Raw genomic sequence first — 115,343 nt, forward strand, 5'->3', positions numbered from 1 at the left:
TCGTCTGGCTCAAGCGGTTGCGACACTCAAGGTGGGCGATGCAAGCGATCCCGCCGTCAGGATCGGCCCCATGGTCAGCCGGAAACAATGGGATCGCGTGCAATCCTATATCCGTCTCGGCCAGGAAGAAGGCGCATGGCTGCTCGCGGGTGGTGAAGGGCGGCCGGAAGGGGTCGATCGCGGCTGGTTCGTTCGTCCAACCATCTTCTCCCGCGTCAATAGCGACATGAGGATCGCTCGCGAAGAGATTTTCGGACCGGTACTCTGCGTCATCCCTTATCGCGATGAGACGCATGCACTCGAGATCGCCAATGACACCGTCTATGGCTTGCAGGCCTACATCTTCTCCGCCGATGTCGACAGGGCAAAGCGGATGGCGGATCGCATCGAAGCGGGCCGCGTCGTCATCAATGGCGCGCCGCATGAACCGACTGCACCCTTCGGCGGCTTCAAGCACTCGGGCATAGGCCGAGAATTCGGCGCCTTCGGCCTGGAATCATTTCTCGAACCGCGCGCGGTGCTCAGCTGATGTGAGGAAGCCCGGAGCCCCGGAAGAGCTTAACAGCCTTCCGGGCACCTCCCTAGCCGGACGCGAAGGCTGGCGCCCTCAGGATACCGCCAGGTATGCGCCAGGATATGAGGATGCCGAACGAAGTACGCTGGAAGGCTCGCATTCAGGTTCTCGTTAGAATCATGTTCTACCTTTAGAACAATTCCAATTTAAGGAGACCCGATGCCTGCCAGATCGACCTACTCTGCTCCGCAACGCATTCTTCATTGGCTCATGGCCATTCTCATCTTTTTCAATCTCCTGTTTCCCGATGGCATGAACGCGTGGCGGCGTCTTGTGCGGCATGGCCAGGTGCCAACACCGGCCGATGTCGCCAGTGCCAACATCCATGCCTATGCCGGTATCGCGATCCTGCTGCTGGCTATCGTGCGCCTTTGCCTGAGATTGGTGTCCGATGTCCCAGCATTGCCCGACAATCAGCCCGCATTTCTACATTACATCGCAAACATCACGCATTTCCTGCTCTACGCACTGATCTTCGCAATGCCCCTATCGGGAATGGCAGCCTACTATTTCGGTATCGATACAGCCGCCTTCGTCCATGGCGGCCCGATCAAGACGCTGCTTTGGATCGCCGTCGTACTGCACATATTCGGAGCGTTTGTTCAGCACTTCTATTTCAAATCGGATGTCTTGCGACGTATGACGATCGGCTAGGTCATCTGCGAAATTGGCGGCTAAGCGGGTTGGCCGCCAAAGTGCTTTTCGAAGGAGAACAGAGCAGTCGGCAGCGCGCTGCCGCCTTGGAGCGCCAGATCGGCGAGAATCTCGCCGACCACGCTCGTAAACTTGAAGCCGTGGCCGGAACAGGCTGACGAGACCACCACATTCGGCTGTCCAGGCACTTTATCGATGAGAAAATCTTCGCTCGGCAGCATTGTATAGCGGCAGGTCGTCGCCCGCACGCGATATGACGCGGCATTCGGCAAGCGCTTGCGGGCGAAGCTGTCGAGCAGATCGGTGTCGGCGTCATTGACCGGCGGATTGGGCATGGCGGGATCGATCGGCTCCCTGAAGTGAGCATGGCGGCCGATTTTCACACCATCGATGCCAATGGCCGGAAAGCCGAAATAGGAGCCTTCGGCGCCTTCATCCCGCAGGAAGCAGGGCATGCGCTGCGGCTCAGCAACAAAACCGTCCCTCGGCTGATACCAGGCAACCACCTGGCGGATCGGCTGTGCGTGCGCCTTCAGCTGTGGCACGAGTTCGGCAATCCATGCACCTGTTGCAACGATCACCTTGCGGGCGCGATATCGTCCCGTCGAGGAAACGACCGTCACGCCCGTATCGTCGGGCTCGATCACGACAACGCGCTCGCCGAAATGCAAAACGGCACCATCTTCCGCCGCAAGCTTCAAATAGCCCATGATCGCTGCTTCAGGCCTGACATAGCCGCCCTGCGGATCGAGCACGCCGACCTCCCCTTCTTCCAGCGCAAAAGGCGGAAAGCGCCGCTTCATGGCATCGCGATCGAGTATCTCGTGCGGCAATCCATGCATGTCACAGGAGGCGCGCGTGCCGCTGACGATCTTGCTGTCGGGCGTGCCAATCTGCAGAACACCCGTGACGGTCAGGATTTCGGCCCGCAGCCGCGCCTCCAGCGAGCGCCAGTTTTGATAGGCACGCTTCAGCAGCGGAACATGGGACGGATCTTCGAACTAGCCGAGGCGGATCAGGCGGCTGTCGCCATGCGAGGAGCTGAGCGCATGGGCGGGGAAATGTGCCTCGATCCCGATCGCCTTTGCACCGCGCGCTGCGGCGAAAGACAAGGCTGCACTTCCCATTGCGCCGAGGCCAATGACGGCAATGTCGAATTCCGCAGTCATTTCATGCTCCAGTTTCATCTTCCGCAGGTGGCGCGATCTTGGCGATCATGGCCCGCAAGGCTTCCATATCCGCATTCAACGGACGGTCATCGCCATAGATGGGCACGCAGGAACGGGCGGCCGCGTAGATACGCTCAGTTCCTGGCGCCCGCGTCCCGTGCGAGGTAAGAAAATCATGCGCCTGGGCCGCCGCCATCAGTTCGATCGCCAGGATGTATTCCGCGTTATCGAGGATCGCGAGCAGCTTGTTGGCCGCCGCTGTCGGATGGGCCAGAAAATCCTCCTGCAGGCCGGAGGTCAGTCCGCCGTCAAGCGATGCGGGCGCGGCGAGACGCCGGTTGTCGTTGCTCAGCGCGGCAGCCGTGTATTGCGCGATCATGAAGCCGGAATGGCTGCCGGCGTCGCTCGCAAGGAACGGCGGCAGGCCGCTGACCAGGGGATTGACGAGACGATCCGTCCGCCGCTCGCTCATCGCGGCAATTTGGGCGATCGCGATCGCCAGACTATCAGCCGCCTGGCCGAGGGCGGGGGCAACGGCATGGGCTTCGGACGAGACGATCGGCTCCTCCGGCGTACCCGAAACGGCCGGATTATCGGTGACCGAAGCCAGTTCCTGATCGACAATGCGCGCCGTCTGCTCGAAGACATCCCAGGCTGCGCCATGGGCATGAGGTACCGATCTCAGACTCAGAGCATCCTGCGTCCGCCGCCCAAGGGCAGCAGCGACAAGGCCGCTGCCATTCAAGCGGCTGCGAAGCCTGCGCCCGACCTTGGCGATCCCGGCCGATGGACGCAGCGCAAGCACATTTCCCTCGAAAGCTGCCATCTGGCAGCCTACGGCTTCCAAGGTCAGCGCGGCGATGGCATCGGCCCAATCGAGCAGGCGTTCGGCACGCGAGACTGCAAGCGCCGACAATCCCGTGGCGCATGCCGTGCCGTTGACGAGGCTCAAACCCTCCTTGGCACCCAGTACCAGGGGAGGCAGACCGATCGCTGCGAGCGCCTCTGCACCACTCATCAGCTTGCCCTTCACGACAGCTCTGCCCTCGCCGATCAGAACGAGAGCGATGTGGGCATTGTGTGTGAGATAGCCGGCAGAGCCTTTGGACGGGACTTCCGGAATGCAGTCATATCCGAGAAACGCAGCCAGATGCGTGACGATCTCGGGCCGCACACCGGAATAGCCATGGGCGAAATTGGCGATCTGCGCCGCAATGATCGAGCGCACCTCGCGCGCCGGCAGAAGCGGACCGACACCGCAGGCATGGCTCAAGATGATGTTGCGCGAGAGCCGGCTCTGGGAATCGCGATCGACCACCGTATCGGAGAGCGCGCCGACGCCGGTGTTGACGCCATAGGCGCGCACGCCCGTTTCGACGATACGCTCGACGATGCGGTTTGCCTGCTCAACGCGCTTCCAGGCTTTGTCGGAGAGGGTCAGCGGCTCACCGCCGCCAACACGAACGACGTCGCGCCAGGATAGCGACTTATCGATGGTGACGGTCATTGCCCATTTCCGAAATGGCCGATGAATTGACGGAAGGCCGGTGAGGCGCCGCCGCCGAACATCTCGTCCGGCGTGCCGGTGCTTTCGACGAGGCCTTCCTTCATGAAGACGACGCGGTTGGAGACGTTGCGGGCAAAGCTCATCTCGTGGGTGACGACCAGCATCGTCGTGCCTTCTTCGGCAAGCGAACGCATGACGCGCAGCACTTCGCCGACAAGCTCGGGATCGAGCGCCGAAGTCGGCTCGTCGAACAGCATGAGCTTCGGCTTCATGGCAAGCGCGCGGGCAATCGCCGCACGCTGCTGCTGCCCGCCGGAGAGATGCGCGGGATAGGCGTGGCGCTTGTCGGCAATACCGACCTTTTCCAGCAGCACTTCGGCCTCGGCGATGCATTCTGCGCGGGGACGCTTCAGGACATGAACCGGCCCCTCGATCACATTCTGCAGGATCGTCATATGGGACCAGAGATTGAAACTCTGGAAGACCATGCCGAGTTCGGAGCGGATATGATCCACCTGCTTATGGCTCGCCGGATAGCTTTTGCCATTCTTGTGGACCATGCGGATCTGTTCGCCATCCACCCAGATCTCGCCATCCGTGGCAATTTCGAGGAGGTTGATGCAGCGGAGGAAGGTCGATTTGCCCGAGCCGGAAGCGCCCAGCAGCGAAATCACATCGCCATCCTGCGCATCGAGGGAAATGCCGCGCAAGACCTCGTGAGTACCGAAGCTCTTGCGGATGTTGCGGACGGAAAGTCGGGTGACACCTGGCATGATTTGCCTGCTCCAGTAAGCTTTAAGCCTTCAGCGCCGGCGGGATCGCACGGCGATGGCGGGACAGAGAATATTCCAGCAGGGCCATGGCCTGCAGAATGATGAAATTCAGCACGAGGTAGATGATCGCCGCGCAGATGAAGACCTCCATCGTGCGGTAGGTTTGCGAGATCAGCCGCTGCGCAACGCCCGTGACCTCCCAGACCGTGACGAGGCTCGCGAGCGCGGTCGACTTCATCATCAGCACGATCTCGGTCGAATAGGCTGGGAGCGCATGCCGGAAGGCGATCGGCGCGATGATGCGACGCACCAGCAGGAAGCCGGACATGCCGATCGAACGGGCGGCTTCGATCTCCTTCGGCGAAACGGCACGGATGCCGCCGCGAAAGATCTCGGCCGAATAGCCGGCGGTGCAAAGCGCCAGCGACAGGATCGCGCAGACGACCGGCTCACGCAGGAATGGCCAGAGGAACGAATAGCGGATGATGGAGAACTGCGCCAAACCGTAGAAGACCAGGAACATCTGGATCAGCAGCGGCGAGCCGCGGAAGACGAAAATATAGCCCTTGGCAAAACCCGACAGGATCGGATTGCCGCTGACGCGCATGGCGACGATGACAAGCGCCAGAATGCCGCCAAAGAAGATCGACAGGAAGAACAGCAGCAGCGTCATCGGCACTGCCTTCAGCAGTGTGACCATCGTGCTCGAAAGGAAATCGAAATCCATACCGTCCTCCTCAAGCCTGGCCGATCGTCGCAGCCGGCATGCTGCGATTGGCGCGACGTTCAGCCTTGTTGAAGATGCGATCCGATAGGCTGGTCAGGACCAAATAGAGAATGCCGCCGGCTATGAAGAAGAGGAAATACTGGCGGGTGGAACCGGCAGCCACCTGACTGGTGCGCATCAATTCCGCAAGGCCGGTGACCGAGATCAAAGCGGAATCCTTGAGGCTGAGCTGCCAGACATTGCCGAGCCCGGGAATGGCGAAGCGGAAGACCTGCGGAATGATGATGCGACGCAAGCGCAAACCGCGATGCATGCCGATTGCGGACGCCGCCTCAAGCTCTCCCTTGGAAATGGCGAGATAGGCTCCACGGAAAACCTCTGCCTGATAAGCGCCGGAAATGATGCCGACAGCGAGAGCACCGGCGGCAAAGGATGGCAGGCCGAGAAAGCCTTCATAACCAAGCCATTTGCCGATGGAGGTTACCGCCGACGACCCGCCGAAATAGATCAAATAGATAATCAGAAGTTCGGGCACACCGCGGAAAACGGTAGTGTAGATATTGCCGAGCGTCTTCAACACCATGCTTCCCGAGAGCTTCGCGAAGGCAATGGCCGCGCCGAGGACGGCCCCGATGGCCAAGGCGGTCGCCGTCACGGCCAGCGTCATCAAGGCGGCAACAAGCAGCAGCGCGCCCCACCCGTTCGAGCCGAAGCCCAGCAATTGCAAGCTTGCCATAGATCCAATCCCTGTCCGTGGCAGTTTCAGGCGTCAGGATACCATAGGGTCTCCGGCCGCAAAGCCGGAGACCGATGATAACGGCCCAAAGACGTACTCATCAATTCGGGCTGACGTCGACCTTGAACCACTTCATCGACAAGGTCTTGATGGTACCGTCGGCAAGCGCGGACTTGATCGCCTCATTGAACTTGTCGCGCAGGTCGGTATCCGCCTTGCGGATGCCAAGGCCTTCGCCTTCGCCCCAGATGGAACCGGCGATTTCCGGGCCGGTGAAGGCGAGCGAATCATTCGCGCTGGCAAAAGCGTTCGCGAAGTAGACGGCATCGTCGAAGCCGAGATCGATGCGGCCGTTCTGCAGGTCGAGATCGCGGTCGGCGCCGGTCTTGTACTCGCGGATCGTGGCGATCGAGCCGAAATTGTCATAGACGAACTTGGCATAGACGGTTGCGGCCTGGATGCCGATGGTCTTGCCCTTGAAGGCTTCCTTCAACACGTCGATTTCCTTAACGCCGGTCTGGCCGGGGGTCATCTTGATCGTGGTGCCGGTGCCGGCAGCATTGGCAAGCGGGCTGTCCTTGGCGGTCGCAAAAGCGGCAGGCGTTGCAGCATAAGGAATGGTGAAGCCGATGACCTGCTTGCGCTCGTCGGTGATCGACAGAGCATCCATGATGACGTCGAACTTGCCGGCGTTCAGCGCCGGGATCATGCCATCCCAGTCGGAAGCGACGAGCTTGCAATCGATCTTGGCGCGTTCGCACAGAACCTTGGCAAGCTCCGGCTCGAAGCCGCCGAGCGTACCATCGGCGTTCGTCATGTTCCACGGCGCGTAAGCACCTTCCAGGGTGATCGTTGCCGTCTTCCAGTCCTTGGCGAAGGCCGGCGCGGCAAAAGCGGCGGCAGCCACGACGCCTGACAAGAGAATTGCACTGAATTTCATCGTGTAGAGCTCCTCTGAGGTTGAAATAAGCCTTGCAGCATTTCCTACCGATCTTCGCCGGCTTGCCCGCTTTCCCAATTAATTTTTAGGATTGATTGCGAGGTTGTATAGGGTACCATATGTGATAATTTATGATATGCAAGTGGGAAAGTTGTTTTCGAGGCAGATTCACTCTGTGCAAAGGGAATAGGCAATGAAACGTTCCGGCGAGATGAAACGCGAACTGGCGGAAAATGACGCCGCGCCCCTCTATGCCGGCGTCAAGCAGATGATACTCGACCGCATTCATAGTGGCGAGTGGCCGCCCAAATATCGCGTTCCCTCCGAAAACGAATTGGTGGTCGAACTTGGCGTCAGCAAAATGACGGCCAATCGTGCGCTGCGGGAACTGGCCAATGAAGGCGAGCTCGTTCGCATCCAGGGCGTCGGCTCCTTCGTCGCCGAGCGCAAGGGCGCCTCCGCCCTGTTCGAGGTCCGCAACATCGCCGAGGAGATCGCCGAACGCGGCCATTCCCATCAGGCAAGCGTAGTCGTTCTCGCCCGGGAAGCCGCATCGCCCGACATTGCCGACGCATTGGAACTCGACATCGGATCGCCGGTTTTCCATTCGCTGATCGTGCATAGCGAGAACGGCGTGCCCGTGCAGATCGAGGACCGGCATGTCCATCCGGACGCCGCACCCGACTATCTGCAGCAGGATTTTACCGACATGACGCCGAACGCCTATCTCTCGGCCGTTGCTCCGCTCAGCGGCTCGGAACATGTCGTCGAAGCCGTCATGCCGCAAGCCTGGGAATGCAAGCTGCTGACGATCCTGAAGACCGAACCCTGCCTGACGATCTGGAGGCGCACCTGGTCGGCGCGCGGCGTCGTCTCCACAGCGCGGCTGGTTTATCCGGGACATCGCTATCGGCTGGAGAGCCAAAGCGGCAAACCGTCTGATCGTTAGTTGTATATGGAAGATATGAGCATTCATTCGCTTTGAGAAAGCGCAAAGGATGCAGGAGGGGTAGAATGGGCTGGGTGCTGTCGGCAAATTACGATGCCTGCAGCATGCACTCCATAAATAATGCGCCCAAAAGCAGGCCCGAAACCGTGGCAAGCACTTTCAAGATCGCGCGCTCGATCCTGAGGCACTTCTGCGGCAGGATGAGCGCGAGCGACTCGCTTGCAGCTGCAACCAATATGCACACAAGAGCAATGATGCGGCGGTCTTCCGGGTAAGCCATGACAAACAGAAACCCCAGAAGGCCGAACGGGATAACGCTATCGATACTCGCCATCGCCATGAACGGATACTTCGTCCCGACCGGAACGACCGTCGTCACGGCGATCAGACCGAGCACGATCCAGGCAAGGGCGTGGGCAAGCAGAGCAAGTTCCATACGAAAATCATAACAACAAGCCGCGAGTTTTCAAGCTACGGGGCACGGCCTGTCTGCGCTTCCGTTCGGCAGCACGAGAATCCACGATGGCTGGCTGTATACGGCTTCGCATCGGCCACATCCGCCAACGATGCCTCTCACAGGCTGCTCAGCAAAAGGCTTGTCTCGCTGTTCGCAACGCCATCGATCATCCGCACTTCGCGCAAGACCCGATCAAAGTCCGACAGGCTGGTCGCTCGGATATTGGCGACCAGATCCCAATTGCCATTCGTCGTATGCAGCGAATATATTTCGGGAAGGCCGCGCAGTTTACGGATGACCTGCGTCGTCGATTTCCCGACGACTTCGATCATCATGACGGCATGCACGGTCTGCTCCTCATAATCTTCCCGAACCCTTACGGTGAAGCCAAGCAGCGTGCCGGTCTCTATCAGTCGATCCAGCCGGTTCTGCACCGTACCACGCGCGACGCCCAAGACATCGGACAGTTTGGAGAGCGAAGCCCGCCCGTCAGCGCGCAGATGAGCGATGATACGCCGGTCGAGATCATCGGGAATATATTTGGCGAGCGTCATCGCACGATCCTGATCTTGTTCAATCCGTCAAAAATTATGGGTAATTTGTGCAAACCCATACCAAAACTGGCACAGTTTTGCGATTTCAGTCAATCGATCCGCTTGATACCCTATGGGAAATGATTTCCATCGAGGATACGAGAATGTCCGCACCGCTCCCATCGGAAAGAGCTTTCATTCCCTTCGTCAGCGTCGAGAACATGATGCGGCTCGTCCATCACATCGGCATCGAAAACGTGCTCATCGAACTCACCGACGCCATCGAAGCGGATTTCCGCCGCTGGGACCTCTTCGACAAGACGCCCCGCGTCGCTTCCCATTCGCATGACGGCGTCATCGAGCTGATGCCGACCTCGGATGGTGCCGTCTACAGCTTCAAATATGTAAACGGCCATCCAAAGAACATGGCGCAGGGCCTGCAGACGGTGACCGCCTTCGGCTTGCTTGCGGAAGTTTCGACCGGTTATCCCGTGCTGCTAACGGAAATGACGCTGCTGACGGCGCTGCGCACTGCGGCAACCTCGGCGATGGCGGCTAAACATCTGGCGCCGGCCAATTCACGGCGCCTCACCTTGATCGGCAATGGCGCACAGGCCGAATTCCAGGCGCTGGCGATGAAGGCGGTGCTCGGCATAGAAGAGGTCCGCCTTTACGACATTGATCCCAGAGCAACGGAAAAGACCGTCCGCAATCTCGCAAAGACCGACTTGAAGCTCGTGCCCTGCACCTCGGCACAGGCGGCGATCGAAGGTGCCGACATCATCACGACCTGTACGGCCGACAAGCAATTCGCGACCATTCTGACTGACAATATGGTCGGTGCCGGCGTGCACATCAACGCCATCGGCGGTGATTGCCCCGGCAAGACTGAGCTTCACCGCGATATCCTGCTGCGCTCCGACACTTTCGTCGAATATCCGCCGCAGACGCGCATCGAGGGCGAAATCCAGCAGATGGACCCGGATTATCCGGTCACCGAACTCTGGCAGGTCGTGAGCGGCCGGGCACCCGGCCGCAGCAGCGACCGGCAGATCACGCTGTTCGACAGCGTCGGCTTCGCGATCGAAGATTTCTCCGCCCTGCGCTACGTTCGCGAGAAGCTGGCGGGCACGAACTATTTCCAGAAGCTCGACATCATCGCCGACCCGGACGATCCGCGCGATCTCTTCGGCATGCTGCTCAGGGCAGCCTGACGAAAGGTAATGACGGCCATTTCCACGGCCGCCATCAAACCCACCCGTCCTTCACGCCAGGCGAATTCAGCCTTTGCTGCCGTAAGCAACCAGTTCCGGCTCGCGGACCCGCCCATTCAAAGAGAAGGCCAGCAGGGCCGACAACAGCATCAGTGCGCCTACGATGAACATCGGCAGCTCATAGAGGCCGGTCGCATCCTTGACGAGACCGGTCACATAGGGTGCGGCAAAGCCTGCGATATTGCCGATCGTGTTGATCAGGGCAATGCCCGCGGCAGCCGCCGGCCCGGTCAGGAAGCGCGACGGAATGGCCCAGAAATTCGGCAGGGCGGAAAAGATCGCGCAAGCCGTCAGTGTGATCATCACGATCGTCGCTTCAGGCGAGCCCATATAAAGCGCGGCCGGAATGCTGAAGGCGCCCACCAAGGCCGGAATGCCGATGTGCCACGGCCGCACACCACGTCTGGACGCATCGCGGCTCCAGAAGAAGAGGGCAAAAGCCGCAGGCAGGTAGGGGATAGCGGTAATCAGCCCCTTGTCGAAGACATCGAACTTGGTGCCAAATTTCGTTTCGAAGCCGGCAATGATCGTCGGCAGGAAGAAGGCCAGCGCATAGAGGCCGTAGATCAGGCCGAAATAGATGACCGACAGCAACCAGACGCGGCCGTCCGTCAAGGCAAGGCCGGTCATCTTGCCATGCGCCGCCGCCTTTGCCTTTTCCTCGCCGGCAAGCGCCCGGTTCAGCCAATCCTTCTCGGCCTGGGTCAGCCATTTCGCATCATCGGGGCGATCAGCGAGGTAGAACCAGGTGATGATGCCGACGATGACAGCCGGAATGGCAACGCCGAAGAACATGACACGCCAGCCTTCGAGGCCGAAGAGGCCATGCATCTGGATCAGCGTGGCCGCAAAGGGCGCTCCGACGACTGTTGTCAGCGGCTGGGCAAGGTAGAACAGTGCCAGGATCTTACTGCGATGCTTGGCCGGCACCCACATGCTCAAGAACAGGATCGCCCCCGGGAAGAAGCCGGCTTCGGCAACGCCAAGCAGGAAGCGCAGCACATAGAGCTCCGTCGCGCTCGATACCCAGGTGAACAAGAGCGCCACAATGCCCCAGCTTACCATGATGCGGGCAAGCCAGCGCCGCGCACCGTATTTGTGAAGCGCGAGGTTGCTCGGGATTTCGAGAACGATGTAACCGAAAAAGAAGATGCCGGCGGCAAAGCCGAACTGCGCCGCCGTCAGCGCCAGATCCGTCGTCATGCCGTTCGGCCCGGCGAAGGAAATCGCCGTGCGGTCAAGGAAGTTAATGAAGAACATCAAGGCGATGAACGGCACCAGCCGCTTCGAAACCTTTGATATGGCCGAACGCTCGACCTGTGACATTTCCTGATTTGCGGGCTGCAATGAAAATCCCTCCCCCGTGCTGAAATCTTGACAACGCAGCGATCCGCTTGCGTCGCTGACGTGACGGAAACTCCGACTTCCCCTCCAGTCCCTGCCTTCGGCCGCATGCGCCTTCGAATGACCTTGACCTCTAGCGGGATGGACAAGCCGCAAGCAAACGATTTAATCTCCCCATCATGTGAGGAAAAATCACATCACGAGATAGCGGAATCTAAAAAATGAGCGGCCCTCTTCCATCCTTGAATGCGCTGAAGGCATTCGAAGCAACCGCGCGGCACAGGTCGATGACGCTTGCCGCCGACGAGCTCTGCGTTACGCATGGCGCGATCAGCCGGCACATTCGCGGGCTGGAGGAGACGCTCGGCGTCATCCTCGTGACCCGCCGCGCGCATTCGACGGAGCCGACGCCAGAGGGATTACGGCTTGCGGAAGGGCTGGCGAGCGCTTTCGGCCTGATGCATGCAAGCGTCGAGCGCGTCCGCCCAAGCCCGCTGACGCTCTCCTGCTCTTCCTCGATCATGATGGGCTGGATCATTCCGCGCATCGGCCAGTTTCACGAGCGCCACCCGCATATCGCTCTTCAGTTCAACATGAATTACGATCAGATCGACTTCGTCCGAGATAAGATCAGCCTCGCCATCCGTTCCAGTGTCATCGATCCGCCGAAGGATGCGATCATCCGGGAGCTCGGAGGCGAGGCCATAGGTCCTGTCTGTTCACCGGAATATCTGAACCGCTCCGGCATTTCGCGTCCCGACGATATGGAACATGCAGCGATCCTCTCCACGCAGACACGACCGCAAGCCTGGAGCGACTGGCAGGCCATAGCCGGACAGGCGGATCTGCGTCTGACACCACAGGCGGCTTTCGATCATTTCTATCTGCTGATCCAGGCCGCCGCATGCGGCCTCGGCATGGCGGTCGTGCCGCAAATGCTCGTGCTCGATCAGCTTGCTTCCGGACGGCTGGTGGCACCTTTCGGTTTTCTGCCCGGCCCGCGCCGCATGGTGCTCTGGATCGCGCCGCACATTGCCGGAAGGCCAGATGCCCTGGCGCTCGAAAGATGGCTGACGGCCGAAATGCATGCAAGGCCGGACACCTGATAGCTCACTCGGAGCCAGGGGCGGATTGCGCTCGCCTCGGGTGAGAGGCTTTGCAATACCACCTCGAACAATCGGAAATAGTCACGACGGAAACTGCTTATGTCAGCTAAAATACATTGAAATCAGCAGTTTTTCTCTCTGCACTTCGTGAGGGATAATATGCTATGAATTCTCGCAAGCATAAGACGAGCCGGGCAATCCGTGCGGATTACGGTCGCCAAAGAGAGGATGCATCCTGAATATCGTGCCGGAACTGTCGAGACAAACGAACGAGATGGCTGCACTTATCTCTAGCTACGATTGGGCAGCCACCAGTCTTGGCCCCAGATCGGCGTGGCCCATGTGCCTTACCGCTGCAGTCGACCTCATGCTCCCTGCCCAAGCACAGATCGTCATGTTCTGGGGCGAGGACTTTATCGCACTCTACAACGATGCATACGCGCGAACCATAGGCGACAAGCATCCGCGAGCGCTCGGACGGCCTGCGCGGGAAAATTGGGCCGAACTCTGGAGCGATCTCGAACCGCTTCTTCGCTCCGTCCTTCATGATGGCATGGCGGTCGTTGCCAAGGACCGGCCCTTCTATATCGAGCGCTACGACTATCCAGAAACGGTTTACTTCGACATTTCCTATTCGCCCGTCCGCGGTACGGACGGCAAGGCGTTGGGTGTATTCTGCATCGTCAACGAGACGACGGAACGGGTCCGAACGGAACAGGCGCTGCGTGAAAGTGAAGAGCTGTTTCGCGCCGTCATCTCGCAATCGACGACAGGGTTTGCCCAGTGCGAACTCGACGGCCGTTTCGTTCGGGTGAATGAGCGTTTCTGCGAAATTGTAGGCTATTCCGAGAGCGAGCTCCTCGGCATGAAGACATACGACATCACCTATCCGGACGATTTGCATGAGAATACTCGTCTGTTCGAAGCGATGATGGCGACGGGAGAAAGCTTCGAGATCGAAAAGCGCTATGTTCGCAAGGATGGCAGCCTCGTCTGGGTCGCGAACTGCGTTTCCGCCTTGAAAGACGGTTCGGGACGCATCCAGCAGGCTGCCGCGATCGTCACCGATATAAGCGAGCGCAAGCGTGCACAGGAAGTAGAGCGGCAACTGGCGGCGATTGTCGCCTCATCGGACGACGCTATCCTCAGCATCGATCTCAACATGATCATTACAAGCTGGAATAGCGGTGCTGAGAGGCTTTACGGACAATCGGCCGAAGAGGCCATCGGCCAATCCGTGATGATGCTCGTTCCGGAAGACCGCAGCGACGAAGAGCCGGCGATCCTGGCGCGGATTCGTGCGGGCCAAAAGGTAGAGCCTTACGAAACCAAGCGACGCAACAAGAACGGCGCGCTTGTCGATGTTCTGCTTAGCGTTTCCCCGATCTATGACGTCTATGGCAGAATCGTGGGGGCGTCCAAAACTGCTCATGACATCAGCGCCAAGAAGGAGGCCGAGCGCCTGCAGACCGTGCTGGTGGGCGAGCTCAATCATCGCGTCAAGAATGTGCTCGCAACCGTGATGGCCATCGCGCGCCAAACGCTCGGGCGGGACGATGTGGACAAGGCATCCGTCGAGACATTCGAGGCGCGGCTCTCCTCGATGGCACGCGCCCACGATCTGCTGATCCACGGCCAATGGGAGCAGGCGGAATTGACCGCCGTCATTGCCCAGGCGCTATCCCCCTATCCGAAGGACAGGTTCGAAATTTTCGGACCGGCAATCAAACTTGCGCCGAGAGCTGTCGTTTCCATATCGCTTGCACTGCATGAGCTTGCGACGAATGCCGCCAAATACGGTGCGCTTTCGGTGGCGGATGGCCGTGTTGCGATCACGTGGTCACTGGAAACGGGCAAGACGGATCACCTCAAACTGCGCTGGCAGGAATCGGGAGGGCCAATCGTAAAGCCTCCGACCCGCAAGGGCTTCGGCTCCCGCTTGATCGAAAGCCTGCTGGCGGCGGAATTGAGCGGCAAGGTCCAAGTCCGTTACGAGCCGAGCGGCTTGATCTGCGAGGTGGATGCCGCCGCAGGGATCGGCTGGGATCAAGCTCACGACAAGGCAGAGTAACGCCGCACCCGGTGCTCAATCCCGGTCGATTCAACGCAGTCCTTTCGGCCGCGTCGCAAGCACATTGCGGATCGAGAAGCTCGAATGGATTCGCAGCACTCCCGGCATGGTCGACAGAATATCCTTATGGATGCGTTCGAAGTCGCCCGGATTGGCGACCTCGACGCGCAGCAGATAGTCGGAGCCGCCCGTCATCAGAAAGCACTCCTTGATCTCGGGATGTTTGCGTACCGCCGCCTCGAAACGATCGAGATGCTCCTCCGTTTGCCGCTCGAGCGTGATGTTGATAATGACGGCGATCGATGCCTCTGCCTGGGACGTGTCCACCAGGGCCGTATAGCCCCTGATCACGCCCGCCTGTTCCATCAATTTGATACGCCGCAGGCAGGCCGATGGCGATAGCCCCACCTCGCTTGCCAGCTTGGCGTTGCTGACTCGGGCATCGAGACGAAGCAAGCGGAGAATATTGCGGTCGATGGCGTCGAGAGCGGGCATGTGGATTCTTTCAAAAATTCGCAGATCCTTTCAATATCAATGCATTTAAACAATAATCAATCACTGTTTAGCGAGTAATTTCGCGATCCTTTCAATAGTCTTATTTTGAAAGAAGAGGGCGGACATGGACGGCGGTATTGTGGATTCTCTGGCGCCAAAATTGGCGATCGATAATGGAGCGTGTGGCTATCTGACGATCGATCTGGCCGCTCTGTGCCGGAACTATGAGAAGCTATCTACCATCGTCGCGCCGGCACAGACCGCCGCCGTGGTCAAGGCGGATTCCTACGGACTTGGCGCCAATCAGGTATCGAAAGCACTCTACGAGCGCGGTTGCCGACACTTTTTCGTCGCCCACTTCATCGAGGCGCTGCGGCTGCGTCCGCAACTCCGTGGCGATGCAACGATTTTTGTACTGAACGGCCTGTTACCCGGCAATGAGGCTGCCTGCGCCGATGGCGGCATCGTACCTGTCATCAATTCGCTCGATCAGTTGCGGCAATGGTCGGAGACGGCACGCTCTCTTCAGCGCAGGCTCCCCGCGGTTCTCCAATTCGATACCGGCATGTCGCGGCTCGGCATATCGCCGGAAGAAAGAAGCGCCGTCGCAGCTCGTCTGCAGACATCCGACGACATCGATATCCTGTTCATCATGAGCCACCTCGCCTCCGCAGATGAGGCCGACAGCAGGCAAAACGGCGATCAGCTTGCCGAAATGCGTTGCGTCGCAGCCGAGTTTCCCCAATACGATGTTTCGTTCGCGAATTCCGGCGGCATCTTTCTTGGTGGAGATTTCCATGGCGTACTGGCGCGGCCGGGCATCGCTCTTTATGGCGGCGCTCCGACCGGTGGCGTTGCCAATCCCATGGAGGCGGTTGTCCGGCTCGAAGTTGCCGTGGTGCAGACACGGACCGTTTTGGAAGGCGCCCGGGTCGGCTATGGCGGCGTGCATGTGACGAAAGGCAAGACCCGGCTCGCGACGATCGCCGCCGGCTACGCCGACGGCTTGCCGCGCAGCCTCAGCGATCGCGGCGCGGCCTATTACAACGGCGTGCGCCTGCCCATCGTCGGCCGCGTTTCGATGGACAGCACCACAATCGATATCAGCGCCTTGCCCGAAGGCGCGCTCTCTTTCGGCAGCATGGTGGAAGTTCTGGGAGATCATCAGACGGTGGATGATCTTGCACGCGACGCCGGTTTGATTTCCTATGAAATCCTGACCAGTCTCGGCCATCGCTTCCACCGTCAATATCGCTGACCTTCCCATCTCTCAAGTCTCTGAGGACATCATGAAAGTCGTCGTTCTGGGTGCCGGCATCATCGGCGTGACGTCAGCCTATCAGCTTGCGAAGGCAGGCCACGAGGTTACGGTCATCGACCGGCAGCAGGGGCCGGCGCTGGAAACGAGCTTCGCCAATGCCGGCGAGGTTTCCTTCGGCTATTGCTCGCCCTGGGCCGCACCCGGCATTCCCATGAAGGCGATCAAGTGGCTGTTCATGCACCACGCGCCGCTCATCCTGCGCCCGAAGGTCGATGGCGCCATGCTCTCATGGCTCATCAAGATGCTGTCGAACTGCACGTCGGAGCGTTACGCGATCAACAAGAGCCGCATGCTGCGCCTTGCCGATTACAGCCGCATTTCGCTCGCTGAGCTTCGCGAAGAGACAGGTATTGCCTATGACGAGCGTATGCAGGGCACGCTCCAGCTCTTCCGTACGCAAGCGCAGCTCGATGCATCCGCCAAGGACGTCAAGGCTCTTGCGGCCGACGGCATTCCGTATGAGGTGCTCGATCCCGACGGCTGTATTCGCGTCGAACCGGCCCTTCGGCATGTCCGCGGCAAGATCGTCGGTGGTCTGCTGACACCGAAGGACGAGACCGGCGACTGCTTCAAATTCACCAATGCGCTTGCTGCAAAAGCGATTGAGCTTGGCGTCCGGTTCCAGTACGGCACGACGATCAAGGGGCTCGACATCGAGGGCAGCCAAGTACGTGGCGTGGTGACCGATCGTGGGCGCCTGGATGCGGATGCGGTCGTCGTCGCGCTCGGCAGCTATTCACCGCTGCTGCTGAAACCGCTCGGCATCAACCTGTCCGTCTATCCGGTCAAAGGCTATTCGCTGACGATCCCGATCACCGATGCCTCGCGCGCGCCGGAATCGACCGTCATGGACGAAACCTACAAGATCGCCATCACTCGCCTCGGCGACCGCATCCGCGTCGGCGGCATGGCGGAAATCTCCGGCTATACCAATGATCTCGGCCTTGCGAGACGCCGGACACTTGAGCATTCCGTGACCGATCTCTTCCCCGGCGGCGATGTCGCCAAAGCCTCGTTCTGGTCGGGCCTGCGGCCGATGACGCCGGATGGCACGCCGGTCATCGGACCGACGAGGATCAAGGGGCTTTATCTCAATACAGGTCATGGCACGCTTGGATGGACCATGAGTTCCGGTTCGGCACGCGTCATCAGCGATCTCGTCAGTGGCCGCAAGCCTGATATCGACGCGACCGACCTCGCCATTAGCCGCTACGCCTGACAAAGGGGTCTCAACGCGGGCGCTCAAGAACAGCGGCGGGCTGATCGCCCGCCGGTTTCGATCAATGCCGCGGAATTCGTGGCAGGAAGATCGTGAATAATCCCAACAACGGCAGATACGAGCAGAGCGTATAGACGAAGGGGATGCCACGCGCATCGGCGAAATCGCCGAGCCAGGCCGCACCCAGTCCACCCGCGCCGAAGGCAAAGCCGAAGAAGATGCCGCCGATCAGTCCCACGCGGCCGGGGATCAGCTCCTGCGCAAAGACCACGATCGCCGGGAAGGCCGAGGCAAGCACGAGGCCGATGACGACGGTCAGGACGCAGGTCCAGAACAGGTTCGCATAGGGCATCAGCAGCGCAAACGGGATGACGCCGAGGATCGAGAACCAGATCACGAAACGCGCACCCAGACGGTCGCCCACCGGCCCACCCATGATCGTGCCGACCGCGACCGAGCCGAGGAACAGAAACAGCATCAGCTGTGCATCCCGGACATCGAGATGGAACTTGTCGATGACGTAGAAGGTGAAATAGCTCGAAATGCTCGCCATGTAGACGTTCTTCGTCGCCGTCAGCAGGATGAGGATGGCAAGCGCCCACATCGCCTTGTTGCGCGCGATCGGCAAGGCGCGGCTCGGGGCGGAACGCGCCGACTGCTGGCGACGATGGTTGATGAACCAGTTGCCAACCCAGCTCAGAACGATGAAGCCGATGACGGCCAGCACCGAAAGCCAAGCGACGCTCTTCTGGCCATGCTGGAGGACGAAGAACGCGGCAATCAGCGGCCCGATCGCCGAGCCAGCGTTGCCACCGAGCTGGAACAGCGACTGCGCGAGCCCGTGACGTCCGCCCGAAGCGAGACGTGCAACGCGCGAAGCCTCCGGATGGAAGACGGCCGAACCGAAGCCGATCATGCTTGCAGCGATCAGGAGCACGCCGAAACTGCCGGCATAGCCAAGCAGCACCAGGCCTGCAAAGGTGCTGACCATGCCCACGGGCAGCGAATAGGGCATCGGCCATTTGTCGGTCACGATACCGACCACTGGCTGCAGTAGCGAGGCGGTAATCTGGAACATCATCGTCAACAAGCCGATCTGCACGAAATCGAGCGCATAATTCTCTCTGAACATCGGATAGAGCGACGTCAGCAGTGATTGCATCGTATCGTTCAGCAGATGACAGGTACTGACCGCCATAACGATCGACATCGTCGTCTTTTGATATCGGGCCTGCGTACCCGCCACTTCCGCAACCATGTGGGGAATCCTCCTGCGCCGGCGAGACTTGCCGACGATATGACTTGATCCGCCTTTACCACGGCTTGCGAATGTCCTTCTTTCGTGTTTTGGTCCAATAGTTTCTCGATTGGGCCAAAATGGAAAAGCTATCGAAACAGTTGCTGGCGACCCTCGACGACGACCATGTGCGAAACATGCGCTGGATGGAGGAATCGCCAGCCGACGTGCTCGTCCATAGCGCCGAGCCGCCTCAGGGCTACACGGTTCCCTGGCATCACCACCGCCGCACGCAGCTGCTTTGCATCTTCGCTGGCGTCGCCCTGATTATGACGGCGCGCGGCCGCTGGATGGTGCCGCCCGGCCATGCCCTATTCATCCCCGTCGGGCTGGAGCATTCGATTGAGATCTTGAGCGACGTCAGCATGAAATCCGTCTACGTGACGCCGCGCGGCCAGCCGCCGAAGGATGAAGCGCCGCGTGTCGTCGAAGTGACCGATCTTGCCCGTAGCCTGCTGCTCGAAGCCATTCGGCTGCGGGAGGCGCCGGTCAGCCATCGCAAGGCCAAGCTCGTTCTGTCGCTACTGGTCGAGGAAATCGCAACGTTGCCCGAACGTCCGCTCGGCCTGCCCTTCCCGTCCGACCGCCGATTGACTGCGCTCTGCCGCGACTATCTCTCCAACCCATCGCCCAATGCCAGACTGGATGATTGGGCGGAAAAGCTCTCGGTGAGCAGACGAACTTTTACCAGGCAGTTCCGCAAGGAAACCGGCATCAGCTTCACCACCTGGCGGCAGCAGGCCAGCGTCTTTGCCTGCCTCCCACAGCTCGCAGAAGGCCAGCCCGTCACCAATGTCGCACTCGAGGCGGGCTACGAGAGCGTGGCGGCCTTTACCACCATGTTCCGGCGCATGCTCGGCACGTCGCCGCGCAGCTATATGGCCAGCCGCTGGCCCCTTGAGCGGCAATCAGCTTGAGGCCTCCTCTTGAAATGATCAGACGCTTCCGGCAAACAGCGCTGAAGAGCGAGGCAAAGCATATGCGGCATATTCACATCGTCGGTATCGGCACGGGAAACCCCGAACATCTGACCGTGCAGGCGATCAATGCGCTGAACTCCGCCGATATCATCCTCATTCCCAGCAAGGGCGCGGCCAAGAGCGAGCTTGCCGACGTCAGGCGCGAGATTTGCCAGCGTTATGTCACCAATCCAGCCACCCGCTACGTGGATTACGACGTGCCGTCACGCCAGACGGCGGACCGCAGCTATGTGCGGAGCGTCGATGAATGGCATGACGCGATTTCCGCGACCTACGAGCGGCTGTTTCTGGAACATCTGACGGAAAGCCAAAGTGCTGCCTTCCTCGTCTGGGGCGATCCCGGCCTTTATGACAGCACGCTCCGCATTCTCGAGCGTGTCGTCGCCCGCGGCAATGTTGCGCTCGACTATAGCGTTATTCCCGGCATCACCAGCATCCAAGCGCTGACGGCAAGTCATCGCATCCCCCTCAATCTGGTCGGCAAGCCGGTTCAGATCACCACCGGTCGGCGATTGGCCGAAAGCTTTCCCGGAATTGCCGAAACGGCCGTCGTCATGCTCGATGGCGAGCAGGCCTTCAGCAAGATCGACGACCCCGATGCCTATATCTATTGGGGCGCCTATCTCGGCACCAAGGATGAAATCATCATCGCGGGCAGGCTGGCTGAGGTTTCCGAGCGGATTCTTGCGACCCGCGCCGAAGCCCGCGCCCGGCATGGATGGATCATGGATATCTATCTTATGCGTAAGGGTCGGGACTTCGACGATCTCGAATAAGCGCCAAGTACCAAATCGTTTGCCCGCCGATCCGGTTTGTGCAAGGAAATGTCCCTTATGAAGGGCAGTCTTATGGTTGCGGTCGACGCGCAGACAGTGGAGGAACAAGCGTGCTTCTCTAAAGGGGGAGCTGCCGAGGACGGCGTTGCATCGCCCCTGCCCTCTATGGTTCGCGGTGCCTGCCCCTCGCTGAATGCACCGATGCAGACCGGCGACGGCCTTCTTGTTCGCTTGCGGCCATCGACTCCGGGGCTGACTATCGCGCAATTACGTCTCTTGGCGGAAGCAGCCGAGAGACACGGCAATGGCCTGATCGAGATCACTGCGCGCGGCAATTTTCAGCTGCGTGGCATGACGCCGCAAAGCATGCCTGGACTGGCCGCCGATATCGATCGGGCCGGCATCGTGCCAGAGAGCGGCGTCACGATCGAAGTCCCGCCGCTCAGCGGTGTCGATCCGTCCGAGATTGCTGATGCACGTGGGCTTTCTGAGCGTCTGCGAAGCGCCATCGATGCACTTCGTCCCAAGCCATTGCTCGCTGCAAAGCTCGCCATTATCGTTGACGGCGGCGGCCGGCTCGTCCTTGACGAACTCTCGGCGGATATCAGGCTGAAGGCTGTCACTGCCGCCGATGGCCGAAAGCTTTGGACTCTTGCCATTGCGGGAACCGAGACGACGGCCACACGGCTTGTCGCCTTGTCTGGCGAAGAAGCGATAGCCTGTGTCATGGCATTGCTCAAAGCGTTGGCGGCAATCGGCCCTCGCGCCCGCGGCCGTGACCTGGACATCGCCGCTTTAGGACTACAGTTTCCTGCCCCTTCCAGCTTCCCACGACGAGAAACTAACTCATCCGCCCTTCCTGTCGGTGTCATTCCGCTCGATAACGAACAGACCGCACTCGGATTGCGGCCCGCCTTCGGTCAAATCCACGCTCAAGACCTCATCCGATTTCTTGACCATGCAGAGATGACTGGGGCGCATGAATTACGGACCGGCCCCGAACACAGCCTGTTGCTGCTCGGCCTCCCGCGCGAGCGGATCAAAGGCATTCTCGCCGCGGCAGCTGATTGCGGCATTCAGACACGCGCCGATGATCCCGCAAATTATGCCGTTCCCTGTTCCGGTGCCGGCGCATGCGCCTCTGCCCACTACGCCACGAAACAGGCGGCCGCCGATCTGGTCGAAATCGGGCCTGAGCTGCTGGATGGTTCGTTCAAGGTGCATCTATCCGGCTGCGCAAAAGGCTGCGCCCATCCTTCCCCGGCGATGCTGACCATCGTCGGTGCTGCAACGGGCTATGCTATTGTCGTAAATGGGTCAGCATCATCAGAGCCCGTGGCTTACATCCATAAGGAAGATCTGAAATCGGCGCTGGCTGCGCTCGGGGAACTGGTGCGAAACAACAAAGCTGCTGGCGAATCGGCACAGCAGTGTCTTAAACGGCTCGGCCGGGACGCAATCGCGACGGCCTTACGACAGGGATAGAAATGCCTGACTATGACTATATCCGCGAAGGGGACGCGATCTACGAGCGCTCCTTTGCGATCATCCGCAGCGAAGCCGATCTCCAGCGTTTCCCTGAAGCCGAGGCCGATGTCGCCGTCCGCATGATTCATGCCTGCGGATTGGTGGAAGCGGCAGAACATTTTCTCTTCTCTCCCGATTTCGTCGCATCCGCCCGCAAGGCGCTGACTGACGGTGCACCGATTTTCTGCGACGCGGAGATGGTCGCCCGCGGCGTCACCCGCGCCCGTCTGCCTGCCGCCAACGAAGTGATCTGCACCTTGCAGGACCCGCGGACGGCGGAGATCGCGAAGACCATTGGCAACACGCGCTCGGCCGCAGCCATGCATCTTTGGACGGATCGGCTGGCGGGCTCTGTTGTCGCTATCGGCAACGCGCCGACGGCCCTCTTCCACCTTCTCGAAATGCTGCGCGATGGCGCGCCGAAGCCGGCTGCCATCATCGGCATGCCCGTCGGTTTCGTCGGCGCGGCGGAATCGAAGGATGCGCTTGCCGAAAACTCCTACGGCGTTCCCTTTGCCATCGTGCGCGGCCGGCTGGGCGGCAGTGCCATGACGGCAGCCGCCCTCAATGCGCTTGCGAGGCCTGGTCTATGAGTGCGCCGTTCAATGGAAACCTGATCGGCGTCGGCACCGGTCCTGGCGATCCGGAACTGCTGACGGTCAAGGCCGTCAAGGCTCTCGACCGTGCCGATGTTGTCGCTTACTTCGCCAAGCAGGGTAGAGGTGGCAATGGGAAAGCCATCGTCGGCGATCTGCTGAAGGCGCACGTAACGCTGCTGCCGCTCTACTATCCCGTCACGACCGAGATCGACAAGGACGCGCCGGAATATCTCCGTCAAATCACCGCCTTCTATGACGCCTCGGCCGAGATGGTGGCGGCGCATCTTCGCGAAGGAAAGACGGTTGCCGTACTCAGCGAGGGCGATCCGCTCTTCTATGGCTCCTACATGCATCTGCATGTGCGCCTTGCCGATCGCTTCCCCACTGAAGTCATCCCGGGCGTGACCGCCATGTCCGGTTGCTGGTCTCTTGCAGGATTGCCGATGGTGCAGGGAGACGACATTCTCTCCGTGCTGCCAGGAACGATGGCGGAGGCCGAGCTAACCCGCAGATTGGGTGATACACAGGCTGCCGTCATTATGAAGGTTGGCCGCAATCTGCCAAAAATCCGCCGCGCGCTCGATGCCGCCGGCCGACTGGAGGAAGCGATCTATGTCGAGCGCGGCACGATGGCGAACGGCGCCATGACGCCCCTTGCCAGCCGCAACGATGCCGAAGCGCCCTATTTCTCCCTTGTGCTGGTTCCCGGCTGGGAAAGCCGGCCATGAGCGGACGTCTTTATGTGATCGGCACCGGCCCCGGCAATCCCCAGCAGACGACGCCGGAGGCGCTTGCTGCCGTCACGGATGCTCATGAATTTTACGGTTACGGCCCCTATCTCGACCGCCTGACGTTGCGCAGCGACCAGATCCGTCAGGCATCCGACAATCGCGAGGAGCTGGACCGCGCCAAGGTGGCGCTGCAGCGGGCGGCAGCCGGCGTCAATGTCTGCGTTGTTTCCGGCGGCGATCCCGGTGTTTTTGCCATGGCGGCCGCCGTTTGCGAGGCGATCGATCATGGTCCGGTTGAATGGCGGACGGTAGACCTTATCGTCGTGCCGGGTATCACGGCCATGCTTGCCGTTGCGGCCCGCATCGGCGCTCCCCTTGGGCACGATTTCTGCGCGATCTCGCTTTCGGACAATCTGAAACCCTGGCCGCTGATCGAGAGTCGCCTCCGCGCCGTTGCCGAAGCGGGCTTTGTGATCGCGCTCTACAATCCGATCAGCAAGGCGCGGCCCTGGCAGCTTGGCAAAGCCTTCGAGATCCTGCGCGCCGTGCTGCCCGGCGAAACACCTGCCATCTTCGGTCGGGCCGCCGGTCGTCCCGACGAGCGCATGACAGTGGCTCGGCTCGCCGATGCCGAGGCCTCGCAGGCGGATATGGCGACCTGCGTCATCATCGGCTCTGCCGAAACGCGCGTCATTGCCCGCGAAGGACGCCCCGATCTGGTCTATACGCCGCGCTTCATCAGGGAAGAGACGAAATGATCGATCCGATCGAGCGCAGCGTCTACCGTTTCGACCACCGGCAACCCGGCGGTCTCCGCGCGCTCGACCATGATCACCTTGATTCCGAGCTGCCTTGCCGCCTCTATCTTCCCGTAGGTCGCGTCACCGCCGCTGTTCTTGGCGACGACCGCCTCGATTCCATGCCGTTGCAGCATCTCCAGCTCGTCCTCCAGGCGGAACGGGCCGCGGCTGTGGATGTAGCTGACGTCAGGCACGGTCAGCGGCGGCTCGACGGGATCGACGCTGCGGACCCAGTAATGATGCTGCCGCGCCGCGTTCGCCTGATGCGCCTCCTGCCGGCCAGTCGCAAGGAAGACACGCAAAGGCTTGGCGCCAAGTGCAGCGATGGCTTGCGAAACGCTATGTACGGAAAGCCAGTCATCGCCTTCGACCGGCATCCACGCCGGACGGCGCAATGCAAAGGCCGCCACAGCGCATTGAACAGCCGCTTGCGCGGCATTGGCGGAAATGCGGGCCGCGAAGGGATGGGTGGCATCGATCACCAGATCGATCTTTTCATCGATGACATAGCGGACAAGCCCCTCTGCGCCACCGAAACCGCCGCTGCGCACCGGAACGGGCTGCGGCGCCGGATCGGCGGTTCGTCCGGCAAGCGACAGAACAATGTCGAGATCAGTGCGCGGGGCAAGCGCCGCCGCCAGCGCTCGGGCCTCGGTCGTGCCGCCGAGGATCAGAATGCGGACCTTGCCCATGGCTGAAACACCTTCAGTTCAACGCTGGCTTACTCTTATCGGCATCGGCGAAGACGGTCCAGCCGGTGTCGGCGACGAGGCCAAGCGGCAGATCGCTGACGCGCCGTTGGTCTTCGGCGGCGTACGCCACATTGAGTTGATGAGGTCACTAATAACAGGCGAAACCCATCAATGGCTTTCGCCATTCGAAAAATCCGTTGAAGCGGTTCTTGCCCAGCGCGGCAAGCCGACGGTGGTTCTCGCCTCTGGCGATCCCTTTTTCTACGGCGTCGGCGCGACACTTTCGCGGCACATTCCGGCCGCTGAAATGACCGTTATCCCATCACCCTCCTCCTTTAGCCTTGCCGCGTCGCGCCTCGGCTGGCCCCTGCAGGAGACGACGGTTCTCTCACTCCATGGCCGGTCCATCGATCTGATCCGGCCGCACCTGCATTCGGGCCGCAAGATCCTGGCGCTGACATCCGATGGCAAAGGCCCCGCCGAATTGGCCGCCCTGCTGCACAGCTCTGGTTTCGGTCCGTCAGAACTGACGGTTCTGGAAGCGCTTGGCGGTCCATACGAAAAAGTCTCCCGGGAAACTGCGGCTAGCTTTAGCCTCTCCGGCATCAACGATCTGAACATCTGCGGCGTCGAGGTCAAGGCGGAAGCCGGCGCGCGGATTTTGCCGCTAAGCGCAGGCCTCGCCGACGAGCTTTTTGAACATGACGGCCAGATCACCAAGCGGGAGATCCGCGCGATGACGCTATCCGCGCTGGCGCCACGTTATGGTGAGCTGCTCTGGGATATTGGTGCCGGCTCCGGCTCGATCGGCATCGAATGGATGCTGGCCGATCCGTCACTGCGCGTCATTGCCATTGAGGCTTCCGTTGAACGCGCCGCTCGAATCCGCCGAAACGCAGCGAATTTCGGTGTACCGGGCCTGACCGTTGTCGAAGGCGAGGCGCCGGCTGCTCTTACCGGCCTGCCGGCACCGGATGCGATCTTTATCGGCGGTGGCGGCAGCGATGCCGGCGTGCTGGAGACCGCCATCGGCCAATTGAAAAGCGGCGGCAGGCTAGTCGCCAACGCCGTTACGACCGAAATGGAAGCCCTTCTGCTAACCGAACAGGCACGCCGGGGCGGCTCCCTGATCCGCATCGACATTGCGCGCGCCGCACCTGTCGGCCGCATGACCGGCTGGCGGCCAGCCATGCCGGTGACGCAATGGTCTTGGATCAAGCCATAATTGAGAATGAGGTAGAGTGATGACAGTGCATTTCATTGGCGCAGGCCCAGGAGCCGCCGACCTGATCACGGTGCGCGGCCGCGACCTGATCGGCAAATGCCCGGTCTGCCTTTATGCCGGCTCGATCGTCTCGCCGGAACTGCTGCAATATTGCCCACCCGGCGCCCGCATCATCGATACCGCGCCGATGTCACTTGACGAGATAGACGCCGAATATTTGAAAGCCAATGCAGCGGGCGAGGATGTCGCGCGCCTACATTCGGGCGATCTCTCGGTCTGGAGCGCGGTTGCCGAACAGATCCGCCGGCTGGAGCAGCATGGCATCGACTATACGCTGACCCCGGGCGTTCCCGCTTTCGCGGCTGCCGCCTCGGCGCTCGGCCGCGAGCTGACAATTCCGGCTGTTGCTCAAAGTCTTGTTCTGACCCGCGTTTCAGGCCGTGCCTCGCCGATGCCGAACAGCGAAACACTGGAAAAATTCGGTGCGACCGGCGCGACGCTCGCCATTCATCTGGCAATCCACGCACTCGAAAAGGTCGTCGAGGATCTGACGCCGCTTTATGGCGCGGATTGCCCGGTTGCGATCGTCGTCAAGGCATCCTGGCCCGATGAGCGGATTATCCGGGGCACGCTTGCCACGATTGAGGCAAAGGTAGCGGCGGAGCCGATCGAGCGCACCGCATTGATCTTCGTCGGCCCGTCGCTCGCCGCCAGCGATTTCCGCGAAAGCTCGCTCTACGATCCCACCTATCAGCGTCGTTTCCGTGGCCGCCAATAACGCCGTACACCGTTGCAAATCCCCTCGAAATTTCCTCTAGTCGATCGCGGCAAACCGTTGGGGGAAAGAGGATCAGGAAATGCAGCGCATTACCATCACCATTGATGACGATCTTCTGAAGACGATCGATAAGATCAGCGCGCAACGCGGCTATGCCAGCCGCTCGGAAACCTTGCGCGATCTCGTGCGCGATGCCGTGACCCGCGCGCAGCCGACCATAGATGGCGAAGCGCGATGCTACGCGGCCCTTGCCTATGTCTATGAACACGAGACCCGCGACCTGTCGCGCCGGCTGACGACGGCGCAACACGATCACCACAATCTTTCGGTCTCGACGCTTCATGTTCATATCGATGGGCAAGATTGCCTCGAAGTCTCCGTGCTGAAGGGTAAGGTGGACGAGATAAAGACCTTTGCCGACAGCGTCGTGACGCAGCGCGGCGTACGCTTCGGGAACTTGCACATCATTCCATCCGACGACGGCGCAGACCACCCGGTACCCCATTCGCATGACTGAGCGGACGGCAAGTTGCCCGCGGACTACCCAATCAGAGCTGATGACATAGGCGGTACTCCTTGAGAGCGGCAACCAAAACCAGGCAGCTTCAACAGGGCCAGTGATGCCGGCGGCGGCCAGCATCGGCTTCAGCGCCGATCCGGGTCATGCCTCCCGGTGGTAAGCAGAGTCAAACCGAAGTTGTTGCTCACCACATAAGCTTCCGTCAGGCCTTGACGAAGGACGGCGAAGCATAAATGTCTTCCCATCACGGCAAATGGGGGAAGCGATGAAGATACTCGGCATATCGGGCAGCCTGCGTAAAGGCTCCTTCAACACGGCCCTGCTGCACGCGGCCGTCGAATTGGCACCAAACGGCGTCGAGCTGATCGCCCGCACCATCCATGGCGTGCCGCTTTACGATGCCGATCTCGAGGCTGCGGATGGCATTCCGGAAAAAGTACAGGCACTCAAGGACCTCGCCATTTCAGCCGATGGGCTGATCCTGTTTACGCCGGAATACAACAATTCGCTTCCGGGCGTTTTCAAGAACGCAATCGACTGGATGAGCCGGCCCTCTACAGACATAGCTCAGGTTTTCGGCGGAAAGCCGATCGCCGTCCTCGGAGCTTCGCCGGGCAATTTCGGTACCATCCTCAGCCAAAACGCCTGGTTGACAGTGTTACGCACGCTCGGCGCCGAAGCCTGGTTCGGCGGTCGGCTCATGGTGTCACGTGCCGGCAGTGTCTTTGATGCCGATGGTGCAATCGTCGACGAGAAAGTGAAGCACAATCTTGCGGCTTTCATCGATGGCTTCACAGCCTTCGTCGCAGATCGCAAAAAGGACTGATGCGTGGCTCTGCGGATGGACCGGACCGCAAACATGGAGCCTATGATTGAACCGATGAATGACCTAATGTGAACGTGGTGCCGAGTCCCGGCGCCTCCGGGGCCCCGCACATCTTCTTCCTTCGAAAGCCATGAAATCCAATAGTACCGGTTACGTCTTCACGCTGTTGGCAATCAGCATATTCGCCATACAGGACGGCATCTCCAAGCACCTTGTCAGCGCCTACCCGCCGCTTCTGGTGGCGATGATCCGCTATTGGGCTTTCATGCTTTTCGCCATCGCAATGGCTTCGCGCGCGCCTGGCGGATTGCGGCGCAACGTCAGGACCAAACGCCCTGTCCTACAGATTGCCCGGGGCTTGCTGCTCGCCGCGCAGATCGTCGTCGCCATCTCGTCCTTCGTCGTCGTCGGCCTTGCCCATTCTCAGGCGATCTTTTCATCCGGTCCGCTGATGGTGGCCTTGCTGTCGATCCCCATCCTCGGCGAGAAGGTCGGCTGGCGGCGATGGCTGGCGATCTGTTTCGGTTTCTTCGGCGTGCTGTTGATCCTGAAGCCGGAAAGCGGCGTCTTCGATGCGCGCTTCCTGGTGCCGCTCTTCGGCGCATTGCTATTTTCGCTCTACGTCGTCCTGACACGCTATGTCAGCCGCGAAGACGGCGCCATGACCAGCTTTTTCTATACGGGTGTGGTGGGCGCGATAGCCATGAGCTGCATCGGGCCGTTCTTCTGGACACCGCTTGCGCCCCATGACTGGATCTTCATGGGCATTCTTTGCCTGACCGGTGTTTCAAGCCATTATTTCCTCATCCGAGCCTACGACATGCTGGACGCGGTGGTGATCCAGCCGCTGACCTATCTGCAGCTCGTCTTTTCCGCCATTATCGGTGTCATGATATTCGGCGAAAAGTTGAGCGCGCCCATGATCTTAGGCGCGCTCATCGTTGTTGCGGCGGGCATATTCACGATCTGGCGCGAACATGCGCTGGCGAGAACCCGGCTCAAGACCGGCAAGAGACCGGCGGGCTAAGCATCCACCTGGGCGCGCGGCTGCACCTCGGTATAGTAGCTCACATATTTCTGCCGGTAGCGCTCCGTTCCGCCGAAATCGCTGTAGCGCGGCAGTTCCGACATGTCGGTCTTGTTGAGGATCACACCGAGGATGCGCGAGTTGATCTGCGGCTCCTGCTCGAGAACATCACGCACCAGATTGGTCGGCGTTGCGCCCCATTCGGTCACCAGCAGGAAGGCATCGACCTGCGGCGCGAAGGCCTTTGCATCGATGACAGGACCAAGCGGCGCAAGATCGACGATGATGTAGTCGAACATCTTGCGGGCATTTTCCATCAGATGCTGCATGCCCTGCGAGGACAGAAGCTCGCTGGTGTGCAGCAGATGATCACGCACGGCGACCGGAAGAATGGCAAGCTTGGTGCGCGGGTCGACCTTCACGGCATTCGTCCAGGGCACCTCGCCAAGCACAGCCTCGATCAGGCCTGCCTGCGGCGGCGTCTTCAGCGTCCGGCTGAGGCCCGGATTGCGCAAGTCGGCGTCGATGAGAAGCGTGCGCTTACCGCTGCTCGCAAGCAGGGCGGCAAAATTGGCAGCCGTCGTTGACTTACCTTCGCCCGGCAGTGCCGAGACGACGCCGATGACACGGTCGGCACGGCCTTGCAGCATCACATCGCTGGCAAGCTTTGCGTTCCTCAAGGTCTCGGCGAAGATGGAGCGCGGCGCTTCGACGGAGATGCGCATTATGCGCTCGAAGGCGACGCCGTTTTCTCCCTCTTCCGCCGTTATCGGCTCCGCTCCGGCATCGGCCCTGCGCGACTTCTTCTTGCTCTTGCTCTTGCTCTGCTGACCGAGCAGCGGCAGATAGCCCAGGAATTTCAAACCGAGAGCAGCCCGCACGTCGGCCTCGACGCGGAAGTAACGGTCGCGGAACTCCTGGAATGCAGCTACACCGCAGCCGACCATCAGACCGAGGATGACCGAGAGCGCCATGACGAGCGTCTTCTTCGGGCTGGACGGCGCAGTGGGCACGCCGGCCACCGAAATGACGCGGGCCTTGGCGATGGGGAACGAGCGCTGCTGGGTCGCCTGTTCGAAGCGGCCGAGATAGGACTCGTAAAGCGTCTTCAGCGCCGATGCCTTCTGGTTCAGCTCATTCAGGTGAACCAACGACTTGTTGGCCTCGGAATTCTTGCCGACGACCTTGTCGATGCTTTCGCGCAGCGATTCCGCCCGCGACTGAGCGACATCATACTCGTTCTTGTAGCTGGCGGTGAGCTGCTGAAGGACCTGATAGATCTGCCGGGTGATATCCTGCCGCTCGGCCTTGAGCGCGACTGCCTGCGGATGATCGGCGCCGAAATTCTGCGTGACATCCTGTTCGCGCTTTTCGACGGCGAGATAGCGCGTCTTTAGATCCTGCAGCACCGAATTATCGGTCGAGCTCGACGAGATGGTCGCGTTCTTGACGGCGTTATCAGGGCCCTGGTCGATGATCGACTTATACTGATTGTAGCGGGCGGCGGCGCTGGCAGTGTCGGCCTGGGCGATGATCAGCTGCTTGTTGAGGTCGGAAATCTGCTGTTCCGACATCAGTTCGCCGCCGGTTGACGTCAGGCCATTGTCCGCCTTGTATTTCTCGACTTCCAGCGAAGCCTCCTGAGCGCGCTGGCGCAAGTCGTTCAAGCGTTCCTGTAACCAGACGGAAGCGCGTTCGGTTGCGTCGAAATTGGCGTTCAGCTGGTCGGTCAGATAAGCGTCGGCATAAGCGCTCGTAACCTTGGCGGCGAGACGCTTGTCCGTCGAACTGAAGGAGACAGCTACGACCGAGCTTCGCGTGACGCGCTCGACCTTCAGATTATCCTGCAGAACGGCAGCAACCTTCTGGCGCTGGGCTTCCCGCTGTTCCTCGGGCGTCATAGGTGGGCGGCCAGGCGTGAAGACGCTGACGATCAGGCTAACGCCGGATTTGAGCAAGGCCGCCGGAGATGCGGGCGGATTGAGCAAGGTATTGTTGTCCGCGAGGCCCGCCGTGTCGACGACACGCAACGCCATCTCGTTCGATTTGAGGATTTCGACCGCACTGGCGATCTCCATGTCCGCCTGCTGGCTGCTTGCCGCCGGCGGCTGATCCTCGGCATATTTCGTCATGGTTTCGTCGAGCAATATCTGCGTCATCGACGTATAGCTCGAGGTGGCCGTCAACAGATAGACGACGGCCAGGATGACAAAGGCGGCCACGGCGAAAATGATGGTGCGGATGCGCCGGACCACGACGGCCATCAGCCGGTCGAGATCGATAAAGCTATCCTGCGACTCCGCTTGCGGAAGAGCGCTGTGGAAAGTGAAGTTCTTCTGATGCATGGCGACCACCTTATCGGAGAAGCCCGAATGAACAATAGCCATGGCCCGCGGCCTTACCGGCCGCAGGCCACAATGTGAACAGGCTTAAGCGGCGGTCATCTGCGCTTCGTGCGAGACGACCATGTTGCGGATCGAGTCATAGACCAAGCTGCCGATATCGGAGCGAGCGAGCGCGAAGGCGACGTTCGCTTCGATGAAGCCGTGCTTGGACCCGCAGTCGAACGTGCGTCCGTTATAGACCTGGGCATGGAAGGTCTGCGTCTCGGAAAGGCGCAGCATGCCGTCGGTCAGCTGGATCTCATTGCCGGCGCCGCGCTCCTGACGGGCCAGAATGTCGAAAATCTCGGGCTGCAGAATATAACGGCCATTGAGGTAAAAGTTTGAAGGCGCCTCGGACGGATGCGGCTTCTCGACCATTTTGGTCACGGCGAAGCCATGGCGCACGGACTCGCCCTTGCCGATAATGCCGTATTTCGAGGTTTCTTCCGGAGCGCATTCCTCGACGGCGACGATGTTGCCGCCGGTCTCATTATAGAGGTCCATCAAGCCGGCCATGCAGCCGCGAATGCCGTAGCAGAGCATGTCAGGCAGAAGCAGCGCGAATGGCTCGTTGCCGATCAGATCGCGGGCACACCAGACAGCGTGGCCGAGGCCGAGCGGAGCCTGCTGGCGGGTGAAGCTGACAGCGCCCGGCCGCGGCAGGAGGCGTTCCAGCTCGCTGACCTGGTGGCTCTTGCCTGCCCTTTGCAGCGAAGAAATCAGCTCCGGCGTGTCGTCGAAATGGTCTTCGATCGCCGACTTATTGCGGCTGGTGACGAAGACGATGTGCTCGATGCCGGCTTCGATGGCTTCATCGACGGCATATTGCACGACCGGACGATCGACGATCGTCAGCATCTCCTTTGGCATCGCCTTGGTGGCGGGCAGGAAGCGCGTTCCATTGCCGGCAACCGGGATGACTGCTTTTCTCACACGACGTTTGGGGTCCATGGCTCTATCCTTTGTTAGAGTGAGGGCCTGCGCCCATGTTGGGCAGGGGGGAGGAAAGTTGGGAGGTAGGCGACGGCTGGCGACCGCTCCGCAGAGATGCGGCCAACCGACGAAAACGCGCAAAGATCGGCATGCTGAGATGGCGCACCGCCCGCGGGTTGAGGCATGCGATCTTGAGCATCGCCTGCAATTCACGTTCCTTGATGCTGTCGACCAGCTTCAGGAACGCGATGACGTCCTTCAGATTGCGCGTGCGTCGCCGCTGTGCGGCAAGGGCAGCAGCTCCGAAGGGATGTTCGGCGAAGAATCTGGTGTCTGCGGCAAGCATGGCTTCGACATGGTCTTGCCTGAGAACACGCGAGATCGATCCATCGCGAATGTAATACAAGTAGCCTACGGTCGGCTCGACGACGCAGAGGCCGCCACGAGCGAGCGCGGAAGCCAGGAAAATGTAATCCTCGCCAATCCGCAGGGTTTCATCGAAGCGCAGGCGATGCTTCTCGACGAAGGCTCGCTCGAAGACCGGCTTCATATAGCCGAAATTGTGCTCGGACTGGAAAATCATGTTGGAGGCGATGAACTTTGCCAGCGTCAGCGTCGGCATGCGTGCCAGCATCGCCTCGGGGAACATCGGCAGCATCGTGCCCACGTCCTCGCGGATGACGTCGAGATTGTCGACCGCGATCTGCGCCTCGGCCTTTTCCGCCCTGGCGATCAGGCGGGCCATGCGGTCCGGACGCAGGGCATCATCAGAATCGAGCACGGCCACCCAGCGGCCCCGGGCCGCATCGAGCCCGGCATTGCGGGCAGCGCCCGGGCCACCATTGCGGGCCATGGCGACGAGTCGTACGCGCGGATCGGGATGGTTGGCGGCGATCTCGCGCGTGCCGTCCGTCGAGCAATCGTCGACGACGATGACTTCCATGCTGACGGCACCTTGCGCCAGCGCGCTGTCTATGGCGCGCTCGAGCGTTTCCTCGGCATTATAGGCAGCAATGACGAAGCTGACATCGGGGATGAAATCCGTCATTGCGGTGCCTTCTCCAGATTTCCGTATTGTTCTATTTCGCGAACTCCGAAGAGGCCGCTGACGACGCCGGCATGCATGATGCCGCGCAGGCCATAGCGATGGCGCTTGATGGGCGATGCCGAGAGCAACGCCGCGGCAACGAAGCAATAGGCAGATTTCGTGCCTGCAAGCGCGATCGCGCGCCAGCGCCCGAAGCCACCCCTGGCTTCCAGCAGCATGCGACCATGCGTCTGCCCCATGCGATACCGGCGCTTCGAGAGCCAGGAGACAGTTGCCCGACCGTTGGGAACGGGTTCGTAGACCAGCGCATCCGCGGCATAGGCGATCCTGCCGCCCGCCTTGTGCATATGGGTGAAGAACTCGGTATCTTCGCCGCCGCTGCGCCCGAGCGCGATATTGAAACGCCGCCCGGCAAGCGAAGGCGCGCCGCGGCGCAGCAATACATTGCAGGTGTAGCCGGTCAGGATTTCTCCCGCGACCCAGACCGGCAGAGTCGAATGGAAATCGCCCTGCTGCATCCATGCCGGAGCGACATTCGCGTAAACCGCCTGCACGGGGCCGAGAACGGCATCGGCGCCGGTCGTGTCGGCCATGATGAGCATTTCCGTCAACCAGTCTTCCGAAGCAGTCTCGTCATCATCGATGAAGGCAAGGAAATCGCCGCTTGCATGATCGAGGCAGGCATTGCGGGCAATCGAGATGTTCGATGCCGGGCAATGGACATAGACGATCTCGAAGGGTACGGCCGAACGCATGGCGTCGACACGGCCCCGCGCGCTCGGCGTCACATCATTGTCGGCGACGATGATCCGGATGACCGCACCTGTGGGAACGTTGAGCACGGCAAGCGACAGCAGCGTCTGATCGAGCTCTGCCCGCCGATAGGTGCAGACCGCTATGTCGATCTTAATGGGGCGTCGATGGACTTGTGTCATGACGCGACCCTGCGATTGCGGAAGCTGAAAACTTCCATCCAGAAGCCCATGGACCATGCGAAATGCATGACCATGGCGGAAATTGCGGCCAGGGGGCCGTAGGGGTTCTTCTGGCCGAGAGCGATCCAGAAACCGTAGGCGATGCAGGCCACAGCCCACAGACCAACCGGAATAACCGCAATCCAGTTAAGGACCGCCAGGAAGGCACCGATGAAAATCGGCACGACCGCAAGCGGCAGCATCTGGCGCAGGCTCGGCATGCTGCGATGCTTGAGAATATTGCGCGCGCGGCCGCGGCCATAACCGAGATATTGCTTGAAGAGCGTCGGGACGCTGGAGCGCGGATAGTAGGTCATGGCAGTCTTGTCTGTCAGCCAGATCCGATACCCCGCCTTGTTCAGCCGATAATCCAGCTCGGCATCCTCGTTATGGCTGAAGGTTTCGTCGTAGCCGCCGACGGCACGGAAGGCGGCAACGCGCATTAGCGCATGATGCCCATGCTCCGCCCAATGGCCCTTGGCTCCTTCGCGATGTTTGGAGCCGCCATTGCCGAGCTTGGAGTTCTGCGCGACGGCCGTTGCCTTCTGGAAGGCGCTGAAGCCCATGGTGCGCATAGCAACGACGACGGAATCCGCGCCCGTCGCACCGGCCTCTTGCACCAACGTCTGGCAGTAATCGTCGGGATAATCGCCATGGGCGTCGATGCGGATGAAATACTCATGATCGTCGCCGAACGTCTCGATGGCGAGATTGATCGCTGCGCTCTGCAGCCGCTTCGGATTGTCGAGCAACAGAACGCGGGGATCTCTTACAGCTATATCCCGGACGATCTCGCGCGTGCGATCGGTGCTGCCGCCATCAGCCACTACGATCCTGGCGTCGAGTTCGTCCAGAGCCTGCCCGAGTTTGGCGATCAGCGACTCGATATGCTTTTCCTCGTTGAGGCAAGGAATAACGATTATGCAGCGCATGTCCCCAGAGCTTTCAGTCGTCATTGCAATCCACCTCTATTGCGATGCAGTTGTGGGAGGGCCTGTACTTCGGCAATCTGCTCATTGGCGTGCGTCAGCGACGCCAACCGCTGCACCAGCCCCTGACAGTCGGCGCGATCCATCATCCATTGCTTGCGATCCTGGGAAGCCACCGCCTCGAAGGCGTCGAGATAACGCCTCGTGTCCATCTCACCCAAAAGCGCCGTCAGATGTTCGGCATCGGCCTGATCGAGCGTAAGCCCGATCTTTCGGCTGGCAAGAAATCTTGCCGTCTCCGTACCCTTGATCGCAATCGGCACAGCGCCATAAAGACCGCCTTCATAGAGGCGGTTCGGCAGCAGCCAGTTGGAGTTCAAGCCTTCTTCGAAAAAATCGATCGCCCAGGAGAACTGGACTTCGCCATAGATCGCCGAAAGATCCTCGGGATTCTTGTAGGCGCCGGCAAAATGCATGAAGGGTGCATCGCGGACGGTGCGATCGAAGTCCTCGAACTCGGAGTAGGCCGGGCGGCCCCGCAGGACGATCTCGAAACGGCCCTCCATCCGCCGCGAGAATTGATCGAGCAAGGCCAAGGACTTGCGGCAGCGAAGAGCGCCGAACCAGCCTATCTTCCAGGGCTTGCCCGCAGCCGGCGGTCTTGCTGCCGATGCGATGGCGCGCGCCGCAGGTTCAAGCGTCAGCACCTTGTTTTCGAGCAGCATGACCGGCACATGCAGCCCGGAGCGCGGGCGGAAATAACGTTCGATGAAGGCTGGCGAACTGGTCACCAGCAATGCCGCCTGCGAACCGAAATGGCGTTCCGCACTGCGAAGCGCGCTGCCCACGACATCGTCGCGCAGCAATAGCCGGTGGATATCGAGGCATTCATAGACAACAGGCATATCGCCGCCAAAAATGGACTTGGCGCGATGGGCCAGCGCCAGCATTTCGAGATTGCGGCCGATGACAAGGTCCGGCCTTGCGACCGAGCGCAGCGCACCACGCAGTTTCGTCGCCGATTTAGCCACCGCCGCAATGCGCTGCGCAAACTGGGCATCCCGTGTCTTGCCGAGCTCGATCGGCTCGACACCCTGGATGGCAGCCAGCGCATTGTCATCGCGCCGGAACCCCGCGAGCGTCACGAGTGCCCCGCCGGCCTGCAGCATCAGCACCCGCCTGCGCACAGCCGGGTCGGCAAGATCATGGACGAAATACAGTATATGCAGCATCAAAATTTCCGCTTTTGCGCCCGGCCACGACCGGGCGCCTTGTGTGGTTGGTGTTGCATGGTGGCATTGCAACCGACCGCGCGAGATGCCACGCGGCCGGCCATGTTCAATCGAGCTTGCAGGTGATCGATTCCGGGAACAGGCACTTCTCTCCCGGCGCAGTGAAGGCGACGCGCTTGATCTCCATGGTTGCCGGCTCGCCGCTATAGGCGAACTTGCCCATCCAGCCGCTGAGCGTATCGGTGCCCCAGAGACTGAAGAAGATCTTCTGCGCGTTCGTCGGTATCTTCGAAGGATCGGTGACTTCCTGAACGAGCTTGCCGTTCACGTAGTAGCGCAGACGATCCTTTTCCCAGACGAAGGCATAATCGTTGAAGTCCTGGTCGGCGCCACCTGCAACCGGCACCAGCTTTTCGTTGCCGCCCTTGGCGGAAATATATTGGTTGACCTGAACTTGGCCGGGATTCTTCCCGAGCACTTCGAAATCGATCTCGTCATGCGGCTTCTTGTCGGTGGGACCGATATAGGTGAAGAAGGCTGAGTTGAGGCCAGGCCCCTTGGCTGTGCGATAACGCGCCTCGTAGGTGCCGTAGCCATAGCGTTTCATCGTCTGGATTTCGCCGCAAGCATAATTGCGATCGCCAGTCTTGGACTGGGTGAACTGCAGTTGCAGCGTCCCATCCTTGACATTCACCTGTTTCCGCGACCAGGTGCAATTCTGATACGCCCCATTGTTCCAGCCATCGGAAATATACCAGCGGCTGGTATCCAAACGTTCGAAATTGTCGACGAATGACTGGCCGGTCGCCTGATCATCCTGGGCGGACACGGCCTGTGGCAGGAGCCACGCGCTCATGAGAGCGATTGAGACAAGACCAAGTCTTTGCATGTAACTTCTTTTCGATGTCGTCATGGCATCACCTTTGCTTCGAACGCACTTGCCGACCTTCGGCGGCGCGGTTCTGGACAGCACGGATTTCGGTTTGCGGGCGTACCCGGCTGCCAGTCAGCAGGTTGTGGAAGCTTGGCAGGGCGTAGCGCGCCATGCCGTTGGTCAAGGGCAGCAGCAGTAAGGCAAGCGCTGCCGCCAAAAGATAGAAAATCGGATAGAGTTCGCTGCCGCCACGGTTCCAAAGAACCCAGAGACAGAAGAGCAACGGATAATGGGCGCAAAAAATCCAGAAGCTGAGGCTGCCCGTTCCCGCCAGACCCCTCCCGATCCGGCTGCGGATGAAGATTGCCGATACTGCCCAGAACCCGGGAATGCCCACTAACACCATCAGATTGCGACAAACCTCGAGCCACAACGGCAATCCAGGCCCTGTCATGTAGGCAGCCGTGGCCAGAAGCGCGGCAAGCGCAATGAAGGCGGGCGCGATCAGGGCGGCATAGCGATCTATGAGCGTCACGTCGATACGATGGAGGCTCAGGTAGATTCCAAAGCTGAAACTGAAGAGGATCGAGTTCCGCAACACTATCCCGATAGATATTGGCCATGCCGCCAGCAAGAGCAGAAAGATCAATGTCGGTAACGGAGCACGACGAATAAGAAAAGCCAGCACCGGCGACAGCAAAATGCAAACAAAAAGATCGCGCAGGAAATAGAGCGGCAGATTTATCGGTTCGCCATCGATAGCGAGCAGGAGATTCGATATCGTGTGCGGATTAGCCTCCGACAGATCCGGCAGATACCCATCACCGATACCGTAATACTGAAGAAGAAGTACAAAGAGGAAGAACGCGCTATTCCACAACAGGAACGGCAGAATAACTGTCTTTGTCTTCCGGCTAATGGTCTCTGTATAGCTCTGTGGTGCCTTTCCATTTCGAAACAGCAAGTATCCGGAGATTACGCTCAGGCAGGGAACACCTACACGGAACAAGCTGTCACGCAGGAACACTCGCAGCCAATCGAAAAAGCCATAGGCGCCGTTGAATGGGCTGCTATGCGGATCGAACGGTATATGAACAAAGATTATGCCCGAGATGAGCACGATACGCATGAGGTTTATCCGCGAAGACACGTTGGCAGTCACATTCACGATGTCTGTCACCCTTTCTTCGTGCTGCATCCCCCCTTGCAGCCATTTCAAACAGAGCACAGCAGAGCTCGCAGACTTAACCTAGGGCGCTCTTTGGAAAGGGAATATGGCACCGCAGCAAAAATGAGTAAAAAATCATATGCGGACCAGTGCTAAAAACACCGGTTTGCATGCCTTTGAGCATGGAATAATCGATTTGAATTGGAGAAAAGCTCTGCTGCGAAAGGCACTTAGACGCCCGCGCGAACTTTCGATACCGGCTTCCGAGGAAGAGTTCGCCCCGTCTTGTTTTTTTACTGGAAGGTGAAGATTTTTTGCAGCGCAGCAGAGTTTGGTAGGCGAACCATGACCAAAATGCGACAGCATTTCAATCCATGTGAGAAAAGCGGCCTACGTCGCTCCCCTCATGGGTGCATAAATGTAAGATCATGGCGCGCAATGTGTCACAATGATCCCTCGCGGGATGGTCCGGGATCCCTCGGCGGGATGGTCTGGATGCCGTCGCGCTGGGATAAAGTTTCAGAAAATCTCATTTCTCAACATTGCTCGACACCGATTGGACGCTACCTGTTGGCGTCACAACGACCTCCGTTATGGGTCAATCGGCCGGAAAATTGCCGCGGATGCCGTTGGAAAGCCAATGATCATGCCCTCGGGGATGAGACCGCAAGCCCCTGAATCAAAACCGTAAAGGCGGGAAAATGGCGTCTATCACAATTGTTATTCCGTTCTATCAGAAGCAAACCGGCGTTCTGCTGCGCGCGTTGAAATCAATATCCCGGCAGACATTTCAGGATTTCGATATCCTCATCGTCGACGATGCATCGCCGCTTCCGGCGGAAGACGAGCTGCAGTCGCTGAGCAATGAAGAAAGAAAACGCATTCGTGTGATCCGTCAGACCAACGCGGGTCCCGGCGGGGCCCGCAATACCGGCCTTAACAGCGTGCCAGCCGAGAGCCGGTTCGTGGCCTTCCTGGATTCCGATGACGAATGGGCACCGGAACATCTCAGCAACGCCTTCGGAACGCTGACCCATTACAATGCAGATTGCTACTGGGACTCCATCGATGGCGGCAAGGAGTTCTATTATCATTTCAGCATCGCCGAACTCGGAAAGTCGGCCGATACGATACGATTGTCGGACAGGCCCGCCGTCGTCGAAATTCCGAACATTGCCAGCGTCATGCTGCAGGATTGGAGCTTTTTGCATATGTCCTGCATGGTGATCGGGCGGCCGCTCTTCGAAAAGATCCGTTTCGAGCCGTCATTGCGGCTGGCGGCAGAGGACGTCTTGTTCTTCTGCGACTGCGTTCTCGCAGCCAAGCGGGTATTGCTATGTGAAAATGCCGGTGCACTGCGTGGCGAAGGCGTGAATATCTTCCACAGCATCGATAACGATTCCCCCGAATTCCTGCGTCAGCAATTCAACACGTGGACGGCGCTCAACACGCTGGAACAGAGATTTTCGCGGCGGCCTCAGGATGTCGAGTCCATCCGCCTCTATAAAAATCGCGCCCGGCGGCAGGCGCTCTGGAGCCAGGCGCGGCAGGTGCGGCAGCGGCGTCTGCCGCAATTTGGACTGCTGGCAAAATGGGCCTTGCGCGACCCGGCGATTTTACAAAGCGTCATGCAGCTTGCCGTCGGCAAACTCGCGCCCTAGATTTTGCAGCGCAGCATGAGCTGCGCATGCCGCATCGAAGAGCCACGGCGTGCCCCGCTATCGTTTGGATCAGCAAGGAGTCCTGTATGAAGCCGTTCCACTGGGAATCCACCCATGGCAATTTCGGTGATGATCTCAATCTCTGGCTCTGGGATTTCCTACTTCCCGGCCTTCGCGATGTTCACAAGGAAACACTGCTCGTCGGCGTCGGAACCGTCCTCAACACGGAAATCCTGCCCGACGAGGGACGCAAGCTCGTCATCGGCAGCGGCTTCGGCTATGGCTCCCTTCCCGACATGCGCGACACATCGCAATGGGACGTTCGCAGCGTACGCGGCCCGCTGACAGCGGAAAAGGCTGGCCTGCCTGCCACAATGGGCATTGTCGATCCCGCCGTCCTGGTGACGGAAATGCCCGAATTCCAGAACATTTCGAAAAACGGCAAGCGCACCTTCATTCCGCATTGGGAATCGGCTGCCGCTGGTCTCTGGCCTGAAATCTGCAAAACCGTGGGCCTTTCCTATCTCGACCCCCGCGGCGAGGCAAAGGCCGTGATCCGCGAAATTGCTGCCTCAGAAATGATCGTTGCGGAGTCCATGCACGGCGCCATCCTTGCCGATGCTTTCCGCGTTCCATGGATTGCAGTCAGCTCCTCGCGCTCCATCAACAGCTTCAAATGGAACGACTGGGCGCGCTCGCTCGGCGTCACCTATCAGCCGAAGCACATCCCTGTTTCGACCCGCGCCGAGGCGATCGCCAAGGGCGCGAAGTTCTGGGGAGTCGGTTTCGAACGCAGCAAGCTGGCAGCAGACGAGCTCGGAAAACAGCGCTACGGGGAAAACGTGATGCTTGCCGATCCCGAGCAGACCACGCTGCGCATCATGGCAAAGCAGGCACTTGCCATGCCTTCCGCCCTGGCTCTGTGGCAGGCAAGCAAGGCGAAGCCGCAGCTGAGCAAGGATAGCGCGCTTGCCGCCTGCAAGGAGCGCATCCTCAATGTGGTCGAAGGCGTTCGCCGCGATTATCTGTAAGCCGCGATACCGCTATTTCGGAGCGGCCTGCAGAAGATAGCGCAGGCCGTTCGCACCGGCATGGGCAATGGGCGCGCCGCTCCGCTTGCGGAAGCGCTCGGTCTTATCGGCCAGAATGCCGCCGGCAATCGCCGGGACGGCGAAGGGATGCGAAAGCGCATAGATCGCGGCAGACAAGAGCCCCGATTGCGACTTGATGTCGAGGAAATGCCTGAGCTCGTAGCGATCGCGGATATGCTGCTCATGACGGCGGATTACCGCAGCATCTTCCAAAGAAAGCCCGCCCTTGGCAAGAATGGTCCGGTCAGCCTCATAGAGACGGCGCAAATCCTCCGTCCTGTGCCGGCCGCTCAGGGAATCGCTGCGCACCACGGCGCCGTAACCGCAGCTATGGATGACCTTGTAACGTGCACGCTTCGCCAGCGCGCGGACGTAAAGGTCATAGTCCTCGCCGAGGCGCAGCGCCTCATTGTAGCGCAGGCCATGCGCATCCAGAAAGGAACGCCGCATCAAGGGCTTCAGGAAGCCGATCTCGCCGCGGCGCACGCCTCGCTTGGAAATATTGCCCTCGACGAAAGCAGCAAGATCAAGAAACCGCGGCTTCGCATCGAAATGATCGAGCCGTGCATGCGCGTCAGGAACGGTGTCGGCACTGACGAAGGCGATGTTGTCGGCGACGAAATCCCAATCGTCAGCGGCAAGCAGCGCAGCAAAACGCCCCGGAAAGAAGAAATCGTCGGCATCGAGAATGCCGATCAGCGGAGCCTTGGATATGTCGATCGCGTGATTTCGTGCTGCGGCGGGACCACGGTTCTTCTCGAATTCCTGGATCGTCAGTCTGCCGCTGCCGTCATCGGCCTTGGCCGCCGCGGCGGCGGTCCCATCCGTCGAACCGTCGTCGATGACGACGACTTCCGCCACTTCGGGCTCGCGAAGGGCCGAGGCAACGGCCAGCCCGATGGTGTCGCTGGCATTCTTTGCGGCAATGATTACGCAGACACTTTTTTCTGCACTGTCGATCACGTCAGCCTCCAATGGTTCAGGCGGAGACTTAGGACATGGCGCCGATCCGGCAACTACCGGATCATCAAAAGATCTAATCGTCTAGCCGGTTCAGGGGTTGAACGGTTCCGAACGCTTTAAACTGGAGGCGGACAGACCGGCGACCTTGCTGTCCTCCTGGGCCGATGACGGCACCTTATCTTCGCTCGACAGGGCTTCATGCGCCTTGCGCTCTTTCCAGACAAGGTAGAGCACACCCAGGAAATAACCGACCTGCAGAAGGACGGCACAGATGACCGTTTCGATCAGGGTGGTCGAAAGCGAGTTCGTCAGGAAATATGTTGCGATGGCAAATACGATCAGCGTGCCCAGCATGCTGATGAAAACGCGGGGCGCATACATAATCTTACCCCGCCCGCTCGACCATCAAATGAAAAACGATCAAGGTCTTTCCTCCCTTATCAGACCTAAGTCTTAAATATATTTTATGATTCATTGAGATTCAACCAAGTTACCCAGATCCGTTGCGATTTGAGACGACCCTAACGCCGGGCCTGTTAAAACTACACCTCGATTATAATTACAATTGAATTTGTTCATCTTTCTCTTTGCAATTATACGGAGATGTAATGAAATAATGCAATTTTTGCGAAGCATGAGGTCAGCCGCGCCTCCATCGTTTCATCGTCAATCCAATCAACTTTTATTACAAAGTCCTGAAAAATCCGATCTCAGTATGTGCGCTGCAAAATATTGCTGCAGCGCAATATATCTCATGAAGAAATCGGGATGGCATATAGCTGAAGGGAAACCAAACACAGGCTATCGAAGCCAATGATAATGAACAACTTACCGTTCGATGCCTATAACATCCTTAGAAATCGTCGACTATGACGCGGCAGAGCTGTCAACCGTGACATTATACGCAACACGATACAGTACAACCCATCTATAGTTGATCACTGAATTAAACCAATTCACCATCGGTGCGGTAATTCTATACCGCCATGCCATATCGCTACAAAAGTTTGGCTTAAAAAGTCCAAATCGGAACCTACACTCCGATCATCCCGGCTCTAATTACGCGTCCGAGAATTTCCGACCAATCGTCAACATGAATGGAGTTTTCTCTATGAAGTCTGCGACGAGATCGGCCACATCGGCTTTTTTCAGCGCCGCGGAAAGCGACGTCTTTCCGCCCACTGGTGGAGTACTGAAGCGCGTTTTCGACGTCTCTACCGCTATGCTCGCTTTGGTTCTCATCAGCCCGCTCTTTCTGATGCTGATGCTGCTGGTAAAACTTACAGACCGCGGCCCCGCTTTCTACGGTCATCGCCGTATCGGCCATAACGGCAAGACCTTCCGTTGCCTGAAGTTCCGCACCATGGTCGTCGATGGCGACAAGGTGCTGCATGCCTACCTGCAGGCCAATCCGAAGGCAATGGAAGAGTGGCGCGCAACGCGCAAACTGCAGAACGACCCCCGTGTCACCACCGTCGGGGCCGTCCTGCGCAAGCTCAGCCTCGACGAGCTGCCGCAGCTCATCAACATCATCCGCGGCGAAATGAGCGTCGTCGGACCACGCCCGGTCGTGGAAGACGAGCTCGAACGCTACGAGACCGCGGCAATCTACTATTTGCAGTCCCGTCCGGGCCTGACCGGTCTGTGGCAGGTCAGCGGCCGCAACGACGTCTCCTATGAAAGCCGTGTCGCCTTCGACACGCATTATGTGAAGAACTGGTCGCTCAGCAGCGACATGGTGATCATCGCCAAAACCATTCCTGCAGTCTGCCTCTCGCGCGGCAGCTATTGATGATGACTGACAGATACCGCGGGAGGTTTCCTGCGGTTCTCCCGCGTCTTGCGGTTGCCTACCAATAACAGGGAAGATCCTGCATGATTGAATTTCGGCCTTCCAAGAGGCTTGTACGCGTCAATACATCGCTACGCTGCGCAACTATCGTTGCTCTCAGCCTTTGCGTAGCTTCCGTCTCGGCCTCGGCCGAAAACCTTCCCGGATATCATCTGGGCGTCATGGACAAGCTGCATGTGCGCGTCGCCGAATGGCAGACCGCCGAAGGCACGGTTCGTGACTGGTCCACCATTTCGGGCGATTATACGGTCGGCCCTTCCGGCTCGATATCCATTCCCTTCATCGGGGACATGCCCGCGGTCGGCAAGACCACGGATCAGATCGCCGAAGCCATCGGCCTCGGGCTGCAGAAGCAGTTCGGCCTGCGTGATCGCCCATCGGCTTCAGTTGAAATGTCGCAGTTTCGACCGATCTACCTTTCAGGGGAAGTGCAGAATCCGGGTGAATATCCGTTCGTACCCAACCTGACCGTGCTGAAAGCCGTAAGCCTCGGCGGCGGCATGCGCCGTGCCGATGCCGGACAGCGCTTTGCGCGCGATTTCATCAATGCCAAGGGCGACGCCGTCGTCTACATGGCGGAGCGCAGCCGCCTGCTGATGCGCAAGGCGCGGCTGCTGGCCGAATTGGCTGGCAAGGATGACATCGACGTGCCGCCAGAGCTCAAGCAATTGCCCCAAACGGCAAGTCTGCTCGCAAGCGAGAAAGCGCTGATGGACACGCGCGCCAAGCGCATGACGACGCAGCTAAAATCACTGGAAGATCTGAAGGCGCTCCTGCAGAACGAAGTCGAGGCGCTTTCGAAAAAGAACGACACGCAGAGCCGCCAGCTCGATCTGGCGAAGGCCGATCGCGACAAAGTCGAAAGCCTGACGGAACGCGGCCTGGAGCTTGCCTCCCGCAGGATCTCCGCTGAACAGCGCGCTTCCGACCTGGAAGCGACGCTTCTCGATACGGAAACCGCTTCCCTGAAAGCCAAACAGGATATCAACAAGGCCAACCAGGACGAGATCACTCTGCACAACGACTGGCAGAGCTCGTTGGCCCAGGACATGCAGGATACCGACACGCAGCTGGAAACGCTGCAGCTGAAACTGTCGACCAGCCAATCGCTCATGCAGGAAGCCGTGGCCCAATCCGCCGACGCCAGCAACCTCGATCCAAGCGGACCGGGTGTTAGCATCTCCTACACCATCATTCGTGACGAAAACGGCCAGTCGAAGGAAATTCAGGCTCAGGAGAACACGCAGGTACTGCCGGGCGACCTAATCAAGGTCACTACCGGCCTTGCCATCCGATAGGAAAGTCGATGCGGATAGCCAAATCGATCTTTGTGCGTCCAGGCAGCAACGCCACCTACGGAGCGGTGGCGATTGCTCTCTCCTTCTTCGTATTTGCCTATTCCTCCCGCTTCGGCCAGCCCTCGATTCTGCTGTACTATGCCCTCTGGTTTCCGCTCGTCATGATCGATTACCGGAACGTGCTCGGCAGCTATAATAGACAGCTCTGGCTCTTCGCATTCGGCGTTTTCACCTGCCTTTCGATTTTCTGGTCGGTCGTGCCCTCCGTGACGGCGCGCGCGGCGATCCAGTACATGACGCATATCTTCTGCGCCTTGGTCGCCATGCGCACGCTCGATATCCGCACGCTGACGCGCGGCGCGATCGCAGGCACCGCCATCGTGCTCATCTATTCGATATTGTTCGGCTATTACGCCTATGATCCGATCGACGGGAGTTACAGCTTCGTCGGCGCCTTCGATTCCAAGAACCAGCTCGGCTTTTATGCCTCGCTCGGCATCTATTTCGCCTTCGCAGCCGTCTTCGTCCTTGGCGAACGTCGGATCTGGATGCTGGGTGCAGGATTTGCAGGCCTGCTGTCCGCCTATTGCCTCCATGCTTCGGCATCGGCAACATCGGTTCTGACGACGGGACTGGTCGTAATGTTATGCATAAGCCTGCGCGTCATCCTGTATCTGTCTCCCAAGCAGCGTAAAAGGCTGTTTGTGACAGCGGCCGTCTCCGGCGTCATCCTCGCGGTTGCCGGCGTCTATCTCGGTGCGGTCGATCTTGTTCTCGGTGCCTTTGGCAAGGATTCCACGCTTACCGGCCGTACCTATCTTTGGCAGCAGGGCATCGCGGCCGCACAGCAGAATCCTTTCTTCGGCGTCGGCTATCAAGCTTATTGGGTCCAGGGTTTCTCCGAGCCAGAGCGACTGTGGGATGAGTTCTTTATCGCCTCCCGCGCTGGCTTCCATTTCCATAATACCTATATCGAAACTACGGTCGAAACCGGACTCATTGGCGTCTTCCTGCTCGCCTCGATCCTGCTGACGGCTTTCATCGGACATATCAGCCGCTTCCTGAGCGACATCAGAAACGATGAATCCTACATCCTTCTGGGTGTCGCGACCCTGTTGCTGATCCGCTCTTTCGTCGAGATCGATATTCTCAATCCGTACCATGTCGGGTCCTTCCTGTTTTACTTCACCGCAGGAAAGCTCTCCATGCGAGCGCGTATGTCGGCGAACATGCCATTGCGAACGGATGAGCAGATACCATTCGCGCCACCTGTCAACTGGGAGCCGCGAACGGGCCAATGAAGACACTCTACGGCATTCAATATCTCCGTGCCTTTGCCGCGCTCGCCGTCGTGTTCTTTCACGCAGCCGAGCGCAGCGGCGGCCATTTCCGCATCGGCGCCGCTGGCGTCGACGTCTTCTTCGTCATCAGCGGATTCATCATGTGGACCATGAGCGAGCGTCGGCCGGTGACGCCGCTGCGCTTTGCGCTCGACCGGCTGCAGCGCATCGCGCCATCCTACTGGATCGTGACCGCCATCATGATCGCCGGCGCCGCCATCGGCCTGTTTCCGAACATGAAGCTGACGGCAGGTCATATCCTCGGTTCGCTGCTGTTCATTCCTGTCCGCTCGCCAAGCACGAGCGGTGATGAGATCTGGCCGGTTCTGGTGCAGGGATGGACGCTGAATTTCGAAATGTTCTTCTACGTCATCTTCGCGGCCTGCCTGTTCCTGCCGCAACGGCTGCGGCTTGCCAGCATGACGGCGATCTTCCTCGCCTTTGTCCTTGCCGGCGGCATCATCGCCTCACAGTCCCCGCTGCTTTTGACCTATACGCGGCCGATCATCCTGGAATTCGTCGCCGGCGCAATCCTCGGACGCCTCTGGCTATCCGGACACGTGCCGGGGATGGGCCTCGGTCTTGCCCTGATCGCCGTCGCATTGTCGGGCTTTGCTGCGATCCAGATTCTCGGCCTGGACTTCAACGAGGTGACCTGCGGACCCCTCGCTGTTGCCCTCGTACTCGGCATGGTGTCGGTGGAACGCAGCGGCAAGTTGCCCTCCATCCCGCTCCTTACCTATCTCGGCAACAGCTCCTATTCGATCTACCTCTGGCACACATTGGCCATTTCGGTGGTCGTCAAGCTGATGGCGCGGATGCAAATACCCTCCGACGCCATTACCTTCGTCGCCGTCATCAGCGGCACCATTCTCGGCATCTGCGCCTACGAAGCTGTCGAAAAGCCGCTGCGCAATCTGCTGAGAAATCTGAGCTGGCAAAGGTCGCGCCCTTCGCCGGCCTGAGGCCCGCGCTGTGCACACCCGTTGCCCAATATCGCGCATACGCTTGAGGACTCCTCGGTAAACCTCTCCCAAAGGACATGTCGTCGGTTCCGGCGCAGCTTGTGCGGCAGACTGATGCCTGCTTCTACCTGCAAGCGTCTAAACCGGCGCCTGCCCGGATAGGTCTAGGCCCACAGCGCTCCAAAGCGACCTTCCTTGACGACAAGCATGGGCAACAATCGAACGGGGATAGCGTCCCGCTCGATTGTCGCCCCATGCCTCGCACTGTCCCTTTCCTAGGCCCGGCGGCGCCGCAGCTGGTCGAAATAAACGATGACGATGATCAGGACACCGGTGATAATGCGCTGCCAGAAGGAATTCAGGTTCAGCAGGTTAGCGCCGTTGTTGATGGTTGCCAGAATGAAGGCGCCGATCAGCGGGCCGTAGACCGTTCCGACGGCGCCGAACAGGCTGGTTCCACCGATCACCGAAGAGGCGATCGCCTGCAACTCCCAGCCGTCGGCCTGCGTGGCATTGCCGATGGCGATACGGGAGGCAAGAAGAATGCCGACGAACGCCGCACACGTCCCTGAAAGGATATAGGCGAGATAAATCATCCAGTTGACGTTGACGCCGGACAGGCGTGCAGCCTCGCGGTTTGAGCCGACGGCGAAGAGATAGCGCCCCCACCGGCTCAGATGCAGGAAGATCACGGCCGGGATCGCCACCAGGATCACCATCCAGAACAGGCTCGGTATCCCCAAGAAATCCGAGACGGCGAAATTGGTGAAATCATCATTGACGATATTGATCGTCGAACCGTTGGTGATCAGCAGGCCGATACCGCGAAGCGATGTCAATGTCGCGAGCGTGATGATGAAGGGTGGCAGGCCCATGCGCACGATGCCGAAACCATGGAACGCCCCGATCAGAACCCCGAACAGCAATGTGATCAGGATGGCCGCCCAGACCGGAAACCCGGCCTGCAGCAGCCAGGCGATGATGACGGTGCAGAAGCCGACGATCGCGCCGACGGAAAGATCGATGCCCGCGGTGATGATGACGAAGGTTTGCCCAAGCGCAAGAATGGCCGTCATCGAGCCCTGACGCATCAGATTGGTGATGTTGAGCGGCGTCCAGAACTTGTCGGTCCAGAGTCCGAGCACGACCCACAGTGCCAGCAACAGCAGGATCAGCGTCAAGCTGAAGAGGATGTTCATCTTGCGCCGCGGCGCAACGGTCGGGCCTTCTGTCGTATTCGCGGCCATTTTTGTTCTCCCTCTTTAGACTTGATTATTGTTCAGACGCCGATCGCCTCGCCGAGGACTTCCTCATGCGTCGCGGCATGGAAATCATGGCTGGCAACCAGCTGGCCGTGGCGGAAGACGTGCAGGCGGTCCGCGAGCTCGTAAACCTCGGGCAGATAGGACGAAATGACGATGATGCCGGCGCCGGCGCGCAGCAGCTTGGCAAATAGCCGATAGATCTCCGCCTTCGTTCCGACATCGACGCCGACTGTCGGCTCATCGAAGATGAAGAGCTTGGCGCCGTGGCTCAGCCATTTGCCGATGACCACTTTCTGCTGATTGCCGCCGGACATGGCTGAAACCAGAACCCGCCGGCTCGGTGTCTTGATGCTGAGATCGCGGATCTGCTTGTCGGCATTGGCCGCCTCGCTCTTGTTATTGATGATCGGACCGCTGCTCAGCCGCCGGAACACGGGGAGATTGATGTTAAACCCGATCGGCAGGTTGAGGCAGAGGCCCTGATCGCGTCGACTCTCCGGTGCCAGCGCAATACCGAGTTCCATCGCGTCACGCTCGTTGCGGATGTCGACCTTGCGTCCCTGCCAGTAGATTTCGCCCGCAGAAAGCGGCTGGCGACCATAAAGACCCAGCGCGAATTCGCTGCGGCCGGCGCCGATCAGTCCGTAAAGACCGACGATCTCGCCTGCACGGACGCTGAGCGAAACATTCTCGAAGCCGGGGCCGGAAAGGCCGCGGGCATCGAGGATGGTATCGCCGATCGGGATCTCCTCCTTGTGGTAGATCTGCTCGATGGAACGATTGATCATCAGCTTGATCAGCTCGTCCTCGTTGGTTTCGGCGATCGTGCGCGTGCCGACATGCGTGCCGTCACGCAAAACCGAGACGCGATCGGCCAGCTCGAACACCTCTTCCATGCGGTGGCTGATATAGACGATCGTTACGCCTTCGCCCTGCAGACGACGGATCAGCTTGAACAATTGCGCCGATTCCTGGCGGGTGAGATAGGCAGTCGGCTCGTCGAAAATCAGGAATTGGGTGCCGCGCATCGCGGCTCTTGCCGTTGCCACGAGCTGCTGCTGTCCGATGGTGAGCGAGCTCAGGAGTTCGCCGGCCGGCAGTCCGAAGCCGAGATCATCGAGCACGGTTTGCGCCATCGCCACCATCTGCTTCTTGCGCATCAGGCCGAAACGATTGACTTCATCGCCAAGGAAAAGATTGGCAGCGACGGTCAGATGCGGGCAAAGCACGACTTCCTGATGCACCGCATTGATGCCGCGGGCGATCGCCTCATTCGGCGTTGCGAGCGCAACCGGATGCCCACACCAGAAAATTTCGCCCGCCGTCCTGGTGATGACGCCGGTCAGGAGCTTGATGAGGGTCGACTTGCCCGCGCCATTTTCGCCGACGATCGCATGAATCTCTCCAGCCAAAAACGTGACGGTCGCCGGCTTCAGCGCCTCGACGAAGCCATAGCGTTTCTGCAGGCCCTTGAGTTCCAGGATTGGCGAGCCTGGCGGAATGCGGTTTGCTTCCGTCTTGACGGTATCGTCGTGCCGATGGCTGATTTCTTCAAGGCTCGTCATGAGGTCTCCTCCCTCTCGCACCGCCGCGCGACCGCCTCGGAGAAGCGGCCAGACGAAAAGGCCGCGCCCGCTTTGTGCAGGCGCGGCCTCAAGCCTTACTTGACCTTCGGGTTCAACAGCGCGTCGATCTTCGGATCACTCATATTCGCCTTGGTGACGAGGTTGGCGCCGGTGTCGACATTGGCCTCGACCTTTTCCTTCTTGGAAGCAGCGAGCGCCGTTTTGATGCCGTCATAACCCATGCGGTAGGGGTCCTGCACCACGAGGCCGGCAAGAACGCCCGACTTCAGGAAGCCGACCGTCTTGTCGTCATTGTCGAAGCCGATGACCTTGATCTTGTCGCCGAGCTTGTTTTCAGCAATCGCTTGGCCCACACCCTGCGCCATGATCAGGTTGGAGGCGAAGACGCCGACCAGCTTCGGATTGGCCGTGATAAGGTCGGTCATGATGTTGAGACCGGTCGTGGCCTGACCGTCAGCATATTTGTCGGCAACGACCTTCAGGCTCGGGTACTTGTTCTTGACCTCTTCCAGGAAGCCCTGACGGCGCTGGTCGAGAGAACCGACGCCCGGCAGGCTGGTGATGATGGCAATCTCACCCTCTTCCTTGCCGGTCATGCCCTTGATTGCGGCCGCAAGACCGTCTGCAGCGATACGGCCGCCCTGGACGTTGTCAGTCGTCAGGAACGAGACGAAGGACTTGGAATCGGCAGCAGAGTCGATGCCGACGACCGGCACTGACTTGGCGGCTTCATCCACGGGCTTGCCGAGCGCCTTGAACTCGGTCGGCGAAATGACGACAGCGGCCGGCTTACCGGCAACGGCGTTTTCGAGAATGCTGATCTGGCCGTTGATGTCAGATTCCGACTGTGCGCCGAGTTCCGGCACCTTCACACCGAGATCCTTGCCCGCCTGGCGAGCGCCGGCAAGAACGATCTGCCAGTAGAAGGATGTGGTATCCTTGACAATGATCGGAATGGTCACGTCGGCCGCGAAGGACTGCACGGGCATCGCCATCGCTATGATGGCAGCGCCGGCAAGGCCGGTAAAGCTGCGGCGGGATAGAAGTGACTTGGCAATTTTCATCTGCTTCTCCTCTCAACGCGCTCTGTTCTCCTGCACACCCGCCGCTGAACGCTTACGGCTCGGTATCGCAACGCCTTGCGGCATTACGCATCGCGCGGCGGAAAGGCCACCGACGCCAAAACAGGCTTTCCTCCTCTTCGAGGCCGTCTCTCCCGACGGCTCGATAGCTCCCAATCTGCTAGACTCTGACCGCCTCGTCTCCCAATGGAGGCGCGACCACAGTCAAACCTTCGAACTCCGCATAGAGACTGTCGGGAAGCCTTGGCTCCACGAGCTGCATGTTGCGGACAAGACTTTCCGGCTTCGCCGTACCGATCAGTACCGACGCCACGCAAGGGCTGCGCAGCGGGAACTGAAGCGCCGGCTGGGCAAGCGGTACACCGTGCTTGCGGGCGATCTCCTCCATCGCCCCCACCTTGGCCAGAATATCCGGCGTCGCCGGCAGGTAGTCGAAATGCGCGCCAGGCACAGGCCCGGTCGCCAGAATACCGGAGTTAAAGACCCCACCCACGATGAGCGACGTTCCCTTCTTCTCGCAAAGCGGCAGCAGCTCGGCAACGGCCGAACGATCCAGCAGGGTATAGCGGCCTGCAAGCAGAATGCAGTCGATATCGGTCGCGTTCATCACATCCAGGCAGACCGGCACTTCGTTGACGCCGAGACCATAGGCCTTGATCGCGCCGGACGACTTCAGCTCCCCCAGAGCTTTCAATCCCGACCCCAGGAGCTGCCCAAGGTAACGCTCGTTCAAGGCTTTGCCGTGCGTATAGCCGCCGATATCGTGGACATAGAGAATATCGATGCGATTGAGTCCGAGACGGGCATAGCTGAACTCGACTGAGCGCATGATGCCATCATACGAGTAGTCGTAGTCGGCATCGAAGGGCAGAGGATCGACATAGCCGTAATTCGGCACCTTGTCGGTCGGCACCGGGCGCATGAGACGACCGACCTTGGTCGACAGCACGTAACTGTCCTCGGGCTGGTCTCGTAGAAAATCACCAACGCGGCGTTCGCCAAGGCCAAAGCCATACCAGGGCGCAGCGTCGAAATAGCGAATACCGCTGTCCCAGGCGGCCTGGAGGGTTGCCATTGCCTGGTCGCGCGGACAGGCACGATAGAGGCCGCCCAGCGCCGCAGCGCCGAAGCTGATCTCCGTGACCTTGAGGTCCGTCCTGCCGATTGTTCTTGTTTGCATCACCTCTCCCTTGTGATGGCTGTCACGCAATTTCCCATGAGCGCATTTCCGGCGCTCTTGTATCCTATTCGGAGCGATCCAAGCGGGCCGCTCCCATTCCTCCTTCGTCATTGATGGCGGTCAGCTCCCGATAGTCCATCCACCAATTGATTTTGTTTTTTATCTACAATAAACATTTTGGTGTCAACGAGCAAATCGCCTGACGCCTTGGAGGAAGGTGGCCAGTGCGTTCCGTCGACACTCCTGCAATTGACTGCCATTCGATCATGGTTCAGACAGCGCCGCCGGTAAAGAGCGGCGACGATACGCGAGGGGGAAATGGCAAGGCAAAACACGCTCTTCAAGGAGGCGTATAATCGCTATGCGGCGCGCCTGAAGCCCGATACCGAGCTGCCAAGCGAGCCGGAAATCGCTGCCGAACTCGGCGTCAGCCGCAGCACGGCGCGCGCGATCCTAATGCGTCTAAATGACGCCGGCATCATTCTCTGGAACAAGCGGCAGAAGACGGTTCTGCGCCGGCCGACGGAGGACGATTTCTTCCCGAAGGAAGAGACCGATTCACTCCATGACATCATCGAACGCAGTTTCATGATGCGCATCATGTCCGATGAAGCACAGCCCGGCATGCAGATCAACGAGCTGGAACTGGCGCGCGAGATCGGCACCGGTACCTCGGTCGTGCGTGAATTTCTTATTCGTTTCAGCCGCTTCGGCCTGATCGAAAAGCGACCAAACAGCCATTGGATCCTCAAGGGCTTCACCAGCGAATTTGCGCTTGAGCTCGCCGACGTGCGCGAAATGTTCGAGCTGCATTCCGCCGCCGAATTCGGCCGCCTGCCCGCCAATCACCGCGCCTGGGAGGATCTCAAAGCGATCGAGCAGGAGCATCATGCCCTGCTCGAGGATTTCGACGCGCATTACCGCGATTTCTCGCGTCTCGATGAAAAGTTTCACCTTCTCATCCATCGCGCCTCAAGGAACCGCTTCATCGCCGATTTCTACGACGTCATCGCCATCATCTTTCACTATCACTACCAGTGGAACAAGACGTTCGCCCGCGAGCGCAATGCCCGCGCCGTGACCGAACACCTCGACTATATCGAGGCCCTGCAATCACGCGACCAGCGAAGGATCGACGCCGCGTGCCGCCGGCATCTCGCCTCGGCGCGGCAGACGCTGTTACAGTCGATCCCCTAGGGTGCGGGCGAAATTGCCGGCTCGGTCGCCTAACGGCAAGAGCCGGCTGCTTGCTCACCTTGCAGTAAAACTCAAGCTTTGGCTGGCAAAGCGCGGGGACGAGACTTCGAGGTTGATCGTCCCAGACTTGCCCGTCGCCTGCAACCAGAAGCCCGTGGTTCCACCCTGGAATGCCGCCGTTTGCGGTCCGAGAACCTTGCCCGGGCCATCGATCTTGACCGCGATGGCTTCATTGAGAAAAGCCAGACGCGAGCCGGCCTGATCGAGGGCACGCACGATGACACGCACCGTGTCACGCTCACCCGCGCGCAGGGTATCGGCATCGGCTTCCACCTGCAGCGAGGTCGGCAGCGGATTGGCGACCATATGCTGCTGCGCCACCGGCTTGCCATTGATGTAACCGGTGAAATGCACGTCCTCCCACTCCATCCCCCATACGCCGAGTTCGTCCGGTGTGAAGGATCGATGATCGAAAACGACAGGCGGGTGCGGCAAATGCGGGAAAGTTTCCCGGTCCGGGCCGAGACGCTTGGTCAGCGACCCATAGCGCAGTTCGACCTCGTCGCAATTCGTCAGCACGATCAGCGGCAGCGCGCCGCCGATGTTGCGCTCGCCCCGCGCCCAGATCGTTACCGGCTTCATGACGATCTCTTCGGCGGGCTCGCACTGGCTGGCATAGACATAAGCGGCGAATTTCGGCTCGCGGAACATGTCCATGACGCCGTGGTAGCAGATGCGGTCACCCGAGCCGAAATCGCTATGGGTGTTGTAGTCGAACATGCACCAGCCGATGGCGCCTGATATCGACGGATCACCATAGGCGGCATTCAGGACTTCCAGATGCCGGCGCACATGCTCGGCCTGGCGCTGCTCCTGATCGTAGATTTTCGTCGGATACATATGGCCGCCGAATTCGGTAATCAGATAGGGCACATCCTTGGAGAGACCGGTATTTTCCTGCTGCGGCCTCAGCGGCGTGCGCGGCCGGTTGGCACCCGGCAGTTCCTCGTTGCCGAGGATGAAATCGTTCATCGTATAGACGTCCTCGAGCATTTCGCTCTCGGTGATGTAGCGCACCCCGCCCGTCTGGCGCGTCGGATCGAGCTCGCGTGCCAGGCGGTTCGTCTCGGCGTAGAAATCGTGAGAATCCTGGGATTCGTTGATGCGCACGCCCCAGATGACGATCGAGGGATGGTTCCAGTCGCGTTCGATCATCCGACGCACGTTGCGGATCGATTCCTGCTGCCATTCCTTATCGCCGATATGCTGCCAACCGGGGATCTCCTCGAAGACAAGAAGACCGATGTGGTCGCAATGGTCGAGGAACCACTTCGATTGCGGATAGTGCGAAGTGCGTACGATGTTGCATTTCAGCGTACGCTTCATGATTTCGGCATCACGCTCTTGGGCGGAACGGCCCATCGCATAGCCGACATAGGGGAAGGCCTGATGGCGATTGAGACCGCGCAGCTTCAGCTTTTTGCCATTCAGCAGGAAGCCTTCCGCTGTGAAGCTCGCGGTACGGAAGCCAAAAGTCGCGGCAAGACGGTCCGGTCCGTGCTCGCTCGCAAGCTCCACTTCCGCCGAATAGAGGACGGGATTGTCGAGCTCCCAAAGCGCAAGACCGGAAAGGCCGCTAAAGCTGAGCTTGACGCTTTCACCTGATGTGTCAGCCTCACCCAAAGCGATGGCTGCTCCGTCGGCAGAGCGCAGAGTAACAGTCACCGTACCCTTGAAAGCGAGATTTTGCGGATTGGAGATGTCGCAGCGCACCGTCGCGGATTTGTGGTCGGAAAGGACATCTGTCGTCTCGATCTTGATGTTGGCGACCGAGACGGGCGCAGCGACCTTCAGCCAGACATCGCGATAGAGTCCGGCATAGGTGAGATAGTCGATCCGACCACCGAAAGGCGGGATCTCGGGATTCTCGCTGCCATCGATCTTGACCGTGATCAGGTTCTCACCCTTATGCAGGCGACCAGTCAGCCGCGCCTCGAACGGCGTGTAGCCATCCTTGTGGGCAACGATTTCCTCGCCGTTCAGATAGACGACGGCATCGGCCATGGCCGCATCGAAGATCAGCGATACCTCACGGCCTGCGAAGCTCTCATCCCAATTGACGATTTTCTGATAGGTGAAGGCGCGCTGATAGGATTTCTCGTCGAAATAATTGAAGGGCAGTTCGACGGCCGTATGCGGCAGAGTGACCTGCTGTCCATCCTGCGGGCGGCCGGCATCTCCGGGCGAAAACCCTTCATGAAACGTCCAGGATTCATTGAAGGCGACAACAGAACGCATATTCAATCCTATCGATTAAGCCCGTCGCATCGGATGACGAACAGATGTTGCTGGGAAGTCAGACGCGCGGCGAGGCAGGCGGGACGCCGCGGGGCGATATCTATACAGGCTCGCCGTCGTTGCGCAATGCGACGGGTTGGCGGATTTCCATTTTCAAGACAGGCAAGCGATAGCAAGAACGTCGACCTATTACGGTTCTATCGGCTCCGTGCATTCTTCGTCTCCTCGACTGGACTGCGCACCGCGGCATACATGCCCGTCGTGCGGAACTCCGTCGGATTGATGCCGTAGATGCGGCGAAACACCTTGGAGAAATAATTGGCATCGTCGAAGCCCGACATGATCGCGACTTCCTTGACCGGAATGAAGGCAGCCTTCGTCAGCAGCTTCGCCGCGCGCTGCATGCGCTGCTGTAGAACGAATTCCGCGGGTGGCACGCCTTCGCTCTCGGCAAAAACGCGCGAAAAATGCGCGCGACTGAGGCCGCCCACCTTCGCAAGCTCTTCGACCGGCAGCGGCTTGTCGAGATTGGCATTGATGTAGTCGATGACGATCTGCATGACGGATCGGTCGGCGGCAAAGGCATGCGAGCCGAAGACGTCGTCATAGAGCGCCATGGCCGCCTCATAGGCGATGGCCGAAGCCGAAGCCGGCGTCGTGGCGCCCTTGACGAGCCGAAGACTGCAATCGGCAAGATGATCGATGGTCGCCTGCTGTAGCTTCAACACAGGACCGGCTGCGGCGAGAATCAGGCGATGGATGCGCAATGCTTCCTCGCCGTTCATGGAAATCCAGAAATACTCCCAGCGCTCCCCCTTCTCGAGCCAGTAGCGGTGATTATGCGGCACGAGAACGAGGAGCGTGTCGCCGGCATTGACACGATAATTGCGACTTTCATAGCGCAGGCGCCCGGTGCCACTGATCGTGTGCTGCAGCACGGTGAAGGGTGTCAGACCGCGCCGTCGTCCATCCCAATCATAGGGTTCGTCATAGCGCACTTCATATCCCGCACTGGTCGGCATGGCGTGCAATCGGTGGCGTCCGCGCGGCAGCGAAACCGTCCGCATGACCTGTCCGTTGTCAATCAATTCTTGCAGCACAAAATTACCCTCAAAAGCATAATAGTTCTCTGTTCGCTTCGGCGATTATAGGCATAATCCCGCCAGAAAACAGCGCATGCTCGCCGGCGAGGAACGGCGATCGGAGGAAAAATCTCGATTTCGGCCCGTTCCGCAATCGATGCGACACTGGACGAAAATGCCGTCGATTTCCCTGCCGCTGCTTGTTTGATTGACTTGAAGGTGAGGATCATGAGTTTCAAAATCGCTATCATCGGCGCCGGCAGCGTCGGCTTCACGAAAAAGCTGTTCACCGACATTCTCTGCGTGCCGGAATTCCGCGACGTCGAATTCGCGCTGACCGACGTGAGTGAGCACAATCTGACGATGATCAAGGCGATCCTCGACCGGATCGTTGAAGCCAACAAGCTGCCGACACGCGTCACCGCCAGCACGGATCGCCGCAAGGCGCTGGAAGGCGCACGCTATGTCATCAGCTGCGTGCGGGTCGGTGGTTTGGAGGCTTACGCCGAAGATATCCGCATTCCGCTGAAATACGGCATCGACCAATGCGTCGGCGATACGATCTGCGCCGGCGGCATTCTCTACGGCCAGCGCAACATTCCGGTCATTCTCGATTTCTGCAAGGATATCCGCGAGGTCGCCGAGAGCGGCGCCAAATTCCTGAACTATGCCAACCCGATGGCGATGAACACCTGGGCGGCCATCGAATACGGCAAGGTCGATACGATCGGCCTCTGCCACGGCGTCCAGCACGGCGCCGAACAGATTGCCGAAGTGCTCGGCGCCAAGGACAAGCGCGAACTCGACTATATCTGCTCCGGTATCAACCACCAGACCTGGTTCGTCGACCTGCGCCTCAACGGCCGCAAGATCGGCAGGGACGAGCTGATCGCCGCCTTCGAGGCGCATCCGGTCTATTCGCAGCAGGAAAAGCTGCGCATCGATGTCCTCAAGCGTTTCGGCGTCTATTCGACCGAGAGCAACGGTCACCTGTCGGAATACCTGCCCTGGTACCGCAAGCGCCCCGACGAGATCAACAAATGGATCGACATGTCGGACTGGATCCATGGCGAGACCGGCGGCTATCTTCGCCACTCCACCGAGACGCGCAACTGGTTCGAGACGGAATTCCAGCAGATCCTCGACAGCGCGTCGCAGCCGATCGATCCCGCACGCCGCTCCAACGAGCACGCCAGCCATATTCTCGAAGCGTTGGAAACCAACCGCGTCTATCGCGGCCATTTCAACGTCAAGAACAATGGCGTCATCACCAATTTGCCAAGCGACGCGATCATTGAATCCCCAGGCTTCGTCGACCGCTTCGGCATCAACATGGTGGCGGGTATCACATTGCCAGAGGCATGCGCCGCCACCTGCATCTCCTCGATCAACGTGCAGCGCATGTCGGTCCATGCCGCCATTAGCGGCGACATCGATCTATTGAAACTCGCCGTATTGCACGACCCGCTGGTGGGCGCCGTCGCCACGCCGGAAGAGGTGTGGCAGATGGTCGATGAAATGGTCGTCGCGGAAGCGCGTTGGCTGCCGCAATATGCCCATGCGGTTGATGGCGCAAAGGAGCGCCTGTCGCGCGGCGAGGTCAAGACACGCGACTGGAAGGGCGCGGCGAGCCGCAACGTTCGCTCGATCGAGGAGTTGCGCGCAGAGAAAGCAGCCTTGAAACAGGCTGGCTGACGAGCAGGCAGGCCGGAAGGTGGAGGTTGAAGCGGGATCTTAAGGGGATGTCCCGCTTCAACCAGCCATCTTTCGTTTCAAAGGAGGAACGCGAGGTCTCGAACGGAACGCTCGCGATTTAGGGAGAGAGAAAAGATGAGACATTTTCGACCGATCGGCCTTTTGGCTGCGTTGACGATTGCCACATCCGCAATCGCGATCAGCGCCCATGCGGCTGACCCGACTGTGCCGCCCGTTCCACCGGTCTTTCCGGCGGAAGGAAAAATCAAATATGTCGAGCGCAACTCCATTCTGGAGTTCAAGGCGCTGCCGGAATATCACGAGCCTGCCTGGGTGACGGAGAAGTTCGTCAAGACCGGCAAACTGCCGCCCGTCAAGGATCGCCTGCCGAAAGAGCCGCTCGTGTTCAAAACCGGCAACATGCCCGACGGCATCGGTGTCTATGGCGACACGCTGCGCCATGTCATCGGCGGCCGGCCGGAAGGCTGGAACTACGGCGCCGGCCAAACGCAGGGCTGGGGCGGCATCGACATCGGCCTTTCGGAGTGCCTGACGCGCACGGCTCCCCTCTTCCAGGTGGAAGCCAAGGACACCGAACCGCTGCCGAACCTCGCCAAGAGCTGGGAATGGTCGCCGGACGGCCATAAGCTCACCATGCACCTGATCGAAGGTGCAAAATGGTCCGACGGCGCGCCCTTCAACGCCGATGACATCATGTTCTACTGGGATGACGAGGTCATCGATCCGAACGTCTCGCCGCTTGGCGGCGGTGCATCTCCGGAAGCTTTCGGCGAAGGAACAACTCTCAAGAAGATCGACGATTACACAATCGAATGGACCTTCAAGGACGCCTTCCCGAAACAATATCTCTACACGATGGCCTATCCCAATTTCTGCCCAGGCCCGTCGCATCTTTTGAAGCCGCAGCACCCGAAATATTCCAAGAACACCTACGACCAGTTCAAGAACGCCTTCCCGCCGGAATATATGAACATGCCGGTCATGGGTGCCTGGGTGCCGGTCGAATACCGTTCCGACGATATCATCGTCATGCGCCGCAATCCCTATTACTGGAAGGTCGACGAAAAGGGCAACCAACTGCCTTACCTCAACGAGCTGCATTACAAGCTCTCGACCTGGGCAGACCGCGACGTACAGGCAGTTGCCGGCTCCGGCGACCTGTCGAACCTCGAGCAGCCGGAAAACTTCGTCGCCTCTCTGAAGCGCGCCGCACAGCCCGATGCTCCTGCCCGTCTCGCCTTCGGTCCCCGCCTCATCGGCTATAATTTGCAGATGAATTTCTCTGCCAATGGCTGGGGCAGTCCGGACGAGCGTGCACAAGCGGTGCGCGAGTTGAACCGCAACGAGGATTTCCGCAAGGCCGTCACCATGGCGCTCGATCGCAAGGCGCTCGGCGAGTCGCTGGTCAAGGGACCGTTCACCGCGATCTATCCGGGCGGCCTATCCTCCGGCAGCAGCTTCTATGATCGCAATTCCACGGTTTATTACCCGTTCGATCTCGCGGCGGCAAAGGCCGAGCTTGCAAAAGCCGGCCTGAAGGACACGGACGGCGACGGCATCGTCAACTTCCCGGCCGGCGTCAACGGCGGCAAGGATGTCGAGATCACGCTTCTGGTCAGCAGCGACTACACGACCGACAAGAGCCTTGCCGAGGGCGTCGTCAGCCAGATGGAAAAACTCGGGCTTCGAGTGATCATAAACTCGCTCGTTGGTCCGAAGCGCGACGATGCCAATTATAGCGGCCGTTTCGACTGGATGGTCCGCCGCAACAGCACCGAGCTTGCCTCGGTCGTGCAGAATACCGAACAGCTTGCACCGGTCGGCCCCCGCACCAGCTGGAACCACCGCGCCCCGGAAAGCGGTCAGCTGGACCTGATGCCCTTCGAAAAAGACATGGTCGATGTCGTCAACAAGTTCATCACGTCGAAAGATAACGACGAGCGCGTGGCCTTGATGAAGCAGTTCCAGAAGATCTCGACCGGGCATCTCTACAATATCGGCCTGACCGAATATCCAGGCGCTCTCATCATCAACAAGCGCTTCTCCAACGTTCCTCCGGGCACGCCGATCTTCCTGTTCAACTGGGCAGAAGATTCGATCATCCGCGAGCGGCTCTGGGTGGCGGCAGACAAACAGGGCAAATACGAGCTGTTCCCAGAGGAACTGCCGGGTGCCCCAGGCAGCGCCGGCCCGATCAAATAAGGTTCCAACCAACCCCTGGCAGCCTGTATGATGCAGGCTGCCATGGGACCTGAAACATCCAGCGATCAGCTATCGCCGGGTTAAATGAAGCGCTGGCGATGTCGTTCCTGGAGAATGGGACAGTCGACAGCATCAAGAGAAGCGAACCGTCCCATGTTACGATTCCTGCTCGTTCGCATAGCCTCCGCCATTCCCGTGCTCCTGATTCTGAGCGTGGTGACGTTTGCCATCATCCAGGCGCCGCCGGGCGATTATGCCGATTATATCCGCTCGCAACTGATGAACCAGGGCGGCGCGTCCTTCGAACAGGCCGACGCCCAGGCGCAGGCCTATCGCAAGGAACATGGCTTGGACAAGCCGATGATCGTCCAGTATTTCAACTGGATCGGTGGCATCGTCACCAAGGGCGATTTCGGCTACAGCATGGTCTACAACAAGCCGGTGGCCGATGTCGTCGGCGAGCGCCTGCCGCGAACACTGGCCTTGGCGCTCGTGTGCCACATCCTGGCTTCCATTCTCGGCATCGGTTTCGGCATCTGGGCCGCAACGCGGCAATATAGCTGGATTGACAATCTGCTTGCCGGCATCTCCTTCCTCGGCATGACGGTGCCGCGCTTTCTGATGGCGCTGATCATCGTCTATATCCTCGTCTTCCAGCTGAATGTGTCGGAGATCGGCAGCTTCTTCTCGCCGCAATACGGCGGCGCGCCCTGGACCTGGGGCAAGTTCGTCGATCTCGTCAAACATGTCTGGCCGGTCGTCGCGATCGCCACCTTCGGCGGCCTCGCCTACAATATGCGCATCATGCGCGGTAATCTGCTCGACACGTTGAACGCCCAATATGTGGAAACGGCGCGAGCTAAGGGCCTTTCCGGCGGCGCCGTCGTCATGCGCCATGCCGTGCCGAATGCGCTGCATCCTCTGATCATGTATCAGGGCGTGGTTCTGCCCTATATGCTGACCGGCGAAATCGAGACCGCGATCATCTTCACGCTGCCGACCGTCGGGCCGGCGATCGTCGGCTCGATGGCCGTCGGCGACGTCTACGTGACCGCAACCTTCATGATGGTGCTTTCGGCAACCCTCATCGTCGGCAATATCATCGCCGACGTGTTGCTTGCCCTGCTCGATCCACGTGTGCGTCAACAGGGAGGAATCCACTGATGCTCGCCTTCAGCAACTCCCCGTCGCCGCCCGAAGAGAAAATCAAGCAGAAGAGCGGCAATGAGAGCTACCTCGCCCTGGTCTGGCGTCGCTTGAAGCGCTCCTGGACCGGCATGGGCGGCCTTACTCTCGTCGTCCTGCTGCTGCTGATGGCGATCTTCGCCGAATTCATCGCACCGCTCGACCCCAAGGCGACCGACACCGGCTTCGCGCCGCCGCAGGTCATCAGCTTTCACGACAAGGACGGCAATTTCGTCCTCCAGCCTCGGGTCTACGCGCTTGCCGAAACGAGTGATCTCGATCCGGTCACGTTCCAACCGATCGTCGGACCGGATTACGATCACCCTCGCCTGCTTGGTCTCTTCGTCAAGGGTGACCCCTATCATCTCTTTGGCCTGATCCCCGGTGACCGGCATCTCTTCGGCGCCACCGACGGCGGCCCCGTTCATTTCCTCGGCACGGACAAATTCGGCCGGGATGTGCTGTCGCGCGCCATTTACGGTTCGCGCATCTCCTTGATGATCGCCTTGACGGTGGTCGCCATCGTCACCGTCGTCGGCACTGCGGTCGGCATGATATCTGGCTATTTCGGCGGCACGCTCGATGCCTGGATCCAGCGTTTCGTCGAAGTGGTACTGGCTTTCCCGCAACTGCCGCTCTACCTGGCACTGACCTCGCTGATCCCTGTGACGGCTCCGACCAACGTCTTCCTCGCCTTCGTCATCGTCGTCATGTCGGCGCTCGGCTGGGCGCAGATGTCGCGCGAGGTGCGCGGCAAGACACTGGCTCTGGCGCGGATCGATTATGTCCGGGCGGCCATGGCCGTCGGCGCGACCGACCGGCGCATCATCCTGCAGCATATTTTCCCGAACGTCATGAGCCACGTCATCGTGACGGTCACGCTCGCGATCCCGAGCGTCGTGCTGCTGGAATCCTTCCTCGGCTTCCTCGGCTTTGCCGTCAAACCGCCGCTGATCTCCTGGGGTCTGATGCTGCAGGATACGTCGACCTATTCGGTCATCGGCTCCTATCCCTGGATCCTGACGCCTGTCGCCTTCGTTCTCGTCACCGTCTTCGCCTTCAACGCCCTTGGCGACGGCCTGCGCGACGCGATCGATCCCTATTGAGAGGAGAACGGATATGGCTCTTGCACTCGTCAATTCCTTCGCTCCCGACAGGCGGCTCGATGCTGCGAACAAGACAGCCGCACCTGTCATCGACGCTCGCAATATTGCCGTCAAGTTCAAGGTCGAGGACGGCATGGTCGATGCCGTCAAAGACATCACCTTCCAGCTTTATCGCGGCGAAACCATCGCCATCGTCGGCGAATCCGGCTCGGGAAAATCGGTGACCGCCCGCACGGTGATGGGCCTGCTGACCAAACGCGCCGTCGTCTCCGACAAGTCCGCCGTTCATTACGACGGCAAGAACGTGCTGAAATTCTCGGAGCGGGCGCGTCGGCAATTGCGTGGCGACCGCATCTCGATGATCTTCCAGGAGCCGATGAGCTCGCTCAATCCGATCTACACTATCGGCAGCCAGATCGTCGAAGCGATACGGGTCCATCGCAAGGTCAGCCGCCGCGACGCGGAGAAGCGCGCGCTCGATCTCCTGAAGCAGGTTCAGATTCCCGATCCGGAAGCGCGGCTGAAACAATATCCGCACCAGCTCTCCGGTGGCCAGCGCCAGCGCGTGATGATCGCCATGGCGCTCGCCAACGACCCGGACGTACTGATTGCCGACGAACCGACGACAGCGCTCGACGTCACGGTGCAGGCGCAGATCCTGAACCTCATCCGCAACCTGCAAAAGCAGCTCGGCATGGCCGTGATCCTGATCACTCACGACCTGACGGTCGTGCGCCAGTTCTCCGACTACGTCTATGTGATGCAGCATGGCGAGATGCGCGAGCACAATACGACGGAGGCGCTCTTTGCGCGCCCGCAGCATCCCTATACGCAGCACCTACTGACCTCGGAGCCACGCGGACAGGCAAAGCCGCTGCCGCCGAACTGCGACACGATTCTCGAAGGCAAGTCCGTCAAGGTGGCGTTCATGCTGCGGCACGGCAGCTTCTTCAAACCCGACATGCGCGAACTCGTCGCCGTCGACAACCTCAATATCGAGCTACGCCGCCACGAGACGCTCGGCCTTGTCGGCGAATCCGGCTCAGGCAAGACCACCTTCGGTCAGGCGCTGCTGCGGCTGATCGATGCCGATGGCGGCGAGATTTTCTTCGACGGGCAGCCGATCCATGGCCGCTCTCGCGCCGAGATGCGGCCGTTGCGCTCGCGCATGCAGATCGTCTTTCAGGATCCTTTTTCGTCGCTCAATCCGCGCATGACCATCGGCCAGATCATTTGCGAGGGGCTGATTGTCAACAATCTCGGTTCCAACAAGGCGGAGCGCCTGGAGCGCGTCAAGGAGGCACTGGTCAGTGCCGGCATGCCGGCCAACATTCTCTCGCGCTTCCCGCATGAATTTTCCGGCGGCCAGCGCCAGCGTATCGCCATTGCCCGCGCCATCGCGCTCGAGCCGGAATTCATTCTGCTCGACGAGCCGACCTCCGCACTCGATCTTTCCGTTCAAGCCCAGATCATCGACCTCCTGCGCAAGCTGCAGGATGAAAAAGGCCTGAGCTACCTTTTCATTTCCCACGACCTCAAGGTCGTCCGCGCCCTTTGCCATCGCGTCATCGTCATGCAGCATGGCAAGATCATGGAGCAAGGGCCGGTCGAAGAGGTTCTGTCCCATCCCAAGACCGCTTACACAGAACGCCTTGTCAGAGCGGCGTTCGAAGTAGCTTCGTAGCATCCCAGGAGATTTTGACATGACAGGTACTCCCAAGATCACCTTCATCGGCGCCGGCTCGACCGTCTTCATGAAGAATATCATCGGCGACGTCTTGCAGCGGCCCGCCCTTGCGGACGCCCGGATCGCGCTGATGGACATCAATCCGCAGCGGCTGGACGAAAGCGCCATTGTTGCCCGCAAGCTGGCCTCGACGCTGGGCACCTCCGCGACGGTCGAAACCTTTACCGATCAGCGCAAGGCGCTCGACGGTGCGCATTTCGTCGTCGTCGCTTTTCAGATCGGCGGCTACGAGCCCTGCACCGTCACCGATTTCGAAGTGCCGAAGAAATATGGCCTGCGCCAGACGATCGCCGACACGCTCGGCGTCGGCGGCATCATGCGCGGCCTGCGCACGGTTCCGCATCTCTGGAAGATTTGCGAAGACATGCTCGCCGTTTGCCCGAACGCGATCATGCTGCAATATGTGAACCCGATGGCCATCAATACCTGGGCGATCGGGGAGAAGTACCCAACGATCAAGCAGGTCGGTCTTTGCCATTCGGTGCAGGGCACGGCCATGGAACTGGCGCACGATCTCGACATTCCCTACAACGAGATCCGCTACCGCTCGGCCGGCATCAACCACATGGCCTTCTATCTCGAATTCGAGCATCGTCAGCCGGATGGTTCCTACCGCAATCTCTATCCCGATCTCGTGCGCGCCTATCGCGAAGGACGCGCGCCAAAACCCGGCTGGAACCCGCGCTGCCCCAACAAGGTGCGCTATGAAATGCTGACCCGCCTCGGCTATTTCGTCACCGAAAGCTCCGAGCATTTCGCCGAATACACCCCCTACTTCATCAAGGAGGGCCGCGAGGATCTGATCGAGAAGTTCGGCATTCCGCTCGACGAATATCCGAAACGCTGCATCGAGCAGGTGGCGCGCTGGAAGAACCAGGCCGAGGAATATCGCACGGCGGAAAAGATCGAGGTCAAGCAGTCGAAGGAATATGCTTCCTCGATCATCAATTCGGTCTGGACCGGCGAACCTTCCGTCATCTACGGCAATGTCCGCAACAATGGCTGCATCACCTCGCTGCCTTATAATTGCGCGGCGGAAGTCGCCTGCCTCGTCGATGCCTCCGGCATCCAGCCGACCTATGTCGGCGATCTGCCGCCGCAGCTGACGGCGCTCATCCGCACGAACATCAACGTGCAGGAGCTGACCGTGAAAGCTCTGATGACCGAAAATCGCGAGCACATCTACCATGCCGCGATGATGGATCCGCACACAGCAGCCGAACTCGATCTCGACCAAATCTGGTCGCTGGTCGACGAGCTGTTGGCTGCCCATGGCGACTGGCTGCCGGAATGGGCGCGCGGCAATCGCAAGGTTCAGGCCGCGTAAAGCCACTCTCTCCCGGCTTGCGGCCCAAAAGGCCTCGCGGTGGCGCCGCGGGGCCTTACATTTTTAGCTTCCAGGAAAAGATGAAAATCCAAAATGCAGCGAATGATGCCGTCATAACAGATGGCAAAGCGGGATCGACTGCGCTAGAAACGCTCGCAGTTTGGAGGAAACGAACGACATGGCCAGCTCGAACACATTCACCACCGGAACATTCGTCGGCCGCATCTGGCGCCCGGATGTGCAAGGCCCCGCTCTCGTCACCCTTCGCGACGGCACGCTCTATGACATCACCTCGAAGGAAACGCCGACCATGCGCGACCTTCTGGAAAAAGATGATCCGGTGGCTTTCATTCGCACCCAGAAAGGCGAAGCCATCGCCAAACTCGATGATCTGCTGGCCGCTAAGGCCGACCACTCGGCCATCCACCTTCTCGCCCCCATCGACCTGCAGGCGATCAAGGCCTGTGGCGTCACCTTTGCCCGTTCGATGCTGGAGCGCGTCATCGAGGAGCGCGCAGCCGGTAATCCGGACCTAGCCGAAGCGATCCGCGGCAAGGTGACCGCACTGATCGGCGACAGTCTGCGCAATTTGAAGGCCGGTTCAGCGGAAGCGGCCAAGGTCAAGGCGGCGTTGATCGAGGAGGGTGTCTGGTCGCAATATCTCGAAGTGGGCATCGGACCGGACGCGGAAGTCTTTTCCAAATCGCAGATAATGTCGTCTGTGGGACAAGGCGCCGATGTCGGCCTGCATCCGATCTCCAAGTGGAACAATCCCGAGCCGGAAATCGTGCTGGCGGTCGACAGCCAGGGCCGGGTCAAGGGCGCCACCCTCGGCAACGACGTCAACCTGCGCGACGTGGAAGGCCGATCCGCCCTGCTCCTTGGCAAGGCCAAGGACAACAACGCCTCCTGCTCAATCGGGCCGTTCATCCGTCTGTTCGACGAGACCTATAATCTTGATGACGTGCGCAACGCCGATCTCGACCTCAAAGTCGAAGGTGAGGACGGTTATGTGCTGCACGGCCGCTCGTCGATGAAGGAAATCAGCCGCGATCCGCTCGATCTCGTCTCCCAGACCATCGGCCGCCATCATCAATATCCCGACGGCTTCGTGCTGTTCATGGGAACACTATTTGCCCCCGTCGAGGATCGCGACACGCCCGGCCAAGGCTTCACCCACAAGGTCGGCGACATCGTCACCATTTCTAACGACAAGCTCGGTTCGCTGCGCAACCGCGTGCTTTTGTCGACCGAATGCCCGCCCTGGACCTTCGGCGCCTCGCATCTGATGCGCAATCTGGCCCGGCGGGGATTGATCTGAGACTTCAAAGGCGAATTGGCCACACCGACCCTATGCCTTGAAAGATCCCGCTCTCCCGGAAAGCGCCGCCAGATCCTCGGCAAGGCGCACGGGCAGGTCCATGCGCTCATGCAAAATACTCATCACGCCAAGATCGCCGTTATCGAGCTCCCGGAAGAAGACATAATGATGCTCGTAGCGACTGAAATACGCCTCGTGTTTCACGTCGGCGGGAACTGCAAGACGCTGCGGAAGCTTGCGCCATATCGCCCTTTCCTCGCATAGCCGCTGCAAATGGGTATGCAAGCCGGTGATATACGTCACCGCCTGCTTCTCTCCCCATGTCTCAACTGTATCCCGCCAAATCTTGTCCTGCGCCGCATCCGCGCGCGGATAAAAGCGATACACCACCATGATCAGCGACGCGTATTGCGGCGAATGACATCTTCGGCGGAAACTGCGATAAACTCGCTGTCATCCGCGCGCATGGCCGGTGCAAGCTCCTTTTGCAGCGCATCCCACGCCTCATTACGGGTTTGAAGGTCGCGACGTATCAAGGCGCGAATGTATTCGCTGGCGTTCTCATAAAGACCAGTGTCGCCGATCTGCTGCTGAATGTGGTCTTGCAGCGCACCGCTGACCTTCACATGAATGCTACCCGACGCCATCGGAACTATCCTTCCATTCCACCTCAATTGTGGAGTTCGTAGCATATATTGTCAATATTCTTCACGGGTAAGAGCGCGCCGCATCATCGCGACGACTGTCCGGGCCACCAGCAACCTTGCCGTCGGAGCCGACGAGGCGGCAGAAAAACCCCCTCGCGAAAAAGGACGACGCAACGCCGCACCTCCCTCCGATTGGCTTGATTGGATCGCGCTGCCTACAGTGGGGCTTCTTCATTGCCTGCGAGATCGTTGACGACTAAGCGCAAGATCCGAGCGACACCAGTCTCGCCGAGAGTTGCGCAGCATCGATAGAAGCAAGATTGCCACCGGTGAAAAACGGATCGTCTGAAACGTCGCGTCCAATCCAGTGAGGCAGTGCATGCGCTTCGAGCAAGGCGACGGATTCCGCCTCGATCTCGCATAGAACCAGGCCGACAAGCTGACCTTCGAAAACATCCAGGCAAAGGTATTCGGAAGAGGCGATATTGTACCGCCTCTTCCGAATACCTTTGCCGTTCAACGCTGAAAGAAGATCATATTCCTGCGATGTCAGGTAGATATTGACGATTGCGAGGGGATTGGCGCTCGGGCCAGGGGACTTCTTGCAGAGCTTGTATTGCTCGTTTCCATCCTCGCAGATGATCTTGCGCAGGCGCAGCCGGGTGCCGTCGAGATAAAGATCTTCGATCAGCCGGAATGCTATACCGGAAAGATCTGGAATGTCGCTGAGGAGAAATCGGCGTTCATATTCGGGCCGCGCATATTTCGGAATTGAGTTTGCCATATTGAAATGGGACGCCCGCCTCTCAAAAGCACGAGCACCGGCTCCCTCAATCTCAATGAGTGGACATCGACTGCGGCTGGTCGAGGCGGCTGCGCACAGCGGTCAGTTCCGAGGTTGTATGGTTCAGGCGATCGGCCAGCACGCGCATGATCTCGACGGCCATCTCCGGGAAATCGCTAAGCAGCTTCAGGAAATGCTCCTTGCTGATCTTCAAGGCTTCCAGCCTGGAAGTCGCTTTCACCGTGGCTGTACGGGAGACATCGCAGAGGATGGCAATTTCGCCGACGATGGAATTGAGGTCGACTTCGGCAACCTTGATCTCGCCGGCTGGGCTATCGACGAGAATATCAGCAGTTCCTGAAAGAACAACATAGGCCGCATCACCTTGATCGCCCTGATGAAACAGGGTTTGGCCAGCATTGTAGCTGACCCGATCGGACGTAAACGCCAAGAGTTTCAATTTTGCGGGTGCAATGCGCGAAAAAATCGGCACCCGCTTCAGCATTTCAACTTCGTCCTTCAGAAGCATGAGCTTCGGTACCCCCAGTGTTCGGCCCCAGACGCCACTGTCGAGATAGGATATTACGATAACAGTTCTTTGAACATACCGTTTTTCTCTAAAAGATCGGTGGTAGAGCCATTTTCGACGAGGCTGCCGTGATCGAAAACCATGACGCGGTCGAACAATTCGGCAAAACTGGGGTTGGAGAGAACCCAGATGATCGCCGGCGCATAATCGCCGCTATGGAGTTCGCCCAGAATGGCTCTCGCGATCTGATCCTGGACGCGATGGTCGAGTGCCGGCAGCGGGCGATTGCAGATGATGTAATCGGCTCGTTTCAAAAGGGCGCGACCGAGATTGAGTTTCTGGCGCTGCACGTTGGTCAGGCGCTTGCCGCCCGAGCCGACGTCGAAATCCAGCCCGATCGACAGAACTGCATCATGCATGCCGAGACGCCCGAACACATCATACATGATCTGATGGATGCGCTCCGGCGCATTCGCCTGCTGATGCGCGATGCGCCCGAACAGCACGTTGTCCATCAAGGTGGCAGACGCAGTGAAGCGCTCCGGATCGTAGCGCTCGATGACCTTGGCGAGATCGGCCGGAATATTCTCGTAGAACTTCGCGCGCGCCTTCACGATCTTTTCCATGAGCACCTGCGTCAGAAGGCCGAAGCGGTGACGCGGTTCGATATAGGAGAAGCTCAGCCGGATGATGGCCGCACGCTCATCGTCGGTCGCTGCCTCATAGCCCTTGCCGTTGAGCTTCTGCAGCAGCGCCTCATAGGTCGGGATGTCTTCCGCCGTCATGAAGGTCAGCTGCTGGAAGAACGGATGGTCCGGCGGCAGGTCCGTGAAGAGTTCGACCGCGTTTTCGGCGATCTCCAGGCCCATATCATATAAATCGGAGACCAGACCCGTTTCGGCGAATATCTGCCGAAAATAGGGATGAGCCGCCAGTTTGCGATTGGTCATCTGCGGCCGCTTCAGCGTACCGAAAAGCAGATTTTCACCAACGGTCGCTTGCGGATTATAAGCATCGAACTCGAAGGGAACCACGAGATCCGCGAGTTTTTCCTCTTCAAGCCGCGACCGCAATGCCTGCCGCAGCTCGACGATGCGCGACGTCAGATCCTGGTGTGCCGTGGCATCGACATTCGAGCGCAAGGCCATGTCGAAAATATCCTGCGACATGGCGACGGCATCGAGAACCGGACGGATGGCAGAGTAGATATCATCCGGTCCCGTAGCCCCGGCGGCGGCATAGTCCACCCAGTCGCTATTGAGGTCGAATTCCGGATTGGCCGCACGACGCGCCTCGGCCATGCTCCATTTGACCTTTATCGCCTCATCCTCGCTGTAGACAGGGGCAACGAGCGGTGCGTGCTTGAGACCATAGAGCAGATTGCTGCGCAAAGTGCCGTGAAAGAAGAAGGTCTCGGAGGAGGCGTAGGCGATGCGTCGCCCGATGAGCGATTCCGGCAGTTCGAGAATATCGTGGCCATCGATGGAAATGCGGCCGCTATCCGGCCAGATCAGGCGTCCGAACGCCTCTGCAAGATATTCGCCCCCCGCACCGCTGTCGCCGACGATCGCTACCCTTTCGCCCGGATGAATCTCAACCGAAACGTGGTCCAGCACACGCGCGCCGCTGTCGTCGACGATGGTCAGATTGGTCGCGACGAGAGAATGGGTGATGCGGGCGGCGGGCGCGGGCGAAACCGCCTGGATTTTCGGATCGATCAGATGATCGACGCTGAACTGTTCGACCACCTGATTGTATTTTACCTGAACGTCCTGACGCGACTGGTCCCAGTCGATCAGCTCCTTCAGCGGCCCGGGCAGATCCTTGTAGGCATTGATGACGGCGACGAGCTGACCGATGTCCAGTCGGCCCTGCAGCGCCAGAAAGCCGCCGATCAGATAGAACAGGAACGGTGTTACCTGAGCGAGGAAGTTATTGATGAATTTGACCAGGAACTTCCACTGATAGAGATCGTAGCGGATCGAGAAGATCAATCCGAGCCGGTGCGCGATGTCGGCGCGTTCCAGGTTCGTGGTGTCATTGGCATGAATGGTGCCGATACCGTCGACGATCTCGCCGACGCGGCCGGAAAGCTCACGCGCCGTCAGCTGCCGCTGGCGCCCGAGTTCCAGGAGCCGCTTGCGCATACGCGGAATGACGATGGCCTGCACGGCGACGATGGCCGCGGCGATCATACCGAGCCAGAAATTCTGCATGATGATGAAGACGAGCGCCGTTACCGCCTGGCCGCCGAGAAGGGCGGGCTGCACGAAAGCATCGCCCGTAAAGCCGCCCATCGGCTCCACCTCGTCCTTGATCATGGTGGCGATTTCCGCGGGCTTGACGCGCTTGAAGTGCGCCGGCGGAAACCGCAAGACCCGGTCGATCAGCTCAAAGCGGATACGGCGAAGCATGCGCTCGCCCAGACGTCCCTTATAGGTGTTGATATAGAGCTTGAAGAGACCGTTGAGGACGACGAGCGCCAAAAACACCATGCTCAGCGCAACGAGCATCCACATGCGCGTCAGCTGCACGCCCTGAAAAATCTCGACATGGCCGATGAGCGGCACATTGAAAGCAATGTGCATGAAGGTCTGCGTATCGCCGGGATGTTCGAAACCTTTGCCCTGGATAGGCCCGTTGACGATCTGCTTCGGCAAGTCGAAGGACAGGAAGTACGGGATCATCGAGGCCGCGACGACGAGCAGTATCCAGACCTGCTCCAGCCGGGTATTCGACCAAATGTAACGCGCTAGGCTTTTTTCCATTGCTTACTGCAGGCTTTCAAATTCAACGCCCAGCGCCAGCGCGATGCCGGCACCGATGTTGCAGAGATGCGGGAAGGTTTCGTTACGGATACGTGGCCCCATATGTGAAAGGGGACTCCGCCCGGTCTTTCGTCCACGCTCCTCCCGATTCATCGATTTTTCGATTTATATCACAAGATTGCGGGAATCCAGGAGGATAAAACGACAGGATGTCTCCGATATCAGCCACACACGTCGCTACATGACCTCACGCAGAATGGCGGATGTTCTGGCGGCGCCGCCAAGATCGATATCCGGCTTGCCTGGCTTGGGTCGGGACAGCGCCGTCCTCACGGCCTCGACCAGCATGTCCGTCGTCAATCCCGCTTCCGGCAAGGCCAATGCCAATCCCAATCTCTCCAGCCGCTCGGCTCGGACGGATTGCTCCGTCTCGCCGCCGGCGGTGAAAGGAACCAGAATGGCGCGGCAACCGGCCACGAGAAGATCGCCGACCGTATTATAGCCGGCCTGCGAAATCGAAAGCTCGGCGCCGCGCAGAAGGGAGGGAAAATCCTTGCGGAAGCGAACCAGTTCGACATTACCGGGCGCATCGCTGGCGAGCTCGGCATAATCCCGCTCCGGGAGGTTCGGCCCGGCGATCAACAGCCAGCGGCGATCGCTCGCCACTCGGCTTGCCGCTTCCAGCGAGGCGCGGATAAGGTCGCGCCCGACAGCGCCGCCGCCGGCTGAAACGACGATGTCGAAGGTTTCGACTGGTTCCGGTGGCAAAGCGGGTGCGACAAGACCCGTGTAGACAATCTTGTCCGCGATCGCCTCGGTCAGGGGAAAGGTCTCTTCCAGCCGGACGAAATGCGGATCGCCATGGACAAGCACACCATCAAAATGATCGCGAAGCAGGCCGACTGTCTCTTCGTCGCGCCCCGGTTTCTTCTGCTGCTGCAGAATGTCCCGCAGCGAGGTGTAGAGCCTCGGCTTCGGATCGGCTTCAGAAATGGCATCGAGCAGCGGCAGAAGCTCGAAACGCATCTGTCTGCGACCGAAGGGAAAGGCCTCGATGATGACGACATCGGGCGCCGCCTGCCGGAACGCCTCCAGCAGCAAGTCGCGGCGCCGAGACAGGAACTCCTCGCCGGCGGCATTGCCAGACTGATCGGCAAGACCGGAGAAGCCGGCGCTGCTCGCAACCACGGCCGGCAATGTGACGGAGGTAACATCCGCCCCCGGGAAGCCGTTTACCGGCAGGCCGCCGGTGACCACCGTCACCTGGCAGCCGTCTTGCACCAGCGCGCTGGCGATGCGGCTCGCGCGCGCCAGATGGCCGATGCCAAGCAGATGCTGAACGTAGAAAAAGACCCGCAACGGTAGGCTATGCGAGGTTGTCATGCGGATTTCCGCCATTGATCTTCTCTCTGCCATTGCTCCTCGAACAGCCCCGTCAGTTGCCGGATGCTGGCGTGATAGTCGAAATGCTCGCGCACCCGCCTTTCGGCCGCTTCGCCCAGCCTGTGGCGCAGTGCCGGGCTGCGAATGGCAGATTCCAGTGCGACGGCGAGCGCCTGCGGATCCTCCGGAGGAACGACAAGACCGTTCGCATCATCTTCGAGGAGTTCGGGAACGCCGGAGACATTGGTAGAGACGCAGGCAAGACGCTGGCTCGAGGCCTCGACGAGCACGTTCGGCAACCCGTCGCGATCACCGTCGGCGGCCACCCGGCAGGCGAGCGCGAAGATATCGGCCTGGCGATATTGGGCAAGCACGTCTTCCTGTGACAGCGCACCCTTCCAGGTGACGCGGTCGGCGATGCCAAGCGTATCGGCCAATGCCTTGAGTTTCGTCAAGCCATCGCCGCCGCCAATGTGGGTGAAGCGCCAGTTGAGATCGCCGGGAAGCAATGCCAGCGCCTTCAACAGCACGTCGTATCCCTTCTTCTCCACCGCACGTCCAACGCTGAGGATAAAAGCGGGATCGGAAGCGTCCTTGCCATCGCGGTTGGAATGTTCGCCGGTGAAGGAGCCGAAGCGGTCCAGATCCAGCCCGTGATAGCTCAGATGGACCTTGTCGTCCACTCCGACCAGATCGCGCATGTGCTCGAAACCGGTGCGCGTGCAGGTCACGGTCCAGCGGGCGCGGCCGAGCTTTTCCGAAAGCTCCCAGTCCGGTGACGTCCAGATATCCTTGGCATGGGCCGAACACGTCCAGGGAATGCCGGTCATGATGCTGGCATAGGATGTCACCGAGGCCGGCGTATGGATGAAATGCGCATGCAGCCATTCGCCGCCATCGGGCCATTCATGCGCCAGCACCAAGGCCTGACCGAAGCGCCGCACGCGGTTAGGGGTGGTATCCCGCTTGAGATCGGTCCAGAACTGCTTCAGGAGCGGCTTGAACCCGGGCTTGCCGATACCGGCAAAGAAGGCGCGAAGCACCCTCAACGGTTCGTTATGCAGATATTCGGGCAGATAGACGACACGCGCCCTAATCTCGTCATGGACGGGATGGCGCTTCTTGTCCGTAGGCTTGCGCATCGAAATCAGCGTCAGGTCGAAGCCGGCCTTTTCCAGGCCGAGCAGCTCCTGCGCGATGAAGGTTTCCGACAGGCGGGGATAGCCTTTCAGGACCACCAGTATTTTCTTCCGCATCGACAGGTTCCGGTGATCTACTCGGCAACGATCGATAGCGGCGTATAGCGCTCGCGGTCATCGAACCATTCGCCGACGGTGCGCGAAATATGCACGAGCCCTTCCAGGCGCATGTTGCTGTTGCTCGCCGAAGGTGGCGCCCTGTTCGGCAGGCGCTTCAGCGCAGCGGCAAGCTGCTTCGGATCGGCCGATTCTTCCGGCAGCAGCATGTCGACGAGGCCGAGTTCGCTTGCCCGCTGCGCGCGGATGAGCTGCTCCTCGCGCGGCCGCGTGCGCGGAATGATCAGTGCCGGCTTGTCGAAGGACAGGATCTCGCAATAGGTATTATAGCCACCCATGGCAACAACGGCCTTGGCGCCGGCGATCAGCTCTTCCATCTTGTTGTCGAACTCGATGACCTGCAGACAGTCGATCTTGCTGGCGCGTTCCAAAAGCTGACCGCGCTCCTTGGCTGGCATATAGGGGCCGAGCACGATCAGCGTCTTCTGCGTGAGAGAGCTATCCTCCTCGAAAGCGGCAATGACATCGCTGACGAGATCGGCGCCGTCGCCGCCGCCGCCAGTCGTCACCAGGATATAATCCTCGTCAGGCACATGTTCCGACTTCGTGCCCAGGGTGGAAACGCTGCGCTGCAGGAAACCGACGAACTCCATCTTCCGGCGCACGCCGGGGGGCACATCGAGGCCGACGAGCGGATCGTGAAAGTCCGGCGGACCATAGACCCAGACGCGATCGTAGAACTGATCGATCTTCTGTAGAACGTTGTTCTTCTTCCATTCGGCTTCCAGGAGATGCGGCGCATCCATGACGTCGCGCATGCCGAGTACGAGCGTCGTGCCGCGTGCCTTGAGATAGGTCAGCGTTTCCTCGACCTCGCCTTTCAGCCCCATCGGCTCCTTGTCGACAATGAAAACATCGGGCTGAAAGGTTTCGGCCGTGTGGCGAATGATCGATTGCCGCATCTTCAGCGTTTCCTGCAATGCGACATGGCTCGCCATAGACGTGTATTCGCCGTCGCGCAGCTTGATGACGCTCGGCACTTTGACGAAATCGACACGGGCGCGATAATCGAATGCGCCGGCGATCGTCGCGCCGGATATGATCAGCACATTCAGGCCGCGATAGTCCTCGACAAGCGCATGGGCAATCGTTCTGCACCGCCTCAGATGGCCGAGACCGAACGTGTCATGGCTATACATGAGGATTCGAGCATCTTCTAAGCGCCGCTTCATAGGCAAAAACCTCTGGGGGTGAAAGTTATACGCGGTATGTCGGCAAACGACATCCGCGGGCCGCTTCTCGAATTGCAATCCTGTCTTCGCCGTTCATCCTGCTATTTGTAGGGATCGGCGGCATCGCGCAAGCCGTCTCCTAAAAAGTTGAACGCCAGAATGACCAAAATCACCGGGATCATAGGGAAAAGGAGCCATGGATAGAAGGCGATAACGCTGACGCTTCTTGCCTCAGTCAGCAAAATGCCCCAGCTCGTGATTGGCGGGCGAAGCCCCAATCCGAGAAAGCTGAGGGCGGTTTCGCCGAGAATCATGCTGGGGACAGAGATCGTCGCCGTGGCGATGAGATGCGACATGAAGCCGGGAACGAGATGACGGCCGATGATGCGACGCGTGCTTGCGCCCATCAATTGCGCGGCGAGCACGTAGTCTTCCTCCCGCAGGGACAGAAGCTTCGAGCGCACGGCGCGTGCAAGGCCGGTCCAGTCGAGAATGCCGAGAATAATGGTAATGCCGAAATAGACGATGATCGGACTCCAGCTCACGGGCATGATCGCCGCCAGCGCCATCCACAATGGCAGGCTCGGCAGTGATTGCAGCACCTCGATCACGCGCTGAACGAGGAGATCGAAAAGACCGCCGTGATAGCCCGCCAGACCACCGATGACGATGCCGAGCACGAAGCTGACCGTAATGCCAATCAGCCCGATGGTCAGGGATATGCGCGCGCCATAGATGATGCGCGACAGCACGTCGCGGCCCAGCCGGTCGGTTCCCAGTAGGTACATTTGCCCGCCGACCGCAGGACAGACCAGATGGACGTTCGAATCCACCAGTCCCCAGAACCGGTAGGCGTCGCCCCGACAGAAGAAGCGGATCGGCTGTACATCCGAGGGATTATCGATATAGACCCGGCGCAGCGTATCGATATCGAGGGTCATCTTGCGGCCGTATACGAACGGTCCGACAAACTCTCCGTTGTTGAAGAAGTGCACCGTCTGCGGCGGCGAATGGATGTAATCGACGTTGCGGGTATGCAGCCCATAGGGAGCGAGGAACTCGGCAATGACGATCATGCCATAGGCCAGCAGCAGGAAAATGCCTGATGCAAGCGCAAGCTTGTGCTTTTTGAACTTCCACCACATCAGCTTCTTCTGAGAAGCCATGTAATAGCGCTGCTGGCCGGCCGACATGGCTTCGAACTGATCCGGATCGAAATCCGCGTTCGAGACGTAATGCTCTAGGGGAGCCCCGGGTTTTGGCAGGGATACGCTCACTTTGTGCTCCTGCCTTGCAAGCGGATGCGGGGATCGAGAAAGCCGAGCGCGATATCCGAGATCAACACGCCGATAACATTGAGGAAGGCGAGAAACATCAGAAATGAACCGGCAAGATACATGTCCTGGCTTTGCAGGGCCCGGATCAACATCGGGCCGGTCGTCTCCAGCGACAGCACGATGGCGGTGATCTCAGCGCCCGAAATGATCGACGGCAGGATGGAGCCGATATCGGCCACGAAAAAGTTCAGCGCCATGCGCAGTGGATATTTCACCAGAGCCTTCAGGGGGTGCAACCCCTTGGCCCGTGCCGTGATGACATATTGCTTCTGCATCTCGTCGAGCAGATTGGCGCGAAGGCGGCGGATCATGCCCGCCGTTCCTGCCGTACCGACGATGATGACCGGAATCCACAGATGCGACAGGATCGAGCGCGCCTTTTCCCAGCTCATCGGCTGCGAGAGATATTGCTGATCCATCAGATGGCCGATCGACACGCCGAACCATACATTGGCGAAATACATCAGGATCAGCGCCAGCATGAAATTCGGGATGGCAATGCCGAGCAGGCCAAGAAAAGTCAGGCCGTAGTCGCCCCAGCTATATTGATGGGTGGCGGAATAGATGCCGATCGGAAAAGCGATCAGCCAGGTCAAGAGGATTGTTGTCATCGACACGAGGATTGTCAGCCAGAGCCGGTCGCCGACGACATCCGATACCGGCAGCTGATATTCGAAGGAATAGCCGAAATCGCCATGCAGCATGCCGCCGGCCCAATGCAGGTATTGGAGCGGCAATGGCTGGTCGAGCCCGTATTCGTGGCGAAGATTCTCCATATCCTGGAGATTGGCGGTGTCGCCTTGAGCACGCAGTTCGGCGATCTGGCTATCGAAGAAATCGCCGGGCGGCAACTGGATGATGGTGAAGACCAACATGGAGATGATGACCAAGGTCGGGATCATCACGGCGGTGCGCCAGAGGATATATTTAAGCATTCCGGCGTTCCTCCTTCATCCAGAAGGTGTCCGGCATGTACACGCCGAGCAGGCAGGTCGGGTCGAAGCCGTAAAGCGCCTTTTCCGGCACATTCTGCATGCGGGCCGAATGCACGATCGGCTGTAAGGTGGCGTTGACCAAGCCGATGGAGAACACTTGATCCGTATAAATCTTTAGCATCTTGTGCCAGATTTCGGCACGTTCGAAGGAGGAGGCAGCTTCTTCCCATTCGCCCAGGAGCTTGACCAACTCGACTGCTTCCGGCACATCTGGAGCCACCCCTTGCGTCTGGCGCGAGAGATAGTACATGCCCCAAAGCGGCCATTGCATCTGGTCGTTGGCCGTCGGCGCCAATTCGCCCGGATTCATGTCGGCCGTCGCCACGCCATTGTCGAGGCCGAACCACATTGACATCAGAATGCGGCCGCTCATAGCGCGACTGCGGAAAACATCACGTTGGGACACGCGAATGAAAAGCGCGATGCCGATCTTGCGCCAGTGATCCGTCACCAATTCGAGGACGTCGGAATCGAGCGTGCTTTCGCCCGGGGTTTCAACGGTAATCTCCATTCGCCGGCCATCCGACAGCAAACGGATGCCGTCTTCATCTCGTTTGTCCAGGCCGGCAGCGTCTAAAAGAGCATTGGCCTGATCCGGATCGTGCTCGATCCAGGCAGAGGCATATTCGGGTTTGAAAAGCGGGCTGTCGGGTAACATCGTGTTGGCGCTTGCCGTACCGAGGCCGTAGAAGACCGCCATATTGATCTCGTGACGATCGATCGCAAGCGACAGCGCTCTGCGCACCCGAACATCGCGCAAGAGATCGCGCCAGACTGGATCGGCGCTATTCAGATTGGGGTACAGGGCAACGCGTGACCCGCGCGCCGCCTTCCAGAGATCGACCTTGATCTTGCTTGGATCGCGCCTTTCCGCTTCCTTAAGGAACGTATAGTCATTGAAGTCTATGCCGGTCGCCTGTAGATCGCTTTCCCCCGCACCAGTTTTGGCGGCGATGATCGCCGAAGAACTGATGTTCAGGATCATGCGATCGATATAGGGCAACTGCCGCCCGTTCTCGTCAACGCGATGGAAATAGGGGTTGCGTTCAAATACGAATTGCTCGGCCGGCGGCGCTGTCGTGTTTTTCCATGGATCGAGTACCGGCAGATTGGGATTTTCAGGCCGGTAGGAGCGGCCCATCTTGATATGCAGATCCTGCCATTTCTTCACCCGGTTTTCCTTCATCAGCGAGGAAAGACGAATGCTGTCCTGGTATTTCTTGTGGAACTGCTTAAGATAATGCGCCGGCCCGGCGATGACGAGCGGCTGGGGCGCGGCCAGGATCGGCAGGAAATTCGGGTTGGGATCATCCCAGGAATAGCGCACCGTCAAGTCGTCGATCAGCTCGAAACGCGGCAGACTACCGTGCGGGCGTAGTTCCAGCGCGCCTCCTCCGGGCGTTAGCTCTTTGTTGAGGATGACGTCTTCCCACCAGTAACGAAAATCATGGGCCGTAAACGGCTGCCCGTCGGACCATTTATGGCCCTCGCGCAGCTTGAAGGTGTACACCATATCGTTGACGGCGGAAAAGGACTCGAGAATATCCGGCTGAAGCGTCAGCGTGCTGTCATAACCAACCAGGCGAGCATAGCCATAGATGGTCATGAGGCGGATATCGTTCTGGCTGCCGATGAGCGTGCGCACGGAGCCGCCATAACGGCCCGGCATGCGGCCCATGGCCGCGACGTTGACGATGCGCGGGAATTTCGGCAAACGCTTGGCAAGGTGCGGCATCTGACCCGCCCTCAGCCAATCGGCGAAATATTCCGGCTCGTTGTCGATGTCGGCTGCGAGAACGGGCTGAGGCAGAACGGTAGAGGCCAAAAGGCCAAGAAAAGTGCGCCGATTGATCATTTGCGCAGCTCCCGGGCACCGAGACCCCGGCGGGCGCGCACGAAATGCCCCCCGCCCAAATCGGCATAGGCCAGATCTCCGTCCGCTCCCTCGGAGAATTGCGGCCCCCATTTCTGCTTGGCTGCGGCGCCTTCGCTGCCCAGGGCGGAGAAATCCAGCGGCCGGTCCAGATCGGGGAATGGCACCGCCGCAAGCAGCGAGCGCGTGTAGGGATGAACGGGATCGCGCAGGATGATCTCGCGCGGCGCGATTTCGACGATGCGTCCACGCGCCATGACGGCAATCCGATCAGCCATATAGTCGACCACCGCCAGATTATGCGAAATGAACAGATAGGTCAGGCCGAGTTCTTTCTGCAGATCCTTGAGGAGATTGAGGATCTGCGCCTGGACGGACACGTCGAGAGCCGAGACGGGCTCGTCGAGGATCAGAAGTTTTGGCCCAAGCGCCAATGCGCGCGCAATTCCGATGCGCTGGCGCTGGCCGCCTGAAAAGCTGTGCGGATAGCGGCTCAGATAGTGCCTATCGAGCCCGATCGCCTGCATCAGCGCCGTCACCTTCTCCTTGCGCTCAGCGCTGTCACCATGCCCGTGAATTTCCAGGGGTTCGCTCAGGATGTTGCGGATGGTCATGCGCGGAGAAAGCGAAGAGACCGGGTCCTGGAAAACCATTTGGATCTTCGTGCGCAGATCCATCAATTCATCGCCCTTGACGGCAAGCACATCGATCTTGCCGCTGCCGTCATCGAAGGTGACGGAACCGCTATCGGCGGTAACACCCCGCATCAGGATCTTGCTGACGGTCGTCTTGCCGCAACCGCTTTCTCCGACCAGGCCGAGACATTCGCCGCGGCGAATATCGAAACTGACATCATCGACCGCACGGAACTTCGTGCCATCCCGTCGCCCGAAAAGCCCGCCGGCCTTCGAGGTGTAGGTCTTGGTCAGATTGCGCACGCTGAGCAGGACATCGGGTGCGGTGCCCGTAGCCGGCACACCGTTGCCGATAAGCTTCTTCTTCCCCGAGAAAGTGCCGAGATTGACCGGGACATCCCGCAAAGATTTCAATCGCTCTCCCGGCTTCATGTCGAAATGCGGCACCGCCGACATCAGCGCCTTCAGATAGCGATGCTGCGGCTGACGGAAGATCGTCTCGACGGGACCTGCTTCCATGATCTCACCGTGATAGATGACCACGACCTCATCGGCCATGTTCGCAACCACGCCGAGATCGTGGGTGATCAGCAACATTGCCATGTTGAACGTCTGCTGGAGATTGCGCAGCAGTCCGAGGATTTGCGCCTGGATGGTGACATCCAATGCCGTCGTTGGCTCGTCGGCGATCAGCAGCGCCGGATTGCAGATCAGCGCCATGGCGATCATCGCGCGCTGACGCATGCCTCCGGAAAGCTCGAAGGGATACATGTCGAAAGTGCGAACCGGGTCCTGAAAGCCGACGAGGTTCAGCATCTCTTCCGTCTTTTCGCGCTGCTCAGCTCTACTGGTGCCTGCGCTGTGAATGCGAAGCGCTTCACCGATCTGGTTGCCGACCGTATGCAGCGGCGACAGCGAGGTCATCGGCTCCTGGAAGATCTTTGCCATGCGCGCGCCACGAAGCCCGCGGATCGCGGCACCATCGCGCGGCAGCTGGAGAATATCGGTCGTCTGACCGTTGAGCGGATCGGTGAAGAGAATCCGGCCCGTCGCCTTTGCCGCCGTTGGGAGGATGCCCATGATCGATTGGCTGATGATCGACTTGCCGGAGCCGGATTCGCCGACGAGCGCCGTAACCTTGCCTGGAAGCACTCTCAAGCCGGCATTCTTGACGACGCGCAGACTATCTCCGTAAAGGGAAAACGAGACGTCGAGGTTCTCGATACGCAGTAGATCAGTCCCTGACGCCATACATATTACTTCCCGCTCACATGACCTTTGTGGCCTTGGACGGCACACTAACGTAGGCCATAACGGGTGTCTAGCTGGTCAAAGCAATGCGGAGACTGTAAAAAAACTGTCGCCTTTCCAGTGATATATCGGCTTATGCTGAAGCGCGAGGCATGCGCAGTCACGGAGTCAGGTTTTCGACTTGAAGACGGCTCTCGAACTTCTTGGCGTCCCTATGCAAGAGAATGACCTGTTCGGCCTCGGAGAGGCTGTCTGGTGCCGCCTCCTGAAAGATCTCGAGCGCGCCATTGGATGGCGTCGCGGCTTTCGGGGAGACGACGGTGAAGCGCTGACGCACGCCGCGCAGCTTCTCCTCTCCAAGTTTTCCCCATTCGCAATCGGTGTAGCTGGAAAATGCCTGGCTCGCGACGACTTCGGTCCCATATTTCTTGGTCAGCGACTGTAGGCGCTCGACCTCATTGACCGCCGCGCCGAATGCGGAAAACGTCAACCGGTCCCTCAAGCCGACATTGCCGAACATGACGTTGCCGACATGCAGGCCGATCCCATAGCGAACTTCGCTCAAATTGCGCGACTGGCGATCGCTGTTGAGTGCCTTGACACGGCGTTGCGCCTCGAAAACAGCCGAAAGTGCGGCTTCGCAAGCCACCTTTGACGGGTCCTTGTGCCGCCCGCATGGGTAGACGGCGAGAAATCCGTCGCCAAGGAAGCTCAGGATTTCGCCGCCATTGCGATTGAACGGCGCCGCGATCGCGTCGAAGAACTCATTGAGCGTATCGATATAGGCCTGGCGCCCTTCCTTTTCGGCATAAACCGTGGATTGCCGCATGTCGCCCATGACGAGGGCCGCACGGATCGTCTCGCCGTCGCCGCGGCGAATCTGACCATTCAGCACGCGCTTTCCGGCATCGCCGCCGAGATAGGTGGTCAGCATATTGTTGGCGAGCTTGCCGAGGACCGCCATCTTGGCGGCCATGGCCAGATGATTCTGCATGCGCATCAGCGCGCCGATCATCTCTTCGCTAAAACCGCCGATGCTGTCGGTCGACCAGGAACCCATCATCCCCTGCACAGAGCCCGCGCCGAAAGTCTGCACAAAGGCCATATAGTCGGTGACCTTCTCCTTGCGCAGATCCTCGAAAATCGGAAATTCGACCGCGCCATCGACATCGATCCGGCGACGCAGGTGCTGAAGATTGTTGGAGAGAAGATAATAGTAGGGGCTCTGCACGAAGCGTTCCGGCTTCTCGTTCTCATGCCGGTAGCCCTCGATCATCAGACCGCCAGTGCGCCGCCAAGTAAAGCCGAGCGCATCATAGAGCGGATGAAGCATGGAAAAGGTCAAATGCACGCGCTTGAGCGGCATCCCCGTCGCAGCCATGCGTTCGCAGAAGCCGCGAACGATGGTCTCCAGGTTTTCGCCCGTGAGCGCCGCCTGTGTCAGCCATTCCGCTACTTTATCGAGAAGAAGATCAGAAACACTCGAATGAATAGTCATTGTCCCCGCGGCCCATCTTGCAATGCCCGATGTCTCCCCGGCCATGGAGCACCGGCTTCTTCGCCGACGTCCACTTCCGGAATTTCCGGCCTATCGTTCAAGGCTGGATGAAACAATCATTCAACGGCACCAGCGCGTTCCCATGCTACCCCTGGATCGCGCGGGCACCAGAAAAATCGACTGCATCTCTCACGCCCCGCACAGGAAATGCAGCACAACGACAGCCGTCGCAATCGACGACTCTCGTTTTGTTCTCTTTCAGATAAGGCGCATATTCAGCTGAAACAATGGGCTAAACCGAAATGGGTCGATAAAAATCACGACTGAAACCCATGGCCAGTTGCGCGTGGCAATCGAAGATCACTCGCTCGCGGCAAGCTCGGGCGGCCTCTTTTCCCGCAGCGCCATGGCCGCCATCGCATAACCCCCGCTCGCCCCGTCGATGAAATGCATGTGGTCGCGCATCAGCGGGGTCGGCACGAAACAGGTCATCAATGCGCTATCCTGGCGATGCAGACCAAAACGGCAGACACCCTCCGCCTCGGCCTGACGCAAGCGCGCCTCGATACGCTCAAGATGCGTGGCGTCGACATCGATCGTCATTTTCAGGCCATCGTCGAACTTGCGAAAATCGGAATTCGCCGCGAGATCACGCCGGTAGATCTTGACATCAAAGCTTCCAGCCCTCGCTCCGAACTTAGAGAGAACCCACAACAGAATGACCTGCGCGTCAATTGCAAGCTTGCGCCACCAGCGATTGGCCGGGGTGGCCAAAGCCCGCGCTTCGATATCGGCGCCACCGAAACTCAATGCCGGCGTCGGACCTTCGACCGGGACAGGGTGGCCGTCGCGGCTCTGCTCTGCGGAAATCGCGATGATATCGGCGACCAATTGCTGAAATTGCGAACCGTTTCCACCCTCGCCGGGAATGGCGATGATGGAGACGATCTCGCCATTTTGCGCCTTGATCGGGTTCCAACGACAGGAAAGGCCCGTGAGATCTGGCTCCTCCTTCTCCGACTGGGCTTCGACGATGAAGCGTCCTGCCTTCATTTGTCGTTCCGCCCAGCTCGTGCCGCCGCCGGAAAACATGGCGTAGGAAACATGGTCGCTCGGGTTGAACCGCGCGACCTGCACGTCGAACCCTTCCCCGCGAATGGCGCTCATCGGCACCAAAGCCGTGCGCAGATCGAGTTGCAGCTCCTCCATCACCCAGCCTCGTACCGCCACAAGCGCCTGTCGCGCCCGCTCCGCGCCGGAAGGCGGGACGGCGACCAATGCACCATCCCCGCCGAAGGCGAAGGGATAGTCGCCTCGGTCCAAAGCGTTGAGTACGGCGGAAATCACGCTGGCGCCTGCCATATTGACCGATTTGTAATGTCCGGCGGCAATCGCCTTCGTGGAGCTGACGATATCGGCGATCGCAATCAGCCAGTCATCCGGTAGGGGCTGGTAATTGGCGCTGTCCGTCACGCCTTCGAAACGCGTGAAACCCGCAAGCTTATGGAAGAAATCATCATTGGATGGCTCGGCCATGATGTCCCCCTTCATTGAGCGCCGCGACAATCTATCCCTACAGCAAATGCGCCGAAAATCTAGCGGGTGGTCGACGCCGCAATGCCCGCCGTGCTACGCCCACTGCGGGAGAGGCACAAGACGCCAAGGATACTTCAAATACGATGAGCCGCCTCGATAGTTTCATTCGCCGCCTCAGCGCGCAGCGCGATATCTTAAATGCCGTTGCCAACGAGGTGAGAACGCTTGGCGGCCCCGTGCTGGAGCTCGGTCTTGGCAATGGCCGCACCTTCGATCACCTGCGCGAACTTTTTCCCGATCGCCGCATCATTGCCTTCGACCGGACGGTCAATGCCTACGGTCCTTCGATGCCGTCGGCCGACGATCTTGTGCTCGGTGAGATCAGGGACACGGCGAAAACCTTCATCGGCGCCAATGCCTCGCTCGCCCATGCCGATATCGGCACCGGCTACGAAGACAAGGATGCAATAACATTGACCTGGCTGCCCGAGATCATGGCTGGGGTGGTGGCACCGGGCGGGCTTGCGGTCAGCGGCCTTCCTCTCGATCATCCAGATCTCGAGGCGCTGCCCCTGCCCTCGACCGTCAAGGACGGCCGCTATTTCATCTATCGGCGCAAATAGGCTCAGTGCAGAAACAGAACGTCGAACTGTTCGCCTTCGACCGGCAGTTCGACCACCTTCATGACCTGCTCGCCGTCTTCGAAGAACGCAAGACATTCGCTATAGTGTCCGGCGAGATCGGCGATGAAGTCTTTGGTCTGATCCTTGCCGTAGAAGGCCGGGGTGAATTCCATATGAAGCGGCACTTTGCGGGCCATCAGCGCCCCCATCGAACGACAGGCAACCGGCTCATAGCCCTCGATGTCCATCCAGATCAGCCCGATATCGGCGGAATCGACGCCTGCCTGCAGGAGAATATCGCCGACCGGCTGGACAGGCACCGAGATCTTTTCGTCGGTCGCGCTCTGCCGCAATGCGCTGCTTTTGCCATGATTCTTGTGGTTGAGATAGAAATCGAGCTGCCCCTCGCGATCGCCGGCGGCGCAATTGACCGCCGTCACCATCTTCTGCAGGCCATTGTCGGCGATATTGGCCTGCAGCAGGCGAAAATTGCGCGGATCCGGCTCAACGCTGACGATACGATCATAGGCGCCGCTCAAGGCAAAATAGCAGGTCTGCGTGCCGATATTGCCGCCGAGTTCCAGGAGTGCCGAGCCCTTGCGCAGTAAGCCGCGCTCGCGCAATACGCTCAGCAAGCGGTCGACATGGTCGCGCTCGAAATGCCCTTTGCGAAAAACCTTGCGGCCGATGTAGTCGGCGGGCGAGAAACTGAGGACGTGATCCCCGCAATCGACCGTCATCATCTTGACGCGAGGCCCAATCGCACTGACGAGGATATCCCGGCCCAGCCTGGTGTCGAAGAAGCGCGTGGCGATCGCATCCCGCTTGCGGCGAAAAGCCCGTCTCCAGTATTTTTTTGTGAGAATCCTACGGTCGAACATGAGCGCCATCTCTACACCGGCGCCATTGCATTGCAAACGGACAAGGTCGACGATGCCGCCACGCTCTGAAAATCAGGCAAAGTGGGCGCTCGCCTCTTTCGAAACGATGTAGACCCGCAAGGGCTCACCGCGGCCTCTGACGGCAATCTCCCGGCTTTCGGTGCCGGCAATATCTGCTTCCGAAAGCTGCGCCACCGGTTCTGAAAAGACGAGCGCGGTATTGAACTCCTTGGCGACGCTTTCAAGGCGGCTGGCGACGTTGACCGTATCGCCGATTGCCGTCACGTTCTTGACGGTGCCATACCCCATCGAGCCCACCACAGCGAGGCCAGTATGGATGCCGATGGCGATTTCGAGTGGGGCAGCCAGTTCATCAGCGAGCTCCGCACTGAGCTTGTCGATCTCGCGGATGATCGCGGCGGCGGCCTTCAATGCCTGGCGATTGGCCTCCTTCGGGGTCGTGCGAAGGCCGAAGAGCGCCATGGCGCCATCGCCGATGAACTTGTCCATCCGGCCACCATTTTCTTCGATGATACGGCCGACGATCGCGAAATAGCGGTTGAGCAGGAAGACGATGTCGAAAGGCAGTCGCGATTCCGTCAACGACGTGAAATGGCGCAGATCGCAGAAGAAGACGACGATCTCGCGCTCGCGGCCGGGACTTGCCGTTTGCGTGTAGACCGGGATCGTCGCCTCCGCCATCGGCGTCAGCAGCGGCACAACGCTGACGTTTCCGGTTGGACGCAGTTGACAGGCAAGCCTGACATCCGGCGTGGCGCCGATACGGTTCAGGGTCTTCTGCTCCAACGGCTCGGGCGGCGGAAGGTTTTCCGCCCCCTCGATGATTTGCACGCGGCAGGTGGAACATTGCCCCTTGCCGCCGCAGACCGAATAATGCGGGATACCGCCGAGACGGCTTGCCTCGAGCACGCTGAAGCCGCGCGGCGCGTGCACGACTTCCCCGCCCGCGTAACGAATGGCGACCTGATATTGCCGCTCTTTTAGCCTGCGATGTGCCCGGAAAGCGAAAAGAGCGGCGATCGACAGGCTGAAGGCGCCATAAAATCCGGCGCGGTACGGCCACAAGTCTTCCGCCATTTTACTGCCAGGCGCCGAGCCTGACTCGCCGAAGCTTCGCACGTCGCTGTAGTAGCCGCCGGGATAGCCGCGCTCATCCTCCTGGGCGACCTCATGTGCCACCGTCTTGCCCATTGCGGCAAAGCCGAGCAAAGCGAGGATCGGCAGAACAATGGCGAGCGACAGCATGACGGGCGCGATCGCCATGTACCAGGGGCGGTAGCGCAGCCAGAAATGAACGCCGATACACCCATGAAGCCAAACGATCAGAAGGACGAGCGACTGGCGCACACCGTTGAATGGCGACGTCACCCACAGGCTGCGCACGATCGCCTTGTAGGTATCGTGATAGCCGTAGACCTCATGAACGATGCGCGTCGCAACGATATGGTCTATCAGCAGGAGGGGGACCAATAGACCGGTAACGATCTGAAAAGCCTCGCCCGCGGGCATGACAAACGTCCTGCGCTTGTAGAGCATTCGCAGCACGAGCAGGATATGCAGGATCAGTGCCCCATAGAGCAGCACGGTTCCGACCGGATTGCGCCAAACCGCCATGAACCAATGCTGCGCACGTTCGGCCATGCCGAGCGAGATCAGACCGAGGGAATGGTTGGCCAGATGCATGATGACGAAAGCAAAAACGATCAGACCGGAGCCGAGACGGAGCTTTCGCACGAGGCGATCGGTTATGATTGGCTTTCTTGCCTCGATGGTCATCAAACCCAATGTATATTGCCCGTTCACAACAGATCCGAAAACGGCTATCGCCTATTCATCTACAGCGGCGCGCGTCATATATGACGCGCAAAAATCGCTGTAGCACTTTTAACCTGCGGCATAATTTTATCCTCAAATCGATTCCGATTTAAGGAATTATGCAGTAGCCGCAACACCGCATACTGTCGAGGATGCGGCTTTTTGAAGCAGGGACCTTATTGTCACGCAACCGGTCGGAATTCGGGCAATCCTCTCACGATTCGGGTTCCTGCCATCACTTAATCGTCAACGGTGCGACGACATCATGAAGATTGCCTTTTATGCTCCCTTGAAGTCGCCTGCCCATCCGGTCCCGTCCGGCGACCGGCTGATGGCGCGCCAGATCATCGCAGTATTGAAGATGGCCGGGCATGAGGTCGAAGTCGCTTCCGAATTGCGCAGCTTCACGCCTACCCCGGAAGCCGGCCCACGCGCGGAGATCGCCAGACAGGCGGAGAGCGAGATGGGCCGACTGCGGGAGCAATGGCGGGACAAGGCGGCACCCGATCTGTGGTTCACCTATCATCCCTATTACAAGACACCCGATCTCATCGGTCCACCCATCGCCAGCACGCTGGGCATTCCCTATGTTACGGCCGAGGCCTCCTACTCCCGCCGTCATGACGAGACCGGCTGGAGCGAGAACCAGCGCCTTATCGCCGATGCGGTAAGGCTTGCCGCCGTCAATCTGTGCTTTACCGAGCGGGACCGGCTTGGTTTGCTCGATGCGATCCCCGATGGCCGCTACGAGCGCTTCCTGCCCTTCATCGATACCGCACCCTTCGCCCGCTCGTCCTCCGATCCGCGACGGCTGATTACAGTGGCAATGCTACGGAAGGGCGACAAGTTTGACAGCTACGCCATGCTGGCGGGTGCGCTCGATCTTATCCGCGATCAGGATTGGATCCTGACCATCATTGGCGACGGGCCGATGCGGGCCGAGGCAAGGTCATTGTTTTCCACATTCGGTGAAAGCCGCATCATTTGGCGCGGAGAGCGTTCCACCTCAGAGATCGCGCAAGAACTGGCGGCCGCCGGCCTTTATGTCTGGCCCGGCTGCAACGAAGCCTATGGCCTCGCCTATCTGGAAGCGCAGGCGGCGGGCCTGCCCGTCGTCGCGCAGGCAACGGCCGGCGTGCCGGAGGTGGTGATGGCGGACAAGACAGGACTTCTAACACCAGAGGGCGATATCGAGGCCTATGCCAGTGCCATCGCTCGACTTTTGAACGACCAGAACCTGCGGCAGACCATGGCAAACGCAGCCTATGACTTCGTGCATCAGGAGCGCTCGCTGACCGCCGCAGCGCGGCGGTTGGAAACCATTCTTCGAAACCATTTGGGAGACACCTATTATGAGCGATAGAGCCGATTGGCAGCCCGTGCGTGACGAGCTGCGGCGATGGAGCGAGGCGGGACGGAAGGTAAAATTCTGGTTCCGCGACGACGACGCCATCGAGCCGACCCCTGCCCTCGACCGGCTTCTGTCGCTTGCCAATCGTTTCGACGTGCCGATGGCTCTGGCGATCATTCCGGGACCGACGGGCGAGGCACTGGCCGAACGTCTGACGCGGGAAAGCCACATCACCGCCACAGTGCACGGCTGGACGCATCAAAACTATGCCCCTGACGAAACCAAGAAGCAGGAGCTCGGTCTGCATCGGCCGCAGTCGATCGTGCTCGACGAGCTGCACCGCGGTTTCGATAAGCTGAAGACCCTTTACCCCCAACAGTTCGTGCCGCTGTTGGTCCCGCCGTGGAACCGGATCGATGATGCGCTGTTGCCGCATCTCGCCCCCTTCGGCTATCGCGCCGTCTCCGTTTTCGGATTGGCAAAACAGGCCCCCATCGGCTTGATCAACACCCATATCGACATCATGAGATGGCACGGCGTACGTGGTGGTTTACCGCATGCCGAAGTAATCGGACGTCTCGTGGAAGAACTCCGGATCCGTTTCGACGGCCATGACGAACCGATCGGGGTGATGACGCACCATCTCGCCCATGACGATCTCGCCTGGAATTTCGTGGAGGCGCTGTTTGAGGAGACGGCCGACCATGCCGCCATCGAATGGCGGCCGGTCGGCGACTTCGTGCATTAGTCGTTCAGCTACGCGCCGAGTTCCTGGGCAAGCCCGATGAGAAGTCCTTCAGGTCCGCGGATATAGCAGAGGCGATACGCGTCGCTATACTGGACGACTTCGCCGACGAGCTGCGCGCCACGCGCGCGAAGCCTTTCAAGCGTGTCGTCAATGTCGTCGACGGCGAACATGACCCGGAGGTAGCCGAAGGCGTTGACCGGGTCATTTCGGTGATCCGCGACGACGGCCGGCGCAAGGAAACGGGAGAGCTCGAGCCGGCTGTGGCCGTCCGGCGTGCGCATCATGGCAATTTCGACGCGCTGATCGCCCAGGCCGGTGATACGCCCGGCCCACTCTCCTTCGATCGTGGCCCGCCCTTCGAGCTCGAGGCCGAGTTCGCGAAAAAAATCAATCGCTCCTGCCAGGTCTTCGACGACGATTCCGACATTGTCCATCCGTTTGACGGCCATCTCTTCAACCTCCCGAAAGCCGTTTCAGTCAAAGGGTTGTTACCCCGTGTAATAACGGACACTTCTAGCCAAACGATGTCTCAGAGCTGCAGCGATTGCCCGTCAAAGGCGAAGAACGCTTCGGGGAAGCTCTTCTGCGCATCGCGCTGCATGTCGTCCAGTTCGCGATCCGTCCGGCCGGGCGCATGATGGAACATGGCAAGCCGCTTGGCACCGGCCTTCTTCGCGAGCTTGATGCCCTCCTGCCATGTAGAATGGCCAAAACCGAGATATTTCTGCATCTCCGTTTCGAGATAGGTCGCATCGTAGATGGCAAGGTCGGCATCCGCCATCAGCTCAAGCGCCGCCTCATCCAGTTTGCCCGCCACATGCTCGGTATCATAGACCATGGCGATCACTCGCCCCGACCATTCGATGCGATAGCCGATACAGCCGCCGGGATGGTTCAGCCTCGTCGTATGAATGACGATGCCGGGATGCGGCTTCAACGTGTCGCCGGCGGCAAAATCGCGGAAATTCATCGTCGCACGACAGATGTCGGGTTCGACGGGAAACCATGGCGGCCGCATGAACTGGCCGATCAGCTGCCGCGTCGTCGTCTTGCCGGCCAGATGGCCCGACCAGAGATCGACGCTGACGCGCGGATCGTATATCGCGTTGAAGAAAGGCAGGCCGATGATGTGGTCATAGTGCGAATGGGTGAAGAAGAGATCGATGTTGCGGACCTCTTCCTTGGCAAGGGATGCCGCCGCTTCGCGCAAACCGGTCCCTGCGTCGAACAAGATATGCCTGCCGTCATGCCGTAACTCAATGCACGACGTGTTACCGCCGTACCGCTCAAATTCCGGTCCCGATACAGGGATGCTCCCCCGCACGCCCCAAAATTTCAGCTCAAAACTATCGTTGTTCATGGAAGTTTTTACACCATTCCCCTTTCGGTCAAAAAAAGCACACTTTTGCTATCGTGCGAAGCCAGCAATTTCTAAAAGTCGTGCAGTGGTAAAAACTGGATCTCATCGGTCAGCCGACACAGATCGTTGGGCGGATTGTCGCCAACGGATCGCACAGACCTAATATAGGTATGAAATGGCAGAATAGATAAGAGGGGGGAATTTGCGTGTGGTCCCGATGGGCTAATCTATATTAGACCACAACGAGATGTGAACCTGTGCGAGAGACTGAGAAGATTTGGCCGAGACTTGCGCGCTTCTATCCTAGAGCGTGGCGGCCGACCGCGCCGCCTGTTCGTAATAGCCGGACAATGCCCTTAGATGCGAAGCGATATCGGAGAGATCGTCTTGCGAGAGACCCGATACTTTCGTTGCCTCAACCAATAGCCGCTCGCGAATTTCGGTATAGCGCTTCAGCGCGTCCAAGCCCTTATCCGTCACCCGGATGGTCTTTTCCTTGCCGGCCTTGCCGCTCTTGACGAGGCCCGCCGCCTCGAGCTTCTTGATGGCATAATTGGCGACATGCGTATCCTCGATGTCGAGCACGAGGCAGAGATCGGCGAGCGTTTTCGGTCTATCTCGGTGTCGCACCGAATGAATGATCAGGATCTCGATCGGCGAAAGGCCAGGCACGCCCGCCGCCGCCATACAGCGCACCAGCCACCGATTGAAGGCATGAGAAAAGAGGATCGACCCGTATTCCAGCTCCGACAAGGCCGGCGAGCTGCCGCCGGCAAGATGGGCCGATGATACGATCAACTCGCGTCGTTTGCTCTTTTCCTCGGACGTCACCTGAAAACTCCTTCGAACCGGATTAAGGCCCGGCAGATTCGACGAGCCGGGCGATCAAGGCCGCTCGACCCGGCATCACATTGCTATTCGTCCCGTTTTCCGTAGCCGCCGCCGGTGGGAGTGACGACCGTAAAGGCTTCGCCGGCTTCGAGCACGGTATGGGCCGAGCCGATCAGCTCTTCAATCCTGCCATCGTTGCGGCGGACATAATTGCGGCCGATCTGGCCCACTTCGCCGCCCTTCACACCGAAGGGGGCCACACGCCTGTGGCCCGACAGGATCGCGAATTCCAGCTTCTCACGCGTGCGGATGGTGCGCTGCGTGCCGTTGCCGGAGTTCCATTTGCCGCGCCCGCCTGAATTCGGACGAATATGGAAATCCTCCAACACCACAGGGAACCGCGTCTCAAGGATTTCGGGATCGGTGAGGCGCGAGTTGGTCATGTGCGTATGCACAGCATCGGCGCCGTTGAAGCCCGGTCCTGCCGGCGCGCCGGAGCAGATCGTCTCGTAATATTGATAGGCATCGTTGCCGAAGGTCAGATTGTTCATCGTGCCCTGGGCTGCGGCAAGCGCCTCGACCGCACCGAACAGGCAGTTGGTCACGGCCTGGCTGACCTCAACATTGCCGGCAACAACAGCAGCCGGATATTTCGGCGTTAGCATCGTCCCCTCGGGAATAATGATGCGGATCGGCCGGAGGCAGCCGGCATTCATCGGAATATCCGCCTCGACGAGAACGCGGAAGACATAGAGGACGGCAGCGCGCGTGACGGGCTGCGGCGCATTGAAATTGTCGGGGCGCTGCGCCGATGTGCCGGTGAAATCGACCGTCGCCTCGCGCTTGTCCTTGTCGATCGAAATCTTGACGACGATCTTGCAGCCCTGATCCATCTCATAGCTGAATTCGCCGTCCGACAGACGATCGAGGACACGCCGCACGCTTTCCGCCGCGTTGTCCTGAACATGGCCCATATAGGCATCGACGACATCTTCGCCGAAGAGTGCGATCATCTTCTTCAGCTCGGCGACGCCCTTTTCATTGGCGGCAACCTGGGCCTTGAGGTCATTGATATTCTGCGCCAGCGTGCGCACAGGATAGCGGGCACCCGTCAGCAGCTTGGTAAGCTCCACCTCGCAGAACCGGCCCCGATCAAGCAGCTTGAAATTGTCGATATAGACGCCTTCCTCCTCGATATGGGTGGCAAGCGGCGACATCGATCCCGGCGAGATACCGCCGATATCGGCGTGATGGCCGCGGCTGGCAACCCAGAAGCGGATCTTCTGACCGGCATCATCGAAGACAGGGGTGCAGACGGTGAGGTCAGGCAGATGCGTGCCGCCATTATAGGGCGCATTGATCAGGAAGACATCGCCCGGATGAATGACGGCATTTTCGCGGATCGCGGTCGCAACGGAGGCATCCATTGAGCCGAGATGAACCGGCATATGCGGCGCATTGGCGACCAGATTGCCTTCGGCATCGAAGACGGCGCAGGAGAAATCCAGCCGCTCCTTGATATTGACCGAATAGGCGGTGTTCTGCAGCGTCATACCCATCTGCTCGGCGATCGACATGAAGAGATTGTTGAAGATCTCCAGCATGACGGGGTCGGCCTTGGTGCCGATGGCATTGCGCTCGGGCAGCGCCTTGATGCGCTTGAGAACGATATGATCCTTTGTGGTCAGCTGCGCCTGCCAGCCATCCTCGATGACGATCGTCTGGTTCGGCTCGATGATGATGGCCGGGCCGGTGACAGTCTGGCCCGGCTTGATCGCCTCACGCAGGACGACGGCCGCATCGTGACTTTCGCCGTTTGAGTAGAAGGCGGTGCGCCTTGCAGCTTGCGCCTCACCCTCGGCCGCCGCTTCAAGCTCGACTGCGATATCGGCAGCAGCACCGCCGATCGTTTCGATCTCGACGGCTTCCACGACCAGAGGCTTGTCCTCGGCAACGAAACCGAAGCGGCGCTTGTGCAGCGTTTCGAACTGGCTGCGCAGCCGCGCGGGATCGTCGATTTCGGGGAAAGTCGTCTCGACCGCCAACAAGGTATCGGTGCCGGCATAGCGGATATGGGCGCGCTGGACCGTCTTGATGTCGCCCGTTGCGACGCCCTGGGCTTCCAACTCGGGCACGCATTCGCCGCGCAATTCGCTACCGAGCGCTGCAATGGCGACGGGTGCGGCATCATCAAGCGAAACGCCGAGCGCTTTCTGGCGCGTTGCCCTGATATCGGCAAGGCCCATACCATAGGCCGAGAGAAGACCGGACATCGGATGCAGAAGGATGCTCTTCATGCCGAGCGCGTCGGCAACCAGGCAGGCATGCTGCCCGCCGGCGCCGCCGAAGCAGTTGAGCGCATAACGCGTCACGTCATAGCCGCGCTGTACCGAGATTTTCTTGATCGCCTCGACCATATTGGCAACGGCGATGCGGATGAAGCCGTCGGCGACGTCTTCCGGGCTGCGGCCATCGCCGATTTCGGCTGCGAGTGCGGCGAACTTGGACCGCACCGTCTCGACATCGAGCGGCTGGTCCTGATTGGGTCCGAAAATGGAGGGGAAGAATTCCGGCAGCAGCTTGCCGGCCATGACATTGGCGTCGGTGACGGCCAGCGGGCCGCCATTGCGATAGCAGGCCGGACCCGGAAAGGCGCCGGCCGAATCCGGGCCGACGCGGAAGCGATCGCCATCGAAATGCAGGATCGAGCCGCCACCGGCGGCCACGGTATGGATCAGCATCATCGGCGCACGGACGCGTACGCCGGCCACTTCCGTCTCGAAGGCGCGCTCATATTCGCCGTCGAAATGCGCCACATCCGTGGAGGTGCCGCCCATGTCGAAGCCAATGACATTGGCAAAACCTGCCTGCTCGCCGGTCTTCGCAAGGCCGACCACGCCGCCAGCCGGACCCGAGAGGATCGCGTCCTTGCCTTGGAACATATCGGCGGCCGTCAATCCGCCCGACGACATCATGAACATGACGCGTGCGCCCGTGCGCTCGACATCGAGCTCATCACAAACCTGGCGGATATAGCGGCCGAGCACCGGCGAGAGATAGGCATCAATGACAGCCGTATCGCCGCGGCCGACGAGCTTGATCAGCGGCGAAACCTCATGGCTGACCGAGACCTGCTCGAAGCCGATCGACCTTGCGATCCGGGCAACGGCGGCCTCATGCGCCGGAAATTTATAGGCATGCATGAAGACGATGGCGACGGAGCGATAGCCCTTGGCGAGAAGGTCACGCAGCGCCGCTTCCGCAATCTCTTCATCCAGAGCAAGCTCGACGGTACCGTCGGCAAGCACGCGCTCTTCGATCTCGACGACATCTTCATAGAGCGCTTCCGGCTTGACGATCTCGGTCGCGAAGATTTTCTTGCGTTCCTGGTAGCCGATGCGCAGCGCGTCCCGGAAACCCTTCGTTGTTACAAGCGCGAGGCGTTCGCCTTTGCGCTCGAGCAGCGCATTGGTGGCGACCGTCGTGCCCATGCGGACCTCGCCGATTGCACCTTCGGGAACCGGCTCACCTTTGCCAAGACCAAGATGCAGGCGGATGCCGTGAACGGCTGCGTCGCGGTAAGCCTCCGGATTTTCAGAGAGGACCTTGCGGCCGTGGAGAGCGCCGGACGGATCGCGCCCGACAACGTCGGTAAAGGTGCCGCCGCGGTCGATCCAGAAATCCCAACGACCCGAAATATTCTCCGACAAACCCGCCTCCAGCAGAACGACACCAACAACGATGATAATATATCGATAAATCGTCAACGTTTTGTCGTCAACATGAATTGGATTGGCTATCTGCAAAATCCGCTATGCGACGAGAGCGAGGAGCTAAGCGCTTCTCGCTCTCGCGATACTCATATGCCAGTTTTATCCTTTAAACCGGTGTCACGCGCCTCAGCTTTTAGCTGCTTCGACGATCAAAGCGGCAACCTCGATCGGATGCGACGCGAGAGAGGCATGGCTCGCGTCCAGTTCGATCTGCTTCACGGGCTTCATGCGCGCTGCCATCATCCTCTCATTGTCCGGATGGATCATGCGATCTGCCGTTGACACCTGATAATAACAGGGTTTCTTCTTCCAGGCGGGATCGGAGACCGTATTGCCAAACGTGCTGCCGAGCGGAGCTTTCTGCGTGACCGCCATGACAAGGGCTTCATCTGCCGTCAGATCCTGGCAAAAGCTCTCCCGAAACTTCTCCGGCTTGATCCAGAGATAGCCGTCGCTGTCGGGCGCGATATTCTCGAAAGCGGCAGGAGGCTTTGCCTGGCTGATGCCGCCCGGGCTTTCTCCTGCATCCGGCGCAAAGGCCGCGATATAGACCAGCGCCTTCACATTTGGCAGATCGCCCGCCTCGGTTATGACCGCGCCCCCATAGGAATGGCCGACGAGGACGACAGGTCCGGATATTTGTTTGACCATCTTACGAGTGCGTTCGGCGTCGTCCGCAAGCGAGGTCAGTGGATTTTCGACCGCATGCAGATCGGTATAGCCAAGGCGGTTGAGCTCAAGGATGGCTTTCGACCAATGGGCCGCACCACCCCAGAAACCATGAACCAAGACGATTGCAGGTTTGTCAGGCATCTCTTCCTCCAAAGATGTAAGGACAAGTCTTCCCTGTATCTGCATCGGTCCAGGCACCGGCATCGCATCATTTCGTCACGCCATGCGCCTTCAGACTACGATCCAGGGGGAAACGATAGGCGTTGGCTCGCGACAGCGTCAACTTGTTTATGAGCGATCCGCTTCTAATGCAGGCCGCCGACGCCAAGCAGGCGCTCGACCGCCTGATGATCCCTTGCGAGCGCCTCGGGCGTCCCTTTCCAGGCCAGCCTGCCGCGCTCCAGAATGATGACATCGCTGGCAAAATCCAATGCGCTCTGGATGCGCTGCTCGACCAGCAGGATCGTCATGTCGCCCGACTTGGCAAGCTTGGCGAAGGCCGCCATCAGTTCCTCGCAGATGACGGGTGCCAGCCCCTCCAGCGGCTCGTCCAGAAGCAGGACTGAGGGGTGGCCAAGGATCGTGCGGGCCGTCGACAGCATCTGCTGTTCGCCGCCGGAAAGCTGGCCGCCGAGGTTTCTGCGGCGCTCCTGCAGGCGTGGAAACATATCATAGGCTTCCTGCAGGGCGGCCTTCGGCCGGCCCTTCAGCCCGACGGACAGATTTTCCTCCACCGTCAGCGTCGGAAAGACGTCACGCGTCTGCGGCACATAGCCGAGGCCCTGATGAGCGCGGCGTGCGCTCGGTAAGCCGGCGATGTCGGCCGAGCCGAGCCGGATGCGGCCATCATAGCGCCGGGTCTGCCCGGCGAGCGTGGCCAGCAGCGTGCTCTTGCCCATGCCGTTGCGGCCGAGAACGGCAAGCCGACCGCCTGCCGGCACGGAAAAGGAGACGCCTTCCAGCACCCGTGTCGGACCATAACCGGCCGACAGATTTTCGACTTCAAGCGGCGTGGCCGGCATTGGCGTAGCTCCCCAGATAGGCTTCGCGCACCCGCGCATCCTGCGTCACGTCTTTCGGTGATCCGTCGAATATGATCGTGCCGGCCGCAAGCACCACGACGCGCTTGGCAAAACGGAAAACGAGGTCCATGTCATGCTCGATCATCAGTACGGCGAGATCGGCAGGCAGATCGGCCAGCGCCTGCTCGATGCGGCCGGTGTCGCTCTGCGGCACGCCGGCGGCGGGCTCGTCCAGCAAAAGCACCTTCGGCTTCAGCGCCATGGCAACGGCAATTTCCAATAGCCGCTGCTGGCCATAGGCAATCTCGCTGACTTTGCGATGCGCAAGCGCGCTGAGGCCGAGCGTTCCGAGTAGTTCCTCCGTTTCGGCCATGACATCGCGCATGGAGAGGAAGTTACCGAACATGCGACCGGAGCGACCCGTCCGCTGCAGCACCGCCATACCGACATGCTCGGCCGGCGTCATATCCTGAAACAGCCGCGTCACCTGGAACGAGCGCACCAGCCCGCGCCTGACCCGGCCGATAGCATCGACCTTGTTGACGTTCTGGCCGGCGATGCGGACCTCGCCGGAATCCGCCTGCAGATTGCCTGTTACGAGATTGACGAAGCTGGTCTTGCCGGCGCCGTTCGGGCCAATGAGAGCGACGCGGTCGCCCGGCGCCATCGACAGGCTGACATTGTTCGTCACCGTCAGCCCGCCGAACGCCTTCTTCAGATTGCTGACTTCGAAAATCGCGCTCATGCCCGCGCCTCCCTACGACGGGCCACATAGGCAGCCGCCGTGCCGTAAATACCCTTGGGCGCGAAGAGAACGACGAGAATGAGAAGCCCGCCGACGATCGTCAGCCAATGGAAGGGGTTGGCGGCGGAGACATAATCCTCGAAGAGCATGAAGATCAGCGTGCCGACGAGCGCACCAAACAGCGAGCCGGTACCGCCGAGCACGAGCATGACCAGAGCCTCGGCCGATTGTGTGAAGGAGAGACTGTCGAGACCGACGACCTGCGTAGAAATCGCATTCAGCGCACCGCCGATGCCAGCAACAGCACCGGAAATGACATACATCTTGATGAGAGCTACTTTCGGCGAGGCACCCATGGCACGGATGCGCAAGGGATCCTGCCGGATGCCGCGGCAGAGCATGCCGAAGGGCGAACGGACGAGAAAGCGCAAAAGTACGAGCACGATCAGCAGCAGTGCCACGCCATAGAAGTAGGCCGTATGCCCATAGAGATCGAATTCGAAAACACCGAACAGCGGATCAGCTGAAATACCCGACAGGCCGTCGCTGCCGCCTGTCCAGCTCGACGCCTTGTTGGCGAATTCGTGGAAGAGATAGATCAGCGCAATCGAGAGCACGAGCTGCGGCAGGCCATGAGCTCTCAAAATGACAATGGAGCAAATCAACCCGGCAGCCGCGCCGCCGGCGATGCCGGCAAGCGTCATCAGCAAGGGATCGTTGATGCCGTAATGGGCTGACGCAATGCCGGCTGCATAGGCACCCGCGCCGAACAACGCCGCATGGCCGAGAGTCGCCACGCCGCAATAGCCGGTGACGAGATCGAGCGAGAGAACGAGAAGCGCGATCGCGATCAGGCGCGTCAGGAGGGCAAGGTTGTCTGGAAACAGCAGGTAGCCGGCGGCAGCCAGCAAGGCGATGACCGCCACCGCGATGAAATCCTGTCCAAGTGTGCGATGTCTGGTCACGAGCGGAGCGGCCTCTCTTTCAAACGTCAAAGCCATGTTACTTCATTCTCCCGGCAAAGCCGCGCGGGAAGACGCAGACAATGGCAATGACGGCCAGATAGAAGAAGAATTCCCCATATTCCGGCATGAGATAGCGGCCGGTCGTATCGATGCAGCCAAGAATGAGACAGGCAAGCAGCGCGCCGGAAATCGAGCCCGCGCCGCCGACTGAAACGACGACGAGAAAGGTCACCATGTAGCGCAGGGCATAATAGGGTTCGACCGGCAGGAGCTCGGCACCCACGACACCACCGAAGGCGGCAAGCCCGACGGCAATGGCGAAGCTGACCGCATAGACGATTTCCGTCCTGACGCCGAGAGCAGCCGCCATCGCGGCATTATCGACGGAGGCACGCAGCTTCACGCCGAAGGAGGTCTTCTCGATCGTGTACCACAAGGCTAGGGCGACGATGAGACCGCAGGTGATTGCGAAAATGCGATGGGTGCCAATGGTGCGGAAGCCAAGATCGACGGAGCCCTGCAGACTGCCCGGCAAGGGGATGGTCTTTAGAGTGGGGCCGAAGACATAATTGGCAATGCCGATGATGCAGAAGGTGATGCCGATCGTCATCAGCACCTGCGTCAATTCAGGCGCGCCATAGATGCGCCGATAAAGCAACCGTTCGATCGGGATGGAGATGATGACGGTGCCGACGACCGCCAGCAATACGGCGGCGCCATAACCAAGCCCTAGATCGCGCGCCGCATAGGAAGCGATATAGCCGCCGATCATGGCAAAGGCGCCGTGGGCCAGATTGACGACGCGCATCAGCCCCATGGTGACGGAAAGGCCGATGGAGATGACGAACAGCACCATGCCGTAAGCGAGGGCATCGACTGCTATGCTGAGCACGGTTTGCATTGATATCGCTGGTCCGGTTTGTGTAGCGCGGCCGCTGCCATCACACGCCTGAGGATGTCTACACTCAGGCGCATGAAGTTTTGGCGCAACTTACTTCGCAGCGGCAAGGCCGGGATCGCCTTGCTTCTCGAAGGTCTGAATTTCCCTGTTGTAGTATTTGCCGTCATCGCCCTTGGCGACCTCGCGCAGATAGATGTTCTGCGTGATATGCCGGCTTTCGGGATCGATGGTGACGGGACCGCGCGGGCTGACCCAGGACAGGCCCTTCACGGCATCGACCGCCTTCTGCGCATCCTGCTTGCCACCGGTCGCCTCGATCATCTTGTAGATGACATGCATCCCGTCGAAGGCACCCACGGCCGGGAAGGTTAGCTCGGCCGGATTGCCGATTGCCTTGTCGGCGGCTGCGACAAAAGCCTTGTTTTCGGGCGAGTCATGCGAAATCGCATAATGGAAGGTCGTCTGCATGCCGAGCGCGGCATCACCAAGCGCCGGCAGATCGGACTCCTGCGTCAGGTCGCCCGGCGCAAAAAGCTTGATGCCGGCTGCCTTCAGGCCATTCTCATTATAGGCCTTAACGAAGCCGAGCGTCGTCGGCCCGGAGGGCAGGAAGGCGAAGACGCCCTGTGCGCCGGAATCCTTGATGCGCTGCATGATCGGGCTGAAGTCATTGGTCGAGAGCGGCATGCGGATCGCCTGCACCACTTCGCCGCCCTGCTTCTCGAAACCGGCCTTGAAGGCATTTTCGGCGTCCACGCCCGGACCGTAGTCGCTGACGACGGAAATGACCTTCTTCACGCCGGCATCATAGGCAACCTTGGCGATCGGCGTCGAGGTCTGCCAAGTGGTGAAGGACGTGCGCACGACAAGCGGGCTCTTTGTGACGATTGCCGAAGTGGCAGCATTGAAGATCACCATCGGCACATTGGCCTGCTTGAGGATCGGCGTCACGGCCATCGCGTCCGGCGTGAAGTAGAACCCGGCGAGATACTGGACCTTCTCCTTGACGACGAGCTCCTGGGCGAGCGACTTCGATTGAGCGGGATCGGCCGCAGGCAAGTCGCGGTAGATCACCTCCACCTCGTCATTGCCGACCTTCTTGCCATTGACGGCCATATAGGCATCGATGCCGGCCTTGAAATTCTTGCCTTGCAGCGCGAACGGACCGGAAAACGGACCGATGACGCCGACCTTGATAGTATCGGCATAGGCAGCACCGCCAAGAGCAACGGCCGCAATGGCGGCCAAGACAAACCGTTTCATTTTCTCTCCTCCCGGCAGCCGTCTTTTTGAGCTGCCCTTGATCATTCAAATTCTGATCATCGCCAATTTCTCATGAGAAATGGTGATGTAAAATGAAATAAAACCTTGCTTCCATACCGATTCAGTTATGGATGGCGACGAATATCCTACTCAGCCGTCGTTCCCAAGCGCTTGATCGAACCGACCAGTTGCAACGCGTGGCGCAACGAAGCTGCCGTTGCCACCACCATAGGCGGCAATAGCAGCCATTCCAATGTCCAGGCGGCGCCAGAGCGCTCCTGCTCGTGTACCAGCGACTGGTGAATGCCGGAAAGCTGGACGGCATTGAAGCGAGCTAGCGTGACAAGCGTTTCAGCCGCGACCGGATTTTGCTTGTGCGGCATGGCGGAGGAGCCGCCGCCGCCGGCAAGCTCTATCTCCTCACCTGCCTGCGCCAGAAGTGCCACGTCCTGACCGATCTTGCCGAGGCTGCCTGAGATCATGGACAAGAGCCCGGTAAGCTCGGCAATGCGCGCTCTCTGGCTTTGCCATTGCGGCTCGTCCGTGAGACCAAGCGCTTGCGCCAGCGAGCTTCTGATTTCCGCCGCTTTCGGCCCGAATTTTTCCAGCGTGCCAGCCGCACCGCCGAACTGCAGCGGAAAAGTCTCCTGCGTCAGCCGGTCGCGATACTGATCGAGCGGATGGCGCCATGCCCGCAGCCGGTCGGACACGGTGATCGCGATCGCAGCCTGCATCCGGGTGCGGCCCATCAGCCGGTTCGATCCGAAACGCTCATCCAGCTTGGTGAGCGCGGACGATACGGCGAAAAGACGGTTGCTCAGGATGAAAACGGCAGCCTTCAGCCGCAGCATCAGGCTGGTATCGATGACATCTTGGCTGGTGACGCCGAAATGGACATGTTTGCCGACATCCTCTCCGACCGCCTTGCGCAGTTGCTGAACAAGTTCCGGCACGACGACGCCATCCGATGCCGTTGCACTCATCAGGCTTTGTAGATCGGGTTCGAAATCCGCGCAGACCTTAGCGATATGCGCAGCCACCTCCTGCGGGATCAACCCATGCCGGGCCTCGATCTCGGCAAGTGCCGCTTCGAAAGAGAGCATGGCGCGGATGTCGGCCTTGGCTGAAAAATACGCCGCAATCTCCTCGTCACCGAGAAGGCCTGACAGAAAGGGATGATCGAAGGGAGAAACGCTCATGGCCTATATATCGAGGAAAATCGTTTCTTTGTCGCCCTGCAAATGGATGTCGAAGGTGTAGACAGAGCCTTCCTTCGCGGCAATCAGCGTTGCGAGGCGATCCCTGTGTTCGATGCGGGCAAGCAATGGATCTTCCGCGTTGGCGGCAGCTTCCTCCGGAAAATACATGCGCGTGTGCAGGCCGATGTTGATGCCGCGGGCGACGATCCAGACGGTGATGTGCGGCGCCATCTTGCGGCCGTCCTTGAAGGGAACGCGGCCGGGCTTGATGGTCTCGAAACGGAAAACGCCGTCGGTCGAATTGGTAGGACAACGCCCCCAGCCGGTAAAGTTCGGATCGGCCGTGCCGCGCAGCTCCGAGGGGCTGTTATAAAGCCCGGCGCTATCGGCCTGCCAGATCTCGAGGACGGCATCCTTGACCGGCGCTCCCGCGCCATCGAGAACCCTGCCCGTCACGGTGATACGCTCGCCGAGCGTCTTGTCGTTCAACATGACGGAGCCGAGGTCGATTTCGTAGACACCGCCGATCTCGCTATAGTTCGGCGTCAGACCGATATGGACGTAAGGCCCTGCCGTCTGCGACGGCGTTTCCTTGAGATAACCGAGATCCTGTACCATCAATTGCCCTCCAGCCGGTTTTCGAACAAGGTCGAACGGCGACCGCGCAGCACGATATCGAATTTATAGGCGCGGGCATCCATCGGGATCGTGTTGCCCCAGTCAAGCGGCGCAATCAGCTGCTCGATCGCCTGCTTGTCGGGGATCGTCCCGACGATCGGACATTTCCAGATCATCGGATCGCCCTCGAAATACATCTGCGTGATCAGCCGCTGCGCAAAGCCATGGCCGAAGACGGAGAAGTGGATATGGGCCGGACGCCAGTCGTTGACGCCGTTCGGCCAGGGATAGGCGCCGGGGCGGATGGTGCGGAAGGCATAGCGGCCTTCATCATCTGTGATGGCGCGGCCGCACCCACCGAAATTCGGATCGATGGCCGCGAGATAGGTTTCCTTCTTGTGGCGATAACGGCCGCCGGCATTGGCCTGCCAGAATTCGAGCAGGACGCCCGGCACCGGCCGGCCGCGCTCGTCGAGCACGCGGCCATGCACGATGATCCGCTCGCCGATGGCGCTCTCGCCCGGCTTGGCAAAATTATGGATCAGGTCGTTGTCGAGCTCGTTCAATATGGAATGGCCGAAGACCGGTCCGGTGATTTCGGAGATGGTGCCGTCGAGCGATAGCAGCGCGCGTTGCGGCGAGCGCAATACGGACGTCTTATAGCCGGGCGCGAAGGCCGGCGGATGCCAGGCGCGGTCTCTCGCGAAAAAGGCGCCCGTTTCGGGTTTGCTGTTGCTTCTATCGGACATGTCTGCCTCGCTTCATGCCGCCTGTTCGGCGTCCATCTGTTCGAAAACCTGCTTGGCGATCTTGATCGCGTGGTTTGCGGCCGGCACGCCGGCATAGATCGCCACATGCAGAAGCGCCTCGCAGATATCGTCGCGCGTCGCGCCGGTGTTGCGCGTGGCGCGCACATGCATGGCCACCTCGTCATCCTGGCCGAGTGCCGCCAGAAGCGCGATCGTCACGATGGAGCGCTCGCGACGGCTGAGCGTCGGGCGCGACCAGACGTGCCCCCAGGCCGCTTCGGTGATCAGCTCCTGGAAAGGCTTGTCAAATTCTGTCACGCCCTGTTGCGCGCGATCGACATGCTCGTCGCCCAGGACTGCGCGGCGCGTTGCCATGCCCTGTAGATAGCGCTCGGACGGCATGGTGGGGTCATTCATCAGGCTTGCTCTCCACGCAGGACGACATCGATGAAGGCACGGATGACTTCGGTCAACGCCTCGGGTTGTTCGACGCAGGGGATGTGGCCCGCGTCTTTGATAACTTCATAACGCGCATTCGGAATGAGCTTTGCCGTCGAAAGCACCAGCTCCGGCGGCGTCGAGCCGTCCTGATCGCCGACGATGCAGATGGTTGGCACGGCGATCTTTGCCGCGGCTTCGGTCAGATCGGCATCGCGAAGGGCCGCGCAGGTGGCGGCATAGCCCGCAACCGGCTGGCGGATCAGCATGTTGCAATAGCCGGCATAGGCGAGGTTTTCCGGACGACGGAAGGCCGGCGTGAACCAGCGCTCCATGATGGCATCGACGATGGATTCGATGCCCTCAGCCTCGACCTGCGCAATGCGGGCATTCCAGCTGTCGGCCGTGCCAATCTTATGGGCGGTGTCGCAGAGGATCAACGCCCGCACCAGATCCGGCCGCCGCTGATAGAGCGACTGGGCGATCAACCCGCCGACAGATAGGCCGCAAATGATGGCATTCTTGACCGAAAGGAAATCGAGCAGGCCAGCGAGATCGGTGGCGTGATCTTCGATGGAATAGGGCATCTGCCCGAGATCGGAGAGACCATGGCCGCGTTTGTCGTAAAGCACGATGGCGAAATCGCCGGCGAGCCGCACGATCACATCCCGCCAGATCCGGAAATCGGTGCCGAGCGAATTGGCAAAGACAAGAACCGGCTTGTCGGCGGGGCCGCCAATGATCTGGTAATGGATCGTGACGTCGTTGATGCGGGCAAACTGCACTGGAAATCTCCTCGGGTGCGAGATTGGATGTATAATCTGGTTAGGTAAAATGATATTTCTTTGCTCTACGATAACTCTGGGGTTATGGGTGAGCATGCTCGACGCACGCATCAAGTTCCGCCATCTGCAGACCTTTGTCGAGGTTGCGCGCCAGAAAAGCGTGATCAAGGCGGCTGGCCTGCTGAATATCAGCCAGCCGGCGGTGACGAAGACCATCCGCGAGCTGGAAGAAGCGCTTGGTGTCGCCGTCTTCGAGCGCGACGGGCGCGGCATCCGCATCACGCGCTATGGCGAAGTCTTCCTCCGCCATGCCGGTGCAGCGTTGACAGCACTCCGGCAGGGTCTCGATTCCGTCTCACAGGAGCGCTCCGGCGAAGCGCCGCCGATCCGCGTCGGCGCATTGCCGACGGTTTCGACGCGGATCATGCCGCGGGCAATGGACCTGTTTCTCAAGGAAGAGACCTGGAGCCGCATCAAGATCGTGACCGGCGAAAACGCGGTCCTTCTGGAGCAGTTGCGCATCGGCGATCTCGATCTCGTCGTCGGCCGATTGGCAAGCCCCGATAAAATGACCGGCTTTTCCTTCGAGCACCTCTACTCCGAACAGGTCGTCTTCGCCGTCAGGGCCGACCATCCGCTTCTGTCCGACAGGCAGTCGCTATTTTCCGATCTCAATCGCTATACGGTCCTGATGCCGACGCGCGGCTCGATCATTCGCCCTTTCGTCGAGAGCTTTCTGATCGCCAACGGCGCCGGCGGGCTGCCCAACCAGATCGAGACCGTCTCCGATTCCTTCGGCCGCGCCTTCGTGCGCTCGAGCAACGCTATCTGGATCATCTCGGCCGGCGTCGTTGCCGGCGATGTCGAGGACGGACTATTAGCACTTCTGCCGATCGATACCAGCGAGACGAAGGGGCCGGTGGGCTTGACCATGCGCACCGACGCCATCCCCACCCTTCCCTTGTCGATTCTGATGCAGACGATCCGGGAGGCAGCAAGCGAGGTCGCCAAGAAGCTTTAGATCTCGTCTAGAACGGCAGGCCGACATAGTTCTCGGCGAGCGCGGTCGAAGCGGCACGCGAATGGGTGAGATAGTCGAGTTCGGCTTCCTGGATCTTCTGGTCGAAATCATGTGTATCGGGAAAGCGATGCATCATCGTCGTCATCCACCAGGAAAAGCGCACCGCCTTCCAGACCCGGGCAAGCGCGCGGGCGGAATAGGCCTCCAGTCCGGCGTTCGAGCGGTCCTGATAATGCTCGGCTAGACCCGAAAACAGGTAATGCACGTCGCTCGCCGCCAGATTGAGCCCCTTGGCGCCGGTCGGCGGCACGATATGGGCGGCATCGCCAACCAGGAAGAGGCGGCCGAAACGCATGGGTTCGGCCACGAAGGAGCGTAGCGGCGCGATCGATTTTTCGAAGGACGGCGCCGTCACCAGAACCTCGGCATGATGGGCAGGCAGTCGACGGCGCAGCTCATCCCAGAAGCGATCGTCGCTCCAGTCCTCGATCTTTTCGTCAAGGGGACACTGAATGTAATAGCGGCTGCGCGTCATCGACCGCATAGAGCATAGCGCAAATCCACGCGGATGATTGGCATAGATCAGCTCATGATTGACAGGCGCCACTTCCGCCAGCACGCCAAGCCAGCCGAAGGGATAGACCTTCTCGAAACTGCGGATCGCCTTTTCCGGAACCGATTTGCGGCTGACGCCGTGAAAGCCGTCGCAGCCGGCAATGAAATCGCAATCAATGCGATGGGAAACGCCGTCTTTCTCATAGGTCAGGTAGGGCGTTTCGCCATCGAAACCGTGCGGCTGGATATTGGCAGCGCTGTAGATGGTTGGAGCGCCGCTTTCCTCGCGGCGGGCCATCAGGTCGCGGGTCATCTCCGTCTGGCCGTAGATGACGACCCGCTTGCCGCCGGTGAGACCATGAAGGTCGATACGATGATCGCGGCCGTCGAAGGCGAGCGAAAAGCCATCATGCGGCAAGCCCTCGGCATGCAAACGTCCGCTTGCCTTAGCCTGATCCAACAATCGGACGGTGCCTTCCTCCAGCACGCCGGCGCGCACGCGGCCGAGAATATAATCCTTGCCGACACGATCGAGAATGACATTATCGATGCCGGCCTCCGTCAGTAGCTGGCCGAGCAGCAGCCCGGACGGCCCTGAACCGATAATGGCGACTTGAGTGCGCATCGCCTCTCCTCCCATGCGTATTTCTTGCCTCAAGTCTCTTCGGCGCGAGGTAAGTCCGCAATGGACATTTCGGTCACGAAATTGCACAAATCGAACATGGTAAGCGAGGAGTGCCATGACGAAGACCGTGCCGACTTATGAGCTCTATGGCGAAAATACCGGCCGAAAGCCGGATTTTTGGCTACATTGCGAAACAATTCCCTCCCGCAGCAGCCTTCATCATTGGGAGATCCGCCCGCACCGGCATGAGAGCTTTTTCCAGATCTTGTACATACAAGCCGGATCGGGCGATGCCGTCTTTGACGGAATTCCCCATGCCATCACGCCACCCGCCGTCATTACGGTGCCGCCGCGCCTCAATCACGGCTTTCGGTTCTCGCGCAATATAGACGGCTTCGTCATCACGGTGCTGATTTCGCATCTGAAGGCCTCGCCGGGCGATCGCAGCCGGTTGGGCGCATGGCTTGCTGCTCCGCATCTGATCTTGCTCGATCCTGACGATGAAGACGCAGCCTACGTCGCCAGCACATTGAGGCGCCTGGGAGAAGAATTTGCGAGCCACCGCAACGGCCGCAACGATCTGCTGGATGCCTATCTAACTTCGGCCTTGCTGCTGACGGCCCGCATCGCCCAAAAGGCTGATGAGGAATCCAATCCGGGCGACGAAAGCGAGCGCCGCATGGAGATGCTGCAGGGCCTGATCCAGCGCCACTTCCGCTCGCACAAGCCGGCCGCCTTCTATGCGGAAAGCCTTGGCATCTCGCCGGCCCATCTCAGCCGCATCGTGCGTGGCAGAACCGGGCATGGCGCGCACGAGCTGATCACACGCAAGCTGCTGGATGAGGCCAAGCGCGAGCTGGTCTTCACCTTCGCGACCGTTCAGGAAATCAGCTATCGCCTCGGCTTTGCCGACCCCGCCTATTTCTCCCGCTTCTTCGTCAAGCAGACCGGCCAGACGCCGCGCGCCTGGCGCATCGAGGAGAGGGAGAGGTTGGGAATGTGAACAGAAATCAATCGGGTAACCACCCGCCCTCGTGGTTCGAGACGGCCTTGCAGGCCTCCTCACGATGAGGGCTAATCCCCTCACTTCGCCCAAAAGAGGCTTCAAAGCATATCGAGCGTCGGGCATGCTCCATCCTCATCCTGAGGTGCGTAGCCGAAGGCGGAGCCTCGAAGGACGAGGATGGCCCCGAAAATACACAAAAGCTACGGCAGCACTAGCCGCAGTGCCTTCTGCGTCTCTTTCAGCAGCGACAGAAAGCGCTCGGCCATGTCGGAAGCCGCGACATAGGCGGCCGGTGCGCCGATATTGATCGCCGCCACAGTCTGGCCACGGTCGTTTTCGACCGGCACGGCAATCGAGCACAGCCCGATCTCCAGTTCCTGGTCGATAACGGCGTAGCCCTGTTCCCTCACCCGGCGGAATTCCGCCATCAGCTCCTCCGGATCGGTCCTGGTATTGGGCGTGTTCGCCTTGAGGTCGGTTCGCCCAAGCACGGAGCGCGCCTCGCTTTCCGGCAAAGCGGCCAGCAGAACGCGGCCCATCGAGGCGCAGAAGGCCGGAAGCCGGCTGCCGGGCGTCAGGTTGATCGACATCACCCGGCGCTGCGAGGCGCGGGCGATATAGACAACTTCCGTGCCGTCGAGCACGGACGCAGAGGCATTCTGCCCGGCGCGCTCGGCAAGCTGATCGAGATGGGGCTGGATGATCGTTGGCAGCGGCGTCGCGGCCAGATAGGCGTGGCCGAGCCTCAGGATCTTCGGCGTCAGCGTGAAGAATTTGCCGTCATAAGTGGCATAGCCGAGTTCGGAGAGCGTCAGCAACGAACGGCGCACGGTGGCGCGATCGAGGCCGGTCAGCTTCGATGCTTCGGCAATCGTCAGGCGCTGCTGCGTCTCGCCGAAGGCTTCGATGACTTTCAATCCTTTGGCAAAGCCGCTGACGAAATCCGTTTCGCGCATCTCTGATCCCCGATTTTGGCGGCATTTTGTGCGATATATGAACAAATGTCAAATATCGCACAAAATAATTGCCGTCCAGCCCTTGCTGATCTATTCGAAAGGAAGAGGACGGGGCGCCTTGGTCCGCCCGCATTGGCAAGTGGGAGTTTGCGCATGGATAAGACAATTGCGAGCACGGCGGCTGCCGTCTCCGAGATCGGCGATGGTGCGACCGTCATGATCGGCGGCTTTGGCGGCTCCGGTGCGCCGATCGAACTCATTCATGCGCTGATCGACAAAGGCCCGCAGAACCTGACCGTCATCAACAATAATGCCGGCAACGGGCGTATCGGCATCGCTGCGATGATCGATGCCGGCATGGTCAGGAAGATGATCTGCTCCTTCCCGCGTTCGTCCGATCCGCGCGCCTTCACCGACCGTTACCTGGCCGGTGAAATCGAGCTGGAGCTGGTGCCTCAGGGGACGCTCGCCGAACGCATCCGTGCCGGCGGCGCCGGCATTCCAGCCTTTTATACCCCAACCGCCTATGGCACCGAACTCGCCAACGGCAAGGTCATCGCCGAATTCGACGGCCGCCACTATGTTCAAGAGCGCTGGCTCAAGGCCGATTTTGCCATCGTCAAGGCTGAAGTCGGCGACGTGCAGGGCAATCTCATCTACAACAAGGCCGGCCGCAATTTTAATCCGCTGATGTGCATGGCCGCGGCCAAGACGATCGCACAAGTCTCGAAAATCGTTGCTGCCGGCGAGCTCGATCCCGAGCACATCGTAACCCCCGGCATCTTCGTCAACGGCGTTGTTGAGGTCGCCGATCCGCAGCAGGAAGAAAATCTCATTCGAGCCGGAGTGGCCTACGTATGACCATCGACACACGCGAAGACATCAAGCTCTCCAACGCCCAGATCGCCTGGCGCGCGGCGCAGGATATCGAAGACGGCGCCTATGTTAACCTCGGCATCGGTTTTCCGGAAATGGTCGCCCGCTACCAGCCTCCAGGCCGCCAGGCGATCTTCCACACCGAAAATGGCATCCTGAATTTCGGCGAGCCGCCGGCGGAAGGCGAGGAAGATTGGGATCTGATCAACGCCGGCAAGAAGGCCGTCACGCTGAAGCCGGGCGCCTCCTTTTTCCACCACGCCGATAGCTTCGCCATGGTGCGTGGCGGCCATCTGGATGTCGCGATCCTCGGCGCCTATCAAGTGGCGCAGAATGGCGATCTTGCCAATTGGCGCGTCGGCTCCAAGGGTGTGCCTGCCGTCGGCGGAGCCATGGATCTGGTCCATGGCGCCAAGCAGGTCTTTGTCATCACCGAACATGTGACGAAGGACGGCAAGCCGAAACTGGTGGAGGCCTGCACCTTTCCGCTGACCGGTGTCGGCTGCATCACCCGTATCTATACGAGCCATGCAGTCATCGACATTGGCAAGCAAGGTTTCGTCGTGCGCGAAAAACTCGCTGCCATGACGATGAACGAGCTGCAAGCGATGACCGGTGCGCCCCTGCATACAGACGGCCCGGTTGCCGACCTGATCGTGCCGACGCTCTAAAGCTCGTTGCGATCTTTCAGATTCGCGCGCAATGCTTTAAGCTTATAATATTTCGCATGCCGTTGTCGCAAATCCGCTGCTCACTTTTGCGCGCCATGCCGTAGGGAGAAGACCATGACCGAAGCCTTCATCTGTGATTACATCCGCACGCCGATCGGCCGCTTCGGCGGATCGCTTTCTTCCGTCCGCGCCGACGATCTCGGTGCAATACCACTGAAGGCGCTGATCGAACGCAACGGCTCTGTCGACTGGGAAGCCGTCGACGACGTGATCTATGGCTGCGCCAACCAGGCGGGCGAGGACAATCGCAACGTCGCGCGCATGGCAAGCCTGCTGGCCGGCCTGCCGATTTCAGTGCCCGGCACGACGATCAACCGGCTTTGCGGTTCCGGCATGGATGCCGTCATAGCAGCCGCCCGCGCCATCCGCGCCGGCGAGGCTGAATTGATGATCGCCGGCGGCGTCGAAAGCATGTCGCGCGCGCCCTTCGTCATTCCCAAGGCCGAAAGCGCCTTTTCGCGCAATGCCGAGATCTACGATACCACCATCGGCTGGCGCTTCATCAACCCTGTCATGAAGAAGCAATACGGCGTGGATTCCATGCCGGAAACCGGCGAGAACGTCGCAGAAGATTACAAGGTCAGCCGCGAGGATCAGGACGCCTTTGCCGTTCGCTCGCAGACAAAGGCTGCGGCAGCGCAGGAGAACGGCCGGCTTGCCAAGGAAATCACTTCGGTCACGATCCCGCAGCGCAAGGGCGATCCGGTCATTGTCGGCAAGGACGAGCATCCGCGCGCAACCACCATGGAAGCGCTTGCCAAGCTCGGCACGCCCTTCAAGAAGGAAGGCGGCACGGTGACCGCCGGCAACGCCTCCGGCGTCAATGATGGCGCTGCCGCGCTCATCATTGCTTCAGAGGCAGCTGCCAGGAAATACGGCCTGACGCCAATTGCCCGCATCCTCGGCGGTGCGGCCGCCGGTGTTCCCCCGCGCATCATGGGGATCGGCCCAGTTCCCGCCTCGCGCAAGCTCATGACACGCCTCGGCATGCGGCAGGAACAGTTCGACGTTATCGAATTGAACGAAGCCTTCGCTTCGCAGGGGCTTGCCGTGTTACGCGAACTCGGCATTGCCGATGATGATACGCGCGTCAACCGCAACGGAGGCGCCATCGCGCTCGGTCATCCGCTTGGCATGTCCGGTGCCCGCATCACCGGTACCGCCGCCCTGGAGCTGAAGGAAACCGGCGGCCGCTATTCGCTGTCGACCATGTGCATCGGCGTCGGCCAGGGCATCGCCATCGCGCTGGAACGGGTCTGATCGTTGCGAACAGGCGGGGGTCCGGCGCCACATGAGCGGCGGATCATGCTCGCGACCGAAACCCGACGCCGGGTCATTGAAGGCTGCAACCAACGATAAAAACTGGAACGGCAAAGGTTCTGGCGCGTTTTTCCTGCTGCTCAGTGGGATCAGTCCATGCCATCACGCCAGAATGTCTTAAAAGCATTTCCGTCAACTGCCGTTATCATTCTCATTGCTATCACCCTGTCGCTGTCGATTGCGCAATCCGCCTTCGCTGCCGAGGGGCAGAAGGCCAGCCACCCTTCGGAAGGGCTGTTCCTGGTCCAGATCATTCTGCTTGTCGTATCGGGCAGATTGCTCGGCGAATTGATGGTGCGCATCGGCCAGCCATCGATCATGGGTCAGATCATTGCCGGCATCATTCTCGGCCCCTCCCTTTTCGGCTTGATCTTCCCCCATATACAGGCGAGCCTTTTTCCTTCGGAGGGCGCACAAAAGAGCATGACCGATGCGATCGGCCAGCTCGGCATTCTCTTTCTCCTGCTGCTCGCAGGCATGGAGACCGATCTCGGTCTTGCGAAACGCCTGCGCAAATCGGCGGCCGGCGTTTCGTTGACGGGCATCGTGATTCCCTTTGCGGCCGGCTTTGCACTCGGCGAGCTCATCCCGGACGCCTTTCTTCCCGATCCCGAAAAGCGGCTGGTCACATCACTTTTTCTTGGTACCGCGCTTTCCATCTCTTCCGTGAAGATCGTCGCCTCCGTCGTCCGCGAAATGGATTTCATGCGCCGGAACATCGGTCAGCTGATCGTCGCTTCGGCCATTATCGACGATACGGTTGGGTGGGTGATCATCGCCATAACCTTTGGTCTTGCGGAAAAAGGGACGGTCGATCTCATGACACTGGCGACCAGCGTCATCGGCACACTGGCCTTCATGGCCGTGAGCTTCACTGTAGGACGGCGGATCGTGTTCGAGATCATCCGCTGGACCAACGATAATTTTCGCAGCGACCTGCCCGTGCTCAGCGCCATCGTTGCGATCATGGGCGGGATGGCCATCATCACCAATCTCATCGGCGTCCATACCGTGCTCGGCGCCTTCGTCGCCGGCATTCTCGTCGGTGAATCGCCGATCCTTACCCGACAGATCGACGTCCAGCTTCGCGGCTTGACGACGGCGCTGTTCATGCCTGTTTTCTTCGGGCTGACTGG

The 115,343-nt window shown here is 59.8% G+C and carries 102 protein-coding genes and 1 pseudogene (2 of these 103 cut by a window edge); 42 read left to right on the forward strand and 61 right to left on the reverse strand.

The features are described from left to right. Together FBZ97_RS09515 and FBZ97_RS09520 are read left to right on the forward strand one after the other, a co-directional pair. On the forward strand, positions 1–529 hold the 3' portion of the coding sequence (locus FBZ97_RS09515) for an aldehyde dehydrogenase family protein (protein WP_145318786.1). It extends 887 nt beyond the left edge of the window; the window shows 529 of its 1,416 coding nt (coding positions 888–1,416); its start codon lies off the left edge, out of view; its stop codon occupies positions 527–529. A 204-nt stretch (positions 530–733) separates the two neighbouring features. After that, entirely contained in the window at positions 734–1,228 is a 495-nt protein-coding gene (locus FBZ97_RS09520; RefSeq protein WP_069610354.1) for a cytochrome b/b6 domain-containing protein, read from the forward strand. A 20-nt stretch (positions 1,229–1,248) separates the two neighbouring features. Here the strand turns inward: FBZ97_RS09520 and solA are convergent. The 6 genes and pseudogenes from solA to FBZ97_RS09550 form a co-directional block, all read right to left on the reverse strand. Continuing rightward, positions 1,249–2,397 (reverse strand): annotated as a pseudogene (gene solA, locus FBZ97_RS09525) (N-methyl-L-tryptophan oxidase). 1 nt (position 2,398) lies between these two features. Next, positions 2,399–3,904 carry a histidine ammonia-lyase gene (gene hutH / locus FBZ97_RS09530; RefSeq protein ID WP_145318789.1) on the reverse strand — a complete coding sequence of 502 codons (1,506 nt, stop codon included), beginning with the start codon at positions 3,902–3,904 and terminating at the stop codon, positions 2,399–2,401. Beyond that, positions 3,901–4,677 carry an ATP-binding cassette domain-containing protein gene (locus FBZ97_RS09535; protein ID WP_113389347.1) on the reverse strand — a complete coding sequence of 259 codons (777 nt, stop codon included), beginning with the start codon at positions 4,675–4,677 and terminating at the stop codon, positions 3,901–3,903. The genes hutH and FBZ97_RS09535 overlap by 4 nt, the downstream gene beginning before the upstream one ends. 22 nt (positions 4,678–4,699) lie before the next feature. Further along, entirely contained in the window at positions 4,700–5,404 is a 705-nt protein-coding gene (locus tag FBZ97_RS09540) for an ABC transporter permease subunit (protein ID WP_113329654.1), read from the reverse strand. A gap of 10 nt (positions 5,405–5,414) precedes the next feature. Next, the gene (locus FBZ97_RS09545) at positions 5,415–6,140 is read right to left on the reverse strand and encodes an ABC transporter permease subunit (protein WP_113329653.1); all 726 of its coding nucleotides are present in this window, start codon (positions 6,138–6,140) and stop codon (positions 5,415–5,417) included. Positions 6,141–6,240: 100 nt separating this feature from the next. Then, positions 6,241–7,080, reverse strand: coding sequence for a transporter substrate-binding domain-containing protein (locus FBZ97_RS09550; protein ID WP_113329652.1), 840 nt, complete (start codon positions 7,078–7,080; stop codon positions 6,241–6,243). 193 nt (positions 7,081–7,273) lie between these two features. Between FBZ97_RS09550 and hutC the strand changes: the two genes are divergently transcribed. Continuing rightward, positions 7,274–8,029, forward strand: a complete 756-nt coding sequence (gene hutC / locus FBZ97_RS09555) for a histidine utilization repressor (RefSeq protein ID WP_113389345.1) — start codon at positions 7,274–7,276, stop codon at positions 8,027–8,029. An 88-nt stretch (positions 8,030–8,117) separates the two neighbouring features. On the opposite strand, the gene FBZ97_RS09560 is transcribed toward hutC, so the two are convergent. Both FBZ97_RS09560 and FBZ97_RS09565 read right to left on the reverse strand, forming a co-directional pair. Further along, positions 8,118–8,465, reverse strand: coding sequence for a hypothetical protein (locus tag FBZ97_RS09560; RefSeq protein WP_113389344.1), 348 nt, complete (start codon positions 8,463–8,465; stop codon positions 8,118–8,120). Positions 8,466–8,602: 137 nt separating this feature from the next. Continuing rightward, positions 8,603–9,040 carry an Lrp/AsnC family transcriptional regulator gene (locus tag FBZ97_RS09565; protein ID WP_015343394.1) on the reverse strand — a complete coding sequence of 146 codons (438 nt, stop codon included), beginning with the start codon at positions 9,038–9,040 and terminating at the stop codon, positions 8,603–8,605. A 143-nt stretch (positions 9,041–9,183) separates the two neighbouring features. On the opposite strand from FBZ97_RS09565, the gene FBZ97_RS09570 reads away from it, so the two are divergent. After that, positions 9,184–10,233 (forward strand): ornithine cyclodeaminase, encoded by a 1,050-nt coding sequence (locus FBZ97_RS09570; protein WP_145318792.1) that lies wholly within the window; start codon positions 9,184–9,186, stop codon positions 10,231–10,233. A gap of 66 nt (positions 10,234–10,299) precedes the next feature. Here FBZ97_RS09570 and FBZ97_RS09575 read toward each other — a convergent pair whose 3' ends face one another. Beyond that, entirely contained in the window at positions 10,300–11,619 is a 1,320-nt protein-coding gene (locus FBZ97_RS09575; protein WP_145320008.1) for an MFS transporter, read from the reverse strand. 239 nt (positions 11,620–11,858) lie between these two features. Between FBZ97_RS09575 and FBZ97_RS09580 the strand changes: the two genes are divergently transcribed. Both FBZ97_RS09580 and FBZ97_RS09585 read left to right on the forward strand, forming a co-directional pair. Next, the gene (locus FBZ97_RS09580; protein WP_145318795.1) at positions 11,859–12,743 is read left to right on the forward strand and encodes a LysR substrate-binding domain-containing protein; all 885 of its coding nucleotides are present in this window, start codon (positions 11,859–11,861) and stop codon (positions 12,741–12,743) included. A gap of 274 nt (positions 12,744–13,017) precedes the next feature. Then, positions 13,018–14,814 carry a PAS domain-containing sensor histidine kinase gene (locus tag FBZ97_RS09585; RefSeq protein WP_145318799.1) on the forward strand — a complete coding sequence of 599 codons (1,797 nt, stop codon included), beginning with the start codon at positions 13,018–13,020 and terminating at the stop codon, positions 14,812–14,814. Between the two features lie 30 nt (positions 14,815–14,844). Here FBZ97_RS09585 and FBZ97_RS09590 read toward each other — a convergent pair whose 3' ends face one another. Next, positions 14,845–15,309 (reverse strand): Lrp/AsnC family transcriptional regulator, encoded by a 465-nt coding sequence (locus tag FBZ97_RS09590; RefSeq protein WP_069610343.1) that lies wholly within the window; start codon positions 15,307–15,309, stop codon positions 14,845–14,847. A gap of 124 nt (positions 15,310–15,433) precedes the next feature. On the opposite strand from FBZ97_RS09590, the gene alr reads away from it, so the two are divergent. Together alr and FBZ97_RS09600 are read left to right on the forward strand one after the other, a co-directional pair. Next, complete coding sequence (alr, locus tag FBZ97_RS09595) at positions 15,434–16,567, forward strand: alanine racemase (protein WP_145318802.1); 1,134 nt, start codon at positions 15,434–15,436, stop codon at positions 16,565–16,567. Positions 16,568–16,598: 31 nt separating this feature from the next. After that, positions 16,599–17,849 carry a D-amino acid dehydrogenase gene (locus FBZ97_RS09600; protein WP_145318805.1) on the forward strand — a complete coding sequence of 417 codons (1,251 nt, stop codon included), beginning with the start codon at positions 16,599–16,601 and terminating at the stop codon, positions 17,847–17,849. 61 nt (positions 17,850–17,910) lie between these two features. Here the strand turns inward: FBZ97_RS09600 and FBZ97_RS09605 are convergent, their stop codons facing one another. Next, complete coding sequence (locus tag FBZ97_RS09605; protein WP_145318808.1) at positions 17,911–19,107, reverse strand: MFS transporter; 1,197 nt, start codon at positions 19,105–19,107, stop codon at positions 17,911–17,913. 119 nt (positions 19,108–19,226) lie between these two features. On the opposite strand from FBZ97_RS09605, the gene FBZ97_RS09610 reads away from it, so the two are divergent. The 6 genes from FBZ97_RS09610 to FBZ97_RS09635 all read left to right on the forward strand — a co-directional run bounded on the left by FBZ97_RS09610 (position 19,227) and on the right by FBZ97_RS09635 (position 24,517). Next, positions 19,227–20,063 carry a helix-turn-helix transcriptional regulator gene (locus FBZ97_RS09610; protein ID WP_145318811.1) on the forward strand — a complete coding sequence of 279 codons (837 nt, stop codon included), beginning with the start codon at positions 19,227–19,229 and terminating at the stop codon, positions 20,061–20,063. A gap of 62 nt (positions 20,064–20,125) precedes the next feature. Further along, a complete protein-coding gene (cobF, locus tag FBZ97_RS09615; RefSeq protein WP_145320010.1) occupies positions 20,126–20,902 on the forward strand; it encodes a precorrin-6A synthase (deacetylating) in 777 nt (258 codons plus the stop codon). A gap of 57 nt (positions 20,903–20,959) precedes the next feature. Then, the gene (gene cobG, locus FBZ97_RS09620; protein ID WP_145318813.1) at positions 20,960–22,387 is read left to right on the forward strand and encodes a precorrin-3B synthase; all 1,428 of its coding nucleotides are present in this window, start codon (positions 20,960–20,962) and stop codon (positions 22,385–22,387) included. Positions 22,388–22,389: 2 nt separating this feature from the next. Continuing rightward, positions 22,390–23,022, forward strand: coding sequence for a precorrin-8X methylmutase (locus tag FBZ97_RS09625; RefSeq protein WP_145318816.1), 633 nt, complete (start codon positions 22,390–22,392; stop codon positions 23,020–23,022). Next, the gene (locus FBZ97_RS09630; RefSeq protein ID WP_145318819.1) at positions 23,019–23,756 is read left to right on the forward strand and encodes a precorrin-2 C(20)-methyltransferase; all 738 of its coding nucleotides are present in this window, start codon (positions 23,019–23,021) and stop codon (positions 23,754–23,756) included. Before FBZ97_RS09625 ends, FBZ97_RS09630 begins: the two co-directional genes overlap by 4 nt. Beyond that, positions 23,753–24,517 carry a precorrin-3B C(17)-methyltransferase gene (locus FBZ97_RS09635; protein WP_113389337.1) on the forward strand — a complete coding sequence of 255 codons (765 nt, stop codon included), beginning with the start codon at positions 23,753–23,755 and terminating at the stop codon, positions 24,515–24,517. The genes FBZ97_RS09630 and FBZ97_RS09635 overlap by 4 nt, the downstream gene beginning before the upstream one ends. On the opposite strand, the gene FBZ97_RS09640 is transcribed toward FBZ97_RS09635, so the two are convergent. Continuing rightward, positions 24,481–25,251: a cobalt-precorrin-6A reductase gene (locus tag FBZ97_RS09640; protein ID WP_145318822.1), complete on the reverse strand. Its 771-nt coding sequence runs from the start codon at positions 25,249–25,251 to the stop codon at positions 24,481–24,483. The two genes, FBZ97_RS09635 and FBZ97_RS09640, sit on opposite strands and share 37 nt — an antisense overlap. Between FBZ97_RS09640 and cbiE the strand changes: the two genes are divergently transcribed. From cbiE to FBZ97_RS09665, 5 genes are all read left to right on the forward strand, one after another. After that, a complete protein-coding gene (cbiE, locus tag FBZ97_RS09645; protein ID WP_145318824.1) occupies positions 25,235–26,476 on the forward strand; it encodes a precorrin-6y C5,15-methyltransferase (decarboxylating) subunit CbiE in 1,242 nt (413 codons plus the stop codon). The genes FBZ97_RS09640 and cbiE overlap by 17 nt on opposite strands. Before the next feature lie 19 nt (positions 26,477–26,495). Then, positions 26,496–27,254, forward strand: a complete 759-nt coding sequence (gene cobM / locus FBZ97_RS09650) for a precorrin-4 C(11)-methyltransferase (protein ID WP_145318827.1) — start codon at positions 26,496–26,498, stop codon at positions 27,252–27,254. Positions 27,255–27,333: 79 nt separating this feature from the next. Further along, positions 27,334–27,771, forward strand: coding sequence for a nickel-responsive transcriptional regulator NikR (nikR, locus tag FBZ97_RS09655; protein WP_145318830.1), 438 nt, complete (start codon positions 27,334–27,336; stop codon positions 27,769–27,771). 268 nt (positions 27,772–28,039) lie between these two features. Further along, positions 28,040–28,600 (forward strand): NADPH-dependent FMN reductase, encoded by a 561-nt coding sequence (locus FBZ97_RS09660; protein ID WP_145318833.1) that lies wholly within the window; start codon positions 28,040–28,042, stop codon positions 28,598–28,600. A gap of 130 nt (positions 28,601–28,730) precedes the next feature. Next, positions 28,731–29,627: a DMT family transporter gene (locus tag FBZ97_RS09665; protein WP_145318836.1), complete on the forward strand. Its 897-nt coding sequence runs from the start codon at positions 28,731–28,733 to the stop codon at positions 29,625–29,627. Here FBZ97_RS09665 and FBZ97_RS09670 read toward each other — a convergent pair. The 8 genes from FBZ97_RS09670 to FBZ97_RS09705 all read right to left on the reverse strand — a co-directional run bounded on the left by FBZ97_RS09670 (position 29,624) and on the right by FBZ97_RS09705 (position 39,130). Continuing rightward, the gene (locus FBZ97_RS09670) at positions 29,624–31,972 is read right to left on the reverse strand and encodes a polysaccharide biosynthesis tyrosine autokinase (RefSeq protein WP_145320012.1); all 2,349 of its coding nucleotides are present in this window, start codon (positions 31,970–31,972) and stop codon (positions 29,624–29,626) included. The genes FBZ97_RS09665 and FBZ97_RS09670 overlap by 4 nt on opposite strands. Positions 31,973–32,056: 84 nt before the next feature. Beyond that, positions 32,057–32,962, reverse strand: coding sequence for a UTP--glucose-1-phosphate uridylyltransferase GalU (gene galU, locus FBZ97_RS09675; protein ID WP_069610329.1), 906 nt, complete (start codon positions 32,960–32,962; stop codon positions 32,057–32,059). Positions 32,963–32,966: 4 nt separating this feature from the next. Then, positions 32,967–33,992 carry a glycosyltransferase family 2 protein gene (locus FBZ97_RS09680; protein WP_113329631.1) on the reverse strand — a complete coding sequence of 342 codons (1,026 nt, stop codon included), beginning with the start codon at positions 33,990–33,992 and terminating at the stop codon, positions 32,967–32,969. After that, on the reverse strand, positions 33,989–34,927 hold the full coding sequence (locus FBZ97_RS09685; protein ID WP_095437072.1) for a glycosyltransferase family 2 protein: 939 nt from the start codon (positions 34,925–34,927) through the stop codon (positions 33,989–33,991). The genes FBZ97_RS09680 and FBZ97_RS09685 overlap by 4 nt, the downstream gene beginning before the upstream one ends. Further along, positions 34,924–35,922, reverse strand: a complete 999-nt coding sequence (locus tag FBZ97_RS09690) for a glycosyltransferase family 2 protein (protein WP_145318838.1) — start codon at positions 35,920–35,922, stop codon at positions 34,924–34,926. The genes FBZ97_RS09685 and FBZ97_RS09690 overlap by 4 nt, the downstream gene beginning before the upstream one ends. Continuing rightward, positions 35,919–37,127 (reverse strand): glycosyl transferase family 1, encoded by a 1,209-nt coding sequence (locus FBZ97_RS09695; RefSeq protein ID WP_145318840.1) that lies wholly within the window; start codon positions 37,125–37,127, stop codon positions 35,919–35,921. The genes FBZ97_RS09690 and FBZ97_RS09695 overlap by 4 nt, the downstream gene beginning before the upstream one ends. Before the next feature lie 106 nt (positions 37,128–37,233). Next, the gene (locus tag FBZ97_RS09700) at positions 37,234–38,040 is read right to left on the reverse strand and encodes a glycoside hydrolase family 16 protein (RefSeq protein ID WP_145318842.1); all 807 of its coding nucleotides are present in this window, start codon (positions 38,038–38,040) and stop codon (positions 37,234–37,236) included. Positions 38,041–38,044: 4 nt separating this feature from the next. Then, on the reverse strand, positions 38,045–39,130 hold the full coding sequence (locus tag FBZ97_RS09705; protein ID WP_246661724.1) for an acyltransferase: 1,086 nt from the start codon (positions 39,128–39,130) through the stop codon (positions 38,045–38,047). Positions 39,131–39,870: 740 nt separating this feature from the next. Here FBZ97_RS09705 and FBZ97_RS09710 point away from each other — a divergent pair. Then, positions 39,871–40,830 (forward strand): glycosyltransferase family 2 protein, encoded by a 960-nt coding sequence (locus FBZ97_RS09710; RefSeq protein WP_113329627.1) that lies wholly within the window; start codon positions 39,871–39,873, stop codon positions 40,828–40,830. Between the two features lie 86 nt (positions 40,831–40,916). Next, positions 40,917–41,861: a polysaccharide pyruvyl transferase family protein gene (locus FBZ97_RS09715; RefSeq protein WP_145318844.1), complete on the forward strand. Its 945-nt coding sequence runs from the start codon at positions 40,917–40,919 to the stop codon at positions 41,859–41,861. A 12-nt stretch (positions 41,862–41,873) separates the two neighbouring features. Here FBZ97_RS09715 and FBZ97_RS09720 read toward each other — a convergent pair whose 3' ends face one another. Further along, entirely contained in the window at positions 41,874–42,884 is a 1,011-nt protein-coding gene (locus tag FBZ97_RS09720) for a glycosyltransferase family 2 protein (RefSeq protein ID WP_145318846.1), read from the reverse strand. Between the two features lie 90 nt (positions 42,885–42,974). Beyond that, a complete protein-coding gene (locus FBZ97_RS09725) occupies positions 42,975–43,265 on the reverse strand; it encodes an exopolysaccharide production repressor protein (RefSeq protein WP_113350608.1) in 291 nt (96 codons plus the stop codon). 730 nt (positions 43,266–43,995) lie between these two features. Between FBZ97_RS09725 and FBZ97_RS09730 the strand changes: the two genes are divergently transcribed. From FBZ97_RS09730 to FBZ97_RS09745, 4 genes are all read left to right on the forward strand, one after another. Then, positions 43,996–44,676 carry a sugar transferase gene (locus FBZ97_RS09730; protein ID WP_095437080.1) on the forward strand — a complete coding sequence of 227 codons (681 nt, stop codon included), beginning with the start codon at positions 43,996–43,998 and terminating at the stop codon, positions 44,674–44,676. Between the two features lie 83 nt (positions 44,677–44,759). After that, the gene (locus FBZ97_RS09735) at positions 44,760–46,034 is read left to right on the forward strand and encodes a polysaccharide biosynthesis/export family protein (RefSeq protein ID WP_113329624.1); all 1,275 of its coding nucleotides are present in this window, start codon (positions 44,760–44,762) and stop codon (positions 46,032–46,034) included. A gap of 8 nt (positions 46,035–46,042) precedes the next feature. Beyond that, positions 46,043–47,335, forward strand: a complete 1,293-nt coding sequence (locus tag FBZ97_RS09740) for an O-antigen ligase (RefSeq protein WP_145318848.1) — start codon at positions 46,043–46,045, stop codon at positions 47,333–47,335. Continuing rightward, complete coding sequence (locus FBZ97_RS09745) at positions 47,332–48,339, forward strand: acyltransferase (RefSeq protein WP_145318850.1); 1,008 nt, start codon at positions 47,332–47,334, stop codon at positions 48,337–48,339. The genes FBZ97_RS09740 and FBZ97_RS09745 overlap by 4 nt, the downstream gene beginning before the upstream one ends. A gap of 275 nt (positions 48,340–48,614) precedes the next feature. Here the strand turns inward: FBZ97_RS09745 and FBZ97_RS09750 are convergent, their stop codons facing one another. The 4 genes from FBZ97_RS09750 to FBZ97_RS09765 form a co-directional block, all read right to left on the reverse strand. Next, positions 48,615–49,586: an ABC transporter permease gene (locus FBZ97_RS09750; protein WP_069610314.1), complete on the reverse strand. Its 972-nt coding sequence runs from the start codon at positions 49,584–49,586 to the stop codon at positions 48,615–48,617. Positions 49,587–49,618: 32 nt separating this feature from the next. Further along, the gene (locus tag FBZ97_RS09755) at positions 49,619–51,169 is read right to left on the reverse strand and encodes a sugar ABC transporter ATP-binding protein (protein ID WP_145318852.1); all 1,551 of its coding nucleotides are present in this window, start codon (positions 51,167–51,169) and stop codon (positions 49,619–49,621) included. 95 nt (positions 51,170–51,264) lie between these two features. Beyond that, entirely contained in the window at positions 51,265–52,254 is a 990-nt protein-coding gene (locus FBZ97_RS09760; RefSeq protein ID WP_145318854.1) for an ABC transporter substrate-binding protein, read from the reverse strand. 178 nt (positions 52,255–52,432) lie between these two features. Beyond that, positions 52,433–53,452: an aldo/keto reductase gene (locus FBZ97_RS09765; RefSeq protein WP_145318857.1), complete on the reverse strand. Its 1,020-nt coding sequence runs from the start codon at positions 53,450–53,452 to the stop codon at positions 52,433–52,435. Between the two features lie 318 nt (positions 53,453–53,770). On the opposite strand from FBZ97_RS09765, the gene FBZ97_RS09770 reads away from it, so the two are divergent. After that, positions 53,771–54,649 (forward strand): GntR family transcriptional regulator, encoded by an 879-nt coding sequence (locus FBZ97_RS09770; RefSeq protein ID WP_145318859.1) that lies wholly within the window; start codon positions 53,771–53,773, stop codon positions 54,647–54,649. A 54-nt stretch (positions 54,650–54,703) separates the two neighbouring features. Here FBZ97_RS09770 and FBZ97_RS09775 read toward each other — a convergent pair whose 3' ends face one another. Then, positions 54,704–56,947: a glycoside hydrolase family 2 TIM barrel-domain containing protein gene (locus tag FBZ97_RS09775; protein WP_145318861.1), complete on the reverse strand. Its 2,244-nt coding sequence runs from the start codon at positions 56,945–56,947 to the stop codon at positions 54,704–54,706. Between the two features lie 197 nt (positions 56,948–57,144). Beyond that, positions 57,145–58,047, reverse strand: a complete 903-nt coding sequence (locus tag FBZ97_RS09780; protein ID WP_113350615.1) for an AraC family transcriptional regulator — start codon at positions 58,045–58,047, stop codon at positions 57,145–57,147. A gap of 210 nt (positions 58,048–58,257) precedes the next feature. Between FBZ97_RS09780 and FBZ97_RS09785 the strand changes: the two genes are divergently transcribed. The 7 genes from FBZ97_RS09785 (at position 58,258) to FBZ97_RS09815 (ending at position 68,633) form a co-directional block, all read left to right on the forward strand. Then, complete coding sequence (locus FBZ97_RS09785) at positions 58,258–59,724, forward strand: alpha-glucosidase/alpha-galactosidase (RefSeq protein ID WP_145318863.1); 1,467 nt, start codon at positions 58,258–58,260, stop codon at positions 59,722–59,724. A gap of 135 nt (positions 59,725–59,859) precedes the next feature. Beyond that, positions 59,860–61,947 carry an ABC transporter substrate-binding protein gene (locus FBZ97_RS09790; RefSeq protein WP_113329615.1) on the forward strand — a complete coding sequence of 696 codons (2,088 nt, stop codon included), beginning with the start codon at positions 59,860–59,862 and terminating at the stop codon, positions 61,945–61,947. A 153-nt stretch (positions 61,948–62,100) separates the two neighbouring features. Further along, the gene (locus FBZ97_RS09795) at positions 62,101–63,111 is read left to right on the forward strand and encodes an ABC transporter permease (protein ID WP_145318866.1); all 1,011 of its coding nucleotides are present in this window, start codon (positions 62,101–62,103) and stop codon (positions 63,109–63,111) included. Further along, positions 63,111–64,238 (forward strand): ABC transporter permease, encoded by a 1,128-nt coding sequence (locus FBZ97_RS09800; RefSeq protein WP_145318869.1) that lies wholly within the window; start codon positions 63,111–63,113, stop codon positions 64,236–64,238. The genes FBZ97_RS09795 and FBZ97_RS09800 overlap by 1 nt, the downstream gene beginning before the upstream one ends. 13 nt (positions 64,239–64,251) lie before the next feature. After that, the gene (locus tag FBZ97_RS09805; protein WP_145318873.1) at positions 64,252–65,922 is read left to right on the forward strand and encodes an ABC transporter ATP-binding protein; all 1,671 of its coding nucleotides are present in this window, start codon (positions 64,252–64,254) and stop codon (positions 65,920–65,922) included. Positions 65,923–65,941: 19 nt separating this feature from the next. Next, positions 65,942–67,312, forward strand: coding sequence for an alpha-glucosidase/alpha-galactosidase (locus tag FBZ97_RS09810; protein ID WP_145318878.1), 1,371 nt, complete (start codon positions 65,942–65,944; stop codon positions 67,310–67,312). A 178-nt stretch (positions 67,313–67,490) separates the two neighbouring features. Further along, a complete protein-coding gene (locus tag FBZ97_RS09815; RefSeq protein WP_145318881.1) occupies positions 67,491–68,633 on the forward strand; it encodes a fumarylacetoacetate hydrolase family protein in 1,143 nt (380 codons plus the stop codon). 30 nt (positions 68,634–68,663) lie between these two features. Here the strand turns inward: FBZ97_RS09815 and FBZ97_RS09820 are convergent, their stop codons facing one another. The 14 genes from FBZ97_RS09820 to FBZ97_RS09885 form a co-directional block, all read right to left on the reverse strand. After that, positions 68,664–69,026, reverse strand: a complete 363-nt coding sequence (locus FBZ97_RS09820) for a type II toxin-antitoxin system RelE/ParE family toxin (protein ID WP_113329609.1) — start codon at positions 69,024–69,026, stop codon at positions 68,664–68,666. Between the two features lie 2 nt (positions 69,027–69,028). Continuing rightward, positions 69,029–69,280 (reverse strand): transcriptional regulator, encoded by a 252-nt coding sequence (locus FBZ97_RS09825; RefSeq protein ID WP_112723358.1) that lies wholly within the window; start codon positions 69,278–69,280, stop codon positions 69,029–69,031. Between the two features lie 256 nt (positions 69,281–69,536). Further along, complete coding sequence (locus FBZ97_RS09830; protein ID WP_145318883.1) at positions 69,537–70,064, reverse strand: hypothetical protein; 528 nt, start codon at positions 70,062–70,064, stop codon at positions 69,537–69,539. A 52-nt stretch (positions 70,065–70,116) separates the two neighbouring features. Beyond that, positions 70,117–70,593: a Crp/Fnr family transcriptional regulator gene (locus FBZ97_RS09835; RefSeq protein ID WP_069610301.1), complete on the reverse strand. Its 477-nt coding sequence runs from the start codon at positions 70,591–70,593 to the stop codon at positions 70,117–70,119. 53 nt (positions 70,594–70,646) lie between these two features. After that, a complete protein-coding gene (locus FBZ97_RS09840) occupies positions 70,647–73,361 on the reverse strand; it encodes an ABC transporter ATP-binding protein (protein ID WP_145318886.1) in 2,715 nt (904 codons plus the stop codon). Positions 73,362–73,598: 237 nt separating this feature from the next. After that, positions 73,599–74,744 carry a glycosyltransferase gene (locus tag FBZ97_RS09845; RefSeq protein WP_145318889.1) on the reverse strand — a complete coding sequence of 382 codons (1,146 nt, stop codon included), beginning with the start codon at positions 74,742–74,744 and terminating at the stop codon, positions 73,599–73,601. Then, positions 74,741–76,006, reverse strand: coding sequence for a glycosyltransferase family 4 protein (locus FBZ97_RS09850; RefSeq protein ID WP_186449490.1), 1,266 nt, complete (start codon positions 76,004–76,006; stop codon positions 74,741–74,743). The genes FBZ97_RS09845 and FBZ97_RS09850 overlap by 4 nt, the downstream gene beginning before the upstream one ends. Before the next feature lie 11 nt (positions 76,007–76,017). Beyond that, the gene (locus tag FBZ97_RS09855; protein ID WP_145318896.1) at positions 76,018–77,232 is read right to left on the reverse strand and encodes a glycosyltransferase family protein; all 1,215 of its coding nucleotides are present in this window, start codon (positions 77,230–77,232) and stop codon (positions 76,018–76,020) included. 101 nt (positions 77,233–77,333) lie between these two features. Continuing rightward, positions 77,334–78,509 (reverse strand): ABC transporter permease, encoded by a 1,176-nt coding sequence (locus FBZ97_RS09860; protein WP_145318899.1) that lies wholly within the window; start codon positions 78,507–78,509, stop codon positions 77,334–77,336. Further along, entirely contained in the window at positions 78,506–79,504 is a 999-nt protein-coding gene (locus FBZ97_RS09865; protein ID WP_145318902.1) for an ABC transporter permease, read from the reverse strand. Before FBZ97_RS09865 ends, FBZ97_RS09860 begins: the two co-directional genes overlap by 4 nt. Beyond that, positions 79,497–81,419 (reverse strand): ABC transporter substrate-binding protein, encoded by a 1,923-nt coding sequence (locus FBZ97_RS09870; RefSeq protein WP_145318905.1) that lies wholly within the window; start codon positions 81,417–81,419, stop codon positions 79,497–79,499. The genes FBZ97_RS09865 and FBZ97_RS09870 overlap by 8 nt, the downstream gene beginning before the upstream one ends. Then, positions 81,416–83,323: an ABC transporter ATP-binding protein gene (locus FBZ97_RS09875; protein WP_145318909.1), complete on the reverse strand. Its 1,908-nt coding sequence runs from the start codon at positions 83,321–83,323 to the stop codon at positions 81,416–81,418. Before FBZ97_RS09875 ends, FBZ97_RS09870 begins: the two co-directional genes overlap by 4 nt. A gap of 160 nt (positions 83,324–83,483) precedes the next feature. Further along, entirely contained in the window at positions 83,484–84,821 is a 1,338-nt protein-coding gene (locus FBZ97_RS09880) for an adenylate/guanylate cyclase domain-containing protein (RefSeq protein ID WP_145318912.1), read from the reverse strand. Positions 84,822–85,181: 360 nt separating this feature from the next. Then, positions 85,182–86,357, reverse strand: a complete 1,176-nt coding sequence (locus tag FBZ97_RS09885; RefSeq protein ID WP_145318915.1) for a DUF3095 domain-containing protein — start codon at positions 86,355–86,357, stop codon at positions 85,182–85,184. A 143-nt stretch (positions 86,358–86,500) separates the two neighbouring features. Here FBZ97_RS09885 and FBZ97_RS09890 point away from each other — a divergent pair, with 143 nt between their 5' ends. Further along, positions 86,501–86,980, forward strand: a complete 480-nt coding sequence (locus FBZ97_RS09890; RefSeq protein ID WP_145318918.1) for a class I SAM-dependent methyltransferase — start codon at positions 86,501–86,503, stop codon at positions 86,978–86,980. A gap of 2 nt (positions 86,981–86,982) precedes the next feature. Here the strand turns inward: FBZ97_RS09890 and FBZ97_RS09895 are convergent, their stop codons facing one another. Beyond that, positions 86,983–87,861, reverse strand: coding sequence for an FkbM family methyltransferase (locus FBZ97_RS09895; RefSeq protein ID WP_145318921.1), 879 nt, complete (start codon positions 87,859–87,861; stop codon positions 86,983–86,985). Positions 87,862–87,933: 72 nt separating this feature from the next. Continuing rightward, a complete protein-coding gene (locus FBZ97_RS09900; protein ID WP_145320017.1) occupies positions 87,934–89,658 on the reverse strand; it encodes an adenylate/guanylate cyclase domain-containing protein in 1,725 nt (574 codons plus the stop codon). A 304-nt stretch (positions 89,659–89,962) separates the two neighbouring features. Here FBZ97_RS09900 and FBZ97_RS09905 point away from each other — a divergent pair, with 304 nt between their 5' ends. Beyond that, on the forward strand, positions 89,963–91,060 hold the full coding sequence (locus tag FBZ97_RS09905; protein ID WP_145318924.1) for a glycosyltransferase family 4 protein: 1,098 nt from the start codon (positions 89,963–89,965) through the stop codon (positions 91,058–91,060). After that, on the forward strand, positions 91,050–91,796 hold the full coding sequence (locus FBZ97_RS09910; RefSeq protein WP_145318927.1) for a polysaccharide deacetylase family protein: 747 nt from the start codon (positions 91,050–91,052) through the stop codon (positions 91,794–91,796). Before FBZ97_RS09905 ends, FBZ97_RS09910 begins: the two co-directional genes overlap by 11 nt. Before the next feature lie 8 nt (positions 91,797–91,804). On the opposite strand, the gene FBZ97_RS09915 is transcribed toward FBZ97_RS09910, so the two are convergent. From FBZ97_RS09915 to pcaD, 15 genes are all read right to left on the reverse strand, one after another. After that, positions 91,805–92,245, reverse strand: coding sequence for a VOC family protein (locus FBZ97_RS09915; protein WP_145318930.1), 441 nt, complete (start codon positions 92,243–92,245; stop codon positions 91,805–91,807). An 80-nt stretch (positions 92,246–92,325) separates the two neighbouring features. After that, the gene (locus FBZ97_RS09920) at positions 92,326–93,156 is read right to left on the reverse strand and encodes an MBL fold metallo-hydrolase (RefSeq protein WP_113389327.1); all 831 of its coding nucleotides are present in this window, start codon (positions 93,154–93,156) and stop codon (positions 92,326–92,328) included. Positions 93,157–93,459: 303 nt separating this feature from the next. Further along, positions 93,460–93,987, reverse strand: coding sequence for a winged helix DNA-binding protein (locus FBZ97_RS09925; protein WP_069610284.1), 528 nt, complete (start codon positions 93,985–93,987; stop codon positions 93,460–93,462). A gap of 83 nt (positions 93,988–94,070) precedes the next feature. Then, a complete protein-coding gene (locus FBZ97_RS09930) occupies positions 94,071–97,697 on the reverse strand; it encodes a hydantoinase B/oxoprolinase family protein (protein ID WP_145320019.1) in 3,627 nt (1,208 codons plus the stop codon). 189 nt (positions 97,698–97,886) lie between these two features. After that, on the reverse strand, positions 97,887–98,573 hold the full coding sequence (locus FBZ97_RS09935) for an alpha/beta hydrolase (protein WP_145318933.1): 687 nt from the start codon (positions 98,571–98,573) through the stop codon (positions 97,887–97,889). A gap of 164 nt (positions 98,574–98,737) precedes the next feature. Continuing rightward, a complete protein-coding gene (locus FBZ97_RS09940; protein WP_145318936.1) occupies positions 98,738–99,454 on the reverse strand; it encodes an ABC transporter ATP-binding protein in 717 nt (238 codons plus the stop codon). Beyond that, complete coding sequence (locus FBZ97_RS09945; protein WP_145318939.1) at positions 99,435–100,199, reverse strand: ABC transporter ATP-binding protein; 765 nt, start codon at positions 100,197–100,199, stop codon at positions 99,435–99,437. The genes FBZ97_RS09940 and FBZ97_RS09945 overlap by 20 nt, the downstream gene beginning before the upstream one ends. Next, on the reverse strand, positions 100,196–101,200 hold the full coding sequence (locus FBZ97_RS09950; protein WP_145318942.1) for a branched-chain amino acid ABC transporter permease: 1,005 nt from the start codon (positions 101,198–101,200) through the stop codon (positions 100,196–100,198). The genes FBZ97_RS09945 and FBZ97_RS09950 overlap by 4 nt, the downstream gene beginning before the upstream one ends. Position 101,201: 1 nt before the next feature. Further along, positions 101,202–102,065 (reverse strand): branched-chain amino acid ABC transporter permease, encoded by an 864-nt coding sequence (locus tag FBZ97_RS09955; RefSeq protein ID WP_113350640.1) that lies wholly within the window; start codon positions 102,063–102,065, stop codon positions 101,202–101,204. A gap of 90 nt (positions 102,066–102,155) precedes the next feature. After that, the gene (locus FBZ97_RS09960) at positions 102,156–103,328 is read right to left on the reverse strand and encodes an ABC transporter substrate-binding protein (protein ID WP_145318945.1); all 1,173 of its coding nucleotides are present in this window, start codon (positions 103,326–103,328) and stop codon (positions 102,156–102,158) included. Positions 103,329–103,474: 146 nt separating this feature from the next. Then, positions 103,475–104,527 (reverse strand): 3-carboxy-cis,cis-muconate cycloisomerase, encoded by a 1,053-nt coding sequence (locus FBZ97_RS09965; protein ID WP_145318948.1) that lies wholly within the window; start codon positions 104,525–104,527, stop codon positions 103,475–103,477. A 3-nt stretch (positions 104,528–104,530) separates the two neighbouring features. After that, the gene (gene pcaG / locus FBZ97_RS09970; RefSeq protein WP_145318951.1) at positions 104,531–105,145 is read right to left on the reverse strand and encodes a protocatechuate 3,4-dioxygenase subunit alpha; all 615 of its coding nucleotides are present in this window, start codon (positions 105,143–105,145) and stop codon (positions 104,531–104,533) included. Beyond that, entirely contained in the window at positions 105,145–105,894 is a 750-nt protein-coding gene (gene pcaH / locus FBZ97_RS09975) for a protocatechuate 3,4-dioxygenase subunit beta (protein WP_112342446.1), read from the reverse strand. The genes pcaG and pcaH overlap by 1 nt, the downstream gene beginning before the upstream one ends. A gap of 12 nt (positions 105,895–105,906) precedes the next feature. After that, positions 105,907–106,311 carry a 4-carboxymuconolactone decarboxylase gene (gene pcaC / locus FBZ97_RS09980; RefSeq protein ID WP_113329585.1) on the reverse strand — a complete coding sequence of 135 codons (405 nt, stop codon included), beginning with the start codon at positions 106,309–106,311 and terminating at the stop codon, positions 105,907–105,909. Beyond that, positions 106,311–107,117: a 3-oxoadipate enol-lactonase gene (gene pcaD / locus FBZ97_RS09985; RefSeq protein WP_145318954.1), complete on the reverse strand. Its 807-nt coding sequence runs from the start codon at positions 107,115–107,117 to the stop codon at positions 106,311–106,313. The genes pcaC and pcaD overlap by 1 nt, the downstream gene beginning before the upstream one ends. Before the next feature lie 94 nt (positions 107,118–107,211). Between pcaD and pcaQ the strand changes: the two genes are divergently transcribed. Then, the gene (gene pcaQ / locus FBZ97_RS09990; protein WP_145320021.1) at positions 107,212–108,138 is read left to right on the forward strand and encodes a pca operon transcription factor PcaQ; all 927 of its coding nucleotides are present in this window, start codon (positions 107,212–107,214) and stop codon (positions 108,136–108,138) included. Between the two features lie 7 nt (positions 108,139–108,145). On the opposite strand, the gene pobA is transcribed toward pcaQ, so the two are convergent. Continuing rightward, on the reverse strand, positions 108,146–109,318 hold the full coding sequence (gene pobA, locus FBZ97_RS09995; protein ID WP_145318957.1) for a 4-hydroxybenzoate 3-monooxygenase: 1,173 nt from the start codon (positions 109,316–109,318) through the stop codon (positions 108,146–108,148). Positions 109,319–109,433: 115 nt separating this feature from the next. Here pobA and FBZ97_RS10000 point away from each other — a divergent pair, with 115 nt between their 5' ends. After that, positions 109,434–110,321, forward strand: a complete 888-nt coding sequence (locus FBZ97_RS10000; protein WP_145318960.1) for a helix-turn-helix domain-containing protein — start codon at positions 109,434–109,436, stop codon at positions 110,319–110,321. Between the two features lie 203 nt (positions 110,322–110,524). On the opposite strand, the gene FBZ97_RS10005 is transcribed toward FBZ97_RS10000, so the two are convergent. Continuing rightward, positions 110,525–111,280, reverse strand: a complete 756-nt coding sequence (locus tag FBZ97_RS10005; RefSeq protein ID WP_113329580.1) for an IclR family transcriptional regulator — start codon at positions 111,278–111,280, stop codon at positions 110,525–110,527. Between the two features lie 153 nt (positions 111,281–111,433). On the opposite strand from FBZ97_RS10005, the gene FBZ97_RS10010 reads away from it, so the two are divergent. From FBZ97_RS10010 to FBZ97_RS10025, 4 genes are all read left to right on the forward strand, one after another. After that, positions 111,434–112,141 carry a 3-oxoacid CoA-transferase subunit A gene (locus FBZ97_RS10010; protein WP_145318963.1) on the forward strand — a complete coding sequence of 236 codons (708 nt, stop codon included), beginning with the start codon at positions 111,434–111,436 and terminating at the stop codon, positions 112,139–112,141. Beyond that, the gene (locus FBZ97_RS10015) at positions 112,138–112,827 is read left to right on the forward strand and encodes a 3-oxoacid CoA-transferase subunit B (RefSeq protein WP_113350650.1); all 690 of its coding nucleotides are present in this window, start codon (positions 112,138–112,140) and stop codon (positions 112,825–112,827) included. The genes FBZ97_RS10010 and FBZ97_RS10015 overlap by 4 nt, the downstream gene beginning before the upstream one ends. Before the next feature lie 114 nt (positions 112,828–112,941). Continuing rightward, positions 112,942–114,147 (forward strand): 3-oxoadipyl-CoA thiolase, encoded by a 1,206-nt coding sequence (pcaF, locus tag FBZ97_RS10020; RefSeq protein WP_145318966.1) that lies wholly within the window; start codon positions 112,942–112,944, stop codon positions 114,145–114,147. Between the two features lie 156 nt (positions 114,148–114,303). Beyond that, positions 114,304–115,343, forward strand: the 5' portion of a protein-coding gene (locus FBZ97_RS10025) for a cation:proton antiporter (protein WP_145318971.1). 1,288 nt of this gene lie beyond the right edge of the window; 1,040 of the gene's 2,328 nt are visible here — the first part of the coding sequence; it begins with the start codon at positions 114,304–114,306; the stop codon falls past the right edge of the window.

The sequence above is a fragment of the Rhizobium sp. ERR 942 genome, from assembly GCF_007828395.1.
In the GTDB taxonomy this organism is placed as follows: Bacteria; Pseudomonadota; Alphaproteobacteria; order Rhizobiales; family Rhizobiaceae; genus Rhizobium; species Rhizobium dioscoreae.

Coding starts and splice junctions, on each gene's coding strand:
- FBZ97_RS09935 (WP_145318933.1), bottom strand. CDS start 98,573: ATGCCTGACAAACCTGCAATCGTCTTGGTTCATGGTTTCTGGGGTGGT.
- FBZ97_RS09790 (WP_113329615.1), top strand. CDS start 59,860: ATGAGACATTTTCGACCGATCGGCCTTTTGGCTGCGTTGACGATTGCC.
- FBZ97_RS09845 (WP_145318889.1), bottom strand. CDS start 74,744: ATGACAACCTCGCATAGCCTACCGTTGCGGGTCTTTTTCTACGTTCAG.
- FBZ97_RS09520 (WP_069610354.1), top strand. CDS start 734: ATGCCTGCCAGATCGACCTACTCTGCTCCGCAACGCATTCTTCATTGG.
- FBZ97_RS09785 (WP_145318863.1), top strand. CDS start 58,258: ATGAGTTTCAAAATCGCTATCATCGGCGCCGGCAGCGTCGGCTTCACG.
- FBZ97_RS09940 (WP_145318936.1), bottom strand. CDS start 99,454: ATGCCGGCCACGCCGCTTGAAGTCGAAAATCTGTCGGCCGGTTATGGT.
- FBZ97_RS09920 (WP_113389327.1), bottom strand. CDS start 93,156: ATGAACAACGATAGTTTTGAGCTGAAATTTTGGGGCGTGCGGGGGAGC.
- FBZ97_RS09875 (WP_145318909.1), bottom strand. CDS start 83,323: ATGGCGTCAGGGACTGATCTACTGCGTATCGAGAACCTCGACGTCTCG.
- FBZ97_RS09865 (WP_145318902.1), bottom strand. CDS start 79,504: ATGCTTAAATATATCCTCTGGCGCACCGCCGTGATGATCCCGACCTTG.
- FBZ97_RS09535 (WP_113389347.1), bottom strand. CDS start 4,677: ATGCCAGGTGTCACCCGACTTTCCGTCCGCAACATCCGCAAGAGCTTC.
- FBZ97_RS09750 (WP_069610314.1), bottom strand. CDS start 49,586: ATGGCCGCGAATACGACAGAAGGCCCGACCGTTGCGCCGCGGCGCAAG.
- FBZ97_RS09885 (WP_145318915.1), bottom strand. CDS start 86,357: ATGGCCGAGCCATCCAATGATGATTTCTTCCATAAGCTTGCGGGTTTC.
- FBZ97_RS09950 (WP_145318942.1), bottom strand. CDS start 101,200: ATGGCTTTGACGTTTGAAAGAGAGGCCGCTCCGCTCGTGACCAGACAT.
- FBZ97_RS09745 (WP_145318850.1), top strand. CDS start 47,332: ATGAAGACACTCTACGGCATTCAATATCTCCGTGCCTTTGCCGCGCTC.
- FBZ97_RS09550 (WP_113329652.1), bottom strand. CDS start 7,080: ATGAAATTCAGTGCAATTCTCTTGTCAGGCGTCGTGGCTGCCGCCGCT.
- FBZ97_RS09795 (WP_145318866.1), top strand. CDS start 62,101: ATGTTACGATTCCTGCTCGTTCGCATAGCCTCCGCCATTCCCGTGCTC.
- FBZ97_RS09715 (WP_145318844.1), top strand. CDS start 40,917: ATGAAGCCGTTCCACTGGGAATCCACCCATGGCAATTTCGGTGATGAT.
- FBZ97_RS09890 (WP_145318918.1), top strand. CDS start 86,501: ATGAGCCGCCTCGATAGTTTCATTCGCCGCCTCAGCGCGCAGCGCGAT.
- FBZ97_RS09965 (WP_145318948.1), bottom strand. CDS start 104,527: ATGAGCGTTTCTCCCTTCGATCATCCCTTTCTGTCAGGCCTTCTCGGT.
- FBZ97_RS09610 (WP_145318811.1), top strand. CDS start 19,227: ATGGAAAAGCTATCGAAACAGTTGCTGGCGACCCTCGACGACGACCAT.
- FBZ97_RS09670 (WP_145320012.1), bottom strand. CDS start 31,972: ATGCATCAGAAGAACTTCACTTTCCACAGCGCTCTTCCGCAAGCGGAG.
- FBZ97_RS09585 (WP_145318799.1), top strand. CDS start 13,018: ATGGCTGCACTTATCTCTAGCTACGATTGGGCAGCCACCAGTCTTGGC.
- cbiE (WP_145318824.1), top strand. CDS start 25,235: ATGCGGACCTTGCCCATGGCTGAAACACCTTCAGTTCAACGCTGGCTT.
- galU (WP_069610329.1), bottom strand. CDS start 32,962: ATGGACCCCAAACGTCGTGTGAGAAAAGCAGTCATCCCGGTTGCCGGC.
- FBZ97_RS09685 (WP_095437072.1), bottom strand. CDS start 34,927: ATGACACAAGTCCATCGACGCCCCATTAAGATCGACATAGCGGTCTGC.
- FBZ97_RS09705 (WP_246661724.1), bottom strand. CDS start 39,130: ATGCGTATCGTGCTCATCTCGGGCATAATCTTTGTTCATATACCGTTC.
- cobM (WP_145318827.1), top strand. CDS start 26,496: ATGACAGTGCATTTCATTGGCGCAGGCCCAGGAGCCGCCGACCTGATC.
- FBZ97_RS09545 (WP_113329653.1), bottom strand. CDS start 6,140: ATGGCAAGCTTGCAATTGCTGGGCTTCGGCTCGAACGGGTGGGGCGCG.
- hutH (WP_145318789.1), bottom strand. CDS start 3,904: ATGACCGTCACCATCGATAAGTCGCTATCCTGGCGCGACGTCGTTCGT.
- FBZ97_RS09680 (WP_113329631.1), bottom strand. CDS start 33,992: ATGACGGATTTCATCCCCGATGTCAGCTTCGTCATTGCTGCCTATAAT.
- FBZ97_RS09600 (WP_145318805.1), top strand. CDS start 16,599: ATGAAAGTCGTCGTTCTGGGTGCCGGCATCATCGGCGTGACGTCAGCC.
- FBZ97_RS09770 (WP_145318859.1), top strand. CDS start 53,771: ATGGCAAGGCAAAACACGCTCTTCAAGGAGGCGTATAATCGCTATGCG.
- FBZ97_RS09765 (WP_145318857.1), bottom strand. CDS start 53,452: ATGCAAACAAGAACAATCGGCAGGACGGACCTCAAGGTCACGGAGATC.
- FBZ97_RS09905 (WP_145318924.1), top strand. CDS start 89,963: ATGAAGATTGCCTTTTATGCTCCCTTGAAGTCGCCTGCCCATCCGGTC.
- FBZ97_RS10010 (WP_145318963.1), top strand. CDS start 111,434: ATGGATAAGACAATTGCGAGCACGGCGGCTGCCGTCTCCGAGATCGGC.
- FBZ97_RS09590 (WP_069610343.1), bottom strand. CDS start 15,309: ATGCCCGCTCTCGACGCCATCGACCGCAATATTCTCCGCTTGCTTCGT.
- FBZ97_RS09910 (WP_145318927.1), top strand. CDS start 91,050: ATGAGCGATAGAGCCGATTGGCAGCCCGTGCGTGACGAGCTGCGGCGA.
- FBZ97_RS09895 (WP_145318921.1), bottom strand. CDS start 87,861: ATGTTCGACCGTAGGATTCTCACAAAAAAATACTGGAGACGGGCTTTT.
- FBZ97_RS09840 (WP_145318886.1), bottom strand. CDS start 73,361: ATGGAAAAAAGCCTAGCGCGTTACATTTGGTCGAATACCCGGCTGGAG.
- FBZ97_RS09690 (WP_145318838.1), bottom strand. CDS start 35,922: ATGACGACTGAAAGCTCTGGGGACATGCGCTGCATAATCGTTATTCCT.
- pcaH (WP_112342446.1), bottom strand. CDS start 105,894: ATGTCCGATAGAAGCAACAGCAAACCCGAAACGGGCGCCTTTTTCGCG.
- FBZ97_RS09760 (WP_145318854.1), bottom strand. CDS start 52,254: ATGAAAATTGCCAAGTCACTTCTATCCCGCCGCAGCTTTACCGGCCTT.
- pobA (WP_145318957.1), bottom strand. CDS start 109,318: ATGCGCACTCAAGTCGCCATTATCGGTTCAGGGCCGTCCGGGCTGCTG.
- FBZ97_RS09575 (WP_145320008.1), bottom strand. CDS start 11,619: ATGTCACAGGTCGAGCGTTCGGCCATATCAAAGGTTTCGAAGCGGCTG.
- FBZ97_RS10000 (WP_145318960.1), top strand. CDS start 109,434: ATGACGAAGACCGTGCCGACTTATGAGCTCTATGGCGAAAATACCGGC.
- FBZ97_RS09830 (WP_145318883.1), bottom strand. CDS start 70,064: ATGGCAAACTCAATTCCGAAATATGCGCGGCCCGAATATGAACGCCGA.
- FBZ97_RS09735 (WP_113329624.1), top strand. CDS start 44,760: ATGATTGAATTTCGGCCTTCCAAGAGGCTTGTACGCGTCAATACATCG.
- nikR (WP_145318830.1), top strand. CDS start 27,334: ATGCAGCGCATTACCATCACCATTGATGACGATCTTCTGAAGACGATC.
- FBZ97_RS09570 (WP_145318792.1), top strand. CDS start 9,184: ATGTCCGCACCGCTCCCATCGGAAAGAGCTTTCATTCCCTTCGTCAGC.
- FBZ97_RS09565 (WP_015343394.1), bottom strand. CDS start 9,040: ATGACGCTCGCCAAATATATTCCCGATGATCTCGACCGGCGTATCATC.
- FBZ97_RS09900 (WP_145320017.1), bottom strand. CDS start 89,658: ATGACCATCGAGGCAAGAAAGCCAATCATAACCGATCGCCTCGTGCGA.
- FBZ97_RS09855 (WP_145318896.1), bottom strand. CDS start 77,232: ATGAAGCGGCGCTTAGAAGATGCTCGAATCCTCATGTATAGCCATGAC.
- FBZ97_RS09630 (WP_145318819.1), top strand. CDS start 23,019: ATGAGTGCGCCGTTCAATGGAAACCTGATCGGCGTCGGCACCGGTCCT.
- FBZ97_RS09625 (WP_145318816.1), top strand. CDS start 22,390: ATGCCTGACTATGACTATATCCGCGAAGGGGACGCGATCTACGAGCGC.
- pcaF (WP_145318966.1), top strand. CDS start 112,942: ATGACCGAAGCCTTCATCTGTGATTACATCCGCACGCCGATCGGCCGC.
- FBZ97_RS09775 (WP_145318861.1), bottom strand. CDS start 56,947: ATGCGTTCTGTTGTCGCCTTCAATGAATCCTGGACGTTTCATGAAGGG.
- FBZ97_RS09740 (WP_145318848.1), top strand. CDS start 46,043: ATGCGGATAGCCAAATCGATCTTTGTGCGTCCAGGCAGCAACGCCACC.
- FBZ97_RS09755 (WP_145318852.1), bottom strand. CDS start 51,169: ATGACGAGCCTTGAAGAAATCAGCCATCGGCACGACGATACCGTCAAG.
- FBZ97_RS09820 (WP_113329609.1), bottom strand. CDS start 69,026: ATGGTGGTGTATCGCTTTTATCCGCGCGCGGATGCGGCGCAGGACAAG.
- FBZ97_RS09730 (WP_095437080.1), top strand. CDS start 43,996: ATGAAGTCTGCGACGAGATCGGCCACATCGGCTTTTTTCAGCGCCGCG.
- FBZ97_RS09710 (WP_113329627.1), top strand. CDS start 39,871: ATGGCGTCTATCACAATTGTTATTCCGTTCTATCAGAAGCAAACCGGC.
- FBZ97_RS09725 (WP_113350608.1), bottom strand. CDS start 43,265: ATGTATGCGCCCCGCGTTTTCATCAGCATGCTGGGCACGCTGATCGTA.
- FBZ97_RS09870 (WP_145318905.1), bottom strand. CDS start 81,419: ATGATCAATCGGCGCACTTTTCTTGGCCTTTTGGCCTCTACCGTTCTG.
- hutC (WP_113389345.1), top strand. CDS start 7,274: ATGAAACGTTCCGGCGAGATGAAACGCGAACTGGCGGAAAATGACGCC.
- cobF (WP_145320010.1), top strand. CDS start 20,126: ATGCGGCATATTCACATCGTCGGTATCGGCACGGGAAACCCCGAACAT.
- FBZ97_RS09635 (WP_113389337.1), top strand. CDS start 23,753: ATGAGCGGACGTCTTTATGTGATCGGCACCGGCCCCGGCAATCCCCAG.
- alr (WP_145318802.1), top strand. CDS start 15,434: ATGGACGGCGGTATTGTGGATTCTCTGGCGCCAAAATTGGCGATCGAT.
- FBZ97_RS09960 (WP_145318945.1), bottom strand. CDS start 103,328: ATGAAACGGTTTGTCTTGGCCGCCATTGCGGCCGTTGCTCTTGGCGGT.
- pcaG (WP_145318951.1), bottom strand. CDS start 105,145: ATGGTACAGGATCTCGGTTATCTCAAGGAAACGCCGTCGCAGACGGCA.
- FBZ97_RS09835 (WP_069610301.1), bottom strand. CDS start 70,593: ATGCTTCTGAAGGACGAAGTTGAAATGCTGAAGCGGGTGCCGATTTTT.
- FBZ97_RS09915 (WP_145318930.1), bottom strand. CDS start 92,245: ATGGCCGTCAAACGGATGGACAATGTCGGAATCGTCGTCGAAGACCTG.
- FBZ97_RS09665 (WP_145318836.1), top strand. CDS start 28,731: ATGAAATCCAATAGTACCGGTTACGTCTTCACGCTGTTGGCAATCAGC.
- FBZ97_RS09605 (WP_145318808.1), bottom strand. CDS start 19,107: ATGGTTGCGGAAGTGGCGGGTACGCAGGCCCGATATCAAAAGACGACG.
- FBZ97_RS10015 (WP_113350650.1), top strand. CDS start 112,138: ATGACCATCGACACACGCGAAGACATCAAGCTCTCCAACGCCCAGATC.
- FBZ97_RS09800 (WP_145318869.1), top strand. CDS start 63,111: ATGCTCGCCTTCAGCAACTCCCCGTCGCCGCCCGAAGAGAAAATCAAG.
- FBZ97_RS09810 (WP_145318878.1), top strand. CDS start 65,942: ATGACAGGTACTCCCAAGATCACCTTCATCGGCGCCGGCTCGACCGTC.
- FBZ97_RS09640 (WP_145318822.1), bottom strand. CDS start 25,251: ATGGGCAAGGTCCGCATTCTGATCCTCGGCGGCACGACCGAGGCCCGA.
- FBZ97_RS09560 (WP_113389344.1), bottom strand. CDS start 8,465: ATGGAACTTGCTCTGCTTGCCCACGCCCTTGCCTGGATCGTGCTCGGT.
- FBZ97_RS09945 (WP_145318939.1), bottom strand. CDS start 100,199: ATGAGCGCGATTTTCGAAGTCAGCAATCTGAAGAAGGCGTTCGGCGGG.
- FBZ97_RS09955 (WP_113350640.1), bottom strand. CDS start 102,065: ATGCAAACCGTGCTCAGCATAGCAGTCGATGCCCTCGCTTACGGCATG.
- FBZ97_RS09805 (WP_145318873.1), top strand. CDS start 64,252: ATGGCTCTTGCACTCGTCAATTCCTTCGCTCCCGACAGGCGGCTCGAT.
- FBZ97_RS09815 (WP_145318881.1), top strand. CDS start 67,491: ATGGCCAGCTCGAACACATTCACCACCGGAACATTCGTCGGCCGCATC.
- FBZ97_RS09700 (WP_145318842.1), bottom strand. CDS start 38,040: ATGACGACATCGAAAAGAAGTTACATGCAAAGACTTGGTCTTGTCTCA.
- FBZ97_RS09880 (WP_145318912.1), bottom strand. CDS start 84,821: ATGACTATTCATTCGAGTGTTTCTGATCTTCTTCTCGATAAAGTAGCG.
- FBZ97_RS09540 (WP_113329654.1), bottom strand. CDS start 5,404: ATGGATTTCGATTTCCTTTCGAGCACGATGGTCACACTGCTGAAGGCA.
- pcaQ (WP_145320021.1), top strand. CDS start 107,212: ATGCTCGACGCACGCATCAAGTTCCGCCATCTGCAGACCTTTGTCGAG.
- FBZ97_RS09825 (WP_112723358.1), bottom strand. CDS start 69,280: ATGGCGTCGGGTAGCATTCATGTGAAGGTCAGCGGTGCGCTGCAAGAC.
- FBZ97_RS10005 (WP_113329580.1), bottom strand. CDS start 111,280: ATGCGCGAAACGGATTTCGTCAGCGGCTTTGCCAAAGGATTGAAAGTC.
- cobG (WP_145318813.1), top strand. CDS start 20,960: ATGAAGGGCAGTCTTATGGTTGCGGTCGACGCGCAGACAGTGGAGGAA.
- FBZ97_RS09660 (WP_145318833.1), top strand. CDS start 28,040: ATGAAGATACTCGGCATATCGGGCAGCCTGCGTAAAGGCTCCTTCAAC.
- pcaC (WP_113329585.1), bottom strand. CDS start 106,311: ATGAATGACCCCACCATGCCGTCCGAGCGCTATCTACAGGGCATGGCA.
- FBZ97_RS09695 (WP_145318840.1), bottom strand. CDS start 37,127: ATGCTGCATATACTGTATTTCGTCCATGATCTTGCCGACCCGGCTGTG.
- FBZ97_RS09580 (WP_145318795.1), top strand. CDS start 11,859: ATGAGCGGCCCTCTTCCATCCTTGAATGCGCTGAAGGCATTCGAAGCA.